The organism is Delftia lacustris (genome assembly GCF_040267515.1).
Lineage (GTDB): Bacteria > Pseudomonadota > Gammaproteobacteria > Burkholderiales > Burkholderiaceae_C > Comamonas > Comamonas tsuruhatensis.
Window position 1 is genome coordinate 4,755,397 of the sequence record NZ_CP141274.1, and the last position, 112,090, is coordinate 4,867,486.

Consider the following 112,090-nt stretch of genomic DNA (forward strand, 5'->3'; position numbering starts at 1 on the left):
ACCTGCTGCGCGTCGATATTCACCTCGACAAAGGTCAGCGGCACGCGCTGCAGGTAGTTGATGCAGCCCAGGCAGTTGGGGCCCTCCACCACCATGCCGGCCTCGGCGGCGATGCGTGCGATCTCGCGCTGCTCGGCCATGCCGCGCTCGCCTGCCTCGGCAAAGCCGGCCGAGAAGATCACCACCGCGCCCACGCGCCGCGCCGCCAGCGCGCGCACCGTGTCCAGCACAAAGGGCTGGGGGATGGCCAGCACGGCCACGTCAACGCCCTCGGGCAGCTGGTCCACCGAAGCCAGGCAGGCCCGGCCGGCGATCTCGCTGCGCTTGGGATTGATCAGGTGGATGTCGCCAGCGAAGCCGTTGCGCTCCAGATTGCCCAGCACCGATGCGCCCAGCGCACCCGGCGTGGCCGAGGCGCCGACGATGGCGATGGAACGCGGCCTCAGCAGCCTGCCGATGTCGGGCCGCACGGCGGCCGCCATCTCTGTCGTTGTCATTCTTGTCTCCAATGATTAAAGCTGGGAGGCCTACCGCGCGTGGTGGACGCTGCCCAAGCGAGGGACACCGAGGAAGGGCCTAAGCCGGCCGCGCCGCCCCGCACTGAGGGTGTCGTCCCCCTCCCTCGCGAAGCGAGTTAGAGAGGGGGAAGGCGCGAAGCGCCTCAGGGGGTGACTTGCTTGCTCAAGTCGTAGGTTCCGAGACCTGGCTTGTAGGTCTTGTCGTCCAGGAACTGGCGCATGCCTTCCTTGCGGCCTTCGTTGTCGAAGCTGTTGGCGGCTTCCTGGGCACGCACCAGATAGTCCTCGGCGTTGTCGTAGCTCATGTCGCGCACGCGGCGGATGGCGTCCTTGGTGGCCTTCAGGGCGATGGGGTTCTTCTGCAGCAGGGCCTCGGCCACTTCGGTGACGCGGGCCTGCAGGCGGTCGGCCGGCAGGGATTCGTTGACCAGGCCCCACTCGGCCGCCGTGCGGCCGTCGATGTTCTCGCCGAGCATGGCGTGGTACATGGCACGGCGAAAGGACAGCAGCTCCACCGCCACCTTGGAGGCGCCGCCGCCGGGCAGGATGCCCCAGTTGATTTCGGACAGGCCGAACTTGGCGTCATCCGAGGCAAAGGCCAGGTCGCAGGCGAACAGCGGGCCGTAGCCGCCGCCGAAGCACCAGCCGTTGACCATGGCGATGGTCGGCTTCTGGAACCAGCGCAGGCGGCGCCACCAGCCATAGCTCTCGCGCTGGGCCTTGCGGGTGCCGGCCAGGCCCGTGGCCTCGGTCTCGCGGAAGTATTCCTTCAGGTCCATGCCGGCAGTCCAGGCCGTGCCCTCACCGGCCAGAACGACCACGCCCACGTCGTCACGGAACTCCAGGTCGTCGAGCACGCGCATCATCTGGCGGTTGAGCTGGGGGCTCATGGCATTGCGCTTTTCGGGGCGGTTGAATTTCACCCAGGCCACGCGGCCTTCGACGGTGCAGGACACGGTCTGTTCTTCGGTACGTTCGGTGCTCATTGCGCTTCCTTGTGCAAAAGGGAAATGGGAGGTTGGACACCGATGCTTCGGATCCATAATCGTTATGATAAATAACTATTATTCGACATAGCAATACAGCGTTTACCCTAGGCCCCGTCACCACCCAGACCGGCGGCGATGCGAATGCTTCTGCGTCGCGCATGCATGCAATGCGCGGCCTGCGGGGAATTGCGGCAGGTGTTTTGGCCGATCCGGGGGTTCACGCGATACTTGCGGTGTTCAACACAGTCAGGAGAAGAAGAACATGCAAGGCCAGCCAGAAGTCATCGAATGCCTCATAGAGCTGCTGCGCGGCGAACTTTCCGCACGCGACCAGTACTTCATCCACTCGCGCCAGTACGAGGACCAGGGCCTGCTGCGCCTGTTCGAGCGCATCGGCCATGAGATGGAAGAGGAAACCCAGCACGCCGACGCCATCCTGCGCCGCATCCTGTTCCTGGGCGGCCGCCCCGACATGCGCCCGCACGAGTTCACGCCCGGCGAGACCGTCGAAGAGATGCTGCGCAAGGACCTGGCCACCGAATACCGTGTGCGTGACAGCCTGCGCTCGGCCATGGCCCTGTGCGAGCGCCACGGCGACTACAACAGTCGCGACCTGCTGCTGGCCCAGCTGCGCGATACCGAGGAAGACCACGCCTACTGGCTGGAGAAGCAACTGGGCCTGATCGAGAAGATCGGGCTGCCCAACTACCTGCAAAGCAAGATGGGCGAGCCGGCCTGAATGAAGCTCCCCCTGAGGCGCTTCGCGCCTTCCCCCTCTCTCGCTTCGCGGGAGGGGGACGACAGCCTCGCGGCGGGGCGGCCCTTGCTCGCTGTCCCTTGTTTTGGCCGCGCCAGTTTTTCAGGCACTTCCCATAAATGAGAGTGGGCTGTTTGCTCCACGATGAAAACCCGAACCGGCAGCCACGATGAAACGGCAAGCCGGTCGCTCCACGATGAAACAAGAGCCCTCAAGGGCCTGAGAGAAGAGAAAAGAAAAAGGGATGGAAAGCCGCAAGGCCTTCCATCCCTTTTCATTTCCATCGGGTGCGCACCGCCGGGCGGCGGTGCAGCCCGGTGTCAGTCGTCCAGCAGCGACAGGTCGCGCACGGCGCCCTTGTCGGCCGACATCACCAGCTTGGCATAGGCCTTGAGCGCGGCCGAGACCTTGCGCGGGCGCGGCTGGGCGGGCTTCCAGCCCTTGGCATCCTGCTCGGCGCGGCGGCGGGCCAGTTCCTCGTCGGAGACCAGCACGTTGATGCTGCGGTTGGGAATGTCGATGCGGATGCGGTCGCCGTTCTTCACCAGACCGATGGCGCCGCCAGCGGCAGCTTCAGGAGAGCAGTGGCCGATGGACAGGCCCGAGGTGCCGCCCGAGAAGCGCCCGTCCGTCAGCAGCGCGCAGGCCTTGCCCAGGCCCTTGGACTTGATGTAGCTGGTCGGGTACAGCATTTCCTGCATGCCGGGGCCGCCCTTGGGGCCTTCGTAGCGCACGATGACGATGTCACCGGCCTTGACCTTGTCGTCCAGGATGTTCTGCACAGCCTCGTCCTGCGACTCGGTCACGTGGGCCGTGCCCTCGAACACATGGATGCTTTCGTCCACGCCGGCCGACTTGACCACGCAGCCGTCCAGGGCGATGTTGCCCGTCAGCACGGCCAGGCCGCCCTCCTTGGAGAAGGCGTGCTCGTAGGACCGGATGCAGCCTTCTGCACGGTCCAGGTCCAGGCTGGGCCAGCGCGTGTTCTGGCTGAAGGCCACCTGGGTGGGGATGCCGGCCGGTCCTGCCAGGTAGAAGTGCCGCACGGCTTCGTCCTGGGTGGTGGTGATGTCCCACTGCGCCAGGCCTTCGCCCAGGGTCTTGGCGTGCACGGTGGGCACGTCGGTGTGCAGCTTTCCGGCGCGAGCCAGCTCGCCCAGGATGGCGAAGATGCCGCCGGCGCGGTGCACATCCTCGATGTGGTACTTCTGCGTGTTGGGCGCGACCTTGCACAGCTGGGGCACCTGGCGCGAGAGGCGGTCGATGTCGGCCATGGTGAAGTCGATCTCGGCTTCCCGGGCAATGGCCAGCAGGTGCAGGATGGTGTTGGTGGAGCCGCCCATGGCGATGTCCAGCGTCATCGCGTTCTCGAAGGCCTTGAAGCCCACCGAGCGCGGCAGCACGGATGCGTCTTCCTGCTCGTAGTACTCGCGGGCCAGCTCGACGATGCGGCGGCCGGCGCGCTTGAACAGTTCCTCGCGGTCGGCATGCGTGGCCAGCACCGTGCCGTTGCCGGGCAGGGACAGGCCCAGGGCCTCGGTCAGGCAGTTCATGGAGTTGGCGGTGAACATGCCCGAGCACGAACCGCAGGTGGGGCAGGCCGAGCGCTCGACCTGGGCGACCTGCTCGTCGGTGTAGTTGGAGTCGGCCGCGATCACCATGGCATCGACCAGGTCCAGCTTCTTGAACTCCAGCGTGTGCGTGGTGGGATTGGCCAGCTTGGTCTTGCCCGCTTCCATGGGGCCGCCCGAGACGAAGATCACGGGAATGTTCAGCCGCATGGCAGCCATCAGCATGCCGGGGGTGATCTTGTCGCAGTTGGAGATGCACACCAGCGCGTCGGCGCAGTGGGCGTTGACCATGTACTCCACCGAGTCCGCGATGATGTCGCGGCTGGGCAGCGAGTACAACATGCCGTCGTGGCCCATGGCGATGCCGTCGTCCACGGCGATGGTGTTGAATTCCTTGGCCACGCCGCCTGCGGCCTCAATCTCGCGCGCCACCAGCTGGCCCAGGTCCTTGAGGTGGACGTGGCCGGGCACGAACTGCGTGAAGGAATTGGCGATGGCGATGATGGGCTTGTCGAAGTCGCCATCCTTCATGCCGGTGGCACGCCACAGGGCGCGCGCACCAGCCATGTTGCGGCCGCCGGTGGAAGTCTTGGAACGGTATGCGGGCATGGGCAATCCAGTTGTCTGTCGTCTCGGTCCGTCCCTGGTCCTGTGGGGAAGGCCAGGGTCTGGGCGAAGATTATGGCGCAGCACCCGCCGCACCGCTGGGGCGCAGGAATGCCCCGGCCGGCGTGGACCGCCCCTTTGCAGACCCCAGGCATCGCCTGCGACGAAGCCTGCTGCGCAATTCAGATCCGATCAGCGGCGCGAACGCGTGCCCGTGCCCATGGCTTCCTTGTTCTTTTCGATGCGCTTCAGGCGCCGCTGCTCGATCTTGTCAGCCGCGCGCCGCTTGGTGTAGCCCGACATGTCCGCCCAGGCCCACCAGGCCGCCGTCAAGCCATAGGCGCCCAGGATGACGTACCACGACCAGGTGGCGACAGGTTCGATATCGGCCAGCTTGAGCAGGGTGAGCAGGACCGCAATTCCCAACAGATACATCACTTCTCCTTCGCCACAAAGCGCTTCACACGAGGTAACGCATCACGCATGCGCGCCCACTACAATGGTTCGCATAATTATTCCCGACAACACCCCAGGAACTCATGATGAAGCAGACATTGATTGCATTTGCCCTGACCGTCGCCGCCGTGGCCCCCGCCATGGCCGACCAGGCACTTGCCACCTCCAAGAACTGCATGGCATGCCACGCAGTGGACAAGAAGCTGGTGGGCCCCTCCTACAAGGATGTGGCCGCCAAGTACGCCGGCCAGAAGGACGCCGTGGACAAGCTGGCAGGCAAGATCATGAAGGGCGGCAGCGGCGTCTGGGGCCCGGTTCCCATGCCCGCCAACCCCCAGGTCAACGAAGCCGATGCCAAGAAGCTGGCCGCCTGGGTGATGTCGCTGAAGTAGGCTCCGCCTTTCTTTCGGGGCCCCCGCCTCAGGGCCCGCAAAAAAACCGCGCAACGCAAGTCGCGCGGTTTTTTCATGGTCCGCCGGTGAATCCGGGCCCGGCCCCCTTACCTGTAGTCCGCAGCGCCCGTGCCGGGCTGCTGGTGCAGGCGTACCTGCTGCTCCAGCTGCCCCACATAGGCGGCCGTGCTGTTGTCCGACTCCTGGGCGCGCTGCACCAGATGGGCCTCCAGCGCATCCAGCCGCGCCATCAGCACCTCCTTGTCACGCGCATGCAGGTCTTCCAGCACGGTGCGCAGCTCGGTGAAGCGCGAGGCCTCGGCCTTGTCGGCCAGGTCGCGCTGGGCCTGCATTTCCTTGGCGTGTCGGCGCGCCTCCATCAGCACCGAGCCCTGCAGCCACAGCACATAGGCGACGAAGAACACGCCCAGCAGGCAGGTCAGCGCCAGCATCAGCACGCCCAGCGGCGCCTGGACATCGGTGACGCCCAGCGACACGACGGATGGCGCGGCCAGCGTGTTCCAGTTGAATGCCGCCAGCAACGCGATCAGGGCCACGGTGATCAGCAGCGACAGGGTTCTCAGATTCATGGTGAAAGGCCTCCCTCGGCAGTGGTGAAAGCAACAGCTTCGGTTGTACCGCAACCATCATGCCTGAGCTGTCGGCCCACACAAAATAGGACTGCAAGACAGGGCGCCGCCCGCAGTCCGGCCAAGAAAAAACCGGAGCCAGGGCTCCGGTTCTTCACGGCGGTCGTGTCGGACCTCAGTTCGTCTCGGCCAGCTGGTCGAGGATGGCCGGGTTCTCCAGCGTGCTCGTGTCCTGGGTGATGGCCTCGCCCTTGGCAATCGAGCGCAGCAGGCGGCGCATGATCTTGCCGCTGCGCGTCTTGGGCAGGTTGTCGCCGAAGCGGATGTCCTTGGGCTTGGCGATGGGGCCGATTTCCTTGGCCACCCAGTCGCGCAGCTCCTTGGCGATCTGCTTGGCTTCCTCGCCCGTGGGGCGTGCCCGCTTCAGCACCACGAAGGCGCAGATGGCCTCGCCGGTCAGATCGTCGGGGCGGCCCACGACGGCGGCCTCGGCCACCAGATCCGTCTTGGCGACCAGGGCCGATTCGATCTCCATCGTGCCCATGCGGTGGCCCGAGACATTGAGCACGTCGTCGATGCGACCGGTGATGCGGAAGTAGCCCCGGTCCTCGCTGCGCACGGCGCCGTCGCCTGCCAGATAGGTCTGCCCGCCGAGTTCGGCCGGGAAATAGCTCTTCTTGAAGCGCTCGGGGTCGCCCCAGATGGTGCGGATCATGCTGGGCCAGGGCTTGGTGACCACCAGCAGGCCGCCTGCGCCGTTGGGCAGTTCGTGGCCGGTCTCGTCGACGATGGCGGCCATGATGCCCGGCAGCGGCAGCGTGCACGAACCCGGCACCAGCGGCGTGGCACCCGGCATGGGGGCGATCACGTGGCCGCCGTTCTCGGTCTGCCAGAAGGTGTCCACGATGGGGCAGCGCTCGCCGCCCACATGCTTGTGGTACCACATCCAGGCCTCGGGATTGATGGGCTCGCCCACGCTGCCCAGCAGGCGCAGGCTGGACAGGTTCCAGTTCTTCGGATGCACGGCGGCATCGCTGTCGGCGGCCTTGATCAGCGAGCGGATGGCCGTGGGCGCCGTGTAGAAGATGGTGCAGCCGTGGCGCTCGATCATCTGCCAGAAGCGGCCCGCATTGGGGAAGGTGGGCACGCCCTCGAACACGATCTGCGTGGCGCCAGCGGCCAGCGGGCCGTAGGCTACGTAGGTGTGGCCCGTGATCCAGCCGATGTCGGCCGTGCACCAGAACACGTCGCTGGGCTTGAGGTCGAAGGTCCACTCCATGGTCTGCTTGGCCCACAGCACGTAGCCGCCCGTGCAGTGCTGCACGCCCTTGGGCTTGCCGGTGGAGCCGCTGGTGTAGAGGATGAACAGCGGGTGCTCGGAATCCACGGCCACGGGCGCGCACTCCGTGCTCTGGCCGGCCAGGATCTCGCTGAAGGTCTTGTCGCGGCCCGCCGTCATGGCACAGGCCGTGGCCGTGCGCTCGTAGACGAAGACATGGCGCACGGCCTCGCAGCCGCCCAGCGCCAGCGCATCGTCCACGATGGCCTTGAGCGGCAGTTCCTTGCCGCCGCGCATCTGGTAGTTGGCGGTGATCACGGCCACGGCGCCCACGTCGACGATGCGTTCCTGCACCGCCTTGGCCGAGAAGCCGCCGAACACCACGCTGTGCGTGGCGCCGATGCGCGCGCAGGCCTGCATGGCCACCACGCCCTCGATGGTCATGGGCATGTAGATCAGGACACGGTCACCCTTTTGCACGCCCTGCGCCTTGAGCGCGTTGGCGAACTGCGAGACGCGCTCCAGCAGCTCGCGGTAGCTGACCTTGGTGACCTCGCCGCCATCGGCCTCGAAGATGATGGCCGTCTTGTGCTCGACGGCCGTGCCCATGTGCTTGTCCAGGCAGTTGGCGCTGGCATTGAGTTCGCCATCGGCGAACCAGCGGAAGAAGGGGGGATTGCTGTCGTCCAGCACCTGGGTGAAGGGCTTGGACCAGACCACGTTCTCGCGCGCCAGGCGGGCCCAGAAGCCCTGGTAGTCGTTCTCTGCCTCGGCGCACAGCGCCTTGTACTGCTCCATGCCGGAAATGCGGGCCTTGGCGGCAAAGTCTGCCGGCGGCGGGAAGACCCGGTTCTCCACCAGTACCGATTCAATGGGGGATGCTGTTGCGGTGCTCATGCTTGCTTGTCTCCTGGGCTGGCCAAATAAAAATTGTGGTGTGACTGTCGGGGGCCGGTCTTACATGCCACTGACTGAAACACCCTTGGGCGCGTCTACCTGGGGATTCCCCGCAGTTCCTGGCTGTCACCGGCAATGGACTGTTTCGCCGCTAAAATCGCGCGCCCGTTTTCCACGGCCATTGTCCCCTCCCATCCACGCCCCCACGCAAGACAAGCGCGACCGACCACCATGGCCCGCCAGCAAAACTCCAACCGAGCCCCCGGCTCCCCCCTGCGTCCCCTGCCCTCCCTGATCTTCGCCAGCCGCTGGCTGCAGCTGCCGCTGTACCTGGGCCTGATCGCCGCCCAGGGCGTCTATGTCTGGCACTTCCTGCTGGAGCTGTGGCACCTGATCGAGGCCGCCTTCGGCAACCAGGAAGCGCTGCAGGCGCTGATCACCAGCATCGGCTACAAGCACGATGCGCCCATCGGCGCGCTCAACGAAACCATCATCATGCTGGTGGTGCTGGCGCTGATCGACGTGGTGATGATCTCCAACCTGCTGATCATGGTCATCGTGGGCGGCTACGAAACCTTCGTCAGCCGTCTGGGCCTGGACAGCCACCCCGACCAGCCCGAGTGGCTGGGCCACGTGAACGCCTCCATCCTCAAGGTGAAGCTGGCCCTGTCCATCATCGGCATCAGCTCCATCCACCTGCTCAAGACCTTCATCAACGCAGGCAGCTACGACGTCAAGGTGCTGATGTGGCAGACCATCATCCACGTCACCTTCCTGGCCAGCGCCCTGGCCATCGCCTACACCGACAAGCTGATCAACAGCACGGCCGGCAACCACTGAGCCGGCGGCATCCCACACCGAAGCCCCGCAGCGCCAGCCGCTGCGGGGCTTTTTTCATGGGCGGGCGCCGGGCACGCTTTTTGCCGCAGATCGGGCCTGAAGCTTTCCTCAAGCTGACGCTTGACCGATTTTATTCATCGATGACAGCATACGCCTTGTGAATCATGGCCTCAATGCTCTCATTAATAGAGCAAATAATGGCCGGATTGCAACCCCCAAGGGCTTGAAACAGCCCAAAACAGGCCTTCTTCGGCTCATGCGTTTTGACGCAGTAAAACCTGTTTTATATAATTTCGGCTTCTTTACAACCTGCCAAGCAGGTCATCGGCACCGTCTTCACGGCCTGCCGATCCCTCCGGCGGATCGTTGTGCTCCCGGCACAGCCCCGTCAACCGGGCCGAAACTCGGTCCTGATGTTGTGGGGCATCGCGCTGGCTGATCTTCAGCCACGATGCCCGCCTGAGACACCGCGCGCGCTTGCCGCCGGCTGCTCTCGACCTCTGGCTCTTGCGCACCGCTTCGCGTGCCATCCGAGCCGTCTCGGGTGCTTTCGCACCTGTTTGAATTCCAGCAACGGGGGACGGCCGTCCCCTGCAGCGAACGGCATCAGGGCTTCATTTTTGGCTTGCGCGCCAGCGTCTTCGCCCGTCGAGGACGCTGGACTGTGTTCCATCTCACCCAAAAGGAGAACGCCACAGTGGCCAAGCAGATCATCATCGATCATGTGTTCAAGGTTTTCGGGGACGACCCCAGGACCGCACTCGAGCTCGTCCAACAAGGCCTGAGCAAACAGGAGATCCTGGAGCGCACGGGCCAGTCCATCGGCGTGTTCGACGCCGACTTCACCATCGAGGCCGGCGAGATCTTCGTCGTCATGGGCCTGTCGGGCTCGGGCAAGTCCACCCTGGTGCGCATGCTCAACCGCCTGATCGAGCCCACGGCCGGGCGCATCGTGGTCGATGGCCAGGACATCAATGCCCTGAGCGAGCGCGATCTGCGCGCGCTGCGCCGCAAGGACATCTCCATGGTGTTCCAGTCCTTTGCGCTGATGCCGCACATGACGGTGCTGGACAACACGGCCTTCGGCCTGGAGCTGGCCGGCGCCGACAAGGCCGAGCGCCAGAAGCAGGCCCAGGCCGCGCTGGAGCAGGTGGGCCTGGGCGCCTGGGGCGCCAGCTATCCCGACGAGCTGTCGGGCGGCATGCAGCAGCGCGTGGGCCTGGCCCGGGCGCTGGCGTCCGATCCGTCCATCCTGCTGATGGACGAGGCCTTCTCGGCCCTGGACCCCATCATCCGCACGGAGATGCAGTCCGAGCTGCTGCGCCTGCAGCAGATCCAGCGCCGCACCATCGTCTTCATCTCGCATGACCTGGACGAGGCCATGCGCATCGGCGACCGCATCGCCATCATGAAGGACGGCCAGGTGATCCAGGTCGGCACGCCCGACGAGATCCTGCGCAGCCCCGCCGACGACTATGTGCGCAGCTTCGTGCGTGGCGTGGACGCGGCCTCGGTCTTCAAGGCCGGGGACATTGCGCGCCAGGCCCTGACCGTTGTGTCGGAGCACAGCGACCGCGGCTGCCGCGCCGCCCAGCGCCTGCTGGAAGACTCCGACCGCGACTACGCCTATGTGGTCAACGCGCGCCGCCGCTTCCTGGGCGTGGTGTCCTCGCAATCGCTGCGCGACGCACTGCATGGCCGCCCGGGCATGCTGGGCCTGAGCCACGCCTTCCTGCCCAACGTCGAGCCGCTGTCCGCAGGCACGCCGGTGGCCGAGCTGTTCGGGCCCGTGGCCGCTGCGCCCTGCGCGCTGCCGGTGACCAGCGACGACGGCCAGTTCATGGGCGTGGTCAGCCGCACCACCATGCTGCGCTTCCTGGACCGCGACACGCCGCCCGTGCCGCCGCCCCAGGAGATCGTGCCGCCCGTCACGCTCAACCCGCATTTCCCGGCCTCCAACGCCCCCACCGTCGCCCCCACCGTCGCGCCGACCGTGGAGCCGATCGAACAACGACAAGGAGATGCCGCATGAGCGACGCCAACAACAGCCTGAACCCGAACACCGCCGCTGCCGCCACCGATCCCTGGGCCGCAGCAGGCGCCAATGCAAACGCAGCCCCTGCTGCCGCCGATGCCGCGGCCCCCGCAAGCGCCGATCCCTGGGCAGCCGCCTCCACGCAGGCGCCCGCCGATGCGTCGCCCGATCCCTGGGGCGCTGCCAGCAGCGGCGATGCACCGGGCGGCGACTGGCTGGGCGCGTCGGCCGGGGTTCCCGACGACGCACAGGCCAGCCTCTGGCACCAACTGACCACGGACGGCCTGCCCGTGCAGGGCTGGATCAACAGCGGCCTGGAATGGGTGGTCCACCATTTCCGCCCCTTCTTCCAGGCCGTGCGCACGCCCATCGACGGCACGCTGTCGGGCATCACCGATGCCATGCTGGCCCTGCCCTGGCCGCTGCTGATCCTGATCCTGACCCTGGTGGCCTGGCAGTTCGCGGGCCGCGCCATGGCCATTGGCGCCGCCGTTTCGCTGGTGGTCGTCGCCATGCTGGGCATCTGGCCCGAGGCCATGGTGACGCTGTCGCTGGTGCTGACCTCGCTGGTGTTCTGCATGGTCATCGGGCTGCCCGTGGGCATCCTGCTGGCCTCCAGCGATCGTGCCCAGCGCTGGACGCGGCCGCTGCTCGACGCCATGCAGACCACGCCGGCCTTCGTCTACCTGGTGCCCGTGGTGATGCTGTTCGGCATCGGCAACGTGCCCGGCGTGATCGTGACCATCATCTTCGCGCTGCCGCCGCTGATCCGCCTGACCAACCTGGGCATCCGCCAGGTGCGCCCCGACCTGATCGAGGCCAGCCGCGCGTACGGCGCCTCGCCCTGGCAGCTGCTGTGGAAGGTGCAGCTGCCGCTAGCCATGCCGTCCATCATGGCCGGCGTGAACCAGGCGCTGATGCTGTCGCTGTCGATGGTGGTGATCGCCTCCATGATCGCCGTGGGCGGCCTGGGCCAGATGGTGCTGCGCGGCATCGGCCGCCTGGACATGGGCCTGGCCACCGTGGGCGGCCTGGGCATCGTGCTGCTGGCCATCGTGCTGGACCGTATCACCCAGGCCATGGGACAGACCACCCGTGGCGGCGCGCGCTGGTGGCACAGCGGCCCCGCCGGCTGCATTGCCCGCCTGCTGGGCGCCGGCAGCAAGCCAGTTCATCGCGGCAGCACCAGCTGAACGCCTTGCCTGCGGCGCGGACGGGCCTTCTACCGCGCCGCCTTCCCGAAAAACGGCCAGCCCCGCTGGCCGCCCGCTCCCCTTTCATCACACAACGGAGGAACCCGAGGATGATCCAAGCCCTGAACCCCAACCGACTGCAGGCCAACGCACTGCGCCACTGGCTGCGCGCCGGCGCCATCGCCACAGGCATTGCGCTGGCCAGCGCCAGCGCATGGTCGGCCGACGAACAGCCCGGAAAGGGCGTGAAGGTGTTGCCACTGAAGAGCTCCATCGCCGAAGAGAGCTTCCAGACCCTCATCGTCATGAAGGCCCTGGAGAAGCTGGGCTACGACGTGCAGCCCTTCCAGGAGGTCGAGTACCCCACGGCCCACGTGGCGATTGCCAATGGCGATGCCACTTTCCTGGCCACGCACTGGAACCCGCTGCACGCCGACTACTACAAGAACGCGGGCGGCGACGCCAAGCTGTTCCGCAAGGGCGTGTACTCGGACAACGCCGCCCAGGGCTACCTGATGGACAAGAAGACGGCCGACGAATACAAGATCACCAACCTCGGCCAGCTCAAGGACCCCAAGATCGCCAAGCTGTTCGACTCGGACGGCGACGGCAAGGCCGACCTCACCGGCTGCACGCCGGGCTGGGGCTGCGAGGCCGTGATCGAGCATCACCTGACGGCCTACAAGCTGCGCGACACCGTGACCCACAAGCAGGGCACCTACTCGGCGCTGATCGCCGACACCATCTCGCGCTACAAGGCCGGCAAGCCCATCCTCTACTACACCTGGACGCCCTACTGGGTGAGCAACGTGCTCAAGCCCGGCAAGGACGTGGTATGGCTGGAGGTGCCGTTCTCCTCGCTGCCCGGCGAGCAGGCCAAGCTGGACACCAAGCTGCCCAACGGCAAGAACTACGGCTTCGTGGTGAACAAGCAGCAGATCATTGCCAACAAGGCCTTCACCGACAAGCATCCCGATGCCGGCAAGTTGTTCGAGCTGATGCAGGTCCCCGTGGGTGACATCAGCGCACAGAACCACATGATGAGCCAGGGCCAGAGCAAGCCTTCGGACATCAACCGCCATGTGGACGGCTGGATCAAGGCCCACCAGAAGACCTTCGACGGCTGGCTGGAACAGGCCCGCGCCGCAGCCCGCTGAACGCTGCGGGAGGGCGCTACAGGCGTTCCCCCGGCTTCCTGCTTCAAAAGGCCCGCTTCGGCGGGCCTTTTGAACATGCGCAGGGCGATGGCCGTGACCACCACGCCCGCCACCAGCGCCACCGCATACATGGCCACGTGGGTCACGGCATTGGGAATGGGCGCGACGAAGATGCCGCCATGCGGCACCTTCAGCTCCACCCCCGCCAGCATGGACACGGCACCGGCCACGGCCGAGCCCAGTACCAGGGCCGGAATCGTGCGCAGCGGATCGCGCGCCGCATAGGGAATGGCCCCCTCGGTGACAAAGGCCAGGCCCAGCACGCCGGCCGAGGCGGCGCTGCCGCGCTCCTCGCGCGTGAAGCGGTCGGCAAACAGGCGCGTGGCCAGGGCCAGCCCCAGCGGCGGCGTCATGCCGGCGATCATGGCTGCGGCCATGGGCGTGTAGACCTGGCTGGCGATCATTCCCGTGGAAAACGCATAGGCGGCCTTGTTCACCGGCCCGCCCATGTCAAAGGCCATCATCGCGCCCAGCAACAGGCCCAGCAGCAAGGCACTGGCGCCCTGCATGCCGCGCAGCCAGGCGCTCAGCCACTGCAGCAGCTCGGCCACGGGCGCACCGACCAGATAGAACATCAGCAGCCCCGTGAACAGGCTGCCCAGCACGGGCAGAATGAGCATGGGCAGCAGGCCCTTGAGCGCCTGCGGCAGCCGGATGTGCGCCGCCATGAAGGCCACGCCGTAGCCTGCAATGAAGCCGGCCGCAATGCCGCCGATGAATCCCGCCCCCATGCTGGACGCGATCATTCCGCCGATCATGCCCGGCGCAATGCCGGGCCGGTCGGCAATGGAATAGGCGATATAGCCGGCCAGTGCCGGCACCATCAGCGCGAAACCGCCCTTGGCCCCGATCTGGAACAGCGTCCAGCCCAGCGTGCCCTGGTGGGCATCGTCATGGACATAGATGCCGCCCAGCGCAAAGGCCATGGCGATCAGAATGCCGCCGGCCGTGACGAAGGGCAGCATGAAGGACACGCCGGTCATCAGGTGGCGATAGGCACCGCCCTGGGTCCGGGCCGGCGTGGGCGCGGCGCCGCCTGCAGCAGCGCCTACGGCGGCACCATGCACGGTGGCTTCGGCCAGCGCCTTGGTGATCAGCCCCGAGCCGTCGCGTATGGCCGGCTTGGTGCCGCTGCGCAGCAGCGGCTTGCCCGCGAAGCGCGATAGATCGACCTCGCGGTCGGCGGCAATGATGACCAGGTCGGCCTCGGCAATCTCCTGCGGCGTCAGCGCATCGAGCGCGCCCACCGAGCCTTGTGTCTCCACGCGCATGGCGTGGCCCAGCGCCGCCGCGCCGCGCTGCAGCCCCTCGGCCGCCATGAAGGTATGGGCGATGCCCGTGGGGCAGGAGGTGACGGCCACGATCCGCTTGCCCGTACGCTTGCCCAGGCTCACGCCCGTGCGCTGTGCTGCGGGACTGGCGGCAGCGCAGCGCGCAAGCACGCCGGCCGGATCATCAAGCGCCTCGCGCAGGCTGCAGCGCTCGACGGCGGCCTGCACGAAGCGGGAGGCATCGGCGTCGGTGTCAGCATCGTCATCGGTGCCGGCATCCCCCACGATCAGCAATTGCCCGGCCTGCGCGGCGGCATCGGCCACATGCAGCCCGATCACACCGCCGCTGGCGCGCACTTCCACGGCCAAGGGACGCTGTCCGGCCGCATGGCGCAGGGCTTCGGCGGCCAGCAGCGCTTCGGCGTCGTGCCCGGCGGCTGCGATCACCACAAAAAGAGGGTTCATGAGAGCTCCTGAAGAATGGGGGATCACGGCCACTGGCATGGCTCCAGCAGCACGCTGGCAGCCAATGCCTGGACGCGGTTGGCATCGACTTCGCGCGCGGGCGCGGCCTGCAGCCAGGCCAGCGCGCTGGCCGTGGACAGGCGTGCGGTGTCCGCCAGATCCAGTCCGCGCAGCCGCGCGGCCACCATGCCCGCGACCATGGCATCGCCCGCGCCCACGGAGCTGCCGCGCGCGCGCTGCGGCGGCCGCGCAATCACCGCGCCTTGCGCGCTGGCAAACAGCGCGCCCTCCTCGCCCATGGACACGACGGCCAGCCCCAGCCCCCTGTCCAGCAGGCGGCGCGCGGCGGTCAGCAGCGCGTCGCGGCCGTCCAGGCGCAGGCCGGTGGCGGCCTGCAACTCCTCCCGGTTGGGCTTGATGGCCCAGGGCATGGCCGCATGGGGTGCCGCCAGGGCAGCAGCCAGGGGGGCCTCGCTGGTGTCCAGCAGCACGTCGGCACCGGCGGCCACGGCCTGGGCCTGGAGCCGGGCCCAGCTGTCCGCAGGCAGGCCGGCAGGCAGGCTGCCCGACAGCACCACGGCCAGGCCGGGCCGCAGATACCGGGCCAGCGTGGACATGACGGCGTCCAGATGCGCTTCGGCCAAGGCCAGGCCCGGCAGGTTGATGTCCGTGGTCTGGCGTCCGCCGTCGGCCACCAGCTTGATGTTGGTGCGCGTCTGGCCCGGCACGCGCAGGCAGGCGTCGGCAATGCCGCGCTGGGCGAACAAGGCCTCGAACATGCCGGCGTTGTCACTGCCCAGCACGCCCAGCGCGGCCGTGGAAATGCCCAGGCCCGCCAAGGCGGCGGCAACATTGATGCCCTTGCCGCCCGGCGCCTGCACGCTGCCCAGCGCGCGCTGCACCTGGCCGGGCAGCAGCGCGTCCAGGGTCACAAGCTGGTCTATGGCCGGGTTCAGGGTCACGGTAATGGCTTGCGGGGCGTTCATGCCGTCACCTCCTTGGCCAGTGCCCGCACCTGCGCGGCATCCTCGCAGCCGAGCGCCCTGTCTGCGAGCGCCTGCAGCTTCCGCAGGCTGGCCGCGCGCAGGCCGGCCTTGACACCGGCGATGTCGTTGGGCGTCATCGACAGCTCGCCCACCCCCAGCCCGGCCAGCAGCAGCGCACCGAACGGGTCGCCGGCCAGTCCGCCGCAGACGCCCACGGGGCGCGCGCAGGTGGCAGCGCCCTGCACGGTGGCACGCACCATCCGCAGCACGGCCGGATGCAGGCTGTCGGCCTCGGCCGCCAGTTGCGGGTTCTGGCGGTCCATGGCCAGCACGTACTGGGTCAGGTCGTTGGTGCCTATGGAGAAGAAATCGGCATGGCGGGCCAGTGCGTCGGCTTGCACGGCGGCGGCGGGCACCTCGATCATGATGCCCAGCGGCAGGACCGGAGCGTCCAGTTCGGCGCGCAGCCGTTCGCAGGCCGCGCGCAGCGCCAGCAGTTCCTGCACGCTGGTGACCATGGGAAACATCACCGACAGCCTTGCGCCATCGCGGGCCGCCCGGTACAGGGCGCGCATCTGGGGCTCCAGCAGGTCGGGGCGGCGCAGCAGCAGCCGCGCGCCGCGCACTCCCAGGAAGGGGTTGTCCTCGCGCGGCAGCTCCAGGTGGGCGACCTGCTTGTCGCCGCCGATGTCCAGCGCGCGAACGATCAGCGGCCGGCCCTCCAGCGCCTGCGCCATGGCGCGGTAGGTTTCGTACTGCTCATCCTCGCCGGGCGTGCTGCCGCGCTCCAGGAACAGGAATTCCGTGCGCATCAGGCCCACGCCCTCGGCGCCCTGGGACAGGGCCAGCGGCACCTGCCCGGGCAGGTTGACGTTGGCGCAGACTTCGATGCGCACGCCATCGGTGGTGATGGCAGGCAGGCTGCGCTGCGCGGCCACGCGTTCCTGCAGTGCCTGCTGCTCGGCCATGTGGGCACGCGCCGAAGCCAGGTCCTGCTCCGAGGGATCAAGGTAGATGCGGCCGTTGGCGCCATCGACGATGGCCAGGGCCCCATCGGCCATGCCCAGCACGCCGCCGCCTGCCGCCACGGCGGCCGGCAGCCCCAGCGTGCGCGCGAGTATGGCCGTGTGCGAGGTGGGGCTGCCCTGCGCCGTGACCAGCGCGGCCACGCGCGCCGTGTCCAGCTGGGCGGTTTCCGAGGGCGAAAGATCGGCCGCGACCAGGATGCAGCCGCCTTCCGGCAGGCCATCCGGCCCCGCCGCTGCCAGCGAGGGCTGCAGTTGCACGAGCACGCGCCGGCCCACGTCGCGCAGGTCGGCGGCACGCGCGGCCAGCGCGGGGTTGTCCAGCGCCTGGAGACGGGCAGCGCCCTCCTCCACGGCCTGGTCCCAGGCCCAGGCCACGCCGTGGCCCTGGACCATGAACTGGCAGGCGCGCGTGAGGAGACCGGTGTCGCCCAGCCACTCGGCCTGCGCGCTGAAGATGGCCGCATCGCCTTCGCCCAGGCGGCGGCGGGTGTCGTCATGCAGGGCGCGCAGCTGGCCCTGCGTCTCGGCCAGCGCCGCATGCAGCCGCGCACCGCCCACGCTGAGCGGCTCGGGCAGGTCGGGGATCTCGGCGGCCTCCACACGCCACTGGTGGATGCGGGCCACGGCCAGCCCCGGGCTGGCGCCCAGGCCCACAAAGGCAGGCCGCGCCAGCGGCGGCAGCCAGCCCGTGGCGGGCGATTCGGCCGACTTGCGCGCAGCGGCGTCGGCATCGGCACGTTCCTGGGCCACCAGGGCCTGGGCCACGGCGCACAGGCGCTGGACCGCGGCCCTGGCGTCGGGGCCCTCTGCCGAGATGGTGACCTTGTCGCCTTCGCGCAGTCCCAGCTGCAGCAGGCTGGCCATCTGCCGCGCATCGGCCACCTCGCCGCCATGGCGCACCTGCATGCGCGAGGCAAAGCCGCGCGCCGCCTCCGCCCAGCGCGTGGCAGGCCGCGCATGCAGGCCGTTGGGATAGGCAATGGTCCATTCGCACGCCTCGGTCAGGTCCACTGCCGCCGGGCGGGCGGCAGGCGGTGCCGGGTCCGCCTGCCCCTGGAGTGCATCGATGACCTGCTGCGCATCGCCGGTGGTGAACAGCGCCTGCAGCCGGGGTGTCTGCAGCAGGCCGGCCAGGCGGCGCAGCAAGGTGATGTGGGCATCGGAGCGTGCCGCCACCGCCACGACCAGATGCACGTTCTGGCCGGCACTCCAATCCAGGCCCTCGCGCACCTGGAGCACGGCCACCGCGTCGCGCAGCACCAGGGCCCGGTCTTCGGCGCGGCCGTGGGGAATGGCCACGCCGTGGCCCAGAAAGGTTTCGGCCTGGGCCTCGCGCGCCTGCATGCCGGCGGCATAGCCAGGGGCCACGCAGCCGCTGTCCTGGAGCAGCCGGGCCGCCTGGGCGATGGCGTCGGCCTTGTCGCGCACCCGGGCGTCCAGGCGCACGGCGATCTGCAGGCCTGCAGGAGCGGTGGGTGCAACCGCCGGGAGGGATGAATGGGCATTGATCATGGCGCGGATTGTGGGAACGTTCCCAGCCATCGGTCAATCTGCACTGCAACATAACCTGGCCACCATCCGGCCATACCCCGGCATTTCTTTGGAGTTATCCTCTGAGGCACACCACAACCAACGGGAACGATTGCATTGAGCATCAGCATCAACGATGTGGCCCGTGCGGCCGGGGTTTCCAAATCGACGGTATCGCGCGCGCTGGCGGGCGGCTCGGTCAGCGAAGAAGTCCGGGCGCGGGTCGCGGCCGCCGTGCAGGCCACGGGCTACCGGCCCAATCTGATGGCGCGCCGGCTGCGCGCGCGCGACGCAGGGCCCATGGGCGTGCTGGTGGCCGACATACGCAACCCGTTTTTCACGACCCTGATCCGCGCGGTCGAGGCCGAGGCCTATCGCCAAGGCCGGCGCGTGCTGTTGTGCAATACCGACGAAGACCCGCAGCGCGAAGCCATGTACCTGCAGCTCATGCAGGAAGAGCGCATCGCGGGACTGATCTTTGCGCCCACCCAGGCCAGCCTGCACAAGCTCGAGCGCATGCAGCTGGAGTTTCCCGTCGTCCTGGTGGACCGGGCGGGCGCCCCGGCCTTCCATGACAGCGTGGTGCTGGACAACGCCCAGGCCTGCGCCACCCTGGTCAGGCATCTGGTGGAACAGGGCCGCCGCCGCATTGCAGGCGTCTTCGGCAGCACCAGCAGCACGGCGCGCGAGCGCTGCGACGGCTATCTGGCCGCCATGCGCGATGCAGGCCTGGAGCCCGACTTGCGCCAATTGCTCCCGACCAGCGATGCCGCCGAGGCCGAGGTCACGCAATGGCTGCGCCAGCCGCAGCGGCCCGACGCCTTCGTGGCCAGCAACGGCCTGCTGCTGGAAGGCTGCCTGCGCGCGATACGCGCAGCCGGCCTGCGCATACCTGCCGATGTGGCGCTCGCCGGTTTCGACAACGAGCGCTGGACAGAACTGGTGGCCCCCGCCATCACCGTCATCGAGCAGCCGATCGACGCCATGGGCCGAACGGCCTTCAGCCTGCTGATGGAGCGGCTGCATGCGCCCGAGCTACCCGTGCGCAAGGTGGTCATGCAGGGGCGCTGCATCGTGCGCGGGTCCACGCAGGCGATTCGCTGAGCGCGGCTTTCAGGGCCGCCTGCCAAGCCCCGCCCCAGGAGGGGGCACATGGACTTTCAATGTTACAAACAGTCGCAAACAACGGACTTGCACCCATAATCGCTCACAATTTTGTCCCGTTGACCTCATGAACCAGCCCCAACATCCCATCGTCCATGGCACGGAAGACGTGCTGATCAGCCTCTGCAACTCCGTCTCGCGCGTGCTCCAGGTGGCCACGCAGTGCCAGATCCAGTATTCGGGCATGGTGCAGCGCATCACCAAGACCAGCCTCAAGCCCGACATCGGCTGCTTTGTCCTGGTGGACGGCGGCTTTTCGGGCCTGGTGATCATCAACTTCTCGGCCGCCGCCGCCATGGAGCTGTACCGCAGCTACATGCTGAGCATGGGCATGGGTGAAGAGGACCTTGCCAGCTCCTACACCTCCGACGATGTCAGCAACGTCATGGGCGAGCTGATGAACCAGGTGGTGGGCGACTTCACCAGCAAGGTCCAGCGCGAGCTTCAGACCTACATCACGCAAAGCCAGCCCAAGATGATCCGCCTGAACAAGCAGGTCAACCTCAGCGTGGATGCCAACCTCGACTCTCCCGAGGCGCGCCGCGTGACCTTCTACACGGGCAACAACAACATCTTCTATCTCGAGCTGGCCATGGACCGCACGGAGTTCATCAAGGTGGTGGATTTCGAACCGCAGGAGCGCCCCGACCCGGACGCCCTCATGGCGCAGGCCAACGCCAGCGCCCCCGCCGCAGCGCCTGAACCGGCCGGCAGCACGGACACCGACGAACTGCTCAAGTCCCTGGGCATGTAGGCCCCGCCTCCCCTGCGGGGGCCAAAACCCTGACGCCTGCGGATGTATCAGGCGGCTCCGGGAAACGATATCGTTGACATGCAGATAATTGGAATGCCAACTATTTGAATGCCACGATGTCTTCCCTTCCCGACCAGTCCCCGCCCGCGCAAGCCGATGCCGCCAGCGTGCAGCGGCATTTCATGTTCACGCTGGGCCAAGTCAACAAGCAATGGCGCCGCACGCTGGACAGGCTGCTGGCGCCCATGGGCCTGACCCAGGCGCTGTGGATGCCGCTGATGCATCTGGCGCGTTCGCCTGAAGCCATGCGCCAGAAGGATCTGGCCCATTCCCTGGCGCTGGACAGCTCCTCGGTCGTGCGCCTGGTGGACGGCCTGGCCGCCCAGGGCTGGATAGAGCGCGTGGACGACAGCGACCGCCGCGTCAGGAAAATCCAGCTCACGCCAGCCGGCCATGCCCAGGTCGAAGCCGTGCAGGGCCTGCTGCAGCAGGCCCGCGCCCAGGTGCTGGGCGCCGTGCCGCCCGAGGAACTGGATGCGGCCTACGCCACGCTGCAGCGCCTGCTGGAGGCCATGGCCGCCGAGCCCGCCTGCGACACGGACCTGCCCGACGAGCAGGCTGCCTGAGATGGCGGCCGAGCACTCTTCGCTGCCACCCGCCCAGGACCATGCAGCGGCCAGCCGCAAGGCGCCGCTGTGGCTGCTGGTGGTCGTGACCATCGTCGGCACGCTGGCCATGCACATGTTCCTGCCCGCCCTGCCCGATGCGGCACGCCAGCTCCAGGCCGGCGCCAGCCAGATGCAGCTGACCATCACGGTCTACATCCTGGGCCTGGGCGTGGGCCAGCTGATCTATGGCCCGCTGTCGGACAGCCTGGGGCGCCGCCCCATGCTGCTGGCCGGACTCATCCTCTATGCGCTGGCCAGCCTGGCGGCCTTTCTCGCCCCGTCCGCCCCCTGGCTGATCGGCGCGCGGCTGCTCCAGGCGCTGGGCGGCTGCGCGGGCCTGGCCCTGGGCCGCGCCATTGCGCGCGATTCGAGCACGCCCGAGAACGCCGTGGGCAGCCTGGCGCTGCTCAACCTGATGATGATGATCGGCCCCGGCATCGCGCCGGCCATCGGCTCGGCCATCGACGACGCCCTGGGCTGGCGCGCCATCTTCGGCACGCTGGCCGTGGTCGGCGGCGTGACGGCCTTCGCCATCTGGAAGCTGCTGCCCGAAACCGGCCAGCCCACGGGCCGACTGCACCTGGGCACCATCCGCGACGACTACCGCAGCCTGCTGCGCTCGCCGGCCTTCGTGGGCTTTGCCGTGGGCGGCGGCTGCGCCACCACGTCCATCTATGCCTTCCTGGCGGCGGCGCCCTTCGTCTTCATCGAGCAGCTGCATTCCACCAAGCATGAGGTGGCCATCTACCTGGGCCTGCTCATGGGCGGCATGGCCGTGGGCAATGCGCTGGCCCGCCAGCTGATACGCCACTGGCCCCTGGAGCGGCTGATGCTCAACGGCAATCTGCTGAGCCTGGCCAGCGCGGCCATGCTGCTGTTGCTGGCCCTGTTCAACCAGCTCACGCCGGCCATCGTGGTGGGGCTGATGGTGCTGTTCGCGCTGGGTTCGGGCCTGACCAGCCCTGCGGCGCTGGCCAGCGCGCTGAGCGTGCATCCGCGCCTCACGGGCTCAGCCGCCGGTGTCTACGGCAGCACGCAAATGGCCGTGGGCGGCCTGTGCACCTTGGGCGCCAGCCTGGGCAGCAACCCCGCGCTGTCGGCCGCGCTGGCCCTGGTCGTGGCGTGCGTGGTGGGGCAGTTGGGCTTTCGCAGCGCGCTGCGCCACGCGCAGCGTGCGCCCGGCTGAGCACCATGGTCCCCGAGGCGACGGCCCGGCCGCGCGGAGCGCAGGCGGGGCCAGGGCCTCGATTACATTGGCGCAGCCGTGGGCCCTTGCCACGGACCACAGGAGACAAAAAACATGCGCCAACTTTCCTTTTCCATCGTCCTGCGCCAGGCCGCCTCCGGCACGCTGGCGGCCGCCGCGCTGCTGGCCGGCCCGGCCGCCCAGGCCGGCTCCATCGAGGCCGCCGAGTTCAAGAGCGCCACGCTGCAGCGCAGCTGGACCTACAACGTCTACCTGCCCACGGGCTACGACGCCCAGTCCAGGCTGCGCTATCCCGTCATGTACCTGCTGCACGGCAACGACGGCCAGCGCAACGACTGGCCCGTCAAGGGCAACCTGCTGCGCACGGTGGACCAGCTGATCCAGAACGGGGAGATCCCGCCCGCCATCATCGTCATGCCCGACGCGGGAACGACCTGGTACGTGGACCTCAAGGAGCCCATGGAGACGGCCTTCTTCCAGGACCTCGTCCCCCATGTCGAGAAGAAGTACCGCACCCTCACCAGCCGCGATGGCCGCGTCATCGGCGGCCTGTCCATGGGCGGCTACGGCGCGCTGCGCTACGTGCTCAAGTACCCCGAGAAATTCCAGGCCGCCGCCCTGCTGAGCCCCGCCATCTACAACCCCGAGCCGCCCGCCGATTCCTCGGCACGCTCGGTCAAGGTCTTTGCCGAACCCCACACGGGCGGCCAGTACAGCACCACGGTCTGGAAGAGCTACAACTACCCCGTGCTGTGGGACAGCTTTCTCGCCCGCAAGATCAGCGTGCCCATGTACATCAACTCGGGCGACGACGATGAATTCATGATCGAGTCCGACGCCGCCCAGCTCTACGCCCAGCTGCGCAGGAACAAGCAGCCTGCCGAGCTGCGCATCGTCAACGGCAAGCATGAATGGCCGGTCTGGGAAAGCACCATCGGCGACGCGCTCAAGTATGTGTTCCGCACCGTGCGCCGCCCGCAGGCGGACAACTGAGCCAGGCCATGAAGCAAAAAAAGGGGAGCCGGCCGGCTCCCCTTTTTGATTGCATCAGCAGGTCTTACAGATTGCCGACCATCTTGGCAGGGATCACCCAGGCGTCGAACTGTTCACCGGTCAGGTGGCCCGATGCCACGGCCGCTTCGCGCAGGCTGGAGCCTTCCTTGTGCGCCTTCTTGGCGATGTAGGCCGCCTTGTCGTAGCCGATGTGCGGGTTCAGCGCCGTCACCAGCATCAGCGAGCGCTGCACCAGCTCGGTGATGCGCTCGCGGTTGGGCTCGATGCCCACGGCGCAGTGGTCGTTGAAGCTCTTCATGCCATCGGCCAGCAGGCGCACGCTCTGCAGGAAGTTGTGCGAGACCATGGGGCGGAACACGTTCAGCTCGAAGTTGCCCGAGGCGCCGCCGAAGTTGATGGCCACGTCGTTGCCGAAGACCTGGGCCGCCAGCATGGTCACGGCTTCGCTCTGAGTGGGGTTGACCTTGCCGGGCATGATGGACGAGCCGGGCTCGTTCTCGGGGATGGAGATCTCGCCCAGGCCGCTGCGCGGGCCGGAGGCCAGCCAGCGCACGTCGTTGGCGATCTTCATCATGCTGGCGGCCAGCGTCTTGAGCGCGCCGTGGGCGTGGACCAGGCCGTCGCACGAGGCCAGGGCCTCGAACTTGCTGGGCGCCGTCACGAACGGGTAGCCGGTGAGCTGGGACAGCTCGGCCGCCACGCCCTCGGCATAGCCCTTGGGTGCATTCAGGCCCGTGCCCACGGCCGTGCCGCCCAGCGCCAGCTCGTACAGGTGCGGCAGCGCGGCGCGCACATGCTTTTCGCCATGGGCCAGCTGGGCCACCCAGCCCGAGATTTCCTGGCCCAGCGTCAGCGGCGTGGCGTCCTGCAGATGGGTGCGGCCGATCTTGACGATGTCGGCATAGGCCTCGCTCTTGGCCTGCAGCGTGTTGCGCAGCAGGGCAATGGCGGGCAGCAGCTTTTGCTCGATGGCCGTGACGGCAGCCACGTGCATGGCGGTCGGGAATACGTCGTTGCTCGACTGGCTCTTGTTCACGTCGTCATTGGGGTGGACCAGGCGCGATTCGCCCCGCTCGCCACCGAGGATTTCGCTGGCGCGGTTGGCCAGCACCTCGTTGACGTTCATGTTGGTCTGCGTGCCCGAGCCCGTCTGCCAGACCACCAGCGGGAACTCGTCCGGGTGCTTGCCGGCGATCACCTCGTCGGCGGCGGCCAGGATGGCCCGGGTCTTCTTCTCGTCGAGCAGGCCCAGCTTGTGGTTGACGGTGGCCGAGGCCTTCTTGACCTGGGCCAGCGCGTGGATGATCTCGCGCGGCTGCTGCTCGCCGCTGATGTCGAAGTTCTGCAGCGAACGCTGCGTCTGCGCGCCCCAAAGCTTGTCTGCGGGGACGGCTATGGGTCCGAAAGTGTCTTTTTCCTGGCGGGTCGCGGTCATTGGTGTGGACTCCTTGGTGAAAACAACGCGGCGCAGTTGGCTGGAGGCAGGTCGGCGGGCCGCGCGCTGCGTGGCTCGGGGATGTCTGGCTGGCGGGGCCGCAATGGCAAAAACCCGCCCATGGTAACTCCGCAAATGGGAACCTCTCGCATCCATCCCCCACTGAGGTGTCGCCGAGGCGGGCTTGTCCAGGCAAACCCCTCGACTCTTGTACAAGACTGCACCCCTTGCGTGCACTTTCCGCCGCGCAGCGCCGATAATCGCCCCCGGGATTCCCCTCCCCTGTTCCCCCGATCAAAAAGACACCCCACCGATGACCACCACGATCCGCCAGCAGGACCTGATCGATTCGATCGCAGGCGCCCTGCAGTACATCAGCTACTACCACCCCGCCGACTACATCGCCCACCTGGCCCGCGCCTACGAGCGCGAGCAGAGCCCGGCGGCCAAGGACGCGATGGCCCAGATCCTGACCAACTCCAAGATGTCGGCCACCGGCCACCGCCCGATCTGCCAGGACACCGGCATCGTCAACGTGTTCCTGAAGGTGGGCATGGACGTGCGCTGGGAAGGCTTCACGGGCGGCCTGGAAGACGCCATCAACGAAGGCGTGCGCCGCGGCTACAACCACCCCGACAACACGCTGCGTGCCTCGGTCGTGGCCGATCCGCTGTTCGCGCGCAAGAACACCAAGGACAACACGCCTGCCGTCATCAACGTGCAGATCGTGCCCGGCGACAAGCTGGACGTGACCGTGGCCGCCAAGGGCGGCGGCTCGGAGAACAAGTCCAAGATGATCATGATGAACCCCAGCGACAACCTGGTGGACTGGGTTCTCAAGACCGTTCCGACCATGGGCGCGGGCTGGTGCCCGCCGGGCATGCTGGGCATCGGCATCGGCGGCACCGCCGAGAAGGCCGTGCTGCTGGCCAAGGAAAGCCTGATGGAAGACCTGGACATGTACGAGCTGCAGGCCAAGGCCGCGCGCGGCGAGAAGCTCGACCAGGTCGAGGAACTGCGCCTGGAGCTGTACGAGAAGGTCAACGCCCTGGGCATCGGCGCACAGGGCCTGGGCGGCTTGGCCACCGTGCTGGACATCAAGATCAAGATGTACCCCACGCATGCGGCCTCCAAGCCCGTGGCCATGATCCCCAACTGCGCGGCCACGCGCCACGCGCACTTCGTGATGGACGGCTCCGGCGCGGTCTACATGGACGCCCCCTCGCTGGACCTGTGGCCCAAGATCGACTGGGAGCCCGACTACAACAAGTCGCGCCGCGTGGACCTCAACGCCCTGACCAAGGAAGAAGTGGCCAGCTGGAAGCCCGGCGACACACTGCTGCTCAACGGCAAGATGCTCACGGGCCGCGATGCCGCCCACAAGCGCATCCAGGACATGCTGGCCAAGGGCGAGAAGCTGCCCGTGGACTTCACCAACCGCGTGATCTACTACGTCGGCCCCGTGGACCCGGTCAAGGACGAAGCCGTGGGCCCCGCAGGCCCGACCACGGCCACCCGCATGGACAAGTTCACCGACATGATGCTGGAGCAGACTGGCCTGATCGCCATGATCGGCAAGGCCGAGCGCGGCCCGGTGGCCATCGAGTCCATCAAGAACCACAAGTCGGCCTACCTGATGGCCGTGGGCGGCGCCGCCTACCTGGTGTCCAAGGCCATCAAGAACGCCAAGGTCGTGGGCTTCGAGGACCTGGGCATGGAAGCCATCTACGAATTCGACGTGGTGGACATGCCCGTGACCGTGGCCGTGGATGCCGGCGGCACCAGCGCCCACATCACCGGCCCTGCCGAATGGCAAAAGCGCATCGCATCCGGCGAGTTCAAGACCATTGAGATTGCCTCGGCCTGACGCCGGCACCAAGCGCAAAGAGGCCGCCTTCGGGCGGTCTTTTCATTGGCGCGGGCATTTGTGACAGACTGCCCGCTGCCTGCAACACTGCCCATTCAACATGACCATCGCGCTCGTCCTCATCGCCCTGCTGGCCGTGACCAGCCTGGCCTGGCGCCTGTCCTCCCGCCGCCATGTCCTGCCCTGCCCGTCCTGGCTGCGCTGGATGGTCGAGCTTGACAACCCCTTCGCGGCCAGCAACAAGGCCGCCTTCATCGTCGGGCAACTGCAGATCCAGCCAGGCATGAAAGTGCTGGACGCGGGCTGCGGCCCAGGCCGCGTCACCCTGCCGTTGGCACGTGCCGTCGGTGCGCAGGGACAGGTGCTGGCCGTGGACCTGCAGCCGGCCATGCTCGAACAGGTGGCGGCCAAGGCGCGCGCGCAGAGGCTGGAGAATGTGCGCACCCAGGCGGCGGCGCTGGGCCAGGGGCAGCTGGCAGCCGAGCAGCACGACCGCGCCGTGATGGCCGCCGTGCTGGGAGAGATCCCGGACCGCCAGGCCGCGCTGGCCGACGTGTTCCAGAGCCTGCGCCCCGGCGGCCTGCTGGCCGTGGCCGAGCTGGTCTTCGACCCGCATTTCCAGCGCCGCACCAGCGTGGAAAAGCTGGCAGGCAAGGCAGGCTTCATCCCCCACTCCTTCCACGGCCATGCGGCCGCCTATCTGCTGGTGCTGCAGCGCCCTCTCCAACCATGACCACCACACATTCTCCTGTAGCGACCCTGCGGACACCGCGCCTGATACTGCGCCAGTGGCAGGCCGGCGACCGGCAGCCCTTTGCCGCGCTGAATGCCGACCCACAGGTCATGGAGCACTTTCCGGCACTGCTCAGCCGTGAACAAAGCGATGCCATGGCAGACAGGATCCAGGCACTGATCGAGGAACGCGGCTGGGGCTTCTGGGCGGCAGAGCACCTTGCCAGTGGCGAGTTCATGGGCTTCGTCGGGCTGCACACTCCCGCCGCGTCTTTGCCGTTCTCGCCCTGCGTGGAAATCGGCTGGCGGCTCGCCCGGCCTTTCTGGGGCCAGGGCCTGGCCAGCGAAGGCGCGCGGGCGGCGCTGGCGCACGGCTTCGGCGCGTTGCATCTGGAGTCCATCGTCTCGTTCACCGCGCTGTCCAACCTGCGTTCGCAGGCCGTGATGCAGCGCCTGGGCATGGAGCGCGACGCCCATGACTTCGACCATCCGGAGGTGCCGGTAGGCCATGCGCTGCGCAGGCATTGCCTGTACCGCCTGACACATGCCCAATGGCTGCAGCAGCAAGCCATGGCCCGAGCATGAACGCGCCCGAGCGGGCATACTGGGCGCCGCCTCCAAAAGCCTTTATCCGCATCTCCACATGACCTCCCCGGCCTCTCCCATCGGCGTCTTCGACAGCGGCATCGGCGGCCTCAGCGTGCTGCAGGCGCTGCGCCATGAGCTGCCGCATGAGCGCTTCATCTACCTGGCCGACAGCGGCTATGCTCCGTATGGCGATGCACGCGGCGACGCCTTCGTGCAGCAGCGCACGCGCACCATTGCGCGCCACCTGTGCGAGCAGCACCAGATCAAGGTACTGGTGATCGCCTGCAATACGGCCACGGCCGCTGCCGTGGACATGCTGCGCGCTGAAATGCCCGAACTGCCCCTGATCGGCGTGGAGCCCGCCATCAAGCCCGCTTCGCTGTCGAGCCAGACCGGCCATGTGGGCGTGATGGCCACTCGCGGCACGGTGAGCAGCGCACGCTTTGCGCGCCTGGTGGCCGACCATGGCCAGCGCGTGCAATTTCATGTCCAGCCCTGCGACGGACTGGCCAAGGCCATCGAGGAAAGCACGGAGCAACCCGTTCCCGCCGACCCCATGGCCACCGAGGTCGCGCAACTGTGCGCCAAGTACGTGAATGCCCTGGGCAGCTTCGGACAAAAGACGGGTGAGATGGATTCCCTGGTGCTGGGCTGCACCCACTACATATTCGCCCGCGAGCAGTTGCGCACGCTGCTGGGGCCGGACATCCAGTTCATCGACACCGGTGCCCCGGTGGCACGCCAGACGCGGCGCGTACTGGAACGACTGGGCACCCTGGCCAGCGAATCAGGCCCCTTGCCCGCGGCAGAGGGCCAGGTCCAGCTGATGACCACGGGATCGCTGCAGGCCCTGCAGGCTGCGGCATCGCGCTGGCTGGATCTGCCCGCGCAATGCTGCTCGTCCGTTCAGGTCGGCGAATCCAGCGCCATCCCCACGGCCGCTTGAATCACGGCTGCGCCTGCCACAGGCGCCGGCCCGAGTGGTCCATCCAGCTCAGGTACAGCCGCAGCTCGAACTCCAGCTGGTGGTAGTCGGGCTCCATGTGGGTGCACAGCTGGTAGAAGGCCTTGTCGTGGTCGGGCTCGCGCAGATGGGCCAGCTCGTGGACGACGATCATGCGCAAAAAAGCCTCGGGCGCTTGCTTGAACAGTGCGCCGATGCGGATCTCATGCCGGGCATTGAGGCGGCTTCCCTGCACCACGGTGCGGCGCGTGTGCAGCCCCAGGGCGTTGTGGACCACATGGATGCGGCCGTCGTAGGCCACCTTGTTCAGCGTGCCGGCGTTGCGCAGGTGCCGGCCCTTGAGGGCATCCACGTAGTCATAGAGGCTCTTGTCCGTGCGCACGGCATGGGCCTCGGGATGCTTGCGCAGCAGCCAGGCCTCGGCCTTGTCATCGGCCAGCCAGCCACGCACCTGTGACTGCAGCGCGGCCGGGTAGGCGGACAGGTAGGGAAGCGGCAGTGCACCGCCAGCCACCTCGCGCCGCTGCTCGCGCTGGCGGCGCACGGTCTCGGTGACTGCTCCGGAATACTTGGGCGTGCTGGCCTGTGCCGCCATGGCTGTACGCTGCGCGGGGCAGCGCCTTGCGCTCAATGCAGGTGGCGGGGCCGGCGGTTGCCGCCGTGGCCCGAACCCGATCCGCCCATGCCGCGCGGCGGCTTGCCGATCTCCAGCGAGCTGACCAGGGCGTCGAAGCGCTGGGAGAACAGCTTGTCGATCTCCTGCACCACGCCACCCAGCTCGGAGCCGTCGAAATGGCGCTCCATCAGGTTGACCACGTCCTGCACCAGCAGGTCGCGCTGCACTTGCATGATGGCCGCGGGCGTCGGGCCCACGAAGAGCATGACGAAGTCGTCGCGCGACTCGGCCTCTTCGGACTCCTCTTCCTCGTCGAACTCGGTGTCGTAGAAGGTCACCTCGATGGCAGCACCCTGCTCGGCCAGCTCGTTGATGCCCATGCACATGTCGTCCAGCGACTGGCGGAAGTCCTCATCGCCGCGCACCGTCCAGCACACCTGGAGCAGGCGCTCCTTGGTATCGAACTGGATGCCAGGCTCTTCTTCATAGACGCTGCCAGCGCCATCGGCCAGGGAGCGGGCACCCGCATACTTCCACAGCGGGCCCAGCGCTTCCTGCAACTGCTCGTAGGTCGTGTCGGGGCGCAGCAGCACCTGGCCGTGCACGTGGATTTCAAATGGAGCGTTGTAATTCGACATGTTCTCGTCTGGGATGAGTTTGGCCACACCTGTCACGCCGCACCATGTGCCACGATCAATGTCAACGGAACGCATGCAGGCATCGCCATCACTGTCTGCCCGAGCCGCGCCATCCAGGCAAGCAGCCCGGGGCCTGATGAAGGGATTCTCGCACGTAATGCAGCCGGCAAGGACTTGGCGGCGCATGGCCACAATGCGGTGCTGCAAGAGCACGAAGCCAGCAACATGCACTGCGCAGCGCCGCGAAACATTGCGCAACCGCAGCATTCGCCTTAACGCAAAATTGCTACAAAGATTGCAGCATCAGAACGTTGCTGCACATAGCTCATGGTGCCCCGAGCCGGGATCGAACCGGCACGCCCCTGTTCGGAAGCGGCGGATTTTAAGTCCGCAGTGTCTACCAATTTCACCATCGGGGCCCTGCGCCGCAACGTCACAGGCCAACGCAAGCTGATCCTGCCTGCGAACTGCAGCACCAACGAAAAAGGGAAGCGTTACCGCTTCCCTTTTTTCTGAATTGGAGCGGGAAACGAGTCATGCACTAGAGCGCTAAGTCTCTGTTTCCCAATCACTTTCTCCACTGTGGTGATCAGCGAAGAACTCAATTATAGCCTTGTTTTTCGCCCTCGGCAACAAAGTTCATCCAACCACTTCCACCAGCGTCCAAGGATGATCCATCCACCCGTCGTTACGCCTGATGCGTCCAGCTGCTGAGCGGGTTCGCTATCGAACTCCAACTTGCGACGATCATGACTTGCGCTCGCTCCGCAGGCAGCGCGGGGTGGTGTCGCGTGGACTACCTGGCACCTGGACGGCTGTAGGACACAACCGCCGGCATCGGAACACCGCAAGTACTCATCTTTACATCGCTGCGGCTAACTTCGCCGGAGCGCAACGCGGCGCCAGTGTAGTGGCAGCCAGCCTCAACGAAGGCGTGCAGCAATCCGGTTCATCTGCTCGATCTCCGCGCGCTGGCCATCGGAAATCGCTTGGCATAGGTTGACGAGTTCCGGATCTGAGAGCTGCGCCTCGCGGCACATGAGGATCGCTCCCGAATGGTGCGGGACCATAGACGCGATGAACTGTCGATCGCCGATTCCGGTTTGAGCACGGGTAGCGGCAAAAGAACCGAGTGTGAGAACGGCAAACAAGCCGTACAGCACGAGATTGAGCCGCCGGTTTGGAAACATGCCGGGCATTGTCGCTAGCATGAAGATGCCCATTGGCGCCCACATAGTGACCGCCATGTAGAGCATGTTGAGATTGTTTCTGAAGTCCCTGGCGCCGTCGATCATGCTGAACATTACGAAGTACATGACGACGAGGCCCAACACCATGTTCACCCAGAACTTGGCGTATGGTCGGCCGTGCTTACCCATCTGACCGGATGTGTGATGTTGATGTTCATGGGAATGTTCAGCCATCTCCGTCTCCTATGTGCTGGGGCAACCTGGCAGGGTCACTGGTACTGCGGCAGATACTTTGTCGATATATCAGCATGTGGAGCGATGCATCACTAACCGCTGATTTCCAGTCCCCAACTGGACGTAGGGGCGTCGAACGCTTCAACTCGCTGGTCTTGAACCGTCTGGATATCAGACCATACCAAATCGGTCTTGATGGGCTTTGCGCCACCTATGACGCTGGTACCGTGAGCGCCAATATCGAGCTTGCGTCCTCATCGCTCGATGGGCCGGCAACTGATCGATTCTTGCATATCAAGCAAGACAAGGCCACCTGCGGCGGACGCCAATGGCCTCCTCCGCCTTCGCTTAGGGCATCGCCTCAAGCGTCCGTCGCAGGCCATAACGACACAACAGCCCTTGGGCAAGAAAGGAGCCGGTGATGTAGCGCACCCGAAAGGAGACGAAGACATGCACAAGGACATTTCAACATCAAAGGTGTTCTATCGTCCCATCGAGGCGGCCATCCGATGGGCTGGGTTGCTGCGGTATCTCCCGATGATCCTGGCCACGATCGCGTCACCGCGTGTCCTGCCTCGGTCGCTGAACTGCCCTCGATGGAATGAGTGCCGGCTGCACTCGGAACGTATCTATGACGGCATCCTCAACGGAGAGCTGCCCTACGGCAAGAACGGGATCACGCTCAATGATCCGAACCTGCTCAATTCTCTGGATCTGACTGTTCGCCATGTCGATCTAAAACGCTGGATGCGCACCCACTATCCCGAGCACCGGCCAGGATTTCTGTTCAGCCGTGGCGAACGCATGGCGCATCCTTTCATCACCATGGAAACAGGACAGGCGATCTGTCATGGTCCAATGAAATAGGACACCTCGATAGGGGCCCATAGACCCCAGAGGAAATGACGAACATGAAAGACAAAAGAGCGCGCAGGGCGTTTGACGCAGCCTTCAAGCTACAAGTGGTCAAGATGGTCCGAGAACAGAATCTGAGCGTGGCTCAGGTCAGCAAGGATCTGGATCTGGTTGACAGCGCGGTGCGCCGCTGGCTGGCGCAGTACGACGAAGAGGCGGCCGGACGTCCGGGTATTGGCAAGCCGTTGACGGCCGAGCAGCAACGCATTCGGCAATTGGAGTCGCAGGTCAGGCAACTGCAATCGGACAATGAACTCCTAAAAAAAGCGTCGGCCTTCTTCGCCCGGGAAATGAAATGATTCAGGACCTGATGAGTGCGCAAGCACAGGCGCAGAAGGCCCCAGTAAGCCAGTGGTGCAGGGTGTTGGGCATGAGCCGCTCGGGCTGGTACGCGGCGCGCAAGCGCGCCACCACAAAGGCTGCAGTGAGCCCACTGAGCCTTCAGGCCAAAGCAGTCTTCCATGCCAGTGGGAGCAGCTACGGCAGTCGCCGCCTGAGTGCACAGCTGAAATTGCAAGGCTGGGCTGTTGGGCGCTACAAAGCACGCACTTTGATGGCCGCGCACGGACTGCGAGCACGCTGGCGGCGCAAGTTCACGCACACCACCGACAGCCGCCATGGCTTGCCTGTTGCAGACAATGTGCTGCAGCGCCAGTTCAAACCTGAAAAGCCCAACCAGACATGGGCCAGCGACATCACCTACGTTCGCACACGCAGTGGCTGGGCTGCTGCCGGTTTCGATGACACCTTGTTAAGGTGGCAGATGAAACCGGAGGTGGTTAATGGAGAGAAGAAGGACATTCAGTCGCGAGTTCAAACTCGAGGCGGTCAAACTGGTCGTTGAGCGTGGCGTGTCTGTGGCCCAGGCAGCCAAAGACTTGGACGTTCACGAGAACGTGCTGCGCAAGTGGGTGCGTGAGCTGAGGCAGGAGCCTCAGGAGGCGTTCCCTGGCAACGGCAAACAAAAGGCGCAGGATGCTGAGATAGCACGGCTGCACAAGGAAGTGGCCAAGCTCAAGATGGAGCGCGACATATTGAAAAAAGCCGCGGCCTACTTCGCGAAGGAGTCGATGTGAAGTTCGGCTTCGTGGCGAAACACCGAGGGGCCTGGCCGGTCAATCTGATGTGCGAGGCGCTCGGTGTCTCGCGAGGCGGCTTCTACGCCTGGCTCACACGACCCAGGAGCCGGCGTAGCCTCAGCGACGAGGTGCTGGGTGCGCAAGTGCATCAGAGCTTTGTACGCAGCGACCGCACCTACGGCGCACGCCGTGTGTGGCACGACGTGCTGGAGCAAGGCCAGACCTGTGGGCTGCATCGTATTGAGCGGCTCATGCGGGAGCAGGCGCTGCGTGCGAGACCGCGAAGGCGTGGACTACCCAAGGACCGTGGCGCGCGTGGTGCTGTGGCTGACAACGTGCTGGACCGTCAGTTCCAGGCAGATGGTCCGAACCAGAAATGGGTGGCCGACTTCACCTATATCTGGACGGCAGAAGGCTGGCTTTACGTAGCTGCGGTACTGGACCTGTACTCCCGTCGAATCGTGGGCTGGTCGATGCAGGAGAGCATGACCTCGCAGCTCGTGGTGGACGCGCTGATGATGGCTGTGTGGCGCCGGGGCAGGCCAGTGGCACTGCTGCACCACTCGGACCAGGGTAGCCAATACACAAGCGAGCACTTCCAGAGGCTGCTGGACGAACAGGGCATCACTTGCAGCATGAGTCGGGCTGGCGAGGTCTGGGACAACTCGGCCATGGAGAGCTTCTTCAGTTCTCTGAAGACCGAGCGCACGGCCCGTAAGGTGTACAGGACACGAGGCCAGGCCCGCTCAGATGTGTTCGATTACATCGAGTGCTTCTACAACCCGACGCGTCGGCATTCGACGCTCGGATATCTCAGTCCCGTACAGTTCGAGCAAGCTCAAGAAGCTTAGGTCGGTGTCAACGAGACCGGCAGCAGCCCAGTTGGCATCCAAGCAATGCGAGATCAGCGAACGGGCGGAAACGACCTATCTCAACATCATTGGAGGGATGTTGACGCTGATGCTGAGCCAGTCGCCTTCAGGCGTGCCCTATTCCAGCTTCAAAACGCAGGAGGCCCTTGTCTCTGCATTGGTCGCCCACTACGGCGGCACCATGGGCATCACTGAGCGCACCTTAAACGGAAAGTTCGCCAACGCTAAGAGGTACGTTCGTAGCGCAAGCGCATGAGGTTATCCAGCTTGTATGTGCAATCGCGGAGATTGCATTTGCAATGTCTTTCCGCAGCCAGGTCTATTGAATAGAGGTCACGCCAACAAACGCCGCCGAGCGTTCAGGAGTGACCGCCATGTCGCAGACCCCTGTACTCCCGCCGAACGAGCGCCGCATCCTGCGGCTCGATGAAGTCGAAGCGAAGTCCGGCTTCAAACGCGCCCACATCTACAACCTGATGAAGAAGCGCCAGTTCCCTCAGGCGCTGCGCCTGGGCGTGCGCGCTGTCGGCTGGGATTCGATCGAAATCGACCAGTGGATCGCCGAGCGCCTCAACCACCGGACCTGACCCGCTCTCCCGCGGACTTCCCATTCCCAGCCGGAGAGCGCCATGCAGGTCGTGTCCATCATTTCAACGAAGGGCGGCGTCGGCAAGACCACGACGGCCGCCAACCTGGGCGGGCTCGCCGCGGACGCGGGCCTGCGCGTGCTGCTGCTCGATCTCGACGTGCAGCCCACCTTGTCCTCCTACTACGAACTGACCCAGCGCGCGCCGGGCGGCATCTATGAGCTGTTGGCCTTCAACGAGCGCGACCTTGGCCAGCTCGTGTCCCGCACGATCATCGCGGGCCTGGACCTGGTGCTGTCCGACGACCACCGGGGCGAGCTGAACACGTTGTTGCTGCATGCGCCGGATGGCCGCCTGCGGTTGCGGCATCTGCTGCCAGCACTTGCTCCCCTCTACGACCTGGTGCTGATCGACACCCAGGGCGCGCGTTCCGTGCTGCTGGAGATGGCGGTGCTCGCCTCCGATCTCGCGCTGTCGCCCGTCACGCCGGAGATCCTCGCGGCACGCGAGCTGCGGCGCGGCACCATGCAGTTGCTCGAAGACATTGCGCCGTACCGGCACCTGGGCATCGAACCGCCGCCGCTGCACTTGCTCATCAACCGCGTCCACCCGGTGTCCGCCAACGCACGGCTGATCCAGCAGGCCTTGCGCGACCTGTTCCAGGACAGCGCCGGCATCCGCGTGCTCGCCACCGACGTGCCGGCCATAGAAGCGTATCCACGTGCCGCAACGCGCGGCCTGCCGGTGCATCGGGTCGAGCACCGCCAGCCGCCCGGCAGAGTCGCCCCTGCCGCGCTCGACACGATGCGCGCGCTCGCCAGCGAGTTGTTCCCGCAATGGCAGGACCGACTGGCTCAAGTATCCGGCCGCCCGCAGCGACCTCTTGATCCTGGGAGGCCCCATGGCGAACGCACATGAGCTGGCCCGCGGCCACAAGCGGCTGCGCGCCCTGATCGAGTTCGCGGTCGGTGAGGGCTGGCACGTCAAGCGCACGCCGGGCGGGCACCTCAAGTTCACCAAGGCCGGCTGCGCGGCGATCTACACGAGTTCGACAGCGAGTGACCACCGGGCCGAATTGAACGCCCGTGCGCAGATCCGCCGCGCCGAGCGAGAGGCCCGCATGGCGCCGGCCGGCGGTCGTGGGGACTGCGAGGGGTGCGGCCATGGCTGACATGACCTCGCAGGACATGGCAGGCAAGCTGCTCGCGGCCGGCTTCGAGCGCAGCGGCCCAGCGGCTACGGCCTTGAGCGACCCGATCGCGGACACGCCCATGGTCGTGACGCTGGACCAGTTGCGGCCCTACGACCATGACCCGCGCATGAAGCGCAACCCGGCTTACGAGGAAATCAAGGCATCCATCCGCGAGCGCGGCCTGGACGCGGCGCCGGCCATCACGCGCAGGCCCGGCGAGGACCACTACATCATCCGCAACGGCGGCAACACGCGACTGGCGATCCTGCGCGAACTCTGGTCGGAGACCAAGGAAGAACGCTTCTTCCGCATATCGTGCCTGTTCCGACCATGGCCGGAGCGCGGTGAAATCGTCGCGCTGACCGGGCATCTTGCCGAGAACGAACTGCGCGGCGGCCTCACGTTCATCGAGCGCGCGCTCGGCGTCGAGAAAGCACGGGAGTTCTACGAGCAGGAGAGCGGCGCCGCCCTGAGCCAGTCGGAACTGGCCCGCCGCCTGGCGGCCGATGGCTTCCCCGTCCAGCGGTCGCACATCACCCGCATGGCCGACGCGGTGCGCTACCTGCTGCCCGCCATTCCCACTGTGCTCTATGGCGGCCTGGGGCGCCACCAGGTCGAGCGGCTGTCGGTCATGCGCACGGCCTGCAAACGCACCTGGGAGCACTACGCCAAGGACCGTTCGCTGCCGCTGGACTTCGACAGTTTCTTTCAGGAGGTGCTGGCGCAGTTCGACACGCAGGGCGACGAGTTCGCGCCGCAGCGCGTGCAAGACGAGCTGATCGGCCAGATGTCCGAGCTGCTGGGCATCGGCTACGACGTGCTGGCGCTGGACCTGACCGAATCGGAAAGCCGCCACCGGGCGCTGGTCAGTGACCCGACGCCACCTGCGGCGCAGCCGGCGTTGCCTTCGCCCACCGCCGGCACGCCGACTCCGCCGGGCGCAGCATCGTCCATCGCCACGCCTGCAGCGGCGGCCGGTCCTCCACCCGCCAGCCCTCCGGCGTCCGAGCCCACCTTGCGCCACGACGACACGGCGGTTGGCGAAGCGGCCACGGGAAGCCAGCCGGCCGCACCGGGCGATCTGCTTCGCGAGCACATCGTCTCGCCAGCACCGACGACAGAACGGCTCCAATCGATCCAGCGCATGGTCGCCGACCAGTTGGGCGATGCGCTGCCGCCCGACTTCTCGGCGAGCGTGCTGCAGTCCATCCCGGTGCAAGCCGGCGGACTCTATCCGATCTCCGACGTCTGGTACATCGACGCCGGCCTGGACACGCCCGATCGGCTGCGCATCCACATCGCGCAGTTCGCGCGCGAGATCGCCGGGGAGGCAGACCTGGACGAGTGCATCGAGGATCGCGCCGATGGCATCGGGTTTGCGTGCCGCGCCCGCGGCCAAGCCCCGTCGCCGCTCGGCCGCGCGGTGCTGACGCTGCTCACTTCCCTGACGGGTCAGCCCGTCGCCGAAGCGGGCCTGGACGGCGCGCAGCTCGCCGCCGACCTGCCGACCCTGTTGCACGGCCAGAGCCAAGGCCATGGCAGCGGCGCAAGGCGCTTGAGCGACACGGCGTTGGTCAAGCTCTTTCGGCTGCTGCGCCTCGCCCGGCGTCTGCTGGACCTGGAAGCCGGCACCACGGCGCCCGGGACGTGAGCGAGGGAGGCCGCATGTCCACATCGCATCCGCTCAACCAGGCCGTGATTGCCCAGGCGCTGTATGACCTTCGCAACGGCCAACTGCGCCGCTGCAAGGCCATGGGCTTCGGCGAGGCCGAGCTGGATGCGCTCAAGCACCCCGCGCTGATCAGCGTGCTGGCCAACGCCAGCGTCTCGTGGTGCTCGGTCACGGTCAACCGCGAAGTGCTGCAGCGCCTGCTCAACCAGGCACAGGACGTGGAGAAGGAAATCGCCACGGTCGATCGCATGCTGCGGCTGGGGGCCAGCACGGAGATGGTCAGCCGCTTCTATGGCCTGACCCATCAGGAAGTCGCCCTGCGGCGGGAGATCCTCGGCCTGCCCAAGCGCAAGGGGCGCCACCCCGTCCTGGACGAGACCCAGGACACCGAACTGTGGCGGCAATGGAAAGCCGTGACCAGCAGCAGGAACGTCGATCTGGAGGACGAGACCTCGATTCTCGATGCGGCCATGGACCTGGCCGAGGGCATGTCGCTGCCGCTCTCGGTGGTCTGGGCCGCGATCAGGAACTGGGTCGATCAGGGATTGGGCTAGGCCATGGCCGTGGACGACACCGCCCCACGAGCCCAGCGCCCTGGCCCCATCGCACTCGCCGACCTGTTCGACGCTGCGCTGAAGGACCTCGCGCCCAAGTCCAGCTCTGGCGCTCCCGCGTCCCTGCCTGCTCCAACGCCCACGCCTCCTACGTCCGGCGACGCCTTCCTGTTCAGTGGCAATCGGCACGAGAGCGTGCCGCGGCGGCTGTTCCTCGACCGCCGCCTGACACCGCTGGAGCGCAACGCCTGGCAGGTGTTCCGATTGATGCTCAACGACGATGGCGTCACGGCATTTCCCACCTATGAGCAGTTGCGCCCCTGGCTGGCGTCGATGCCCTGCGCAGGCCAGGCCTCCCATGAGACCGTGGCGCGGGCGCTGACGCTGCTGCGCCTGACGCGCTGGCTGAGCCTCGTGCGACGACGGCGCGACCCCAAGACCGGTCGCATCCTCGGCAACCTCTACGTCCTGCACGACGAACCGCTGACGCCGTTCGAGGCGATGCAACTCGACGCCGACTACCTGGCCCTGGTCAGCCAGTCGCTGGGGCATTCGGCCAAGGCCGTCCAGGTGGTGGGACTCAACACCCTCCAGGAGATCGCGGACGACCCGATGCTGTCCGGACGCACCTTGCCGTCGCGGCTGCAAGTGCTCGCCGAGCGCCTGGCCGACCAGGGCATCACCGCCTCCGAAAGTTATCCACAGGAGGATGCGGTCCACGATTCCGAAGAAGGGCCCGCGAGCCTTCTTCGGAATGGCGATCGCCCATCTTCGGAATCCGAAGCAGGGCCGAAACCCGCGCCAGACGGCGCTCTTCGGAATCCGAAGCAGGACCGTACAGTACGTAGTAGTCGTATTGATGAAGTACGTACTACCGCGCAGGCGCGTGCGCTGGGCGACCTGCAATGGCCCAAGCGCTTCGCGGAACTGAAGGCGGAACAGCAGGCCGGAGCCAAGATGGCGTTGCAGCAGGTGGACGCTGCCCTGCGGCAGGCCGTGCTGGACGAATGGGCCGCACGGTGCGGCAAGCATGGCATCCGCAACCCCGCCGGTTATCTGTTCGGCATCATCCAGCGCGCCATGCGCGGCGAGTTCAATGCCTGGGCCAAGCAGACCGGCCCGGCACCGCCAACACCATCGGCGGCGCGAGCGCCACCAACCGAGCCGCCGCGCAACGTCGTGCCGCCCGAGGTGGCCCGGCAGCACATCGAGCGCCTGCGCGATCTGCTGCGCAAATCCTGAGCACAGGGCTTGTCAAAGCCGTGAAGTAGATCTCCATGGCGGTCGGCAGAAACGGTCCCCTGGGGACGGCTGTGCGGTGAAGCGCCGGGCGACGGCGCGACATGCTGCGCAAAACCTGAGTAGAGCGCATGCAAGACCATGAAGCAGACCTCCATGGCGCTCAACGGAACGGTCCCCTGGGGACGGCTGCGCGGCGAAGGATCGTGTCGAACGGCAGCGCGACGTGCGGTGCAGCACGCATACCGTCAACAACCGAGGACGGGAACGCCGATGTGAGTGCCCATCTGCGGAGCGGTCCCCAGGGGACCGTTGCGCGCTGCGCCGCCAGCGCGCACAGAACCGGGGGTCGGCTCATTTCGGTTTGTTGACTGACTGCCTTCCGCTGCATGCGGATGCTGGCGGCTCCCTGTCCACCAGCGAGCGATCACCATGGCAACCAGCAACGAACCATTGCAACTCAACCTCGGCTCCCTGCGCAGCGCGATGTCGCTGACGCTGCACACCCACCACGCCTCGCGCATCTGGCATGGCCGCGCCGCCGCCGAGGGGCGACCGGGCATCGTCGGCCTGAACGGCTACATCGCCGTCATGAACAAGATGAAGCGCGGCTCGGAGCAGGACGACCCATACAGCGACTGGTGGATGCTTCGCATCGAAGACAAGCTCGACCAGACCAGGACCACGCTGCAGACGCTGCGCGACCAGGTGGACCAGGCCCTGGCCGGCGTGCCCGCCGCGTTGACCCTGGGCGAGAACCTCAACGTGCAGCCCGTCAAGCTTCCGCTGTTCGTCAATGCGCAGTTGGGCTTTGCCGCCGTCTATCTCCTGGCCGACTACGACGACATCGCGCGCAAGCTGATCCTCGCCCACCACACCGCGCTGATCGATCGCTCGACGTTGGAGCGCTGGCTCAACGAAGGTGCCCACGCGCTGCGCAGCCTGTTCAGCCTGGCCCAGCAATACCGCTACTCGGGCTGCACCCGCGACGACTTCGCGGCCAAGAACGCCGCAGCTCGGGCAGCATTGGAGAAGTTCGGCGAACTGCCGCAGGACGTGCTCGAAGGCATGCGCCGCTCGAAGTTTGCGCCGCCCGTCGTGCGCCGTGGTCTGCAACAGCGTGGTGATAGCGCTGCCGCAGCCGCATCTCCCACCGACGAAGGCGCTGCCGCCGATTCGGCCGAGGCCAAGTCCACAGCCGCCGGCGAGGACGAACCGGCATGAGCGACCCGAACCGCGAACCGCGCTACTTCCGTCGTCTGGAACAGCCAGCCTTCATGCGGCTGGAACACGCGGCCTCTCTAAAAGGCCTTTTAAAGCCTTTTAAAGGTAAAGGGGACTTCGAGGCCTGGGCCAGCCAGTGCTTCGCCATGCGCGACGAGTTGATTGCCCTGGCGCAGCGACAGGTGCTGCCACAGGCGTGCGGGCATCCCTTCCACCTGCTTCCCGTCGAGCTGGCCCAGCAGACCACTGGCGCAGGCACGACCTTTCTTCGCTGGCGCAAGCACGATCGATCGGCCATGGGCGTGGCGTTGTGGCAGGAGCTGATGGCGAGCCCCAGCACGCCGGTCAACCTGCTGCACGACCTGCACGAGATCGAACTGCAGCGCGTCATGCTGAACATGCAGATCAGCCTGCTGCACACCCTGGGCAGGCAAGCACAGGAATGCGCCAGCAAGGCCGCGCAGGCGGACAACACCTACCTGCGCCGGCTCGCGTCCGTTCCTGCCGCAGTGCGCGATCGGTGATTGCGCCTGCCATCCGAGCACGCGCCCGAGCCCAACGAGGCACGGGTATTTCAACCACCACGGAGATTCCAACATGAGCACACAATTCATCGGCGAGGGCAACATCGGATCGCCTCCCGAGTACCGCGAATTCCCCAATGGCAACGACGATCCTCGCCGGTTGCTCCGGCTGAACGTGTACTTCGACAACCCCGTCCCCACCAAGGGCGGCGAGTTCGAGGACCGCGGCGGCTTCTGGGCGCCGGTGGAACTCTGGCACCACGACGCCGACCGCTGGCAGCAGCTCTACCAGAAGGGCATGCGGGTGCTGGTCGTCGGCCGCATGGAGCGCGACCCCTGGACGGACAACGAAGATCAGCCGCGTGAGACTTGGCAGGTCAACGCGCGCAGTGTCGGCATCCTGCCGTACCGCATCGAGTCTGTGGCCCTCAGCCCGAAGCCACAGGAGGCAGAGCCGAAGCCCCAGGCCACCCAGGAATCGACGGCGCCGAAAGAGACCAAGCGCAGGAAGTGATCGGGCATGGAGGGCGGCTGCCGCAGTGCTTCGCCGCCCTCCATGCGCTGCGAATTATCCCCAGGGGATAGCTCCACCAACGTCCACCGAGTTCCACGCGCGCTCCCGGAAATCGCGGCTCTCGGCCCGCACACTTCCGGCCACGCACCTTCCCCGCACTCGCCATTTCATCGGCGTGAAAGCGGTCGCTGCCGCATGCGGCTTGTTTGCTGCTGCCAGGGGCTGCGCTCGGCATCCTCGATCCCAGCAACTCCATGAACAACAGGAATCGGGATGGACGGATATGCGGCTGTTCTTGTGCGAGAAGCCCTCCCAGGGCAAAGACATTGGCCGGATTCTCGGCGCCACGCAGCGCGGTGAAGGCTGCCTCAACGGTTCCGGCGTCACGGTCACCTGGTGCATCGGCCATCTCGTGGAGGCGGCGCCGCCCGAGGCCTACGACGAGCAGCTCAAACGATGGTCCGTTGAGCAGTTGCCCATCATTCCCCAGCACTGGCGGGTCGAGGTCAAACCGAAGACCGCCACGCAATTCAAGGTCGTCAAGGCGCTCTTGGCGAAGGCGACTCACCTGGTTATCGCCACCGATGCCGACCGCGAGGGCGAATTGATCGCCCGCGAGATCGTGGAGCTTTGCGGCTACCGCGGCCCCATCGAACGCCTGTGGCTGTCGGCGCTCAACGATGCGTCCATTCGGGCGGCACTGGGCAAGCTGCGGCCTTCGGCCGAGACGCTTTCGATGTACCACTCGGCGCTGGCGCGCTCCCGTGCGGATTGGCTCGTGGGCATGAACCTGAGCCGGCTGTTCACGGTGCTGGGGCGACAGGCGGGTTACGACGGCGTGCTGTCGGTCGGCCGCGTACAGACCCCGACGCTCAAGCTCGTTGTGGACCGCGACCGCGAGATCGCGCGCTTCGTGTCCGTACCATACTGGGCCATCGCCGTGTCCCTGTTCGCAGGCGGTTCGACTTTCGCCGCGCAATGGGTTCCACCCGATGCGTGCACCGACGACGCAGGCCGCTGCCTGCGGCAGCCGGTCGCACAGCAGACCATGCAGCAGATCCGCGCTGCGGGCAGTGCCCACGTCGTGTCGGTGGAGACTGAGCGTGTCCGCGAAGGCCCGCCGCTGCCGTTCGACCTGGGCACCTTGCAGGAAGTGTGTTCCAAGCAGCTTGGGCTGGACGTGCAGGAAACCTTGGAGATTGCCCAAGCCCTGTACGAGACGCACAAGGCCACGACGTACCCCCGCTCGGACTCCGGCTACCTGCCCGAGAGCATGTTTGCCGAAGTGCCCACCGTTCTCGACAGCCTGCTCAAGACCGATCCCTCGCTGCGCTCGATCATGGGCCAGCTCGACCGCTCGCAGCGCTCGCGCGCCTGGAACGATGGCAAGGTCACGGCGCACCACGGCATCATCCCGACGCTCGAACCGGCGAAGCTCTCCGCCATGAGCGAGAAGGAACTGGCCGTGTACAGGCTCATCCGGTCGCATTACCTGGCGCAGTTCCTCCCTCACCACGAGTTCGACCGCACTGTGGCCAAGTTTTCGTGCGGGGGGCAGAACCTGGCGGCCACGGGCAAGCAGGTTGTCATCCCGGGTTGGCGCCAGGTGCTCGCCGAGCCGCAGGCCGAAGACGGTGATGGCGAGGGCGATACTGCGGTCCGCGCCCAGGTGCTGCCCGCGCTGCCGAAACTGTATGAGGGCCTGGCATGCCAGGTGGCCGACGTCGATCTCAAGGCACTCAAGACGCTGCCGCCCAAACCGTACACGCAAGGCGAGTTGGTCAAGTCCATGAAAGGCGTCGCCAAGCTGGTGTCCGATCCCCGCCTGAAGCAGAAGCTCAAGGATACGGTTGGCATCGGCACCGAAGCGACGCGGGCCAACATCATCGGCGGCCTGATCGCTCGCGGCTACCTCGTGAAGAAGGGGCGCGCCATCCGCGCCTCGGATGCGGCTTTCACTTTGATCGATGCCGTGCCTGCGGCGATTGCCGACCCTGGCACCACCGCCGTCTGGGAACAGGCGCTCGACATGATCGAGGCCGGACAGCTCACCCTGGACGTGTTCATCGGCAAGCAGGCCGCGTGGATTTCGCAGTTGATTGCGCAGTACGGCAGCGCCTCCCTGTCCATCAAGGTTCCCCAAGGGCCGGCATGCCCGCAGTGCGGCGCACCCACGCGCCAGCGCAGCGGCAAGAGCGGCCCGTTCTGGTCGTGCAGCCGCTACCCGGACTGCAAAGGCACGCTGCCAGTCGAATCCGGCAGCTCCAAGCGCGGCGCCTCGCGCCCGCGCCGTAGCGGCCGCAAAGGCTCCTGACCGCCCCCGTTCCCCGTGAGCCGTGCCCGCCTTCGGCGGCGTGGCCCCTGTCCCGCACTCCGCCGCATGCCCTGCGGGACGCCCAGCGCGCAACGCCTTCTTGATCCGTGTGCGCGTCCCGCCCAGCCGTCCCCGGCCGCGGGACCTGAAGGTAGCTTCTCTGCGAGCCGCACCACGCGCGTTCTGTTGATCTGCGTTTCTTCCGCCCTCTGCGAAGGGTCTCCCGGTGGCTTGCCAGGCTGCACGAGCCACCGGGAGACCCTTCGTGGTCAGCGGTAATCGGTGCCGGTGCCCGCCGGTGCAAAAACGGGCTCCCTTTGTGCGCGGATGTGCGCCAGACGATGCCGGCCCCAGCCACGACATGGGCCGGGTGTGATTGCTTGATGAGCAGACGGTTCTAGCGACGACCGGGCCTGCCAATCAGCCCACGGGTGGTTCCTCTTTTCTCCCGAGCCGAAGGCCGTTGGGCCTTCGGCGCCATTCTCCTGCCCATCAACGTCCCGGCCCGGCCATTGGCCTGGGCCACACGAACAGGAGAGACGACATGCACCCTCAACCTTGCGCACCGCTGCTGTACGGCAGACGGAGGTCGAGAACGGCATGCCCGCCTATCGCGCGGCCATCGCCAATGGTACGCTCGGCTGCAGCCGAGGCCGTAGCCCAAAGGCTGGACTACCTCTTTTGCAGAGGTAAACCTCGGGATGAACTGGGCGAAAACATGCCTTATGTGCCCGCCTTACGGCGAGCTGTTTCCGATGCTTCGCGCAGGATTTCCCGCCCCCCATTCGCTGCGATTGCGGCCACGATGACGCCCAGCACCAGATCCGGGATGTTCGACCCGAACCCCATCACCAGCACCCCGGACAGCACAATCGCACCATTGACGATGGAGTCGTTGCTGGTAAAGATCGCTGACGCCTTGAAGTTCACATCTTCCCCGCGATGGCGGCGCAGTAGTCTGAGGCACACTAGGTTCAAAGCCGCGTTCAGCGCGGCCATGGCCATCATGGCTGGGCCGACAGGCTCTTCCCCTCCAGCGAAGCGGCGTAGGACTTCCAACAGCAGCAGCGCGGCCAGGCCGATTAGCAAGAAACCCGACAAGCGGGCCGCGCCCACCTTGACCGTTGCCGCACGACCGACGGCATACAGGCTAACCGCATAGACCGACGCATCGGCGAGGTTGTCCAACCCGGCGCCCATCAGCGCCGTAGAGCCAGCCCAGATGCCAAGGGCAATGCCGGCGGCGGACTGCGTCAGGTTGATCAGCAACACAGTCAGAAGAATCTTTCGGTCCTTCGCATCGCTCGCATCTAGGCGGCCCAACTCGTCGTTTTCGTGATTTCTGTGGTTTTCAGCCATGCATTGTTCCTTCCAAATCGATGGATGCTGAAGCCTGTAGCGGCTGGAGAGTCAAGGCGCAGATGCAACGAACTTGCCACAGGGTCTTCCCGGACGCCCTTGACTCTACCGTAGCTAGAAGGTTTTCCAATCCAGTCAGAGCTTTAGGACAGAACAGATGAGCACCAATGCGCCCCCTTCATTGCGACTGTCATCCGGTATGGCTGCTATCCACTGATCCGTGGCGCCACTGCGGTTGTGCTCTTCGGCGAGCTCGCGACCGGCCGGCCGTCTTTTCCGACGGAGCTACTCACAGTGATCGTCGCGCTCGCTTGTGCCGCCTTGCTAGAGGGCGGGCGGCCTTTCCACTCCCCGTTGAGCCAGTAGCGGCGTTCCAAGCTGTGGTTGGCCGTCGGCGCATGGCTCGGCTTCTTGGTCGTGCATCTGGCCTTCCAGCACTCCAATCTGGGATACCGGGTCGGGCCGTTGGGATTGTTGATCGGGGTGGCTGAAGCCCATCGCTGGCATCACAAGCGTGAGCACGAAGACGCCCAAGTCAACTACGGCGATTTCTGGATGCCCGGGGGCCACTTGTTCAGCGCTTTCCGGTCGCAAAAGCACACGCTGGGCGCCAAAGAGTGACACTCAAGAAAGATGGACTTTCCAATGGACTACGGCCCGCAGCTTGTCTATCCCTTCCGGAGCCGGCCAGCAGCGGCAAACGCTTGCGCTGCTGGCTATACGATCTTGCCCACGTCGCATTCTTGCGCGAGTCGGGCCTTGCGGCTTCTTGCGAAGCGATCGCGAGTTGCGTGGCGTGCCCATGAGTCGGGCCGCGTCGTGGCGCACTGCTACCTTGGCCTGCACCTGCACCTGCGCAGCCACGCCGCGATGCTCGGTCTGGCCTGGAGAACCCGTAAGGTGGCGGAGATTGCGGCGCGCAGGTCGTCCGGCTCGCGCTGGCTCCTGTGGGCCACGCCCTCGGTCGCACGCCGTCTCAAAACGTCAGAACCGCGCGCTTTCGCATGATGGAGCGCGGCACGTGGCTCTCAGAACTGGACCCGATCACTTCCAGCACCGATGACACGCTCGAGCTTCAGGCGGGCTCGGCCAAGCTGTTGAGAATGCCGCACTCGCGCGAGGTTCGGGCGCTATCGCAGGAGCGTCGCAGATCCATTAACTCGCGCTCCAAGGCGCGCAATTCCTTCATCTTGGTCCGCACTTGCGCGATATGAGCGTCGACCAGCGCGTTCACCTCGCCGCAGCCCAACTCTGGCCGATCCCGTAAGTTCAGCAGTTGACGGATCTCATCCAGCGTCATGTCCTTCGCCCGGCAGCGGCGGATGAACAGCAAGCGCTGCAAATGGACTTCGTCATAGAGCCTGAAGTTGCCCTCGCTACGTGCAGGCTCGGGCAGCAAGCCTTCTGACTCGTAAAAGCGCACGGTCTGCACCAAGCAATCTGCCTTCTTGCCCAGTTCACCGATCCGCATCATGGTTGCTTCCTATAAAAAACTTGACTCTATATCTACTAGAGGTTTTCTAATGATGGCATCCGGGGAAAACCTTGTCAATGAAGAGCGATCTATGAACAAAGAACCTTCCAGCCCATGCGCCTGCTCCGGCGGCAATGGCCAACAGACGGCGTGCGCCAGTGAGCAGGCCAGCACTGAAACCACCGTTTTCCACGTGAGCAACATGGATTGCCGCAATGAGGAAGCACTGGTGCGGCGAACGCTGGAGGGCATGCCCGGTGTCGAGCGGCTCCTGTTCGATCTTCCGCAGCGTTTGTTGACCATTTCGCACCGCGAAGTCTCGGCCGATGCCTTGGAGCAAGCGCTGAATTCGGTGGGCATGAAGGCTCAGGCTGTCCGAGACGCCGCCGTGTCGACCACCTACCGCATCGAGAACATGGACTGCCCGAGCGAGGAGAAACTCATCCGCTCGCACCTCGGGGCAGTCGAGGGAATTCAGGACCTCGACTTCGACCTCGCTGAGCGCACCCTGTCGGTGAAACACCTCGCTCAGGCACGCGCGCAGATGGAGCAGGTCCTGGCCTCGATCGGCATGCGCGCCAAGGAGCAGACCTTCGGCCACACGGGGCCGATCGAAGCCGCGGCTGTGATCCCATCCTCGGCCCTGCAGCAGCAACCAACCGCTGCCGTTTCCGCGCCGCCGATCGGCGAGCGGGTGACGTACCGGATCGAGAACATGGATTGCCCGACGGAAGAAGCGCTGATCCGCGACCGGCTGGGCAAGCTGCCGGGTGTGACCGCGCTCGACTTCAATCTGATGCAGCGTGTGCTGGGAGTCCAGCACACGCTGGCGACCTCAGCGCCGATCGAGAAGGCGCTTGCTTCCATTGGAATGCAGGCTGCGCGGCAGGACATGCAGACAGCCACCACGGTACTTCGCATCGCGAAGATGGACTGTCCGACCGAGGAAAGTCTGATCCGCGGCAAGCTGCAAGGCATGCCGGGCGTGCAGGGAATGGATTTCAACCTGATGCAGCGCACGCTCACGGTTCGGCACACACCCGACGCGATCAAGCCGGCAGTCGAAGCCATCGAATCGCTGGGCATGGAAGCCGAGGTCCAGAGGACTGATGAGCCGCGCGATGCCCCGGTGGCCGCGCACAAGACCAATTGGTGGCCGATGGCGGTTTCGGGCGTTGCGGCGGTGGCCGCCGAAGGCGTGTACTGGGTCAACGACGGCAATCATTGGGCCGTGATCGTGCTGGCACTGGTTTCGATCTTCACCGGCGGCCTCAGCACCTACAAGAAGGGCTGGATCGCGCTGAAGAACCTCAACCTGAACATGAACGCCCTGATGGCCATCGCGGTCACCGGCGGCATGGCGATCGGCCACTGGCCGGAGGCCGCCATGGTCATGTTCCTGTTCGCGTTGGCGGAAGTGATCGAGGCGAAGTCGCTGGACCGCGCCCGCAACGCCATTCGGGGGCTGATGGACTTGGCGCCCGAGACCGCGACCGTGCGGCAGGCCGATGGCTCATGGACAGAGCTGCCGGCCAAGGAGGTCGCAAAGGGCGCGGTGGTCCGCGTGCGTCCTGGCGAGCGCATCGCACTGGACGGCCTGATCACCTCGGGTCGATCGGCCATCAACCAGGCGCCCATCACCGGCGAGAGCCTGCCCGTCGAGAAGGCCGAAGGTGACCAGGTCTTCGCCGGAACCATCAATGAGACCGGCTCTTTCGAATACAAGGTGACCGCAGGCGCCAGCGACTCGACGCTCGCGCGCATCATCCATGCCGTGGAGTCCGCGCAGGGCAGCCGTGCGCCCACGCAGCGCTTCGTCGACCAGTTCGCCCGCGTCTACACGCCGGCGGTGTTCGCGGTGTCCGTGCTGGTTGCCGTCGTGCCGCCGCTCGCCTTCGGCGGCGCATGGTTTGACTGGGTCTACAAGGCCCTGGTACTGCTGGTGATCGCCTGCCCCTGCGCTCTGGTCATCTCCACGCCGGTCACCATCGTCAGCGGCTTGGCCGCTGCCGCCCGACGCGGCATCCTGATCAAGGGTGGCGTCTACCTGGAGGGCGGGCGCAAGCTCAAGGCGTTGGCCCTGGACAAGACCGGCACACTCACACATGGCAAGCCCGAGCAGACCGACTTCGTGCCGCTGATCGGCGAGGCGCAGGAAGTTGCCGCCTGGGCCGCAAGCCTCGCGGCACGCTCGGACCATCCTGTGTCTCAGGCCATCGCCCGCAAGGCGAACCGTGACGGCATCGCGCTGCACGAGGTCGACGACTTCGCGGCGCTGCCTGGCCGCGGCGTGCGCGGCCGCGTCGCCGGGCGCATGTTGCACATGGGCAACCACAGGCTCGCCCAGGAGCTGGGCCTGAGCGAAGCGACGCTCCAGGCTCGGCTGGAGACCCTGGAGCGCCAAGGCAAGACAGCGATCCTGCTGATGGACGATGCGACCGTGCTCGGCATTTTTGCAGTGGCCGACACCGTGAAGGAAACCAGCCGTGAGGCGGTGGCCGACCTGCAGGCGCTGGGTGTGCGCACGCTGATGCTGACGGGGGACAACCAGCACACGGCCGCGGCCATCGCTGCCCAGGTCGGAATCTCTGAAGCCCGTGGTGACCAACTGCCCGAAGACAAGCTCAAGACCATCGAAAGCCTGGTCGGCGGCGAGGGCCAGGTGGGCATGGTGGGCGACGGCATCAACGATTCGCCCGCGCTCGCCCGTGCCGACATCGGCTTCGCCATGGGCGCGGCCGGCACCGACACCGCGATCGAAACAGCCGACGTCGCCCTGATGGACGACGACCTGCGCAAGATCCCCGCCTTCATCCGGCTGTCGCGTAGCACTGCGGCGATCCTCACGCAGAACATCGTTCTGGCCCTTGGCATCAAGGCGGTGTTCCTTGCGTTGACGTTCACAGGGCATGCCACCATGTGGATGGCTGTGTTCGCTGACATGGGGGCAAGTCTTTTGGTTGTCGTCAATGGGCTGCGCCTCCTGAAGTTCAAGGCGGCATGAACAATGGATGAACCATCTCTTCGCAAGACGCAGTGGTACTCACTCGCGATCGTTATATTCGCCGGCGATCAGGCAGCTAAGAGCTACATTGACGCGACAACTCCCTTGGGTTGGTCGCACGAGGTGGCGTCATTCTTCAACCTAGTTCACGCTCTCAATCCCGGCGCGGCGTTCAGCTTCCTTGCTGGCGCGGGCGGCTGGCAGCGGTGGTTTTTTCTGGCGATCGCGTTCGCAATATCGGCATGGCTCGCATGGCTGCTCTCCCGGCCGCTGCGCAAAACGGAAGGCCTTTCGTACAGCCTCATTCTGGGCGGCGCATTGGGCAACGCGTTCGACCGCGCCACGCGCGGGCACGTTATCGACTACATCGACTTTCACCTGCACGGCTGGCACTGGCCCGCCTTCAACATCGCTGACATGGCCATCGTGGGCGGGGCGATCGCGCTGGTGGCCCAGTCGTTCATGAGCGTGGAGAACCCGGCCGCCACAAAGGAGTCCCAGTGACATTGGGACGATCCGGAAATTCGCAATGCACACGGTGCAGGACACCAATCTGAAGAGAACGGCCCCCAGCATGAGCGGCCGCGGCTTGGCCCTCATGCTAGCGCCCACCGCCGCTTTTGCTGCAACGCCCTGTTGCGATGGCGGCGATTGCTGCAACGACGTCGCAATGCCTTGCTGTGAATAAACAGCACGCAAGCCAGTTGACCTGGCAATTATGAAAGTCCATCACGGCGATGCTGGCCTTTTTCGTTCCAATGAGCCGTCACGGAGAGGTGATGATGAAGCTATGCCGGGATCCTGCAAGCTTTAGGACGGTCTTCTTTACCGCATAGCGATATGCTGATGTCACCCGTTCGCCTCGCCTGGCAAGTACAAGTAGTTCGTCGCGGTTTTCTGGCCGTGTCCGCCCGCTTCGCTGGCCCTTTTGCCCCAAACAAGCGCAATCATGCCTGCGTTACCACCAAAGTTCGCCCCCGCCAGTTGCTGTTCCTAAAGGGCATCAAGCTCAACGCCATCGCCGACCGGCCAGCGTATTTCGCATCGCTGCGTGCCCGTCGGGGCCAGCCCATCGTCATCCTCGCAGAGCTGGGACCGGACGAGGCATTCGCCCTGTGGAAGCAGCATGTACTGGGCGACAGGCCTCGCTGACCCAGTTTCGCCTCATCCTCCTGACAGCCCCGCACTTATTGCGGGGCTTTCTTTTTTCCGCGTTCGCCAATCGGGGCTGTTGCAAATGCCGATTTCCGGCTGACGCGGCTCGCCTCGCGCATGAAGCTGCCCGCATGTGTCGCTGATTCGTCAGCACCATGCCAGCAGCCAGAGTTTCCAGGCTGCCGCGGATTCTTTCCGCGCTACCCGCCAGTCCGCCATCGCATCGAGTCTGCGGACGCGCGTCACCCGTGACGCCGATGCTTTTTTCTCAACCGCGTGCGGGAGCTGCCATCCCGTGAGGGACGAGGCCCCGCTTTTTCCAAGGAGCCCGTCCATGTCCCAGCAAGCCTCTTTCGGCCAGTTGGCCTTGATCCATTGCGGCAAGTTCCTGCCGCTCGAAATCCTGCATAGCGCCGCCGGCCACTACATCGGCACGCGCGATACAGAAGGTCCCGTTTCGCGGGAATCCTGCCAGTACTTCCGCAGCTATGCCGCGGCTCAACGTGCCCTCGAAAGAGGCGGCTGGTCCCAGCTCGCCACACCCTGATCCAACTGGAGGAACCACGTCATGAACCAGCTTTTGCCCCAGGAAGTCGTCGATCAGATCATGCGGGAAGAGCAGCATTTCGCCGCCGCGCCCCAAGCCTTCTTCGAGGTCTGGAAGCGCGGCGTCGAGATCGCAGGCCCGCAATGGTTTGGCGACGGCACGCGCGAAGGCCTGAACCAGGCAAAGAGCAAGTGGGATCTGCGTCCCGACATGCTGCGTGCCAACGACGCACTCGGCGTCCTGAGCAGCGGGGAACGCATGTTCCTGTCCGCCATGTTCAGCTTCTACAACGCGCGCGAGGGCGGTGCCATGCTCAAGCGCTGCCACTTCCAAGGACTGTCGGACTTCGATGGTCTCGATCTGCAACGCCGCAAGGTCATCGCCGATCTGTTGGTGAACTACAGCGGTTGGTGAGCCGGTCTGCGGCATACCACCGTCTTTTTGTTCACTGCCCATGAGGGACATGCGTCCACGCGGCCATGTCCCTCGATTTTTCTTCCGTCAGCCTGCGCCGATTGGCCCAAAGCCCTCGATCAGTGCCGCCTGACGCTTTTTCCACTTTCAACCCACCGGGGTTCAATTCCCGGTGGCGGGAATTGGCTCCATTATTCAATCTGGAGAAATTCCATGACCCAGAATCCCAATCCCTTTGTACGCGGCTACTGGAATCTGAGAGTCGTCCGAACGCTGTGCATCTGCTACGGGGACGGAAGCCCGCATGTCTGGCGATCCATCCACACGAGCCAAGCGCATCTTTCCGACAACGACCTGATCTCATCGCCTTGCATCGTCACCAGCGACTTCGCGTTGATCAAAAGCGGCACTGACGCCATCAGCGACGAGCTGATTGCTGAATGTGATGCTGTTGAAGGCATCAACGGCGAAGGCGTGGTGGGCGCCGTGGTCTATGCCATCCATGGCGACGACCTCGACGGCCGCCCGGTCCATGTCGGTGATACCTATTCGGCCGAAGCCGCGCGAGACGTGGTGCAGCGGTTGAGTTTCGAGACCGGCTATTACAGCCGGTGCTGGGAAGTCAGCAGCGCGCACATCTGCCAGGAAACCGGCCAGTACCTCGCCAACCTGGCAGACCTCGCCACGCCGGAGGCTTTTCTGTTCATCGCCTTTCGGGTTCCGTACAGCCCGGCGATTGGCGTCAAGCTGATCTCCACGCCCTGGACAGACAAGAACCTGGAATATGCCGAGGGCATCAGTGCTGAGCAGCTTCGACAGGAGCACCGCGACAAGGGCATGCCTGACGACCTGGCGAACATCCTTGAACTGGCCGGCCAGGCAGATGTGCGCATCCTCATCCTCGATGCCGACGCACCCGCGCTACTGGGCTTGCCACTGGCCGAGACCTAGCAGACACGCGACGCGCAAGCCTTCCCCTTTATCCCCCATATGCCAGCCCGCCTCCCACCAGGAGCCGGGCTGGTTCAATTCCATAGGAGCAATCTCATGTTCCCCGATCTCATCTTGCCCACGCCCGACTTCGAGAATCAGCTTGGAGCCTGCGTCAACGCCATGAGCCAGGACGACGCCATCGGCCAGATCCTGGTGTTCGAGCGCATGAGCGGTACGCTGCACATGCGCCATATCGACAGCGCCGATCTGGTGGACACCGACATTGACGACTACGAAATGGTCGTATTCGACGGTGGCAACACAAGCGGCGACACGTGGAAGCACGTGTTCTTCCCGCGTCAGCGAGAACACTACTTCGTGTACGAAGCCTGACCCCCAAGCCCCTTTCGAGGGGCTTTTTCTCGCCCGCAGCGCTGGAAAGCGGGTGCGATGGGGTGCCGTTTCCTGCAAGCGGGCCGCTTACTCCCGGGCCATTCTTGCCCCATGTTCGTCGGCGTTGCCGACACATGCCCAGGCAGCCAAGACCTTCAAGGCTGCAAGCACGGGAAGCCGTGCTGGTCGATGTTTTCCACGGACGTACCGCGTCCATCCACACCACCCACAAGGGACCTCTCCCTTGCGGGCGGGGGAATCCCTTGTTTCTTCCTCAAGGAGATTCCCATGGACCGTTCCCTCATCAAATCCATGATGCCTTCGCTAGTCGCAGGCCACGTGCCCCGCAACGTGCGGTCGTTCAAGTACCGCGTGTTCGACGATCAGCCGCAATCTTCGACATTGGGCTTCGCCGTCGACCCCCAGCCCTTCGACGGGAAGGTAGTCGCCATCACCGACGATGCCATCGTCGTCAAGCTCAAGCCGAGCGAGTTCGCTGTGCTCGATTCCAAGCTGGTGACCACCGTCCCCGACGAAGGCGCCAAGGTGCATGTCCAACCCTACGCACGGCGCCGTTTCGATGGGCTGCGGGCGGACACGCCGGAAGAGCGCACCGAGATGACGTCCGACGGCATTCCCTACACCGTCAAGACGCACATCCTCGGCTCCGCGCCGGCCAAGCTGCCCATTCCCGAGCCGCAGTGCATGGAGCTGGGTCAGCTCATCCAGCAGTTGGAGGAAATGCCGGCGCCCGATGGCTTCCGGCGCATCACCCACATGCTGGTCGATGCGGGTGCCCGGGATTTCACCTGGGTCGATCCGACGCCGTCCAAGATCATCGAGACGCCTCCGGCGATCAGCTTCACGGTCTCGACCGCGAAGTTCGAGGGCCGGGTGACGGTGCTGTACGACCGAGGCGGCGACACCTACGTGGTGGAGCTGCATCGCGACGGCGAATTGGTCGATCGGCATGACGAGGTGTATTTCGACATGCTCGGCGAAGTGCTGGAGCGACTCATCGACGACGGACGTTGGCGCCTGATCGATGTGAGCGTGATCGACGCCAAGGCTACCCGGCAGCGCCAGGCGGTGCCGGCATGACGCCGGAAACTGAATCCTGCCGGTTCTACGGCTGACCCGTGGGTCCCGCCACGAAGTTTCGCCCATGGGCCATGTGCCCACAGGCCCTCCATCCATGCGGATGGAGGGCCTTTTCTCTATTCCACATAGGAGATTTCAACCATGTCACTGCGATTCAAAGGCTCCGACCTGCGCCCCGTGCTGACCGAGGCCATCGCCAGCCAATGCCGCGTCATCCTGGTCAAGGACCAGGGCGTGTACTTCCTCGCCGAGCAGGGAGAGCGCCGCCCGGATGGGCGTGTGAAGCTGCTGGCCTATGCCGTCGGCTGCAACCCGGATACCGACCCGTTCGACGACTGGTGGGAACTGGCGCGCGCCGAACTGGGCGGCGACGACTTCGGGGAGTACTTCGACCCGAAGGACGGCGTATTCACGCGCATCCTGCACACCGAAGACGACCTGATGCTGTCGGCCACCGCCACACATCTGTCGCTGGAGGTGGTGCCTCCCGCATAGCGCGGCAACCGCCACTCGACTCTCGCAGCCCCCCACACCGGGGGCTTTCTTTTGCGCTGAGCCGGGCTGCGTGGACAAAGGGAAACGCGCGGATGCCAATTGATTGCTGTCGCGCGCGCGAGGCCCGGCCATGCTGACCCCATGCCTGCTGACGCTGTCAGCGACATGCCAGGCAACCATCGGTCTTCGAGGTTGCGGCGCAGTTTCCACTGCGTGACCGAGCCAGCTCGCACCGCATCCATCCGCGAGCGGCCACCAGTCCCTGGTGGCGGATGCTTTCGCCTTATCAACCCACCGCGGGGTTACGCACCTTTCCCCGCATGCGTGGGCTCGGTGTGTCTCCGCTTTTCCCTATGGAGATTCACCATGAACACCACTTCCAACGAGAAATCGTATTTCGACCTCCACACCTCGGGCATCGGCTACCTCCAGCGTGTCCGTGAGGTGCCCGTCAGGGGCGGCCGCCGTGCGCAGCCCTTCCTGGCCTGCACCATCGCCGCGCTGGTCGGCCCCGCCAGGGACCCGAGCTACCGCTACTTCGACGTCAAGGTCTCGGGTGCCGAGGCCAAGAAGCTCGTTCAGCGCTACATCGGCGTTGACGATTCCAAGCAGCGACCGCTGGTGCGCTTTCGCCTCGGCGACCTCTGGGGCGATGCCTACATCCGCGACAAGGGCGAACAGAAAGGCCAGGCCGCCGCATCCCTCAAGGCGCGACTGCTCAAGGCCGAGCTGATCGAGCGGGCCGAACTGGCTTCGATCGAGCAGCACGAGTTGATCACCCGTGGCATCGGCTACCTCAACCGTCCGAAGGACGTCACCCCCAAGGATGGTGACCCGTTCCTGTCGTGCTCCATCGCCGCGCTGGCCGGACCTGTCGATGAACCGGAATATCGGTACTTCGACACGATCGTCGCCACCCCTGAAGCCGAGCATCTGGTTCGCCGATGCGTGCAGGCCATCGAGGGGGATCGCAAGGTGCTGATCGCCTTTCGTCTGAACGACATGAAGATCGATCCGTACATCCGCACCAAGGGCGAGCACGCTGGGGAACCGGCCGCAAGCCTGGAATCGACGCTGGTCCACATCGGTCTGATCAAGATCGACGGCACCCAGGTCTATCCGACGAGCCAGGCGCATGCCGAGGCAGCGCCAGCGGAGGACGCACCCGCGTCCGAAGCCGCCAACGCCATCGACACTGCCGCCGACGCCGTTTCCTACCAATCTGCCGAGCCCGCCGAGCGCGAGCCCGAATGTGCAGTCGAGGAGCAGGAGCCGGCATTGGCTGCTTCGTTCTGATCCGGCACGGCCCCTCACGGGGCCTTGCCTTTTTCCTATTCGTCCAAGGAGAACCATCATGGCAGCCACATCGGCACCTACGAGATCAGCCCTACCCATCGTCGTCCCGGGCCAGCTCACGTTGCGGACCATCCGGGGCAAGAACGGCCCGTTCACGGTTGGGCGCCTTTCTACCCCCATCGGCGAGTTCGCGGTTAAAGACGCGGAGTTGGAGCAGTACCCCGAAGGAAAGTACGACGGGGATTTCGTCATTCGCTACATCTTCGCGAAGTCCTATCCGGTCGCGGGCGGCGCGCGGTTTGAAGTGCGCGCAAACCTCGACGGCATGACGCTCAACGGCATCGACAAACTGAGTCGTGATGAGGCCCGCAGCTTCGCCACCCAGGAAGTCGATCCACTCGATGAAGAGCTGGGGACGCAGCCTGCGGAAACGCCGGCCAAGCCCGCCAAGGCCTCCAGACCCGCCAAGCCCGCACCCGTGCAGGCCTCGGCGGACCCGCTGGTCGATACCACGCCCTTCGGTGTGGATGCACCGACGCCCGCTGCGGCGGCTGCCCCTGGCAGCACCGAAGAGGGCGACGTTGCTTTGTTCGGCTTGCTCTGGCCGCTGGGCGATTCCGTGAAATTGGATTCGACCATCGACCGCCGCGCCCTGCGCGCGCAGATCGCCCGCCTGGGCGATCTGGGCTACGCGCTGGACTTCAAAACGCAGGAGTGGAGCCGCCAGGCCGAACTGCAACCTGCGTGATCGCAGACACCGCATGCGCGGTGTTCTTCATCCACCCGCCGGGGCTCTTTCCCTATGCGGGGAGGCCCCCGGCTTTCTTCTGGAGGTCTCCATCATGTCCACCATCGATTGCGATACACCCCGTTCTTCGCTGGGTGAACCCGCGTGGCGAGCTGTTTGCAAGACAGCCGCCGAGCACGCCCAGCGTGGTTGTGGCCTGTCCTGGGACCACTGGGTCACGCTTTTCAGTTCGGAGATCGACGCGCAAGCCAGTCGATTGCCGGAAGAGCAACGCGCACAGGCGCTGCAGATCGCACAGGAATGGGGCTACGCCACACCGGCCGAAAGGCAGGAAACCCAGGACTGGAACGCCGAAAACGGCTACTGCTCGCACGGAATCGAACTGGGTTATTGCCCGTCCGGTTGCGATTCGGACTATTGAGGTCCGGCACACGTCATCGCCGCTTGCGCGGCTTTTCTCCACCCCTTGGGGCAGCACCTGCCTCAGGGGCGGTGCTGTTTCCGATTCACCGAGGACATCACCATGAGTCGGCACTACTTCGACACCGTTCACAAGGGCTTTCCCATCACCGTCGTACTGGGCTGGGACCGGCCGGCAAATTACTTCTTCCTATTCATCGAAAAGCCGGCCGAGCTGATCGACGATACCGCGAAGGTCGAGAGCGACGACTTCTTGTACAGCAACCTGCACGAGAGCGACCCGTTCAACCACTACCTGGACTACTACCGAGTGGTCCTGCGCCATTTCCACATCGACGTGCCCGAAAGCATGTTCACCGAAGTCCAACAGGACTGCGAGGGCAACATTGGCAACCGTGTAGTCAAGCATCAGGCCGACGGCTCGTTCACCGAACAGACGTTCTGAACGCCCAAGCGGATCGAACACCTTATCCGCATTCCTTCATCCCTAACGGGGCATTCGCTGCCCCTGCGGGCGGTGCTGCCCCTCATTTCATCGAGGACACCACCATGCACGCACACACTTCATCCACCACGCTGTTCCACATCGACGAATGCCCGGACGTTATGGCCGACGCTTGCGTCGGCGATGACCAGGGCAACCTGATCTTCCTGTCCATCTGGGCGCGCGACACCGCCGTCCAGCAGTTCCTTGCCCGCCTGACCCTCGGGCGCGACGAGCAGGGACTGGACCAGTTCCACATCATCACCGACGAGGGCGGCAGCGTCCCGGTGTTCATCGGCAACGTCGATCGTCTGGAGAAGCGCATCACGCGCGCTTACCGACGCACGCTGTTCGGTTCGCTGTCCAACGTGTGGCTGTTCGACCGGCGCTGCGTCAAGCCCGATAGGGCCAACGCCAGCGCATTGGCACTGCTGCCACGCGACAGCGCCCACCGGCTCGACCGCTTGTGGACGTTGGTGCGGGATACCTGCCCGTTACCGCTACTCGACCACTGGCGCGAGACCGTGCTGGAACTGCTGCAAAGCCGCGAGATGCTGGCCCGCCTTCCGTTCGCCCTCGGGCCGCTGGAAGGCCATCGGCTCGCCATCGACGTGCCGGCGCTGAGCTTGGCGCTGGGCTCCCTGATCCGCAGTGACGCGCTCACCGCCTATCCCTATCCGGCCAAGATTTGGACGCCGGAAGCGGTAGCGGCTTGACCCACCCTCGGAGGCACGCCTTGGCGTGCTTCCGTCATTCATCCCCGCCAACCAGGAGACTTCCATGGCTCTCATGTTCCCGCGGCTCGCCCGCAATTTCGCCAAAAATGGGTACTACCCGACCGACGAACCCACGCTCGAAAGAGCCCTCAACGCACTGATGCCCAGCGACGGGCCGATGTGCATCCTCGATCCCTGCGCCGGTGAAGGCGTGGCAATCGCCGAAGCCTCTCATGCCCTCGGGCGCGAACAGGCCAAGGCGTTCGCCGTCGAATTCGACGCCGAGCGGGCGCGCCATGCCCGCGGCCTGGTCGATCACTGCCTGCACGCGGACCTGATGGACACGATGATCTCCAAGCAGTCCTTCGGACTACTGTGGCTGAATCCACCGTATGGCGACCTGTCCAAGGACGTCAACGGCAACATCGGCTATCAGGGCCAGGGCCGTGCCCGCCTCGAAAAGCTGTTCTATCAGCGTTCGCTGTCGCTGTTGCAATACGGCGGCGTGCTGGTCTTCATCGTCCCCGGCTACGTGCTCGACGCGGAGCTGGTCGGCTGGTTGACGCGCCACTACACCGATCTGCGTATCTACCGAGCGGTGGAAACGCAGTTCAAGCAGGTGGTGATCTTCGGCCGCCGGGTCCGTCAGCGGGAGCTGGCACCCGATGGCGTCAAGGCCGTGCGCAATCTGCTGCTGCAGGTTGGGCTTGGCGAAGTCGAAGCCGAGGAACTGCCGAGCGAATGGCCGTTCCTGCCGTACATCGTCCCCGCCAGTCCGGCCGAGCCGGAGCATTTCTTCCGCGTGACGATGGAGCCCGAACAGTTCGCCGACGAGGTTGGCCGGCTGCAAGGCCTTTGGCCGTCGCTGGACACGCACTTGGGGACCGCGCAGCAGTCGCTGCGTCCACCGGCGCGGGCCTTGTCCCACTGGCATCTCGCCCTGGCTCTGGCCGCGGGCGCGATCTCCGGCGTCGTGCGCTCCCAGACGGGGCGCGTGCTCGTCGTCAAAGGTGACACCCACAAGGACAAGACGCTCCAGCGGGAATTCACCGAACGCGAAGACGGCTCCATCGCCGAGACACGCATCCTCACCGACAAGTTCGTGCCTGTCATCCGCGCGTGGGACATGACGCCTGGCTCCCCGACACGGGGCGAGGTGTTGACCATTCGCTGATCCACCGGACGCGCTGCCGTCCTGCTGTACCAACTCGAAGGAGAAACACCATGATCCCCAATCCGTTCAAGCGGCCTGCGCCGCACAAGCAACCGTTGTTCACACCGAGTACGTTGAAGTTGAGCGAGAAGGTGCATTGGCTGGCCCGGCGAGGCCTGATTGACCCCTTGGCCTATGTCCAGCGCCATGTGCGCGGGGACTGGGGCGAGATCGATGAGGCCACCCGCCAAGCGAACGACGTGGCGATCCAACAGGACAACCTGATGATTTCGCAGTTCAGGATCACGCCGGACCTGGCGCTGATCGTCAAGACCAGCGAAGACCACCAGACCACGGTGGTCCAGCTTCCCGAAGAGCGGGACCTGATCTGAGGCCCCACATCGTCATCTTCATCCACCTGACGGAGCCACTTCACTCCGGCAGGGGTGTCGTGGCCCAATGAACCATCAAGGAGGAGCCCATGGCATCGCATCGTATCGAAACCTACTGCCACAGGCTGACGTTCCCCATTGGGGCGCTCATCTTCAGCAGAGGTATCAACCGCCTGTTCAACGCGGGTCGCCTGGACCCGATTCCGTACTTCAGACGGCACGCCCGCGGCGACTGGGGCGACGTCACCGCCCAGCAATGGGGGAGGCCAACAGCTCTGCGCTTCAATCAGGCGCGCCGCTGGAATCGCACTACGTGATCCACCCGGGACTCGCCATTCGCATCATCACCGATACGGGGCGCAGCATCACCGCCATCGTGCTGCCGTCCGAGGACTGAGCACGGTTCACCCGCGGGCCACCCAGGCCAGCATCTTCAACCACCTTCGGCCACGCGCCGATTCTCCTCCCACCACGGGGCATGCCATTGCCCCGCTGGGGGTGGTGCATGCCCCATTTTTCTTTGGAGCATCACCATGTCCCTCGATCTCGAAACCACTGCCGCTGAAGCCACGCCCGTGCAGGGCGAACTGCTGGACGCGGAATCCAACCCTCTGACCCTGAGCCTTCAGGATTTCGTCGGCGAGTTCGGCGACGAACTGCTCGACGCCCTCAACAGCGCCAACCCGCCGGTCTATACCGGCCAACCGCAGGCGCACCGGCAACTCGTCGTCGCCAGCCTCAAGCGCAAGCTGTTCCCAGCACAGGCCGAAGTCGTCCACGCCGCCGCCGAGCTGCTGATCGACCGTGGCGAACGCGCCGCGATCGTCAATGGCGAGATGGGCTGCGGTAAGACGACCGTCGGCATCGCCGCGGCCGCCGTGCTCAACGCCGAAGGCTACCGCCGCACTCTGGTCCTGTCGCCACCGCACCTGGTTTACAAGTGGCGGCGGGAGATCCAGGAGACGGTGGCCGGCGCCAAGGTATGGGTGCTCAATGGGCCGGATACGCTCGTCAAACTCATCAAGCTGCGTGAGCAGTTGGGTGTGCAGCCCACGGGCCAGGAGTTCTTCGTCCTGGGGCGCGTCAGGATGCGGATGGGTTTCCACTGGAAGCCTGTCTTCACCACGCGACGCACCCGCCACGGCGACGTGGCGGCTTGCCCGGACTGCGGCACGGTTATCACCGACCTCGACGGCGAGCCGGTCAACCCGGTCGCTCTCCAAGCCGATGAGTACCGCAGGAAGTGCAGCCATTGCGCCGCGCCCCTGTGGACGCTGATCCGCCCGCGCAGCCTGTCCGGCAGCGATCAATCCTCGGCCGTGCTCAAAGCCTTGAAGCGCATTCCGACGATCGGGGAAGTCACCGCGCAGAAGCTGATGCAGAAGTTCGGGGACGGGTTCCTGGCATCGATGCTCGGCGACAACATCCACGAGTTCATCAACTTGATGGACGGCAACGGCGAGCTGGTGTTTTCTGACCGTCAGGCCACGCGCATGGAACGTGCGATGGCCAACATGGAGTTCGGCTTCGGCGAGGGCGGCTACCAACCGTCCGAGTTCATCAAGAGGTACCTGCCGCAAGGCACGTTCGACCTGCTGATCGCCGACGAGGCCCATGAGTACAAGAACGGCGGCAGTGCCCAAGGCCAGGCCATGGGCGTGCTGGCGGCGAAGGCTCGCAAGACCTTGCTGCTGACTGGCACGCTGATGGGCGGCTATGGGGACGACCTGTTCTATCTGCTGTTCCGAGCCCTGCCTGGGCGGATGATCGAAGACGGCTACCGCCCGACCACGAGCGGCAGCATGACCTCGGCTGCGATGGCGTTCATGCGCGATCACGGGGTCTTGAAAGACATCTACTCCGAGAGCACCGGCACGGCGCACAAGACGGCCAAGGGCACCAAGGTATCGGTGCGCACGGTCAAGGCCCCGGGCTTCGGCCCCAAGGGCGTCTTGCGCTGCATCCTGCCGTTCACGATCTTCCTCAAGCTCAAGGACATCGGCGGCAACGTCCTGCCGCCTTATGACGAGGAGTTCCGTGAAGTCGCGATGGACACGGCACAAGCCGCGGCCTACCGCGATCTGGCGGGTCGGCTGACCGCCGAGCTGAAACAGGCTCTGGCGCGACGCGATACGACCTTGCTGGGCGTGGTTCTCAACGTGCTGCTGGCCTGGCCGGATTGCTGCTTCCGGTCGGAGACCGTGGTGCATCCGCGCACGCGCAACACCTTGGCGTTCGTCCCGGCTCAGTTCAACGAGTTCGAGGTGACACCGAAAGAGCGCGAGCTGATCGACATCTGCAAAGAGGAGAAGGCACAGGGTCGCAAGGTCCTGGCCTACACGGTCTATACCGGCACGCGCGACACCACGTCGCGCCTGAAGGTGCTGCTGGAGCAGGAGGGCTTCAAAGTGGCGGTGCTGCGCGCGAGCGTGGACGCCAGCCGCCGCGAAGACTGGATCGCCGAGCAACTGGACCGTGGCATCGACGTGCTCATCACTAACCCCGAGCTGGTCAAGACGGGGCTGGACCTGTTGGAGTTCCCGACGATCGTGTTCATGCAGTCGGGCTACAACGTGTACTCGCTCCAGCAGGCGGCACGCCGCTCCTGGCGCATCGGGCAAAAGCAGCCCGTGCGCGTGATCTACCTTGGCTATGCCGGTTCTTCGCAGATGACCTGCCTGGAGCTGATGGCCAAGAAGATCATGGTCTCGCAGTCCACCTCGGGCGACGTGCCTGAATCCGGGCTCGATGTTCTGAACCAGGATGGTGATTCCGTCGAGGTCGCACTGGCCCGGCAATTGGTCGCCGCCTGAACTTCACACAATGCCGACGACCGAGAGGTCGTCGGCTTTTTTTCAGTGCCTTGCATCGTCAAATTGCACCTTGCCGTACACGCTTGGACAGTGATTCAGCGCCCTCTTTGCGCTCGCTGTACCGATCCACCAGATACGGGACCGCGTCGCGCGTGAGCAGCGTGAACTTCATCAGTTCTTCCATCACGTCCACGATGCGGTCGTAATAGGCCGAGGGCTTCATGCGCCCGACCTCGTCGAACTCCTGGTATGCCTTGGCGACCGAGGACTGGTTCGGGATGGTCAGCATCCGCATCCAGCGGCCGAGCACGCGCATCTGGTTGACCGCGTTGAAGGACTGCGAGCCGCCCGACACCTGCATCACCGCCAGCGTCTTGCCCTGGGTCGGGCGCACCGCGCCGACCGACAGCGGAATCCAGTCGATCTGCGTCTTCATCAGGCCGGTCATCGCGCCGTGGCGCTCCGGCGAACTCCACACCATGCCTTCGGCCCATTGCACCAGTTCGTGCAGTTCCTTGACCTTGGGGTGATCAGCGGGTGCATCGTCCACCAGCGGCAGGCCGGACGGATTGAACAATCGGGTTTCACCGCCCAGCGCCCGCAGGATGCGGGCGGCTTCTTCGGCTGCGAGGCGGCTGAACGAGCGTTCGCGCAGCGAGCCGTAGAGCAGCAGGAAGCGCGGCGCGTGGGTGGTCCGTGCCGGCGCGAACAGGTGTTCGGCGTCTGGTTGCTGGAACAGCGCCGCGTCGATGTTTGGCAGGTCGAGGCGGGCTTCAGACACGACGGCCTTTCTCATCAACCAGCGGCTCGCCGTCTTCCTTGTTGAACGCGCCGCGCTGCGGTTGCGGCAGAAGGTCGAGCACGGCTTCCGATGGCCGGCACAGGCGCACACCCAGCGGCGTGACCACGATCGGCCGGTTGATGAGAATGGGATGCTGGAGCATGAAACCGATCAGGTCGTCGTCGCTCCACTTCGGGTTGCCCAGGTCGAGTTCGGCATAGGGCGTACCTTTCTCGCGCAGTATGTCCCGCACCGGCACGCCCATCGCCGCGATCAGCGCCTGGAGCGTGTCGCGGCCGGGCGGCGTCTTCAGGTACTCGATGATGGTCGGTTCCTCGCCGCTGTTGCGGATCAGGCCCAGCACGTTGCGCGATGTGCCGCAGGCTGGGTTGTGGTAGATCGTGATGGTGCTCATGGATGCCTCTTGGAGATTACGAAGTGGTCGCGCGGCGTTCGTACCAGCCGCGTGAGCGGTTGACCACCCGCACCACCAGCAGCATGACCGGCACCTCGATGAGCACGCCGACCACTGTTGCGAGTGCCGCACCGGAATGGAAGCCGAATAGGCTGATGGCGGCGGCCACGGCCAGCTCGAAGAAGTTGCTGGCACCAATCAACGCGGATGGCCCAGCGACGCAGTGCTTTTCGCCCGCCTGGCGGTTGAGCCAGTACGCCAGCCCGGAATTGAAGAACACCTGGATCAGGATCGGCACCGCGAGCATGGCGATCACCAGCGGCTGCCGGATGATGGCCTCGCCTTGGAAGGCGAACAGCAGCACCAGCGTCAGCAACAGCGCGGCGATGGACAACGGGCCGATGCGTTCCAGTGCCCTGTCGAACGCGGCCTGTCCCTTGCGCAGCAGCGCCCGGCGCCAAAGCTGGGCCAGGATGACCGGAATGACGATGTACAAACCCACCGACACCAGCAAGGTGTCCCAAGGCACCGTGATCGAGGACAGGCCCAGCAGCAGGCCGACGATGGGTGCGAAGGCGAGCACCATGATGGTGTCGTTCAAGGCCACTTGCGACAGCGTAAATGCCGGATCGCCGCCAGTCAGTCGGCTCCAAACGAAAACCATTGCGGTGCACGGTGCGGCAGCCAGCAGGATCAGGCCGGCGATGTAGCTGTCGAGTTGGTCGGCGGGCAGCCAATCAGCAAAAGCGTGGCGGATGAAGATCCACGCCAGAAGTGCCATTGAGAACGGCTTGACGGCCCAATTGATGAACAGCGTGATCCCCATGCCTCGCCAATGCTGGCGCACCTGGCCGAGCGCGGCGAAGTCCACCTTCAGCAGCATAGGGATGATCATCACCCAGATCAGCAAGCCCACCGGCAGGTTGACTTGAGCGATCTCCATGCGGCCGATGGCCTGGAATGCGGCGGGCGCGAACTGGCCCAGAGCGATACCCGCGATGATGCACACCGCCACCCATAGCGTCAGGTAACGCTCAAAGCCGCTCATGGCGGAGTTTGCTGGCGCGGGGCCGGCGGTATCGGTTGCGCTCATCGGTTCAGGCCTCACTGGCGGCCGATGTCGCGCAGTTCGCGCTGCAACGACATGGCATCTAGACTCTTGATCGGCAGCGACAGGAACAACTCGATGCGTCGGCGCAGCGTCATGGCGGTATCGAAGAACGCCTTGCTTTGTCGTTCCAAGGAGCCTTCCACGGCAGCCGGGTCAGGCACGCCCCAATGCGCCGACACCGGCTTGCCCGGCCATAGAGGACAAGCCTCGCCGGCTGCGTTGTCGCAGACGGTGAAGATGAAATCGAACACCGGCGCATCGGGCTTCACGAACTCGTCCCAGCTCTTGCTGCGGTAGCCCGTTGTCGGAAGGTGCAGCCGCTCCAGCGTGGCGAGCGCCAGCGGGTGAACTTCGCCTTTCGGATGGCTACCTGCCGACCAGGCGTGAAACCGCCCCTGGCCCATGTCGTTGAGGATGCCTTCGGCGAGGATGGAGCGGGCCGAATTGCCCGTACAGATGAACAAGGCGTTGTAAGTGGTATCGGTCATGGTCAGCAGCAGGTCTTGGATGGAGAAACCTCGCATACGCCACCTTGGCAGCAATGCTCGGTCAGGTAGCCGATGAGGCCGTTCATGTGGCCGTACTCGGCCCGATAGATCAGGTTGCGACCCTGCTGCTCGATGGTGACGAGGCCGGCATGGGCCAGCTCCTTCAAGTGGAAGGACAAGGTGTTGCGGGCCACGTCGAGCTGGTCGGCTAGCGTGCTTGGCGTCAGTCCGCCCGGGCCAGCAACGACCAAGGCGCGGAACACGCGCAGGCGCTGGGTGTGAGCCAGGGCGTTTAAGGCGGAAATGGCTTGATCTTCTTGCATGGTTCGATAATACAACAATTATTGAATCAATGTGCAAACCACAGTTGGGTTTGCGGGTTGCGCTATGTGTTGGACTGCAAAAGCGGGTAGCTCCCAGTTCGCATTCCTGACTGACCGCGCCGCCGCGCGCGGCCAAGGTATCGGCATCGCAACAGAAGAGCCGATGCCATGCCCGCAATCCATGTATCCCGGCACTTGGTCGGCGCCGGCCTCCTGGCCGCAGCCCTGCCCAGTGGCTGCGCGACCACCACGGCGCCGCTCGCACCCGATGCCATCGAGGAAGTCTCGGCCGCGCCCGAACCCGAGGCGCCCGAGTACATCCCGGTCGTGCGCTACGGCCGCTACACGCTGGTCGAGTTGGCACCCACGGCAGCGCAGCGCGACCTGCTGTTGCAGACCATCGACGTGTCCATGCCCGAGGATGCCCGCGCCACGGTCGGCGACGGGATGCGGCATGTGCTCAAGCGCAGCGGCTACGGCCTTTGCGAGACCGCGCATGCCGTGATCGAACTGTACGCGCTGCCGCTGCCGGCGGCACATCTGCATCTCGGCCCCATGACCTTGCGCCATGCGCTGCTCACGCTGGCTGGGCCGTCCTGGGAACTGCACGCGGATGACCGCGCACGGCAAATCTGCTTCGATCGGCCCGGCGACCGTGCAGTCGCCGAGTCCCCATCCGGGCCACTCGCCACCGAGACGGTGCAGACGTTCCCGCTGGCGCCTGCGGTTTCGGGAGGCCAGCCATGAATGCCTCGCATCCCGCCCAACGCTCAACCGCGGCGGTTGTCATACAGAGCCTGTTCTGGCTTTGGCTGATCGGCCTCAGTGTCATCGTGGCGCTGGGCTACCTGGCGATGCGCGATCAAACCGACCAGGATCGGCTGGATTCCCGCCTGCAGCGCCTGGAAGCGCAGGCGACTGGCCTGGCCGAGACCATCGAGGCCATCCAGCAGCGCCCAGCCGTCGCAACGGCCGCTGACCTCAAGGACACCCGCCAAGTCCTGGAAGCACGCGCTGCCCAGGTCGAGAAGTCGCTGAGCGGCTATGCCGCCGCTGATGACCTTCAGGCGCTACGCGCCGAAATCGAGCAGATCAAGACGCGCCAGACCGCCGCGCGTGCCGCAGCCCCCGCCCAGCCGCGCGCATCACGCCCGGCCGCCGCCTCCAAGGCCGAACCGCCGCCGCTGCCGTTCCGCGTCGTCGGCGCCGAACTGCGCGCTGGCCAGCGCAGCGTGTCCGTCGCGCCGAGCACCGGGGACTTCATGCCCGCCCAACTTCAGGTGCTGCTGCCCGGGGATGCGGTCGGCCCGTGGCGCCTGCAGGCGATCGAGGGCAACACCGCAGTGTTCCAGGCCGGCAACCAGACCCGCCGTGTGGCGATTCCCTGACCGGAGCACCCCATGAAGCCGTCGATCCTCCTTTCCGCGCTCGTGTTGGCGTCGGTGCAGTGGCCCATCTGGGCGCAGCAGCCCGCAACGGCCCCGGCGCGCAATGCGCAAAGCCAGGAGCGCCCGCTGGCCGCCCGCGTGCTGGACGATCGGGCGGCCAGTGAATGGGGCCTGCAACCGCAGGAGTGGACTCGCTATCGCGAGCTGATGGACGGGCCGCTGGGCATCTACTCGCCCAACCTGGACCCGCTGTCCGCCCTGGGCATCGAGGCACGCACTGACGAAGAGCGGCGGCGCTACGCAGAGCTGCAGGTGCAGGTCGAAGCGCGCCGCGTCGAGAAGCTGCTCGCCTACCAGCGCGCCTACGACGAAGCCTGGCAGCGCCTGAACCCCGGCATGCAGCGCGTGAACCTGCCCGACGACAAGCCCGGCGCCGGTCCCGTGCGTGGTAGAGGCCGCACCGCGGTGTTCGTCAAGGATGGCTGCGCTGCCTGCGGGCAGCTCGTACAGCGTCTGCAATCCTCAGGCGCCGATTTCGACCTGTACATGGTCGGAAGCCGCCAGGACGACGCGCGCATCCGCGACTGGGCCAAGCGCGCGCAGATCGACCCGGCGCGCGTGCGCGCCGGCAGCATCACGCTCAACCACGATGGCGGCCGCTGGCTGTCGCTGGGCCTGCCCGGTGATTTGCCCGCAGCCGTGCGCGAGGTGAACGGCCAATGGCAGCGCCAGCCGTAGCTGCCCCCGTATCGCAGTTCTTGCGCGCACTGGTGCTCTCTGCAGGCGTGTATGCCAGCACCCCCCATGCCCAGGAGGTGCCGCCACCGGCCTACCAGCTTGCCGCCCAGCGCGCGGGCATCCCTTCGACGGTGCTCTACGCCGTGGCCTTGCAGGAGAGCGGCATCCGGCGCAACGGGCGCATCGTCCCATGGCCGTGGTCCCTCAACGTCGCCGGCCAATCGCGCCGCTTCGCCACGCGCGCCGACGCCTGCGCTGGCCTGCAGCAGGCGATGCGCGCCACGCCGCACACGCGCATCGACGCGGGCCTGGGCCAGATCAACCTTGGCTACCACAAGCACCGCTTCACCGGCGCGTGCGATCTGCTGGACCCGTACCGCAACCTCGCCGTTGCCGCCGAGATCCTGAAGGAGCAGCACACCCCCGGCGAGGACTGGCTGCTGGCGATCGGCCGCTACCACCGCCCCGCTGGCGGCGAGCCCGCCGTCCGCTATCGGCGCAGCGTGTCCCGCCACCTTGCCCGCGTGCAGGGCACGCGCCCAACCGCCGCGGTCTTCGCCGCGCGCCAGGAGACCTCCCCATGACGAAACCCCATCCGGTCCAACTCGCGCTCACGGGCCTGCTCATGCTGCTGTCAGGCCTGCCGCTGGCCTCGCGTGCTGGCGAGCCGCTGATCGTGGTCGAGGACCGTGGCGGCACGTCGGCATTGCCGTACTACGAAGCCCTGAACCTCCAGCCGCGCGCCAACGCGCCGGCCCGCCCCCCCATCCCGACGCCCCGGGTTCCCGCCACGCCAGCGGACGAAGCCGCGATGCTGCCGGTGCGCAGCAGCAAGCTCACGCCCGGTACCGTCGCGCGGCGCGTGATCGAAGCGCCCGGCCTGCGGCCGTTCGCGGTCATCGGCGACGACGAGGCTTCCCGGGTCTGGTTGCAGCGCCGCGCCGCCGCTTTGCGTGAACGCGGCGCGGTCGGCCTGGTGGTCAACGTCGAGACCGCGCAGAGCCTGGCACGGCTGCGCGCTCTGGTGCCTGGCGTACCGCTCGCGCCCGTGGCCGGCGACGACCTGGCCGATCGCCTGGGCCTGCGGCACTACCCGGCGCTGATCACGGCCACCGGCATCGAGCAATGAAGCCATGTCAGGCAAACAGCCGGTCGAGGTTCTGCTACGCCCAGCGGTGGAGCTATACACCGTCGCGGCGTGTGCAGGCGCCGCGTTTCTGTGCCTGGTGGCCCCATGGTCGCTCGCGCTGAGCCCGGCCATGGGCATCGGCAGCGCCTTGGCGTTCGGCGCCTACGGCGCGATCCGCTACCGCGATGCCCGCATCATCCTGCGCTACCGGCGCAACATCCGCCGTCTGCCGCGTTACGTGATGACCAGCAAGGACGTGCCGGTCAGCCAGCAGCGCCTATTCGTGGGGCGCGGCTTTCTCTGGGAGCAGAAGCACACGCATCGGCTGATGCAGACGTACCGGCCCGAGTTCCGCCGCTACGTCGAGCCGACGCCGGCCTACCGGCTGGCCAGGCGCCTGGAGGAACGGCTGGAGTTCGCGCCATTGCCGCTCTCTCGCCTGCCGAAGCTCACCGGCTGGGACGTGCCTTTCAACCCCGTGCGCCCGTTGCCGCCTGTCGGCGGCCTGCCAAGGCTGCACGGCATCGAGCCCGACGAAGTGGACGTCAGCCTGCCGCTGGGCGAGCGCGTCGGGCACTCGCTGGTGCTGGGCACCACGCGGGTGGGCAAGACGCGCCTGGCCGAATTGTTCGTCACGCAGGACATCCGCCGCAGGAATGCTGCCGGCGAGCATGAGGTCGTCATCGTCATCGACCCCAAGGGGGATGCCGATCTCTTGAAACGGATGTACGTCGAAGCCCAGCGCGCTGGCCGCGAAGGCGAGTTCTACATCTTCCACTTGGGCTGGCCGGAAATCAGCGCCCGCTACAACGCCGTGGGCCGCTTCGGTCGGATCTCGGAAGTGGCGACACGCATCGCGGGGCAGCTCTCCGGCGAAGGCAACAGCGCGGCGTTCCGCGAGTTCGCATGGCGCTTCGTGAACATCATCGCCCGCGCCCTGGTGGAACTGGGGCAGCGCCCGGACTACATGCTGATCCAGCGCCACGTCATCAACATCGACGCGCTGTTCATTGAGTACGCCCAGCACTACTTTGCCAAGACGGAGCCCAAGGCCTGGGAGGTGATCGTCCAGATCGAGGCCAAGCTCAACGAGAAGAACATCCCAAGGAACATGATCGGGCGCGAGAAGCGTGTGGTGGCGCTGGAGCAATACCTCTCCCAGGCGCGCAACTACGACCCTGTGCTCGATGGCCTGCGCTCGGCGGTGCGCTACGACAAGACCTACTTCGACAAGATCGTTGCATCGCTGCTGCCGCTGCTGGAAAAGCTCACGAGCGGCAAGATCGCCCATCTCCTGGCGCCGAACTACTCCGACCTGGCCGACCCGCGCCCGATCTTCGACTGGATGCAGGTCATCCGAAAGCGGGCCATCGTCTATGTGGGTCTGGATGCGTTGTCTGACGCCGAGGTCGCCGCAGCGGTCGGCAATTCGATGTTCTCTGACCTGGTTTCGGTGGCCGGACACATCTACAAGCACGGAATCGACGATGGCCTGCCGGGCGCATCGGCTGGTGCGCGCGTGCCGATCAACGTGCATGCGGACGAGTTCAATGAATTGATGGGTGACGAGTTCATTCCGCTCATCAACAAGGGCGGTGGCGCGGGCCTACAAGTCACCGCCTACACGCAAACGCTTTCGGACATCGAGGCCCGCATCGGAAATCGCGCGAAGGCCGGCCAAGTGATCGGGAATTTCAACAATTTATTCATGTTGCGCGTGCGCGAGACGGCCACCGCGGAACTGCTGACGAGGCAGTTGCCGAAGGTCGAGGTCTATACGACCACCATCGTCTCGGGCGCGACGGACAGCTCAGACATCCGCGGCGCGACGGACTTCACGTCGAACACCCAGGACCGCATCAGCATGTCCAGCGTGCCGATGATCGAGCCGTCACACGTCGTCGGTCTGCCCAAGGGCCAGTGCTTCGCGCTGCTGCAGGGCGGCCAGCTTTGGAAGGTACGCATGCCGCTGCCGGCGCCGGACCCGGATGAAGTGATGCCGGCGGACCTGCAGCAACTGGCCGGGTACATGCGCCAGAGCTACAGCGAGGCCACGCAGTGGTGGGAGTTCACCAGCTCGCCGGCCTTGCAGGATGCGGCCTTGCCCGACGACCTGCTGGACGATGCCGCTGCGGCCGAGCCCGGCGCGGTGGCCACTGGCGCCGACGATGGCTCGGGCAACGAGGCCGTGCCATGAAGGATGCCACCTCGACCGCGCAGCGGGAGCAGAACCAACGCCAAGGCTTGATCGTCGGCACCATCACCTTACCGTTCCGGCTGCTCGGGGTGCTCATTGGCTCGCTGCTGTTCTCGATCGTGGTGGAGTGCGTCGGCATGCACCTGTTCTGGAAGGACCAGGGCTGGCGCCACTCCCAGCAGATGCTGCAGTACGAACTCGGGCACCTGTCCAACCACTTCACGCGCAGCGTGGTGGTGCAGGAGCCCGGGCGCACGGCGCACGAGCTGGTGGATACCGGGTACGAGTGGGTGTTCGTGCGCTCGGGGTTGCTGGAGCGCATGAGCCAGACCGCCGAGCGCGTCCGCGCGCCCAGCCACGGGCAGAGCCGCAACTTCCGCTACTACATCAGCCAGGTCTATGTCTGGGCCGAAAGCTACCTGATCGCTGCGGCCTTCACGACGCTCACCTTCCTGGTGCGCCTGCTGGTCCTGGTGCTCACGCTGCCGCTGATCCTCACGGCGGCATTCGTCGGCCTGATTGACGGCCTGGTGCGACGGGATGTGCGCCGGTTCGGCGCGGGCCGCGAATCCGGCTTCATCTACCACCGCGCGAAGGCCAGCCTGATGCCGTTGGCCGTGCTGCCTTGGGTCACCTATCTCGCTCTGCCCATATCGGTGCATCCTCTGGTCATCCTGCTGCCCAGCGCGGCGATGCTGGGGATGGCAGTCAGCCTGACCGCAGGCAGCTTCAAGAAGTACTTATGAGGTGACACGGGCGGCACTGCTCTGCAAAGCCGTGTGCCGTTCATCGGTTCTGCAGGGTATCAAGAGCAGCATCCAACGCCGTAACCGCCTCGACGACCGTTCTTACCGTCGCCCGATCGAACTCATGATCGCGCTGAGCGTCGTGCACACCGCTATTGAGGTAACCCCATTCAATACTCGTACCGCTGACATTGAGCAGCCTGACCAACGCCCCTACGGCATCCGGCGCACCCGCATGTTGCGCCGCGATACGCTCGACGGCCGACCGCAACTTGGTGCATTTATTGTTCAGCTCCCAAGGCGCGCGGGGCCCGCTCAGCTTGATGTCGATCCGGCCGTCCGCCCGCCGACCCAGCCACGTCCACAGGCGGTCCGTCAGACTCTCCAGCGCCGGCCGGGCCTGGCGCAGTGCCTCGCGTTTCTCGTCAGCCGCCAACGCCTGCTGGGCCAGAAGAACATAGTTCTTCGCTGGCGGGTCGCTGTCGACCCGCAGTTCGTGCTCTCCCTGATGCGGGAGAAACTTGTAGCGCTTGATGGCCGCGGCGCGGCGCACGCCCAACTCCTGCTGGATGCGGTGCAGGAACTCCTCTGCGTGCGAGGTGAGGATAACCTGCTTGCCGTGGAGCAAACCGTCCTCGAAGAAGGTACGCCAGATGCCATCGCGATGGTCGTCGTCTATCGCATTGACGACGTCATCGAAGATGACCACGGGGCAGCCCTGCGCGAGGTTCTTGGCAAGCAGAATCGCCAGACCCAAGCATTTGATGTGCCCTTCGCTGAAGACGATCAACGCGTCGTAGCGCACGCCCGGCTCGCCGGCGAACTCCACCTCGATCTTGCCGTTCTCGGCCACGGGCAACCACAGCGCGTGCAGCAGATCGCCGGGCGGATCGGCCCGGTTGAATGCGTTGTAGAGATGGCGGGCTTGGTCTCCCAGCCCCTGTAGCAGAACCCCCGGCAGAGCGGTCAGGTATGCCTGAATCTCGGGTAGGAAGCCGTCGTAGGCGGCCTTGACCCGCTGATGGTGCACCACCACCGGCATTTCGTCCGTGGCCGCCTGGATCAGGCCGCGGTTCGCGTCGTCGAATTGGGCCACGGTTTGGCGGGCGGCCGCCAGCTCCTGATCCGCAGTCGTGCGCATGGTCCGCAGCCGTTCGATCTCCAGCTGATGCTGTTGCAGGCGGTCGCGCTCCTGGGCCATCGCGCCGCGCTGGGCATGCACGTCGCGCGCCTGCGCGTCGAAGCCTTCGATGATCTGTGCGATCCGTAAGAGGGCTTGCCAGGCGCGCTGGTCCCCATTCACCCAGCCGCCGAGCCAATTGCCCGCCGACGTGGGAGGCAGCAGTGGCAGGCCCGCGGCCTGCGATTCGGCAGGACAAGCGACCCCAGCCGCCGCCACCACGCGGCGCATTTCGTCCCACAGCGCTCGGACCGCCTCGCTCAACTGCGTCCGATGCCCGGCCTCTTGCTGCTGCAGGACGGCCAGTTGCGCGAGCTGCTCCAGGCCCATTCGCGCCCTGGCGAACGGGTCCTGTGCCACAGCGGCCAGTCCGGTTCCACATGCCGGACACGCGGTCGCCCCGTCCGCCAACGCTTGCACGGCCTCGTAGAGCTTCGCGTACGACACCTCGCCCGCGCGGGCCGCGAGTTGCGCGGAAGACGCTTGCCACAGTCCCTGGACGCGGTAGGCCTCTGCCAGCAACGCTTGCAGGCGGGCCTGGGTCACCTCGTGAATGGCAGGCGGGTTGGCGTCCAGCTGAGCCTGGACATACGGTAGCCGTCCTTGCTGCTGCGGCGTACCCAGCAGCCAGTCCACGCAGGCTTGATAGGTCGCGCCAGGTGACATGCGCTGCGCCAAAGCTTGTTCCAGGCCCTCGACCGCTGCGATCTTCTGCGGGTAGGCGGCGATGGTCTGTTCGGAGCTCGCCAACCGCAGGCGACGCTGCGCCAGCTGCGCCGCCTGCACGCCGGCAAGCATCAGGTCCTGATCGAGCGAGGGGTTGAAGCCGCGCACGAACTCGCTGAACTGGTCCACGCCGAACAGGGTGGCGATGAGCTGGCGCTGATCGCTCGGGGTCCGCGCGGCGATTCGGGCGAAATCGTCGAGGCGGTTCTTCTCGATGAAGCAGAAGCGATACTCAGCTTCGTCGGGCTGGACGGCCTGCGCTTCGCCCGCCGCCGTAGACGACAGGACTGGCGCGACGTGGCGGCGCAGGCGAGCGTTGTTGCAGTACGTCCGCTGGTCGACCCGCTTGGCCTGCGCTTCGCTGATCGAACCGAGCATCGCCACTTCCAAGGCTTCGCAGAAGCTGCTCTTGCCGGTGCCGTTGGCACCGTAGACCAAGGTGATGTCATGGCTGAGGTCGAACGTCTCCTGCCGCATGAATCCTCGAAACGGCCCGACTTCGAGCTGGTGCAGTCGCCCGAACGCCGGCCCGTTTTCGGGGCCGCGCGCGTCCCCGTCGTAGGCGACAGGCATTTGCGCCAGATGCGCGATGGCCAGCGGCGCCAAGCGCGTGGAGCGCCCCCGGCGTGCAGCACCGACCTCGGCCAGTGGCTGCAGGTGATCGAGCACCAGGTGCGCCAGCCGGCGCACGTCGTCGTGCACGTGCCGCTGCGCCAAGTGCGCCAGGAACCGGTGGTACTCCGAACGTATGCTTGCCACAGCGCCCCCTCACTTGGTCAACCACTGACCGTAAGCCTCCACATCGATCATGGGGACCGTTCCACTGAACTGAAGCTGCGCGATCAGCTTGAAAAGAAACGCGGTCGCCGGCTTGTTTTCGTTGGTGTAGCTGTACGCGCCGCTGGCTTGGTCATAGAAAAAGTGCCCGTGGGCGGCAACGCATCCGATGTCCAGACGCCCCTCGGTGAGGTTTGCGTTCAGCGCCTTGTCCATGGATGGACCCAATGCAGGACTCCATTCGCTCTCGAAGGTGAGCAAGCCACCCAGAATCGGAATCAACGGCTTCGCTGGGTAGGTCCCGCCAGCGTGCGGGATCGGCAGGCTCGTGCGGTGCAGCCTGCGCACACTGGCGACCTTCTCCTGGGCATAGGCCACAAGCCCCGCGTCAGCCGTCTGCTTGGCCTCGAAAACGGCGTACACGCTTTCGGCTGGAATGATCGTCTCGTTCTCGTAGGTGAAGATAAAAGGCGAATATTGCCGATCAAACACCACCACATCGATCTGCTGGCTGAAGTTCCCCAGGCTGTCCACCACATGCGCCTTGGCCGCCTGGTACCGTTTGGGCAGATAGGTATCCAGCATGTCGATCCAGACGTTCTCGCTCGCATCCCCCTTCGTACCCGGGTGACCGAAGGTCTTGCGTACTACGGACAAGCGCTGCTGGATGTCCTCATGCAGGGACGACAGGAGCTGGGAAAGCGACCACTGGGACATGCTGTACCTCGATGGGACGTGTATGGAAGCCGATGGAATCAGGACAGTGGGAACTTGGGGCCAAACAGTGCGCGCCAGGCGCGAAGCGCTTCGATATTGCGACCACGACGCGCGTGGTCGATGGCGATGCTTGCGTCCTGGCTCGCCTGGAACAGCAGCTGCTGCGCGCGCTGCTTGCGCGCGGCATCCATATCGTTGCTGATCGCCGGGCCAAGTCCGGCGGGATCCGGCCACTCGTCATGAACTCGATCGGCAAGCGTGGCAAAGAACGACTGGATCTCGCGATCGAACGATCAGCCGCCGTAAAGACACTCAAGGGCCATTACCTCGATCAGGAACGAGGGCTTCACCGGCTTCAGATCGCCGTGCTTGGGATTGTTGTTCCAGTACTTCACCATGCGCACGAGACCTTTCCACTCATTGGCATAGGCTTGGTGCGCTGCGGTCGCCTTGTCCTTATGGATCTCCGGGTCCGTCTTGATCCACTTTCCGGACGCCGTATCGGGGATCTCATACTGGTCGCCGGTGTCGAATGCGGGCACCGCATCCACGCTGACCACCCGGTAGTCCGTGTTGTCCTCCGCGTCGATGTGAACACCGAAATCCACGTTGATCGAGCGCGCCTGTTTGCGCACGGCCGCCGAACCGTATTTCTCCACCAATGCAGAGTGGAAATCATCCAGCACTACCGATGCGGCCTTGCCGTGGTAATGCTTCTCCGAGTCCTTCAGCACGAAGAAGATGTCGATATCCTTGAGCGGCTTCGTCTTCGTGTATCGAGCATAGGAACCGGTCAGGAAGCTGCGCGCAATGCCGAACTTGGTCTGCAGGTAGTCCCGCACTTCGTTCTGGCGTTGCGAGGCATTCTTCTGTTCGCGTTCGTTGAGTTCCAGACGCGACTTGAACTTGCGAAAAGCTTCATCGATCGACAGCATCAGCGTTGCCTCCAATATCCGGCCTGACCCGCCAGGCCGCTGTGTTCGACAGTCGAGCCTAGGCTCTGCTTGACCATTCCATCCGTCGAGCGATAACTTCCTTTGCTCCATCCCTCCACATCAGGTCGCCCTGGCTTTGTATCGAGCATTAACTTGTACTTGGCCTGCGATGGCAGCAGCCCAGCTTTCTTGATCGCGTACTTCAACTGCTCGGTATCTGTCCAGAAGCTGCCGTCGCCATCGGACCACCCATACACGATGTCGATATCCCATCGGGTCACGAGCTTGTCGGTTGCCGGGTTGTAGATCTCCAGAATCACCTTGCGCAGATCACCGGTCCCGAGCCACGTCTTGATGGCTCGGGTATTGCTCTCCCAGCGATCCGCAAAGTGCTCAGGGTCCAGCCCACTGAGCAGGATGATGTCTTTCAAGCTCTTGAGGATGTTGTCGGTCACATAGGTAACCGAGTGCGTGTACGAGTAGGTGGCGACGGTGCTCATGACTTGAGGAAACCTCCGAGGTCGAGCGACAGCGCTTGCCCAGCATCGGCCTGCGCCTGCGTGGCAATTCCTTGGCTCAAGTCCCGTGCAATGATGCGAGAACTGTGCTTTTTGAGCGCGCTTTGCACCCAGCCGAGCTGCTCCTTCGGACACGGCAGCGAGACTCCCCAGTCTCCCTTCAACGGCTCGAACCCCAAGACTTCTTCGTTGGCATCATCACCATCGATCGCGTCTTCGTCGAAGAGGCAGTAGATCCTGGTCCGTGGTCCATCGCATGTCGCAACGATGGGCGCGCTCTTGGGTGCCTGGTCGGCGATCAAGCTGGCGGCCACGCCCGTCACGGCCCTGAGTTCAGAGCGAGCCGTGCCGTCCTTGCCCTGAGTGAGCAGTTCGACAATGGCATCCCATGTCTGCAACGCATCGCGGTGCGGCGAGCTGCGAAACGTCCGGCTGACAACGGTGGTCATTTTTGCTTCCCTCCTTGAAGGCGCATTTGCTTTGCCTGTCGTATCGCACTGCGCAGGTGCTCTACGGAAAGCTTGTTCGGATCGATAGCCACTTGCGGGTCGGCCGCGAGGGCGTTGGCTACGACCTTGCGAATGGCCCGACCATCCAATCCGACGCACTCGCCAGCGCACACGTCGAACTGGTGAGCCGAGGAAAGCTTGCCAATCCCCGGAAATGTCTTTGCCAGGCCATTCAGGCAGTCCACTAGGATCTGCTTGCAGGCATCCTTGCCGGGCAGTGGCACCTCCATCACCATGTCGCAACGAGATAGGAAGGCACTGTCGACGGCCTGTGGGAAGTTGCTGGTGGCCACGAACAGCAGATGCGGGTTGCGTTCGGCCAACATGTCCAACTGCACCAACACCGCGTCGGTGGCCCGGTGCACATCAACCGGGTTGGCTTCCAGGCTGAGCTTCGCTCGATCAGCCGCAAGCGTTTCGACCTCGTCCAGAAGGACGATCGTCGGGCCCGCCGCTGCGGATTCTGCGATCGATTGCGAGAACAGGTCTGCCACGGCGCGTTGAGTCTTTCCCATTGCAGAGCTCGTCAGCGTGTGAGGCTCCACTTCCAGCAATCGAAACTTCGCAGAAGAAAAAGATTCGGCCACACGATGCGCCAAGCCCCGTGCCAAGGAGGTCTTCCCAGTCCCCGGCGGGCCGACCAACAAGATCACGCCGTGCAGGGGGAGTACCGTGCGCTCCACCTTGGGGCGCACCGTGAAGTTGACGATCGCTTGTGACAGCAACTGTTTTTTGATGGCTTCGTCCATCACGATCGAATCCCACAAGTCACCCAGCGACTTATCCGGCAGCTTCCAGCTTCGATGGATGCCTTTCGGCAAAGTGGCGTCTGATGAAGGATTCTTGGTCATCCGTGGCTCTCGGCGGGTCAGAGAATGGTGCGATAGGTCGCCAGCACCTTGGTCGTTTGCACAAGGCCTTGGCGCAGCAGGATTTCGAGATAGCGGTCCACATCGATCGGCGGATGCTTGAGTTGGGCACGCTGGCGCTGCGCAGCCGACACTACGGCGGCCGCATCCAGATCCAGCAGGTTGTCCACAAACTCATCGGGGTGCTGCGATTCGATGCCGTACGGAGCCAGCAGATCGTTCGGGAAATCACGTTCGTTGAACGTCACAATCACGCTCGCACCGCAGCGAATCGCCGCAGCCAGGACGTGCCGATCATTCGGATCGGGTAATGTCAGGCCTGCCACGAGCGCTTCGTAGCCCTCCACCAAGCCGTCCGGAATGGCCCTGTCCATGAGATCCGACGTCCTGTCGACCTGAACCCGGGTGAGATCGGGGCGGTTGATCAACAGGTTGCGTTTCCACTCCTCATGAATGGCTTGGCTCCACCGCGCCCGGAAGCGGCCAGACAGGCCGAGCCACATCAGGAAATCCCGCAGTGGCGCGGGATATAGAACGCACGCGTCGTAGACGGCGGTGAATGGGGAATGCCTCATTCGTATCCCATTCCCAACTCTTGCGACTGCTGAGCGAGTTCGGCCATCGCCTGCTCACTGGCGCGCTCGCGCGCTTCCTTGTACTGCATCAGATCGGCGAACCTCACCCTGCGGTGCTTGCCGGTGCGATGAAATGCCAACACCCCATCTTCTAGCAGCTTGACGAAATGGGGACGGGACACGTTGAGCAAGTCCGCCGCCTCTTGGGTCGTCAGCTCTGCATGGACGGGCACCACCTTTACTGCATTGCCATCGGCCAACTCGGCCAGGATGTCGACCAGCAGGCGTAAAGCCGAGGTAGGCAGTTCCACCTGATGAGCCTGTTTGTGGTCATCAAAGATCTGGATGTGCTGCGTCTCGAACTGGGTTGCGAGGTAAGCCGCCAAGGCACGTTGACCCTGGACGGCTGCCTTAACCTCTCCCGCGGCGGGAAGGGTCATCTTGGATTGGGCAGTGGCGGTGGTCATGGGTAGCTCCTAAGCGAAAACGGTTGCAGAGCCGATCATATTCGAAACACTCGAAAAACGCAATAATCGAAACTCAACCCGGGCTTTTGTAGGTTCGCTCGCGGTATGCCCAATCCGGTCGTCCGCCAGTTCCTATTGTTTGCGGCCTAAAACAGCCCTGATCTCCACGATCACCCCATTGCTGATCACACAGGAATGGCGCGATGGTGGCTTCGATCTGGCTGCGCGCCGCGCATCGCGGCGTGCCCACTTTTCTCGTGACGGCCCTCCTGCTGGGTCAGTCCCAGATGGCCTTGGCCGAGTCCCCGGCACAGCGCCAGGAGCTGGTCGCCGCACTGCGCCAGCTCGACGCGCTGGAGCGCACCGTCGCGGACAGCGCCGCGCATGCCCCCATCCAGCCGGGCGAGCGCTACCACTTCGACTACCCGCGGCTGCTGGCTGACCTGGCGCGCGTTCGCGCCGGCATCCAGTTTCACCTGACGCCATCGCGCGCTCAGCCGCGCGACCCCTCCGAACTGGCCGGCGACTACCGCACCGAGCGGGCGGCCGAGCCGCTGCCGGCGACGACTGCGGGGGGCAAGCAATGAACGGCGCCCAGGTCTCGGCATTTCAAGCCAACAGCGGTATCGCGCCTTCCGCGATGGCGACCGTCCTGGTCGGCGTCGTGCTCGCGGTCCTGCTCGTGTGGGGCGTCTGGGCCATCCGAACGGCCTACGTGGGGTGGTCCGAGAGCCGCCTCAACCAGCGCCAGTTCCTCGGCGTCTGCATTCGCTTCGTCGCGATGTACCTCGTTCTGAGTTTCTTCCTTCTGTCCTGACCTGAAAGGCCCGACCATGCACAACCGCAACCTCACTTCCCGTTTTGCCCAGCGCGCCGCCGTGGCCCTGGGCGCCGCCGCGCTGCCCGCGCTGTCGTTCGCGCAAGGTCTGCCGCAATTGGAGAACCCCACGCGCGGCACCGGCAACGGCATCATGGAGACCATCCGCAACTACGGCTACGACATCATCATGCTCGTGGCCCTGCTGGTGGTGGCGTCGATGTTCATCGGCGTCTGCTACCACGCCTACGGGACCTACGCGGAGATCCACACCGGCCGCAAGACGTGGGGCCAGTTCGGCCTCACGGTCGCCATCGGCGCCGTGCTGCTCGTGATCGGCATCTGGCTGCTCACCGAAGCCACCGGCATCCTGTAAGCGAGGCCGGTATGTCCGAGCAGCAGCACGTCCGTGCGGACGGGACGGTCACGTTCCTTCCGCACCGGCTCAACCGCCATCCCGTTGTCGTGCGCGGCCTCACCGCCGACGAGCTGTGGATCTGCTGCGGCCTGTCCGGCGCCGCCGGCCTGCTGGTCGGCGCGCCGCTTTCGTGGGTGTTCCGCACGATCGCCATCGCACCGACGTTCGTTGTCCTGGGCGTGGCCTTGGGCGTGTTCATCGGCGGCGGCATCCTGCGCCGCCTCAAGCGTGGGCGCCCCGACACCTGGCTTTATCGGCAGTTGCAGTGGCGCATCGCAACGCGCCATCCGCTGATGGCCGGCTGGGTGGGCGGCCACGTGCTGATCTCGCGCTCGGGCTTCTGGTCCACCCGCAGGAGCATGCGATGAGTCGCTTCAAGAACGAGATCGCCCACCTGCAGGCTCACATCAAGACCTTGCGCCTGGGCGCGGGCGCGCTGGTCATTGTCGCCCTGGTCATGGGCGGCGGCTGGTGGAGCGCGCCGCGCGACCTGACCATCCACGTCCCGCCCGACCTGCGCTCTGGCAGTACCCGCAAGTGGTGGGAAGTGCCGCCCGAATCGGTCTATGCGTTCACGTTCTACGTGTTCCAGACGCTGAACCGCTGGCCGACCAATGGCGAAGAAGACTACTCGCGCAACCTCCACACGCTCTCGCCGTACCTCACCCCGTCCTGCCAGGCCTTCCTTCGCGCGGACTACGACTACCGCCGCTCCACCGGCGAGCTACGCCAGCGCGTGCGCGGCATCTACGAGATTCCCGGCCGCGGCTATGGCGACGACCCCACGGCGCGCGTGCGCACCGTGTCCGATCGCGACTGGGTGGTGACGCTGGACATCACGGCGGACGAGTACTACGGCGCCGAGCAGGTCAAGCGCGCCCTGGTGCGTTATCCGATCAAGGTCACGCGGGTGGACGTCGATCCCGCCCGCAACCCGTTCGGCCTGGCGCTGGACTGCTACGAAGGCGCGCCCCAGCGCATCAGTGCACCGGAGCCGGCGCGCCCGGCGCCGAGTGGCCTGTCTCCGCAAGCGCCTCAAGGAGGAAACACCCCATGAAGCATCCTGTACTCGCGCTGCTGGGGCTACTGGCCGTGGCCGCGGCACCCGTCGCCCAGGCGGTGGAGATCCTGCGTTGGGAACGCACGCCACTGGCAGTGCCGCTGAAGGTCGGTCAGGAACGCATCGTGTTCATCGACCGGAACGTGCGCGTGGGCGTGCCCGCGGGCGTGGGCGAACGCCTGCGCGTGCAGAGTGCGGGTGGCGCGGTGTACCTGCGCGCCAGCGAGCCGATCGAGCCCACGCGGTTGCAACTGCAGGACGCCGACACGGGCGCGCTGATCCTGCTGGACATCGCAGCCGAACCGCCCAAGGACGGGGAAGCCGAGCTGGAGCCGGTGCGCATCGTCGAGGGTGACAGCGCACCGGGACGCTATGGCGAGCAGGCCGACAGTGCCGAGGCCCCGGCACGCGCCCAGGGCCAGGCAGGTGCGCGGACCGCGCGGCGCGAAACTCCGGTCCCTGTCGTGCTGACGCGCTTCGCCGCGCAGAACCTCTACGCACCGCTGCGCACCGTCGAGCCGCTTCCGGGCGTCATGCGGGTCAACCTGCGCCGCGACCTCGACCTGGACACACTGATGCCAACGCTGCCCGTGCGCGCGGTCGCGCTCGCGTCGTGGCGGCTGGAGGACCAGTGGGTCACTGCCGTGCGCCTGACCAACGGCAGCGGCGGCTGGATCACGCTCGACCCGCGCATGCTGCAAGGCGATTTCCTCACCGCCACCTTCCAGCACGAGGCGCTGGGCCCGCGCGGCACGCCCGAGGACACGACCGTCCTCTACCTGGTCACGGGCGGCCGCGGCCTCGCGCAGTCGCTGCTGCCGGCGATTCACCGCTTCGACCCTGCCGTGCATCTGCCGCAGCCGGACGGCGACGAGAACGCCAAGGAGGCCCGCCATGCGCAGTAACGGCCTGCTCAAGTGGCTGATGATCCCTGTCGCCATCCTGGTGCTGTTCGTCGGTATCCGGCTGTTCTCGGGTGGAGGCAGCACGGCGCCACCCGCGGCGGACAACGGCGCCCAGCTCACGCCCGAGGAAATGAAGGCGCTGGGCATCGAAGGCGACACCCCGCGCGACACCGTGGCGACGCTGGTTGCGCAGGTCAAGCAGTTGCGCACCGAACTTCAGACCGCGCTCTCGGACAACAAGTCCCAGCGCGAAGAGAACCAGCGGCTGCGCCAGCGCGAGAATTCCATCGACCAGCGCATCAACTCGGCGCTCGAATCCGAGCGGTCCAACCTGCGCCGCGACCAGGAGCAGGCGGCCAGCGCGCGCCAGCAGACCGAAGGGCTGCTCGCCGACCTGCAGCGGCGCCTGGACAGCATCGGCGGGCGCGGCGGCGGCCATGCGGACCTGCCCGTGGGCTTGGGGCTGCAGGGCGGCGACGAGGCCGGCATGGAGGGCGGCGTGCGGTGGGTCGAGCCGGACGACGCAAAGCCCGCCGAGGGGCGCAACGGGGGGCGTGGCGCGAGCGGCGGCATGAGCTTCCCCACGAGCTTCGGCCCGGCGCAGAGCACGCTCGAAACCACCGCGGAAACCGTGGCCAACGCGGGCGCCCGCGCCGCCGGGGTCAAGAGTGCCAAGCCGGTCTATACCGTGCCGACCAACTCCACGCTCATGGGTTCGGTCGCCATGACCGCGCTGATCGGCCGCGTGCCGATCGACGGCACGGTCAATGATCCCTATCCGTTCAAAGTCCTGGTCGGGCCGGACAACCTGACCGCCAATGGCATCGACATTCCCGACGTGGCCGGCGCCGTGTTCAGCGGCACCGCCTCGGGCGACTGGACGCTGTCGTGCGTGCGCGGTCAGGTGCGCAGCATCACGTTCGTCTTCCACGACGGGACGATTCGCACGATCCCCGAAGACCGCGAGGGCAACCAGCAGAACAACCAACAGCGCGACGGCTTGGGCTGGATCAGCGATCCCCACGGCATTCCTTGCGTCAGCGGCGAGCGGCGCAGCAATGCCCAGCAGTACCTCGGCTCGCAGGCCCTGATCACCGCGGCCGGTGCCGGCGTGGCCTCGCTCATCGAGAGCGACAGCGGCCGCATGTCCTATGTCGGCTCGGACGGCTCCATCGGCACCGTGGGCATCACCGGCCAGGAAGCGGTCGGCCAGATTCTGGCGGGCGGCGTGCGGGACATGTCGGCCTGGGTCAACAAGTTGTACGGCCAGGCGTTCGCCGCCGTCTATGTCCAGCCCGGCGCCAAGGTTGCCGTCCACCTCGAAAAGCCGCTCGCCATCGACTTCGATCCCGAAGGCCGCAAGGTCGATCACCGCGCAGGAGAAAGCCATGCCCTTGAACTTGACTAACCTGGCCCGTGGCCTGGCGCTGGCCCTCGCCGTCGCGGTGCTTGGCGGCTGCGCCACCAGCAAGGAAAAGCTGCTGACCCACGGTGACCGCACGATGATGGATATCTGGCAGCAGGAGGCCGGCGACGGCGGTGGCGCAGCCGGACGGAACGCCGGCCGCCAGCTGCTCGATGCGCGCCAGAGCCTGCGTCGGCCCCTGACCGACGCCGACGTGCAGGCCGCACCTGTCGAGCAGATGCGCTACACGCGCACCGCGCGCAATGAGGTCCACCGCCAGTTCCAGCGCCTGCCCAATCCCGATCTCGTGATGTACGTGTACCCGCACCTGGCCGGCACCGATCCTGTGCCGGTGCCCGGCTACACGACCGTCTTCCCGCTCTACCAGCGCATCCAGTACGCGATGCCGGGCGAGCGCGTGGAGGACTACTGATGCGGTGGAAACTCCCATGGCCGAAGCTGGCCGGCGCCGGCTCCAGTAGCCCGGCCAGCGATGAGCAGCCGGACAGCTGGCAGCGCCACGTCGAGGCCTTGCGCCAGGCCGGCATCCCCGAACCCGGTTCGGCAGTCCACGGCCGCAAGCCAGCGACCGTGGCCGACGAGCAGGCGCTGTACGACGTTGCGCCGTCCTTCGTGGAACTGCTGCCCTGGGTGGAGTTCATGCCCGAGTCGAAATCGATGCTCCTGGAGGACGGCCAATCGGTGGCGGCGTTCTACGAGCTGGTGCCGCTGGGCACCGAAGGCCGGGAACCCGGCTGGCTCGCGCATGCCCGCGACGCCCTGGAAAACGCGCTTCAGGACAGTTTCGATGAACTGGACGAGAACCCGTGGGTGCTCCAGCTCTATGCCCAGGACGAACCGAGCTTCGACCAGTACATGCAGACCTTGCGCGATTACGTGCAGCCACGTGCGCGCGGCTCGGCGTTCACCGAGTTCTACCTGCGCTTCTTCGGCCACCACCTGCGCGCTGTGGCCAAGCCCGGCGGCCTGTTCGAGGACACGGTGGTCACGCGGCTGCGCTGGCGCGGCCAGACGCGGCGCGTGCGCATGGTGGTGTACCGCCGCGCGAGCGGACAGGGACAGGCAAACCGCCGCGGCCAGACACCCGAGCAGATGCTGGGCATCGTCTGCGACCGCCTGTGCGGCGGCCTGGCGAACGCCGGCATCCAGGCCCGGCGCATGGTCGCGGCCGACGTCCACGACTGGCTGCTGCGGTGGTTCAACCCGCGCCCCACGCTGCTCGGGCCTGGGGTGGAGGACCGGGAGCGCTTCTACGCGTTGGCGCGCTATCCGGACAGTACCGAGGAAAGCGAGGCCGGCGAGATCGAGCTGGCGAGCGGGCGGGATTTCAGCCAGCGGCTGTTCTTTGGGCAGCCGCGCTCGGACGTGGCGCAAGGGGCCTGGTACTTCGACGGCATGCCGCACCGCGTGCTGATCACCGACCGGCTGCGCATGCCGCCCGGCACCGGGCACCTGACCGGCGAGACCCGCAAGGGGGACGCGATCAACACGCTGTTCGACCAGATGCCCGAGGACACCTTGATGTGTCTCACCATGGTGGCCACGCCGCAGGACGTCCTCGAATCGGACCTCAACCATCTGGCGAAGAAAGCTGTGGGCGAGACGCTGGCGTCGGAGCAGACGCTCAAGGACGTGCATGAAGCCCGCTCCCTGATCGGCAGCGCGCACAAGCTCTACCGGGGCACTCTGGCGTTCTACCTACGCGGGCGCGACGAGGCGGAACTGGATCGGCGCGGCCTGGACCTCGCGAACGTGATGCTCAACGCCGGCCTGCAGCCGGTGCGCGAGGACGACGAGGTGGCGCCGCTCAACAGCTACCTGCGCTGGCTGCCGTGCTGCTACAACCCCGGCAAGGACCGGCGCCGGTGGTACACGCAACTGATGTTCGCCCAGCACGCGGCGAACCTGTCGCCAGTATGGGGCCGCGCCCAGGGCACGGGGCATCCCGGCATCACGATGTTCAATCGCGGCGGCGGCCCGATTACGTTCGACCCCTTGAACAGGTTGGATCGGCAGATGAATGCCCATCTGTTTCTATTTGGCCCCACCGGCTCGGGGAAGTCCGCCACACTCAACAACCTGCTGAACCAGGTGACGGCCATCTACCGGCCGCGGCTTTTCATCGTGGAAGCCGGCAACAGCTTCGGCCTGTTCAGCGACTTCGCGCGGCGCCTGGGCCTGACCGTGAACCGGGTCAAGCTGGCCCCCGGATCGGGCATCAGCCTGGCGCCGTTCGCCGACGCACGCCGGCTGATCGAAACGCCCAGCGACGTGCAGACGCTCGATGCCGATGCCCTGGACGAAGACCTGCCACCGGATGCCTCGGCCATGGAGGCGGATGAGCAGCGCGACGTGCTCGGCGAACTGGAGATCACGGCACGGCTGATGATCACGGGCGGCGAAGACAAGGAAGAAGCGCGGATGACGCGGGCCGACCGCTCGCTGATCCGCCAGTGCATCCTCGACGCCGCCGAACATTGCGTGGCGGAGAAGCGCACCGTGCTCACGCGCGATGTGCGCAATGCACTGCGCACCCGTGGCCAGGACCCGACGTTGCCCGAGATGCGCCGTGCGCGGCTGCTGGAGATGGCGGACGCGATGGACATGTTCTGCCAAGGCACGGACGGCGAGATGTTCGACCGCGACGGCACGCCGTGGCCCGAGGCCGACATCACGCTGGTCGATCTGGCGACCTATGCCCGCGAGGGCTACAACGCGCAGCTCTCCATCGCCTACATCAGCCTGATCAGCACGGTGAACAACATCGCCGAGCGCGACCAGTACCTGGGACGGCCGATCGTCAACGTGACCGACGAAGGTCACATCATCACCAAGAACCCGCTGCTCGCGCCCTATGTCGTGAAAATTACAAAAATGTGGCGCAAGTTGGGCGCCTGGTTCTGGCTGGCGACGCAGAACATCGACGACCTGCCACGTGCAGCGGAGCCGATGCTCAACATGATCGAGTGGTGGGTGTGCCTGTCGATGCCGCCGGACGAGGTGGAGAAGATCGCGCGCTTCCGCGAACTCTCGCCGGCGCAGAAGGCGCTGATGCTCTCCGCACGCAAGGAAGCGGGCAAGTTCACCGAGGGCGTCATCCTCTCCAAGAGCATGGAAGTGCTGTTCCGCGCCGTGCCGCCAAGTCTCTACCTCGCGCTCGCGCAAACCGAGCCCGAGGAGAAGGCAGAACGCTACCAACTCATGCGGCAGCACGGCGTCAGCGAGCTGGATGCCGCCTTCAAGGTGGCTGAGAAGATCGACCGGGCACGTGGCATCGAGTCGCCGACCCTGGACCTGCCCTGAATCTGCCGTACACCGGAGAACGCCATGGAACAGAAACGTCCTTCCATTCCGATGCAGGTGCAGGCGTTCCGCCGTCGGCACTGGCGGCCCAGCTGGCCTTGGACAGTGGCCGCAGCGCTGGTTGCACTGCTGCTGATCTGGCTCGTGTCCCGTTGGCCCGGGCAGTCCACGCCTCAGACTTCAGCGCCAGTCAGCGAGACGCAGGTGGCTGGGCCTCCGTGGCAGATGGGCAATCCGGAAGGACGCTTCACGCTGACGCTCTACGCGGACCTCGAATGCCCGTTCTGCCGGTCCTATTTCCCAGTGCTCAAGCGTTGGGTGGCCGGCAATGCGGACGTGGCCTTGCAATGGCATCACCTCCCGTTGGCAGCGCATGAGCCGGCCGCGTCCGCGGAAGCGCGCTTGGCGGAATGCGCGGGCCAAGCCAGCGGTCATGCCGCCTTCTGGCAGGCCGTCGAGTGGGTATATGCCCACACGCGCAGCGACGGTCAGGGCTTGCCCGAGGACCTGCGCTACCCCGACCTTACGCCACCCATCGAGCAGTGCATCGCGAGCGAGCGGCCCGACGCGGCGATTCGCGCCCAAACTGCGGAAGCCACGAACAGCGGCGTGACCGCCACGCCGTCGCTGCGGCTACACGATCGCGAAACCGGCAAGGCTATCCTGCTGCAGGGTCCGATCGAGGGCGATGCCTTGCTGTCGGCCATGGACATGCTCGCGGCCCGCGATCCCGCCGCCACACCTACATCGGAAATGCCTGCCGACGTCGTCGGCGACATGCCCAGGTAGCCCCGGTCTTCAAGGCTACGGCGCAGTCCGCTGCGCTGACCGCAACCCGTTCGCCTCGCATCCTGGCCGCGAACGATCACCGCTCCCGCGGTGATGGATGCACCTTGTTCGTTCCCCAGGAGGGCTTGCCCTCCCCGGGCGCGCGCCCTCCGATCTCACCATTTGGAGGTTCGCCATGTCTTTCGTCGTCAATGACTCCTGCCTGGAGTCGCTTTCCGCCATCGCTGCCCAGCACGAGGACTGGATCATCCAGCAAGCCATTGCACTGCTGGAGAAGCGGGTTTTCAAAGCGGGTCCGAAACTCCTCGACCCCACGGCCGTGCGCGACTACCTGCACGTGAAGCTGGTGGCCGAGCCCAACGAAATATTCGTCGCTGTATTCCTTGACAGCATGCATCAGGTGCTGGCCTACGAGCCGTTGTTCAGGGGCACGATCAACTCGACTTCGGTCTATCCGCGTGTCGTCGTACAGCGTGTGCTGGAATTGAATGCCGCTGCGGTGGTCTTCGCACATCAGCACCCCTCGGGCATGTCCGAGCCGTCGATCGCGGATCGCGTGCTGACCCAGCAACTGCAGGCCGCGCTGGCGCTCATCGATGTGCGGGTACTGGACCACATCATCGTCGGCCAGGGTGCCCCGTTCTCCTTTGCGGAGTCCGGCCTGCTGTAAGTGTTGCACTGCTTCGTTGATCAGCGCGGAGGCTTCGGCCTCCGCTTTTTCTTCGCGGCGACACAAGCAGGTATGCGGGGTGGCCGCGATGCGCATTGTTTGTTGGGACCGCATGGGGTTCGGCGTTTGACTATGGCCCTGATCAACTTCCGGGGCGCATGACATGCCAGCAGCTTTTACCCGGTTCGCACCAGGCTGGCGAACCCTTGGCCTGGCCGTGGCGCTGCCGGCGTCCCTGGCGGTGTTCAGCCCGGTCACCTTCGCCGCCGACGTGGTGGTCGTCACCGACGGCCACCACCCGGTCAAGACCATGGGCGGCGAACGGCTGATCGAGCTGGATGAAGCGCCGCGCATCGAGGCCGAGCTTTCGGCGAATCTGCCCACCGACCCCGACCAGGCGACAGCCCTGGTCAAGCGTCGGCTGACCCAGGGAGGCACTGACCTTCAGCGGCGCATCGCGACGGCCTACCAGGGCGTGACGGACGCATGGAGCCTGGGCATCACCGCCGTCCCGGCCGTCGTGGTGGACCAGCGCTATGTGGTCTATGGCGAGCCGGACGTGGCCCGCGCCATCGCGCGGATCGAACAGCACCGGAGGACCGAACCGTGATCCACCCATTCGACCTTCTGCGCCGCATGCGAGCTGCTGTCGCGTCCGTGCTGCTGCTTAGCGCCACGGGCAGCTACGCCCTGAACACGGCAACCATCGTGGGTTCAGTGGCTTCGCCCGATTGCCTGGAATACCGGGTGGTGGGTATCTGCTACTGGCTCTATTGCACCTGGACCGGCTGCACGGTGCGTACCTCCGTCAAGGTCAGGCACTACATCCCCGATGCAGTGGTGTCGTCGTACTCGAACACCGGCGAGAACCCCTGGGTTGAAGTGCGCGCCATGAGCACGCCCAATCCTTCGGCCCAGGCCGGCGGGGACGGCACCACGAACGAGGATCATGAAAACAACCTCGCCAAATTCAAGAACAGCGATGTTATCGGCCATCCCGGCGGCGAGGTGTTCAACCAGTTCGCCTCGTCCTCCGGCTACTTCTGCCAAGGCGCGGGCACGGCCTTCATGCCGTATCTGCTCAGCACCCTGGACACGCTGGCCTGGCGCTACAACGTGCCCGAGATGGCCTACCCGGAGGCGTTGATTCCGGGCATGCGTGAGGTCGGTGCGCGCACCACGATGAACCTCTGGGGCAATGTCTATCCACGCGGTGGCTTCCTGCACCAGACCGACGACCACAAATCCGGGGCGGTGGTGGCCCAGCGCGCGGGCGATGTCGTCACGCGCCGCGGGCAGTTGCACGTGTACCAGCCACTGCTCGCCAACGCCCGTGACGGCTACTGGCCGGCCGGGGCGCTGGTCGAAGGCGATACCTCCACCGGGAAGTGGCAGGAGCTGACCCCTCGTCTGTCGAACACCTGCGTGGTCTTCCCCCACAGCGGCACGCTGACCCAGGCCCAGCAAGGCGACTACGCCTGGGCGCTGTGGCGGCCGTATGCCTGCTGCGAACGCCGCGGGCAGGTGTTCCTGGGCAGCGTCGATTTCCTCTGAGGTGCCACGATGAAGCGTCCTGAACCGATGAACCTTTCCGCCAAGGCGTGCTACTTGCTGCGCCCGACGGCGCTGGCCGGCACGCTCGCTCTGGTCTGCGGCCTGGCGTGGGCGCAGGTCGGATACCAGAACAGCGGCCCCGTCATTGGCGATGACGTCATGTACTCGATCGGAGGCGGCAGCGCGGTGTCCATGGGCCGCGCGGCTGGCATGCGCTCCATCGGGGTCGGCTTGGGGTGGAACAGCAACCTGATCTGCGGCGACATGAGCATCCAGACCACGCTGCGCAACCAGCTCAACGGCATCACGAACGGCTTCCAGCAGATCATGAGCAACGTGATCCAGAGCGCCACCAGCGCGGTGGCGTCCCTGCCGGCGCTGATCATTCAGCGCGCCGATCCCGGCCTGTACAACCTGCTGACCAACGGCGTGCTGCAGGCGCGGCTGGACTTCGACCGCTCCAAGCTGACGTGCCGCGCGATGGCCGAGAAGATGGCCGAGACGGCGGGCGGCCAGCTTGGCTGGAGCCAGATGGCCGAAGGCATGGCCCTGCGTGACGCGGTTGGCAGCAACGATGCCGTTTCGGCCGTCGAGCAGGCTGAGACGCGCCGCGGCAACGACGGCGTTCCCTGGGTGGGCGGCAGCAATGCCGGTGGCGCAGGCCAGTCCGCCATTCGGGTGGTCGGCGACGTCACCCGCGCGGGCTACAACCTGGTCAACGGGCGCGGCGTGACGGACACATCCTCCATCGCGCCCGCCAGTTGCGCGAGCCTGTCCTGCCAGACCTGGACGTCGCCGCAGCAGGCGACCGAATGGGCCACCCGGGTCCTCGGGGAACAGGTGCAGCGCACGTGCGATTCCTGCACCAAGACCGAGACGGTGCCCGGCGTCGGGCTGACGCCGCTGATCCAGGAGGAGTACGAAGCCAAACTGGAAGTCTTGCAGGAACTGGTTTCCGGCGTGCGCAACACCACCTTCGAGAACTTGCGCGAGGCCGGCAGCACGTCGCTGCCGATCACGCGCGGCGTCATCGAGGCGCTGCGCGACGAGCCGGACCAGGACCTGCTGGCGCGGCGCCTTGCGTCCGAGGTGGCGCTGTCGTCGGTGCTGGAGAAGGCCTTGTTGCTCCAGCGCACGCTGCTCACGGGAAAGAAGGAGCCCAACGTGGCGGCCAACGAGTTGGCGGTCGAGGCTGTGAACCACGAGAGCGACACGCTCGACCGGGAGATCCGCAACCTGAAAACGGAGCTGGAGCTGCGCCGCGAGCTGGCGAACAACTCGCCGATGGCGATCATCCAGCGCCATGGTACGCGCGCGGCCGGCTCGCGCGGCATCTACGAGGGCGATCCGGTGCCCGACCGCCTCGACCAGTTGCAGAAGGGCAATCCGGGAGTCCGGCCATGAGCGCAATGCGCATGACCTGGCGCCCCTTGCGCTGGCTGTTCAGCCGGCGCGCGGCGAAAGCACTGCTGTGGGCGGTGGTGATCGTCGCCGCTGCGGTGGGGGCCAACGTCGCCGGCATCTACCTGGTCGGGAGCGTGGCCGGCTGGGAGCGGTGGCTCGCGGCCGCATCGGGCTACTTCTTCGTGTGGCGGTTGTGCCTGTACGGGGCGACGGCCTATGGCTGGGTCTGGATGCGGCGCCGGCTGCTGGTACGTGAGGACGACGCCCAGGCGCGGCGCCGCCTGGTGCGCACCGAGGTCGCGGGCGTCGTCGCCATCGTGGCGCTGGAAGCCAGCCTGCTGATGCAGGCCGGTTGAGGGGAGATGGCGCGATGACGCTTTTCACGACCGACTACCTGGAGTACTACCTGACGCTGGTGTCCTGGATCGTCAACAACGGCATCTGGGCGGTGCTGGTATCCAGCGGGGTATTCGCGCTGCCTTTCGTCGCCATCATCGTGCAGGAGTGGTTGAAGGCCCGTGCGGAAGGTGCCGACGAGGGCAATAAAGGCGTGCTGAGCGCCGCCCGCATCGAGAACCGGGTCTTCGTCGCCATCGTGGTGGTGATGTTCGCCGGCATTCCGTTCATCGACGTGGACCTGAACACCATCCAGTACGACAGCTCGCGCTCGGCCCAGTGCCAGGTCAGCGTGCCGCAGCCCACGGATACCGGCTGGTCGCAGTCCTTCAGCACCATCAACAACCAGTCGGCGAAGGTGCCCGTCTGGTGGGCGTTCATGCATGCACTCTCGCGCGCCGTCACGAGCGCCTCGGTGGCGGCGATCCCGTGTGGCACGGACCTGCGGCAGATGCGCATGGAGATCGACGCCACGCGCATCGATGACCCGGTGCTGGCTCAGGAAGTAGCGGATTTCTCGCGGGATTGCTATGGGCCTGCACGGGCCAAATTGTTCATGCAGCGCCCTCAGCTCGATGAGCAGCAGATGCACGACGTGACCTGGATCGGATCGCGGTTCTTCACCGACACGAACGGCTACTACGACACGTACCGTTCCAGCACGCCGCGCGATGACTGGCCCTATGACAGCAACCGCGACGCCGGGCTGGCTCAGGTATCCAGTGGCGGTGGCTACCCGACCTGCAGGCAATGGTGGGCCGATGGCGGTAATGGCCTGCGGGCACGCTTGCTGGGACAGGTGGACCCGAGCCTGCTCAATCGCCTGGCGGGCTGGGCCGGGTTCCTGAGCCGAGCCGAGGTGGACGACTCGGTAATCCGCACGATCGCGTCACCGCGGCAGCAGAAATTGAACCAGGGCAGCGTCTATACCGACTACGGCGGCCAGATCGACAAGACCCTGCCGAACATTGTGACGCGGGCCACGGGCGATGTTGGGATGGCAGTCGGCGCGATTGCCGCGTTTCCAGCCATGGACGTCGCGAGGCAGGCCCTGCCCATGGTGCTTGCATTGCTCAAGATGGCACTGGTTATCTGCATCCCGCTCGTGCTGGTCGTGGGCACCTATGACCTGAAGACGGTGGTCACGGTCAGCGTCGTGCAGTTCGCGCTGTTCTTCACGGACTTCTGGTTTCAGCTTGCACGCTGGATTGACAGCACCATCCTCGACGCGCTCTATGGCTGGGGGTTCGGCTGGAACCGGCCGCACACCAATTTCGACCCGTTGGTAGGACTGAACAACGCCTTCGGTGACATGCTCCTAATGTTCGTCACGGGCACGATGTTTCTGGTCCTGCCGACGTTTTGGGTCGCTGCCTTGGGGTGGGTCGGAGTTAAGGCTGGGGTGATTGCTCAGAACCTTGCTGTCGGCTCCAAGGAAGCGCGTGATAGCGCCGGGTCAGGTGTAAACAAGGTAGCCGGCAAGGTTCTGTGACGGACAGTCCAAACCTCAGTCATCGAACGGATCGTTCGGGTCGTGAGGGTCGAGCCGCTGGCCATTGGAAGAATACAGGCCAAAGCCCGCCTCGCCATTGCGCAGTTCATCCTGTTGCGCCCAGCGGTCATCATCCCTAGCCGAATTGCCAGCCAACCATGCCGCCGCAACGCCCAGCAGTAGCAACACCGCCAGCCAGAAGGTGGTGTACAGCAGCACCCCGAGCGCAACCAGCTTGACCACCCACACGAACGCGGTGGCACCGGCCGCCGGCATCCCCTTGGACACCAACCAACTCGATGCCCGGCGTTCGCCGCGCACGTAGGCACGCCATCCGCGACCCAAGGTGCGGCCGAGGCGTTCTGCGGTGCTGATGCGTGTCGTGGTGTTCATGGTCGTCTCCTGCTACTGAGGGATGCCTATTCCAGTTTGCTCCAATCCTGCTTGCTTGCCTGTATCAGCGCGTGCCAGTCGTCTGGTGGGTTCCCGCGTCCGAGCATCTTCTCGAACACGACATACGGGTCCGATTTGCTACCCGAAGACCGCAGGGTCTGTTCATCGTTGACCCAGGCGTACACAATGACCTTCGCCTTCGAGTCGTACCGGAAGAACAGCCGGAACCGCCGTCCGATCTTGGCCCTTCGCCAGTGGCGGTGGGCAGGTCCCAAGGTGTTGCCCTGGCGGTACTCGTCGCGTGCCGGATCGCCTGGCACCACATCCAACATCAACTGGCTCAGGGCCCGGAAGAGCTTGACGTTGGCATTGGACTCGAAGCCCGCCGGGTCATTCTCCTGCGCGCGCCTCGCGGCCGCATGCAGTTTCTGCAACTGCTCGATCACGCAGTCGTGGAAGAGCAGCGTCCAGCCATGCCGTTGCATCAGAGTTCCACTTTCCCGTCGATCTCCTCGTCCAGGTTCACACCGTGGCCAGCATGCTCCAGCATGGCGCGCGCCAGATCCTCGGGCAGGCCCCGGACGTTCCGGCCAGCTTCGATGTCGCGGGCCAGCAGGCTCAGAAACGCGCCAATGGCGGGGTCCTCGTGCTCGGCATCAACACGGGTGACGACGACTTCGCTGCCCCGCAGATCGAACGCGAGCTTGCCGCCGGCATCGACGCCGAGCGCCTGCCGGATGGGCTTGGGCAGCGTGATCTGGCCTTTAGAGGTCAGCGTGGCGACTTCGTGGATGGCAGGCATGGCGACTCTCCTGATTGCGATACCTGCATGGTAAGGAAATTTCCTTACTTTGTCAATCTGAGGCCTCACAGCGTTCTCCCGAGTCCAAGAATCGGCCCATCGTAGGGCGTGAACAGCCAGCCTTCCTGTATCAATACGGCCCTTCCGCAACCCGCATTGGCGGTGGACGGTCAGCACCCGTCGCCCTATACCCAAAGGCTGTAAAGGGTCGAAATGGCGAGGGAATGGGTTGCAAGGGGAATGGCCCTACCTCGAAAAGGCAAAAAGGCACCCCGCTCGGCCCGCGACAGGACATCCGCATGCTCTCTCTGTTCCAGCGAAAACGGCCCGCGGTCGCTACCGCTCCGACGCCACCTCCCGCATCCGACCTCCCGAAAGGGTTGATGCGGCCCGAGTCGGCCGCATCGCTGCTGGCCACCCCGCGCCGGCAGAAACTGCTGGAGCACATCTGGCAGCGCACGTCGCTCTCACGTAAGCAGTTCGCCACCTTGTACCGGGCGCCACTGGAACGCTACGCCGAGCTGGTCCAGGCTTTCCCGGCTTCCGAGGCGCATCATCACGCTTACCCCGGCGGCATGCTCGACCACGGCCTGGAAATCGTCGCCTACAGCCTGAAGCTGCGGCAGTCGCATCTGCTGCCCATCGGGGCCAGCCCCGAAGACCAGGCGGCGCAGTCTGAAGCCTGGACTGCCGCAGTCGCCTATGCCGCGCTGCTGCATGACATCGGCAAGATCGCCGTCGATCTGCACGTCGAACTGGCCGACGGCTCGCTGTGGCACCCCTGGCATGGCCCGCTGCACCAGCCATACCGCTTCCGCTACCGCGACGATCGAGAATATCGGCTCCACAGCGCTGCGACAGGTTTGCTCTACCGCCAACTCCTCGACAGTGATGCCCTGGACTGGCTCAGTGGCTATCCCGACCTGTGGGGACCGCTGCTCTACGTCCTGGCCGGCCAGTACGAGCACGCCGGCGTGCTGGGCGAACTTGTCGTACAGGCCGACCGCGCTTCCGTGGCCCAAGAGTTGGGAGGCGATCCCGCGCGCGCTATGGCCGCCCCCAAGCACGCGCTGCAACGCAAGCTGCTGGACGGGTTGCGCTACCTGCTCAAGGAAGAGTTGAAGCTGAACCAGCCCGAAGCCTCCGATGGCTGGCTCACCGAGGACGCCTTGTGGCTGGTGAGCAAGACGGTTTCGGACAAGCTACGTGCGCACCTGCTGTCAGAGGGCATCGATGGCATCCCTACGAACAACACTGCGGTGTTCAACGTGCTTCAGGACCACGGCATATTGCAGCCGACGTCGGACGGGAAGGCGGTCTGGCGCGCGACCGTGACCAGTGCGACCGGCTGGTCCCACTCATTTACCCTGCTGCGTCTAGCTCCCGCGCTGATCTGGGAAGCTGGCGAACGGCCAGCATCGTTTACCGGCACGGTGGCAGTCGACGCTGCGGCAATCGAGAAGGATGCTGGCTTGGAGGCTGCCCCGCCTATGACTGCCGCGAAGCCTGTCTTCGAAGAACAGACGACGCCACCTTGGGAAGGCAGCAGCCCCGCTGACTTGGCTTCACCGCCCGCAGTTCAGCCCCTGCCTGACGTCATGGAAGACATGCTGGCGATGGTGGGCTCCGGACACCTCCTTGCGACGCGACAGGATGCAGAGCCCGTCCCGGCCTTCGCAACGAGTTCGCTGGTACTGCCTGTGCCAGCGTCTAAATCTTCGGCATCGACACAGCAGCCTTCGGGCGAGCACTTCATGGGCTGGCTTAGGCATGGCTTGCAGAGCCGAAAGCTGATTCTCAACGATGCCAAGGCACTGGTGCATACCGTGGACGACACGGTGTTCCTGGTAAGCCCTGGGGTGTTTCAGCGCTATGTCCAGGAGCATCCTCAAGTTCCAGCACTCGCCAAGCAGGATGCCGTTGTCGACTGGCAATGGGTCCAGAAGCGCTTCGAGAAGCTGCAGGTCCATCGCAAGCAGCCCAGCAGCTTGAACATCTGGACCTGCGAGGTCACCGGCCCGCGCAAGTCGCGCAAGCTGCATGGCTACTTACTCGATGACCCTGGCCAACTGTTCGATGAGCGGCCACCGAACAATCCCTACTTGAAACTGGCATAGGTGCTAGATACGGGCCCATAGAGGCACTGGTTGCCTGCCGTGCGCGTAGCATGGATCAACCTCTCTGCTTCATAGAAACGAACGTTGGACACGGTTACGCCGCCGAGGCTGGCGACGTCGCCAACCATTGGCACACGTTCCGTGGCAAAAGGCTTGGCGACCACCGTCGTCGGGGTGGCTGTTCGTACAGATCGTTGTTTCATCATCGTCTCGGCGTGGATCATGTACTGCAGCAAGCACGCCTGCAGCCTCTAGGGCTACGCTGATTAAGGTCAGCCTTGCGGGTTGATCGGGTGGCAAGGCAAGCGGTGCTTCGCGATGATGCCTGCATGAAGCAAGCAACACTCGCAGCAGCAGCCGATCAGGGCGCGGAGTTCGAGCGATTTCGCAGGCCAACGCGGCGCGATGTGTTCCTGCAGACGATGGACACCATCGTGCCGTGGGCTGAGCTGTGCGAAGTCATCGAGCCCCACTACCCGAAGGCCGGCAGGGGCCGTCCGCCCATTGGCCTGGAGCGCATGCTGCGCATGTACTTCGTGCAGCACTGGTTCAACCTCGCCGACGAGGCCTGCGAGGAGGCGCTGCTGGACAGCACGGCGCTGCGCCGCTTCGTGGGCATTGACCTGGGCCGCGAGCGCGTTCCCGACGGCACCACCTTGCTGAAGTTCCGCCGGCTGCTGGAGGACGACAAGCACAAGCTGGGCGCCGCACTGTTCACCAAGGTCGGTGAAGTGCTGCAGAGCAAGGGCATGAAGGTTGGCACCGGCACCATCGTGGATGCCACCATCATCTCGGCGCCGAGCTCGACCAAGAATGACAAGGGCGAGCGCGATCCCGAGATGCACCAGACCAAGAAGGGGCAGCAGTACTTCTTCGGCATGAAGCTGCACATCGGCGTGGACAGCGAGACGGGCCTTGCGCATAGCGCGGTGGTGACGGCGGCTAACGTTCACGACAAGCACCCGCTGCCCGAACTGCTGCACGGCCAGGAGCTGGAAGTCTTCGGCGACAGTGCCTACGCCTCCCAGCAGGCGTTGATCGCGGCCAAGGCACCGAAGGCCAAGGACCAGACGAATCAGAGGGTCCGAGGCACAGGGTATCTGGCCGACTTGGAGCGCATCGTCAACCGCATCAAGTCCAAGACGCGCTCTCGGGTGGAACACGTGTTTGCCGTGGTGAAGCGCCAGTTCGGCTTCAGCAAGGTCCGCTACAAGGGCCTGGCGAAAAACGCGACGCGAGCGTTCGTGGCGCTGGGTTTGGCGAACATCTACCTGGCGCGCAAGCGTCTGGTGGCATGAGTGCGTCCACAGTGGGCGTGCGACGCGCCTGCCACCTTGAAAAGGCTGAAGAATGCGGCGTTGACTTGGAGCAACCGGATCACGTCAGCCAAGTCGGGCGTCAGCACGACGCAGTGTCGAAATCTCAGGCTTGTTCAGCGTAGCCCTAGAGTCGAAGAAGTCGACTCGTCTCAAAGCCGGGGGGTGCTGGTGGACAACAGCAAATCGAGGCGGTGTTCGACCAGCACCGCCTCGATGCTGCGCGGCGGCTGACCGGTCATCTGCTCGATGACACCGTCGGAGAACGGCGCCAGCCCGCGTTTGGACACCTCTTCGATGATCAGCGCCTCTCGCAGCGTGGATTTCGGAAAGCCCGAGACCTGCAGATGCAGCGCCAGGGCTTCCTCACTGACGGGCACCAGGTCGATGCTGGCTCCGAAGATGATATTGATGCTGTTCACCAGCGCCTCGGCAGTGAGAGCCTGCGGGCCGGTGATCGCCAGCTCTCCGGGCGGAACAGGGTCCGCCCGCAGTACCGCCGCAGCGGTGCGCGCCACGTCCTCGCCCGCCACGTAAGGCAGTCTGCCTTGCGGCGCTGAGCTAAACCACTTCCCGCACCGAAGCGCCAGGATGATCCGCGGAAACAATCGCTCCATAGGCCAACTCACCCGCAAGACTGACAAGGCTAGGTTGCGAGCCTCGCATGCCTGTGCCACCGTCTCGCATTCCCGCGCTACAGTCATCAGCGAGGGGTCGAACACTTCGATCTGGGCCGCGTACACCACGGTGCGGACGCCGACGCGCGCTGCGGCATCGATCATGGCCTGCAGTTGGCGACGCCGCGACCACGAGCCGTCGGCAGCGCCCGGCAGGAGCAGCAGGCGGTGTGCACCGGTGAAGGCGGCATCCAGGGACGCTGCATCGTCGGGATCCGCGCCGCGAATACGCGCCCCACGGGCAGCCAGATCCACAAGGTGCACTGGTTGGCGGCTGGTGGCGATGACCTCCGCTTCATCGCGGCGCAGCAGCAGTTCGACGACGCGCCGGCCGAGCGGATCATGGGCACTGGCAACCAGCAGGCACGGAGAAAGCAACCGGGTCACCGGATGGCTCCCCCTGGCGGAGTGTGCCGGCTGCGCAGAAATGCGATTGCCGCGATGCGCGGCCTGCGCTCGTTCATGGTCGAGCTTCCTCCTGAACGGATCCAACGGTCCGGGCGCCATCGTGCAGCAGGCCGGCGACACCCTGGCGCGCATTCCCGGCGTCGGTGAGGTCAATGTTTTCGGCGGCGGCGACTACGCCATGCGGGCGTGGCTCAACCCCGAGGCCATCGCCTCGCGAGGCCTGACGGCCGGGGACGTGATCGCAGCGATGCGCGAGCAGAACGTACAGGTCTCGGCGGGCCAGGTCGGCGCCGAACCCATGCCGAACAGCGACTTCCTGAGCCTGATCAATGCGCAGGGCAGGCTGACCACGGTCGAGGAGTTCGGCAACATCGTGCTCAAGACCGGCGACAACGGCCAGATCGTGAAGCTGTCCGATGTCGCCCGCCTCGAACTCGGCGCGGGCGACTACACGCTGCGCGCCAAGCTGGACCAGAACAGCGCCGTCGTGGGCATGGGCGTCTTCCAGGCACCGGGGGCCAACGCGCTGGACATCCGTGACCAGGTGATCGCCACCATGGACGCGATGCAGAAGACCTTCCCGCCGGGAATCAAGTACGAAGCGGTGTATGACACCACGGTGTTCGTGCGCGAATCCATCAACTCTGTGGTCGCCACGCTGCTGGAGGCCGTGGCCCTGGTGGTGCTGGTGGTGATCCTGTTCCTGCAGACCTGGCGCGCCTCCATCATCCCGCTGATCGCAGTGCCGGTGTCCATCGTGGGTACGTTCGCGGTCCTGCACCTGCTCGGGTTCTCGATCAACACGCTCACCTTGTTCGGACTGGTGCTGGCTATCGGCATCGTGGTCGACGACGCCATCGTGGTGGTGGAGAACGTGGAGCGCCACATCGAGGCCGGCGCGCAGCCATTGGAAGCGGCGCACCTGGCCATGCGGGAGGTGTCGGGCCCGATCATCGCCATCACCTTGGTGCTGTGCGCGGTGTTCGTGCCCATGGCATTCCTCGACGGCGTCACCGGCGAGTTCTACAAGCAGTTCGCGGTCACCATCGCCATCTCGGTGGCGATCTCTGGCCTGAACTCCCTGACGCTGTCCCCGGCGCTGGCCGGCCGGCTGCTGCAGGCCCATGGCGCCCCCAAGGATGCACTGTCTCGCGGCATTGACCGGGCATTTGGATGGCTGTTCCGCCCGTTCAACCGCTTCTTCAACCGCAGCTCCAACAAGTACGAGCGCGGGGTCTCGCGCGTGCTCGGTCGGCGCGGGGCGGTGTTCGTGGTCTATGCGCTACTGCTGCTGGGCACGGGTCTGATGTTCAAGGCCGTGCCCGGCGGCTTCATTCCGACCCAGGACAAGATGTACCTGATCGCGGGCGTGAAGCTGCCCGAAGGCTCCTCCATCGGGCGCACCGATGCGCTGCTGAGCAAGGTCATCGACGTCGCACTGGAAACCGACGGCGTTGCCAGCGCGGTGGCATTCCCCGGCCTGAATGCCCTGCAGATGACCAATAGGGGTCGTCTCAGAAAACGGAAAATAAAGCACGCTAAGGCATAGCCGAACCTGCCAAGCTTGCTCCACCCTGTAGTGACGCGATCAGCGGGCAGGAAACGTTCCCCCTTCGCGCATGGCAGGCGCACACCAACTCAGACAGCACGGCCTCCATGCGCGCCAGGTCAGCCATTTTCTCGCGCACGTCCTTGAGCTTGTGCTCGGCCAGACTGCTGGCTTCCTCGCAATGGGTGCCATCCTCCAGCCGCAGCAGCTCGGCGATCTCATCCAGGCTGAAGCCCAGCCGCTGGGCTGATTTCACGAAGCGCACCCGCGTTACATCCGCCTCGCCATAGCGGCGGATGCTGCCATAGGGCTTGTCAGGCTCCAGCAACAAGCCCTTGCGCTGATAGAAACGGATGGTCTCCACATTGACCCCGGCCGCCTTGGCGAAAACGCCAATGGTCAGGTTCTCCAAATTGTTTTCCATATCGCTTGACTCCGTACATGAGTACGGAAGTAAGGTTACGCTATCCAATTTCAATTCGAAAGGACAAGCGCATGTCTGAACCAAAAACCGGGCGCGGCGCGCTCTTCACTGGAGGGCTTGCCGCCATCCTCGCCTCGGCTTGCTGCCTCGGGCCGTTGGTTCTGATCGCCTTGGGGTTCAGCGGCGCTTGGATCGGCAACTTGGCGGTGTTGGAACCCTATCGCCCCATCTTTATCGGCGTGGCGCTGGTGGCGTTGTTCTTCGCCTGGCGGCGCATCTACCGGCAGGCAGCGGCCTGCAAACCGGGTGAGGTCTGCGCGATTCCCCAAGTGCGAGCTACTTACAAGCTCATTTTCTGGATCGTGGCCGCGCTGGTTCTGGTCGCGCTCGGATTTCCCTACGTCATGCCATTTTTCTACTGATCGGAGTTCACCATGAAGAAACTGTTTGCCTCCCTCGCCCTCGCCGCCGTTGTTGCCCCCGTCTGGGCCGCCACCCAGACCGTCACGCTGTCCGTACCGGGCATGACCTGCTCCGCCTGCCCGATCACTGTCAAGAAGGCGATTTCCAAGGTCGAAGGCGTCAGCAAAGTTGACGTGACTTTCGAGACACGCCAAGCGGTCGTCACCTTCGACGATGCCAAGACCAGCGTGCAGAAGCTGACCAAGGCAACCGCAGACGCGGGCTATCCGTCCAGCGTCAAGCAGTGAGTCACTGAAAACGGCACCGCAGCACAACGGACGTCATTGTCTGGCGCCACAAACGATAAAGGATCTGTTGCATGACCCATCTAAAAATCACCGGCATGACTTGCGACTCGTGCGCGGCGCACGTCAAGGAAGCGCTGGAAAAAGTGCCAGGCGTGCAGTCGGCGATGGTGTCCTATCCGAAGGGCACAGCGCAACTCGCCATCGTGCCGGGCACATCGCCGGACGCGCTGACTGCCGCCGTGGCCGGACTGGGCTACAAGGCAACGCTAGCCGATGCGCCACTGGCGGACAACCGCGTCGGACTGCTCGACAAGGTGCGGGGATGGATGGCCGCCGCCGAAAAGCACAGTGGCAACGAGCCCCCGGTGCAGGTAGCGGTCATTGGCAGCGGTGGAGCCGCGATGGCGGCGGCGCTGAAGGCCGTCGAGCAAGGCGCGCAGGTCACGCTGATCGAGCGCGGCACCATCGGCGGCACCTGCGTCAATGTCGGCTGTGTGCCGTCCAAGATCATGATCCGCGCCGCCCACATCGCCCATCTGCGCCGGGAAAGCCCGTTCGATGGCGGTATTGCGGCAACTGTGCCTACGATTGACCGCAGTAAGCTGCTGGCCCAGCAGCAGGCCCGCGTCGACGAACTGCGGCACGCCAAGTACGAAGGCATCCTGGGCGGTAATCCGGCCATCACCGTTGTGCACGGTGAGGCGCGCTTCAAGGACGACCAGAGCCTTACCGTCCGTTTGAACGAGGGTGGCGAGCGCGTCGTGATGTTCGACCGCTGCCTGGTCGCCACGGGTGCCAGCCCGGCGGTCCCGCCGATTCCGGGCTTGAAAGAGTCACCCTACTGGACTTCCACCGAGGCCCTGGCGAGCGACACCATTCCCGAACGCCTTGCCGTAATCGGCTCGTCGGTGGTGGCGCTGGAGCTGGCGCAAGCCTTTGCCCGGCTGGGCAGCAAGGTCACGGTCCTGGCGCGCAATACCTTGTTCTTCCGTGAAGACCCGGCCATCGGCGAGGCGGTGACAGCCGCTTTCCGTGCCGAGGGCATCGAGGTGCTGGAGCACACGCAAGCCAGCCAGGTCGCCCATATGGACGGTGAATTCGTGCTGACCACCACGCACGGTGAATTGCGCGCCGACAAACTGCTGGTTGCCACCGGTCGGACACCGAACACGCGCAGCCTCGCGCTGGACGCAGCGGGGGTCACTGTCAATGCGCAAGGTGCCATCGTCATCGACCAAGGCATGCGCACGAGCAACCCGAACATCTACGCGGCCGGCGACTGCACCGACCAGCCGCAGTTCGTCTATGTGGCGGCAGCGGCCGGCACCCGTGCCGCGATCAACATGACCGGCGGCGATGCGGCGCTCGACCTGACCGCAATGCCGGCCGTGGTGTTCACCGATCCGCAAGTGGCGACCGTGGGCTACAGCGAGGCGGAAGCCCACCACGACGGGATCGAGACCGACAGCCGCACCTTGACCTTGGACAACGTGCCGCGTGCGCTCGCCAACTTCGACACACGCGGCTTCATCAAGTTGGTTATCGAGGAAGGCAGCCATCGGCTGATCGGCGTACAGGCGGTCGCGCCGGAAGCGGGTGAACTGATCCAGACGGCGGCTCTGGCCATTCGCAACCGCATGACGGTGCAGGAACTGGCCGAACAGTTGTTCCCCTACCTGACGATGGTCGAGGGGTTGAAGCTCGCGGCGCAGACCTTCAACAAGGATGTGAAGCAGCTTTCCTGCTGCGCCGGGTGAGAAAAAGGAGGTGTTCAATGAACGCCTACACGGTGTCCCGGCTGGCTCTTGATGCCGGGGTGAGCGTGCATATCGTGCGCGACTACCTGCTGCGCGGATTGCTGCGCCCGGTGGCGTGCACACCAGGCGGCTACGGCTTGTTCGATGACGCCGCCTTGCAACGGCTGTGCTTCGTGCGGGCGGCCTTCGAGGCGGGCATCGGCCTCGACGCGCTGGCGCGGCTGTGCCGGGCGCTGGATGCGGCGGACGGCGACGAAGCGGCCGCGCAGCTTGCCCTGCTGCGTCAGTTCGTCGAGCGTCGGCGCGAAGCGTTGGCCGATCTGGAAGTGCAGTTGGCCACCCTGCCGACCGAGCCGGCACAGCACGCGGAGAGTCTGCCATGAACAACCCCGAGCGCTTGCCGTCCGAGACGCACAAACCGATCACCGGCTACCTGTGGGGCGGACTGGCTGTGCTGACTTGCCCCTGCCACCTGCCCATCCTCGCTGTCGTGCTGGCCGGCACAACCGCCGGTGCTTTCCTCGGCGAGCATTGGGTCATCGCGGCGCTCGGTTTGACCGGCCTGTTCCTTCTGTCCCTGTCGCGGGCGTTGCGGGCATTCAGGGAAAGAGAATGAGCGCTTTCCGGCCGGATGGATGGACGACGCCGGAACTGGCCCAAGCGGTCGAGCGCGGGCAGCTTGAACTGCACTACCAGCCCGTCGTCGATCTGCGCAGTGGTGGGATTGTCGGCGCGGAAGCCCTGTTGCGCTGGCGTCATCCGACGCTTGGACTATTGCCACCGGGCCAGTTCCTGCCCGTGGTCGAATCGTCCGGCCTGATGCCTGAAATCGGCGCTTGGGTGCTGGGCGAAGCCTGCCGCCAGATGCGTGACTGGCGAATGCTGGCATGGCGACCGTTCCGGCTGGCCGTCAATGTTTCGGCGAGCCAAGTGGGACCGGACTTCGACGGGTGGGTAAAGGGCGTGCTGGCTGATGCCGAGTTGCCCGCCGAGTATCTCGAAATCGAGCTGACCGAATCGGTCGCGTTTGGTGATCCGGCGATCTTCCCCGCCCTGGACGCCTTGCGGCAGATCGGTGTGCGCTTCGCCGCCGATGACTTCGGGACGGGGTATTCCTGTCTGCAACATCTGAAGTGCTGCCCAATCAGCACGCTCAAGATCGACCAATCGTTTGTCGCCGGGCTCGCCAACGACCGCCGCGACCAAACCATCGTGCACACCGTGATTCAGCTTGCGCACGGGCTGGGCATGGATGTGGTGGCTGAAGGCGTGGAAACATCGGCGAGTCTTGATCTATTGCGACAAGCGGACTGCGACACAGGACAAGGCTTCCTGTTCGCGAAGCCAATGCCGGCGGCGGCATTCGCCGTCTTCGTCAGTCAATGGAGGGGTGCCACCATGAATGCAAGTGACTCGACCACCACCAGTTGCTGCGTGTGCTGCAAGGAAATCCCGCTCGATGCCGCCTTCACCCCGGAAGGCGCGGAATACGTCGAGCACTTCTGCGGGTTGGAGTGTTATCAACGCTTCGAAGCGCGTGCCAAGACAGGGAACGAAACCGATGCCGATCCGAACGCCTGCGACTCGCTACCGTCAGATTGAGGCATACCCTAACTTGGCGTCAGACCATCCGGCGCTAAATCGTCAGAATAGAGTTGCCTTCCGAATTGATTGACATACGCCGTCAAGGGTCATAGATTTCTTCCTGACACATTTCCCTCAGGAGGATACCTTGCACGGTCAGCGCATCGGTTACGTCCGCGTCAGCAGCTTCGACCAGAACCCAGAACGGCAGCTCGAACAGATCCAGGTGGATAAAGTGTTCACCGACAAGGCGTCGGGCAAGGACACACGGCGGCCCGAACTGGAACGGCTGCTCGCCTTCGTGCGCGAAGGCGACACGGTCGTGGTGCACAGCATGGATCGTCTGGCGCGCAACCTCGACGACCTGCGCCGCCTGGTGCAGGGCCTCACCCAGCGCGGCGTACGCATCGAGTTCCTTAAGGAGCATTTGACCTTCACCGGCGAGGACTCGCCGATGGCGAACCTGATGCTGTCGGTAATGGGCGCGTTCGCCGAGTTCGAACGCGCCTTGATCCGCGAGCGGCAGCGCGAGGGCATCGCGCTCGCCAAGCAGCGCGGGGCCTACCGTGGCAGGAAGAAATCCCTGTCGTCTGAGCGTATTGCCGAACTGCGCCAACGTGTCGAGGCTGGCGAGCAAAAGACCAAGCTGGCTCGTGAATTCGGAATCAGTCGCGAAACCCTGTATCAATACTTGAGAACGGATCAGTAAATATGCCACGTCGTTCAATCCTGTCCGCCGCCGAGCGCGAAAGCCTGCTGGCGTTGCCGGACACCAAGGATGAGTTGATCCGTCACTACACGTTCAGCGAAACCGACCTCTCCATCGTCCGGCAGCGGCGCGGCCCGGCCAACCGGCTGGGCTTCGCCGTGCAGCTCTGTTACCTGCGCTTTCCTGGTGTCATCCTGGGCGTCGATGAGCCGCCGTTTCCGCCCTTGTTGAAACTGGTCGCCGACCAGCTCAAGGTCAGCGTCGAAAGCTGGGACGAATACGGGCAGCGGGAGCAGACCCGGCGCGAGCACCTGGTCGAACTGCAAACGGTGTTCGGCTTCCAGCCCTTTACCATGGGCCACTACCGGCAGGCCGTCCAGTTGCTGACCGAGATGGCCTTGCAGACCGACAAGGGCATCGTGCTGGCCAGCACCTTGATCGAGCACCTGCGGCAGCAGTCGGTCATTCTGCCTGCCCTCAACGCCGTCGAGCGGGCGAGCGCCGAAGCAATCACCCGCGCCAACCGGCGCATCTACGATGCCTTGGCCGAACCGCTGTCGGACGCGCATCGCCGCCGCCTCGACGATCTGCTCAAGCGTCGGGACAACGGCAAAACGACCTGGCTGGCCTGGCTGCGCCAATCGCCCGTCAAACCGAATTCGCGGCACATGCTGGAACACATCGAACGCCTCAAAGCGTGGCAGGCGCTCGACCTGCCTTCTGGCATCGAGCGGTCGGTGCACCAGAACCGCCTGCTCAAGATCGCCCGTGAGGGTGGCCAGATGACGCCCGCCGACCTGGCCAAGTTCGAGGCGCAGCGACGCTATGCCACCCTGGTGGCGCTTGCCATCGAGGGCATGGCCACCGTCACCGACGAAATCATCGACCTGCACGACCGCATCCTGGGCAAGCTGTTCAACGCCGCCAAGAACAAGCATCAGCAGCAATTCCAGGCGTCCGGCAAGGCGATCAACGCCAAGGTGCGGCTGTTCGGCCGCATCGGCCAGGCGCTGATCGAGGCCAAGCAGGCGGGCCGCGATCCGTTCGCCGCCATCGAGGCCGTCATGTCCTGGGATGCCTTCGCCGAGAGCGTCACCGAAGCGCAGAAGCTTGCGCAGCCCGAGGACTTCGATTTCCTGCACCGCATCGGCGAAAGCTACGCCACGCTGCGCCGCTACGCGCCGGAATTCCTTGCCGTGCTCAAGCTGCGGGCCGCTCCCGCCGCGAAGGACGTGCTCGACGCCATCGAGGTGCTGCGCGGCATGAACAGCGACAACGCCCGCAAGGTGCCCGCCGACGCGCCGACCGAGTTCATCAAGCCGCGCTGGCAGAAGCTGGTCATGACCGACACCGGCATCGACCGGCGCTACTACGAACTGTGCGCGCTGTCGGAGATGAAGAACGCGTTGCGTTCCGGCGACATCTGGGTGCAGGGGTCGCGCCAGTTCAAGGACTTCGAGGACTACCTGGTGCCGCCCGCGAAATTCGCCAGCCTCAAGCAGGCCAGCGAATTGCCGCTGGCCGTGGCCACCGACTGCAACCGGTACCTGAACGACCGGCTGACGCTGCTGGAAACACAGCTTGCCACCGTCAACCGTATGGCGACGGCCAACGAGCTGCCGGACGCCATCATCACAGAGTCAGGCTTGAAGATCACGCCGCTCGACGCGGCGGTACCCGACACCGCCCAAGCGCTGATCGACCAGACGGCAATGATCCTGCCGCACGTCAAGATCACCGAACTGCTGCTGGAGGTGGACGAATGGACGGGCTTCACTCGGCATTTCGCGCATCTGAAATCGGGCGACCCGGCCAAAGACAAGAACCTGTTGCTGACCACGATCCTCGCCGACGCGATCAACCTGGGCCTGACCAAGATGGCGGAGTCTTGCCCCGGCACGACCTACGCCAAGCTGGCTTGGCTGCAAGCCTGGCACATCCGCGACGAAACCTACGGGGCGGCGCTGGCCGATCTGGTCAACGCACAGTTCCGCCATCCCTTCGCCGAGCACTGGGGCGACGGCACCACCTCATCGTCGGACGGCCAGAACTTCCGCACCGGCAGCAAGGCCGAGAGCACCGGCCACATCAACCCGAAATACGGGAGCAGCGCAGGGCGGACGTTCTACACCCACATTTCTGACCAGTACGCGCCATTTCACACCAAGGTCGTGAACGTCGGCGTGCGCGATTCGACCTACGTGCTCGACGGCCTGCTGTACCACGAGTCCGACTTGCGGATCGAGGAGCATTACACCGACACGGCGGGCTTCACCGATCACGTCTTCGCCCTGATGCACCTCCTGGGCTTCCGCTTCGCGCCGCGCATCCGCGACCTGGGCGACACCAAGCTCTACATCCCGAAGGGCGACGCCGCCTATGACGCGCTGAAACCCATGATCGGCGGCACGCTCAACATCAAGCACGTCCGCGCCCATTGGGACGAAATCCTGCGGCTGGCCACCTCGATCAAGCAGGGCACGGTGACGGCCTCCCTGATGCTCCGAAAGCTCGGCAGCTACCCACGCCAGAACGGCCTGGCCGTGGCGCTCCGCGAGCTGGGCCGCATCGAGCGCACGCTGTTCATCCTGGACTGGCTGCAAAGCGTGGAACTGCGCCGCCGCGTGCATGCCGGCCTGAACAAGGGCGAGGCGCGCAATGCGCTGGCCAGGGCAGTGTTTTTCAACCGCCTGGGTGAAATCCGCGACCGCAGTTTCGAGCAGCAGCGCTACCGGGCTAGCGGCCTCAATCTGGTAACGGCTGCCGTCGTGTTGTGGAACACGGTCTATCTGGAACGGGCTGCGCACGCGCTGCGTGGCAACGGCCATGCCGTTGATGACGCGCTGTTGCAGTACCTGTCGCCGCTCGGTTGGGAGCACATCAACCTCACCGGCGATTACCTCTGGCGCAGCAGCGCCAAGATCGGCGCGGGCAAGTTCAGGCCGCTACGACCGCTGCAACCGGCTTAGCGTGCTTTATTTTCCGTTTTCTGAGGCGACCCCCAATACACCGAACACCGGCATGGCGTTCCTCACCCTGAAGCCGTTCAACGAACGCACGGGGCGCACGGCCGCGCAGATCAACGCCGAGATCAACCAGAAGATCGCCGCACTGCAGGAAGGGATCACCTTCGCCATCATGCCGCCGCCGATCCTGGGGCTCGGCAACGGCGCTGGCTATTCGCTGTTCATCGAAGACCGAGCCGGCCTGGGCTACGGCGCGCTGCAGGGCGCGGTGGGCGCCTTCCAGGGGGCGTCTTCGCAGGTGCCGGGCATGCACTTCCCGATCACCACCTACCAGGCCAACGTGCCTCAGTTCGACGCGCAGGTGGACCGCATCAAGGCCAAGGCGCAGGGCATCCCGCTCACCAACGTCTTCGACACGCTGCAGACCTACCTGGGCTCGGCCTACGTCAACGACTTCAACCAGTTCGGCCGCACCTGGCAGGTGATCGCCCAGGCCGACGCGCCGTTCCGCGACAGCATCGAGGACATCGCCCGCCTGCGCACGCGCAACGACCGTGGCGAGATGGTGCCGATCGGCTCGGTGGTGACGGTCAACCGCACCTACGGCCCCGACCCGGTGCTGCGCTTCAACGGCTTCCCCGCAGCCGACCTCAGCGGCGAGGCCGATCCGCGCGTGCTGTCCTCCAGCGAGGCGATGGCCAAGGTCACCGAGCTGGCGAGGCAGGTGCTGCCACCCGGCATGGAGATCGAGTGGACGGACCTGAGCTACCAGCAGGCCACACAGGGCAACGCCGCCATGATCGTGTTCCCGCTCGCCGTGCTGCTGGCTTTCCTTGTGCTGGCCGCGCTGTACGAGAGCTGGACGTTGCCGCTGGCCGTGATCCTGATCGTGCCGATGTGCCTGCTGTCGGCGCTGTTCGGCGTGTGGTTGACCGGCGGCGACAATAACGTGTTCGTGCAGGTGGGCCTGGTGGTGCTGATGGGCCTGGCCTGCAAGAACGCGATCCTGATCATCGAGTTCGCCCGCGAGCTGGAAATGCAGGGCAAGGACATCCTGGAGGCCGCGCTGGAAGCGTGCCGCCTGCGCCTGCGCCCGATCATCATGACCTCGATCGCGTTCATCGCCGGTGTGCTGCCCCTGGTGCTCTCCGCGGGCGCCGGGGCGGAGGTGCGCGCCGCCACGGGCATCACGGTGTTCGCCGGCATGCTCGGCGTGACCCTGTTCGGCCTGTTCCTGACGCCGGTGTTCTACGTGGCACTGCGCAAGCTCTCCGGCCGCAAGCTGGTCCAGCACGGCGAATCGAACGTGACCACGCATACGCAGCCCGCCCATGCATGAAGCCGTCGTCCTATTCGATCGGAGACCGATCCATGAACCAACATTCCGAAGCAGCCCCGGCGTGCACTGCCGCGGCAAAGTGGCTCACCAGCAATTCCGATACGCGCGAGCGCTCAAAACAGGTGGCACCATGAAGAGCCCGAGCGTCCTGAAGATCCTCGCAGCGAGCACCGCCGCCGCGCTGCTGTCGGCGTGCGCCGTGGGCCCCGACTACGTGCGGCCGCAGCCCCCGCAGGTGGACGCCTTCGTCCGCCAGGATGCCGCGGTCACCGTCAACGCAACGGCACAGACCGACCCCGAGTTCTGGCGCGCCTTTGGTGACCCGTTGCTCGAACGCCTGGTTGACACCGCGCTGGCGAACAACCAGGACCTTCGCGTTGCGCTGGCCAACTACGAGCAAGCCAACGCACTGCTGCGCGGCTCCCGGTATGACCGGCTGCCGACCATCACTGCCGACGCCGAGGCAAGCGATGTGCGCGACACCGCCAATCAGTTCCCTTTGGCCGATCGCGATGCCCGTGACCACAATCAATACCAGGCCACCATCGGCTTCACCTGGGAGCTGGACCTGTTTGGCCGGGTACGCCGCAGCGTGGAGGCGCAGCGCGCCGAGACCGCGGCGAGCGCCGAGGACCTGGCCGCCATGCAGGTCGTGGTAGTCAGCCAGTTGTCCCGCACCTACTTCCAGCTCCGCGGCTGGCAGGAGCAACTGCGCATCACCCAAGAGAACGCCGACAACCAGGCCCGCACTCTGCAATTGCTCGAAGTGCGTCTCAAGGCAGGCATGGCGACACCGTTCGACGTGGATCGCGGTCGCACGCAACTCGAAAGCACCCGTGCGCGCATCCCTTCCTTGGAGGCCGACATCGCCGTCGCCACCCACCGAATCGCGGTGCTGACCGGCAGACCGCCGCAATCACTGGTCACTGTGCTGGAGGCCCCCGGCGAACTGCCGGCATTGCCGCAGAACATCGCCGTTGACGCCCCGAGTGATCTGCTGCGACGTCGTCCCGATGTGGCAGCGGCCGAACGTCGGCTCGCCGCCGCTACCGCACGCATCGGCGTGGCGACCGCCGATCTTTTTCCTCGCTTTACGCTCGGCGGGTTGATCGGAACCCAGGCCTTCGACGCGGGTGCCCTATTCGAGCGCGACAGCGAGATGCGGCTGCTCACGCTGGGCGTGGATGGATCGTTTCTCAATGTCGGCCGCGTGCGCGCGCGCATCGCTGCGTCCAACGCGGC

General features: G+C 65.5%; 111 protein-coding genes, 1 tRNA gene and 8 pseudogenes (2 of these 120 running past the window's edge). 85 read left to right on the forward strand and 35 right to left on the reverse strand.

Annotation, left to right across the window (positions count from 1 at the left end; translation table 11 throughout):
- Both U6958_RS23140 and U6958_RS23145 read right to left on the reverse strand, forming a co-directional pair.
- Window positions 1–497 carry the 5' portion of an acetate--CoA ligase family protein gene (locus U6958_RS23140; protein WP_074922969.1) on the reverse strand. The gene continues 1,675 nt to the left of window position 1, outside the view, so the window shows 497 of its 2,172 coding nt (coding positions 1–497); the start codon lies at window positions 495–497; its stop codon lies off the left edge, out of view.
- Between the two features lie 164 nt (window positions 498–661).
- Window positions 662–1,504 (reverse strand): p-hydroxycinnamoyl CoA hydratase/lyase, encoded by an 843-nt coding sequence (locus U6958_RS23145; protein ID WP_016445183.1) that lies wholly within the window; start codon window positions 1,502–1,504, stop codon window positions 662–664.
- Window positions 1,505–1,769: 265 nt separating this feature from the next.
- On the opposite strand from U6958_RS23145, the gene bfr reads away from it, so the two are divergent.
- Window positions 1,770–2,246 carry a bacterioferritin gene (bfr, locus tag U6958_RS23150; protein ID WP_016445182.1) on the forward strand — a complete coding sequence of 159 codons (477 nt, stop codon included), beginning with the start codon at window positions 1,770–1,772 and terminating at the stop codon, window positions 2,244–2,246.
- Between the two features lie 338 nt (window positions 2,247–2,584).
- Here the strand turns inward: bfr and ilvD are convergent, their stop codons facing one another.
- Together ilvD and U6958_RS23160 are read right to left on the reverse strand one after the other, a co-directional pair.
- Window positions 2,585–4,444, reverse strand: a complete 1,860-nt coding sequence (ilvD, locus tag U6958_RS23155; RefSeq protein WP_016445181.1) for a dihydroxy-acid dehydratase — start codon at window positions 4,442–4,444, stop codon at window positions 2,585–2,587.
- A 189-nt stretch (window positions 4,445–4,633) separates the two neighbouring features.
- Entirely contained in the window at window positions 4,634–4,876 is a 243-nt protein-coding gene (locus tag U6958_RS23160) for a TIGR04438 family Trp-rich protein (RefSeq protein WP_016445180.1), read from the reverse strand.
- A gap of 107 nt (window positions 4,877–4,983) precedes the next feature.
- On the opposite strand from U6958_RS23160, the gene U6958_RS23165 reads away from it, so the two are divergent.
- On the forward strand, window positions 4,984–5,289 hold the full coding sequence (locus tag U6958_RS23165) for a c-type cytochrome (RefSeq protein WP_016445179.1): 306 nt from the start codon (window positions 4,984–4,986) through the stop codon (window positions 5,287–5,289).
- Between the two features lie 107 nt (window positions 5,290–5,396).
- Here the strand turns inward: U6958_RS23165 and U6958_RS23170 are convergent, their stop codons facing one another.
- Window positions 5,397–5,879 (reverse strand): hypothetical protein, encoded by a 483-nt coding sequence (locus U6958_RS23170; RefSeq protein ID WP_016445178.1) that lies wholly within the window; start codon window positions 5,877–5,879, stop codon window positions 5,397–5,399.
- A gap of 175 nt (window positions 5,880–6,054) precedes the next feature.
- The gene (gene acs / locus U6958_RS23175) at window positions 6,055–8,055 is read right to left on the reverse strand and encodes an acetate--CoA ligase (protein WP_074922968.1); all 2,001 of its coding nucleotides are present in this window, start codon (window positions 8,053–8,055) and stop codon (window positions 6,055–6,057) included.
- Window positions 8,056–8,286: 231 nt separating this feature from the next.
- On the opposite strand from acs, the gene U6958_RS23180 reads away from it, so the two are divergent.
- From U6958_RS23180 to proX, 4 genes are all read left to right on the forward strand, one after another.
- The gene (locus tag U6958_RS23180) at window positions 8,287–8,895 is read left to right on the forward strand and encodes a TIGR00645 family protein (RefSeq protein ID WP_016445176.1); all 609 of its coding nucleotides are present in this window, start codon (window positions 8,287–8,289) and stop codon (window positions 8,893–8,895) included.
- Between the two features lie 697 nt (window positions 8,896–9,592).
- Entirely contained in the window at window positions 9,593–10,927 is a 1,335-nt protein-coding gene (gene proV / locus U6958_RS23185) for a glycine betaine/L-proline ABC transporter ATP-binding protein ProV (RefSeq protein WP_016453088.1), read from the forward strand.
- Window positions 10,924–12,123, forward strand: coding sequence for a glycine betaine/L-proline ABC transporter permease ProW (gene proW / locus U6958_RS23190; protein WP_017407265.1), 1,200 nt, complete (start codon window positions 10,924–10,926; stop codon window positions 12,121–12,123). The genes proV and proW overlap by 4 nt, the downstream gene beginning before the upstream one ends.
- Before the next feature lie 110 nt (window positions 12,124–12,233).
- Complete coding sequence (gene proX / locus U6958_RS23195; protein WP_017407264.1) at window positions 12,234–13,280, forward strand: glycine betaine/L-proline ABC transporter substrate-binding protein ProX; 1,047 nt, start codon at window positions 12,234–12,236, stop codon at window positions 13,278–13,280.
- Between the two features lie 47 nt (window positions 13,281–13,327).
- Here the strand turns inward: proX and U6958_RS23200 are convergent.
- The 3 genes and pseudogenes from U6958_RS23200 to ptsP form a co-directional block, all read right to left on the reverse strand.
- Window positions 13,328–15,076, reverse strand: a pseudogene (locus tag U6958_RS23200) (PTS fructose transporter subunit IIC); the annotation flags it as partial.
- A 23-nt stretch (window positions 15,077–15,099) separates the two neighbouring features.
- Window positions 15,100–16,062 (reverse strand): 1-phosphofructokinase family hexose kinase, encoded by a 963-nt coding sequence (locus U6958_RS23205; RefSeq protein WP_017407262.1) that lies wholly within the window; start codon window positions 16,060–16,062, stop codon window positions 15,100–15,102.
- The gene (gene ptsP, locus U6958_RS23210; RefSeq protein WP_074922967.1) at window positions 16,059–18,602 is read right to left on the reverse strand and encodes a phosphoenolpyruvate--protein phosphotransferase; all 2,544 of its coding nucleotides are present in this window, start codon (window positions 18,600–18,602) and stop codon (window positions 16,059–16,061) included. The genes U6958_RS23205 and ptsP overlap by 4 nt, the downstream gene beginning before the upstream one ends.
- A 135-nt stretch (window positions 18,603–18,737) precedes the next feature.
- On the opposite strand from ptsP, the gene U6958_RS23215 reads away from it, so the two are divergent.
- The 5 genes from U6958_RS23215 (at window position 18,738) to U6958_RS23235 (ending at window position 23,406) form a co-directional block, all read left to right on the forward strand.
- Window positions 18,738–19,724, forward strand: coding sequence for a LacI family DNA-binding transcriptional regulator (locus tag U6958_RS23215; RefSeq protein WP_074922966.1), 987 nt, complete (start codon window positions 18,738–18,740; stop codon window positions 19,722–19,724).
- 127 nt (window positions 19,725–19,851) lie between these two features.
- Complete coding sequence (locus U6958_RS23220; protein WP_016445168.1) at window positions 19,852–20,538, forward strand: DUF3334 family protein; 687 nt, start codon at window positions 19,852–19,854, stop codon at window positions 20,536–20,538.
- A 116-nt stretch (window positions 20,539–20,654) separates the two neighbouring features.
- Window positions 20,655–21,164 (forward strand): MarR family winged helix-turn-helix transcriptional regulator, encoded by a 510-nt coding sequence (locus U6958_RS23225; protein ID WP_047217614.1) that lies wholly within the window; start codon window positions 20,655–20,657, stop codon window positions 21,162–21,164.
- 1 nt (window position 21,165) lies between these two features.
- Window positions 21,166–22,392: a multidrug effflux MFS transporter gene (locus U6958_RS23230; protein ID WP_047217613.1), complete on the forward strand. Its 1,227-nt coding sequence runs from the start codon at window positions 21,166–21,168 to the stop codon at window positions 22,390–22,392.
- A gap of 114 nt (window positions 22,393–22,506) precedes the next feature.
- A complete protein-coding gene (locus U6958_RS23235) occupies window positions 22,507–23,406 on the forward strand; it encodes an alpha/beta hydrolase family protein (RefSeq protein WP_016445165.1) in 900 nt (299 codons plus the stop codon).
- Window positions 23,407–23,470: 64 nt separating this feature from the next.
- Here U6958_RS23235 and fumC read toward each other — a convergent pair whose 3' ends face one another.
- Window positions 23,471–24,862, reverse strand: coding sequence for a class II fumarate hydratase (fumC, locus tag U6958_RS23240; RefSeq protein WP_016445164.1), 1,392 nt, complete (start codon window positions 24,860–24,862; stop codon window positions 23,471–23,473).
- A 313-nt stretch (window positions 24,863–25,175) separates the two neighbouring features.
- Between fumC and U6958_RS23245 the strand changes: the two genes are divergently transcribed.
- The 4 genes from U6958_RS23245 (at window position 25,176) to murI (ending at window position 28,995) form a co-directional block, all read left to right on the forward strand.
- The gene (locus U6958_RS23245) at window positions 25,176–26,729 is read left to right on the forward strand and encodes a fumarate hydratase (RefSeq protein ID WP_013803260.1); all 1,554 of its coding nucleotides are present in this window, start codon (window positions 25,176–25,178) and stop codon (window positions 26,727–26,729) included.
- 100 nt (window positions 26,730–26,829) lie between these two features.
- On the forward strand, window positions 26,830–27,462 hold the full coding sequence (locus U6958_RS23250) for a class I SAM-dependent methyltransferase (protein ID WP_074922965.1): 633 nt from the start codon (window positions 26,830–26,832) through the stop codon (window positions 27,460–27,462).
- Complete coding sequence (locus tag U6958_RS23255) at window positions 27,459–28,046, forward strand: GNAT family N-acetyltransferase (protein ID WP_074922964.1); 588 nt, start codon at window positions 27,459–27,461, stop codon at window positions 28,044–28,046. The genes U6958_RS23250 and U6958_RS23255 overlap by 4 nt, the downstream gene beginning before the upstream one ends.
- Window positions 28,047–28,104: 58 nt before the next feature.
- On the forward strand, window positions 28,105–28,995 hold the full coding sequence (murI, locus tag U6958_RS23260; RefSeq protein WP_074923027.1) for a glutamate racemase: 891 nt from the start codon (window positions 28,105–28,107) through the stop codon (window positions 28,993–28,995).
- A gap of 1 nt (window position 28,996) precedes the next feature.
- Here murI and U6958_RS23265 read toward each other — a convergent pair whose 3' ends face one another.
- The 4 genes from U6958_RS23265 to U6958_RS23280 form a co-directional block, all read right to left on the reverse strand.
- A complete protein-coding gene (locus U6958_RS23265; protein ID WP_017407253.1) occupies window positions 28,997–29,608 on the reverse strand; it encodes a M48 family metallopeptidase in 612 nt (203 codons plus the stop codon).
- A 32-nt stretch (window positions 29,609–29,640) separates the two neighbouring features.
- Complete coding sequence (locus U6958_RS23270) at window positions 29,641–30,267, reverse strand: DUF6806 family protein (RefSeq protein WP_013803265.1); 627 nt, start codon at window positions 30,265–30,267, stop codon at window positions 29,641–29,643.
- Between the two features lie 328 nt (window positions 30,268–30,595).
- Window positions 30,596–30,686, reverse strand: a tRNA-Leu gene (locus U6958_RS23275).
- 504 nt (window positions 30,687–31,190) lie between these two features.
- Window positions 31,191–31,691 (reverse strand): DUF305 domain-containing protein, encoded by a 501-nt coding sequence (locus U6958_RS23280; RefSeq protein ID WP_003098996.1) that lies wholly within the window; start codon window positions 31,689–31,691, stop codon window positions 31,191–31,193.
- Between the two features lie 450 nt (window positions 31,692–32,141).
- On the opposite strand from U6958_RS23280, the pseudogene U6958_RS23285 reads away from it, so the two are divergent.
- From U6958_RS23285 to U6958_RS23350, 14 genes and pseudogenes are all read left to right on the forward strand, one after another.
- Window positions 32,142–32,537 (forward strand): annotated as a pseudogene (locus U6958_RS23285) (hypothetical protein); the annotation flags it as partial.
- A 65-nt stretch (window positions 32,538–32,602) separates the two neighbouring features.
- A pseudogene (locus U6958_RS23290) lies at window positions 32,603–33,378 on the forward strand (IS3 family transposase); the annotation flags it as partial.
- Window positions 33,379–33,388: 10 nt separating this feature from the next.
- Window positions 33,389–34,536, forward strand: a protein-coding gene (locus U6958_RS23295; RefSeq protein WP_089577556.1) for an IS3 family transposase whose coding sequence is annotated in 2 segments (ribosomal slippage) — window positions 33,389–33,650 and window positions 33,650–34,536 — 1,149 coding nt in all. Because the reading frame shifts where the segments join, the coding sequence is not laid out codon by codon here.
- 28 nt (window positions 34,537–34,564) lie between these two features.
- Window positions 34,565–34,813 (forward strand): annotated as a pseudogene (locus U6958_RS23300) (hypothetical protein); the annotation flags it as partial.
- Between the two features lie 118 nt (window positions 34,814–34,931).
- Window positions 34,932–35,144 carry an AlpA family transcriptional regulator gene (locus U6958_RS23305; protein ID WP_003090093.1) on the forward strand — a complete coding sequence of 71 codons (213 nt, stop codon included), beginning with the start codon at window positions 34,932–34,934 and terminating at the stop codon, window positions 35,142–35,144.
- A 42-nt stretch (window positions 35,145–35,186) separates the two neighbouring features.
- Entirely contained in the window at window positions 35,187–36,062 is an 876-nt protein-coding gene (locus U6958_RS23310) for a ParA family protein (RefSeq protein WP_003098988.1), read from the forward strand.
- On the forward strand, window positions 36,046–36,315 hold the full coding sequence (locus U6958_RS23315; RefSeq protein ID WP_003050422.1) for a hypothetical protein: 270 nt from the start codon (window positions 36,046–36,048) through the stop codon (window positions 36,313–36,315). The genes U6958_RS23310 and U6958_RS23315 overlap by 17 nt, the downstream gene beginning before the upstream one ends.
- On the forward strand, window positions 36,308–37,987 hold the full coding sequence (locus U6958_RS23320) for a ParB family protein (protein WP_006226007.1): 1,680 nt from the start codon (window positions 36,308–36,310) through the stop codon (window positions 37,985–37,987). Before U6958_RS23315 ends, U6958_RS23320 begins: the two co-directional genes overlap by 8 nt.
- Before the next feature lie 14 nt (window positions 37,988–38,001).
- Complete coding sequence (locus tag U6958_RS23325) at window positions 38,002–38,562, forward strand: DUF2857 domain-containing protein (protein WP_003090097.1); 561 nt, start codon at window positions 38,002–38,004, stop codon at window positions 38,560–38,562.
- A gap of 3 nt (window positions 38,563–38,565) precedes the next feature.
- Window positions 38,566–39,804: an STY4528 family pathogenicity island replication protein gene (locus U6958_RS23330; RefSeq protein WP_006226008.1), complete on the forward strand. Its 1,239-nt coding sequence runs from the start codon at window positions 38,566–38,568 to the stop codon at window positions 39,802–39,804.
- Window positions 39,805–40,233: 429 nt separating this feature from the next.
- Window positions 40,234–41,025: a PFL_4669 family integrating conjugative element protein gene (locus tag U6958_RS23335; protein WP_003098981.1), complete on the forward strand. Its 792-nt coding sequence runs from the start codon at window positions 40,234–40,236 to the stop codon at window positions 41,023–41,025.
- Window positions 41,022–41,549 (forward strand): DUF3158 family protein, encoded by a 528-nt coding sequence (locus U6958_RS23340; RefSeq protein WP_003098978.1) that lies wholly within the window; start codon window positions 41,022–41,024, stop codon window positions 41,547–41,549. Before U6958_RS23335 ends, U6958_RS23340 begins: the two co-directional genes overlap by 4 nt.
- 73 nt (window positions 41,550–41,622) lie before the next feature.
- Entirely contained in the window at window positions 41,623–42,063 is a 441-nt protein-coding gene (locus U6958_RS23345) for a single-stranded DNA-binding protein (protein WP_003098976.1), read from the forward strand.
- Between the two features lie 283 nt (window positions 42,064–42,346).
- On the forward strand, window positions 42,347–44,377 hold the full coding sequence (locus U6958_RS23350) for a DNA topoisomerase III (RefSeq protein WP_003116834.1): 2,031 nt from the start codon (window positions 42,347–42,349) through the stop codon (window positions 44,375–44,377).
- Between the two features lie 723 nt (window positions 44,378–45,100).
- Here the strand turns inward: U6958_RS23350 and U6958_RS23355 are convergent.
- Window positions 45,101–45,736 carry a cation transporter gene (locus U6958_RS23355; RefSeq protein WP_003098972.1) on the reverse strand — a complete coding sequence of 212 codons (636 nt, stop codon included), beginning with the start codon at window positions 45,734–45,736 and terminating at the stop codon, window positions 45,101–45,103.
- Between the two features lie 417 nt (window positions 45,737–46,153).
- Here U6958_RS23355 and U6958_RS23360 point away from each other — a divergent pair, with 417 nt between their 5' ends.
- Together U6958_RS23360 and U6958_RS23365 are read left to right on the forward strand one after the other, a co-directional pair.
- Complete coding sequence (locus tag U6958_RS23360) at window positions 46,154–46,357, forward strand: hypothetical protein (protein WP_023657334.1); 204 nt, start codon at window positions 46,154–46,156, stop codon at window positions 46,355–46,357.
- Between the two features lie 24 nt (window positions 46,358–46,381).
- Complete coding sequence (locus U6958_RS23365) at window positions 46,382–46,744, forward strand: DUF3703 domain-containing protein (protein WP_196588568.1); 363 nt, start codon at window positions 46,382–46,384, stop codon at window positions 46,742–46,744.
- A gap of 67 nt (window positions 46,745–46,811) precedes the next feature.
- Here U6958_RS23365 and cadR read toward each other — a convergent pair whose 3' ends face one another.
- Window positions 46,812–47,210: a Cd(II)/Pb(II)-responsive transcriptional regulator gene (gene cadR / locus U6958_RS23370; RefSeq protein ID WP_003098965.1), complete on the reverse strand. Its 399-nt coding sequence runs from the start codon at window positions 47,208–47,210 to the stop codon at window positions 46,812–46,814.
- Between the two features lie 91 nt (window positions 47,211–47,301).
- On the opposite strand from cadR, the gene U6958_RS23375 reads away from it, so the two are divergent.
- The 18 genes and pseudogenes from U6958_RS23375 to U6958_RS23460 all read left to right on the forward strand — a co-directional run bounded on the left by U6958_RS23375 (window position 47,302) and on the right by U6958_RS23460 (window position 63,274).
- Window positions 47,302–50,214, forward strand: coding sequence for a heavy metal translocating P-type ATPase (locus tag U6958_RS23375; RefSeq protein ID WP_003098961.1), 2,913 nt, complete (start codon window positions 47,302–47,304; stop codon window positions 50,212–50,214).
- Window positions 50,215–50,217: 3 nt separating this feature from the next.
- On the forward strand, window positions 50,218–50,718 hold the full coding sequence (gene lspA / locus U6958_RS23380; protein WP_003098955.1) for a signal peptidase II: 501 nt from the start codon (window positions 50,218–50,220) through the stop codon (window positions 50,716–50,718).
- A 336-nt stretch (window positions 50,719–51,054) separates the two neighbouring features.
- A complete protein-coding gene (locus tag U6958_RS33350) occupies window positions 51,055–51,366 on the forward strand; it encodes a hypothetical protein (RefSeq protein WP_003108988.1) in 312 nt (103 codons plus the stop codon).
- Window positions 51,367–51,703: 337 nt separating this feature from the next.
- The gene (locus U6958_RS23390) at window positions 51,704–51,916 is read left to right on the forward strand and encodes a hypothetical protein (RefSeq protein WP_003116833.1); all 213 of its coding nucleotides are present in this window, start codon (window positions 51,704–51,706) and stop codon (window positions 51,914–51,916) included.
- A 21-nt stretch (window positions 51,917–51,937) separates the two neighbouring features.
- Window positions 51,938–52,330 carry a hypothetical protein gene (locus U6958_RS23395; RefSeq protein WP_003098949.1) on the forward strand — a complete coding sequence of 131 codons (393 nt, stop codon included), beginning with the start codon at window positions 51,938–51,940 and terminating at the stop codon, window positions 52,328–52,330.
- Between the two features lie 213 nt (window positions 52,331–52,543).
- Entirely contained in the window at window positions 52,544–53,281 is a 738-nt protein-coding gene (locus U6958_RS23400; protein WP_003098947.1) for a hypothetical protein, read from the forward strand.
- 96 nt (window positions 53,282–53,377) lie between these two features.
- Complete coding sequence (locus tag U6958_RS23405) at window positions 53,378–53,656, forward strand: hypothetical protein (RefSeq protein WP_003108989.1); 279 nt, start codon at window positions 53,378–53,380, stop codon at window positions 53,654–53,656.
- Between the two features lie 288 nt (window positions 53,657–53,944).
- The gene (locus tag U6958_RS23410; RefSeq protein WP_006226009.1) at window positions 53,945–54,757 is read left to right on the forward strand and encodes a hypothetical protein; all 813 of its coding nucleotides are present in this window, start codon (window positions 53,945–53,947) and stop codon (window positions 54,755–54,757) included.
- A 141-nt stretch (window positions 54,758–54,898) separates the two neighbouring features.
- A complete protein-coding gene (locus tag U6958_RS23415) occupies window positions 54,899–55,252 on the forward strand; it encodes a DUF3085 domain-containing protein (protein WP_006226010.1) in 354 nt (117 codons plus the stop codon).
- A gap of 366 nt (window positions 55,253–55,618) precedes the next feature.
- Window positions 55,619–56,548, forward strand: coding sequence for a DUF3577 domain-containing protein (locus tag U6958_RS23420; protein WP_006226011.1), 930 nt, complete (start codon window positions 55,619–55,621; stop codon window positions 56,546–56,548).
- A gap of 58 nt (window positions 56,549–56,606) precedes the next feature.
- Window positions 56,607–57,296 (forward strand): DUF3275 family protein, encoded by a 690-nt coding sequence (locus U6958_RS23425; RefSeq protein WP_006226012.1) that lies wholly within the window; start codon window positions 56,607–56,609, stop codon window positions 57,294–57,296.
- A gap of 94 nt (window positions 57,297–57,390) precedes the next feature.
- The gene (locus U6958_RS23430) at window positions 57,391–57,717 is read left to right on the forward strand and encodes a hypothetical protein (RefSeq protein WP_006226013.1); all 327 of its coding nucleotides are present in this window, start codon (window positions 57,391–57,393) and stop codon (window positions 57,715–57,717) included.
- Window positions 57,718–57,819: 102 nt separating this feature from the next.
- Window positions 57,820–58,161: a hypothetical protein gene (locus U6958_RS23435; RefSeq protein WP_016852814.1), complete on the forward strand. Its 342-nt coding sequence runs from the start codon at window positions 57,820–57,822 to the stop codon at window positions 58,159–58,161.
- Between the two features lie 104 nt (window positions 58,162–58,265).
- The gene (locus U6958_RS23440) at window positions 58,266–58,916 is read left to right on the forward strand and encodes a hypothetical protein (protein ID WP_006226015.1); all 651 of its coding nucleotides are present in this window, start codon (window positions 58,266–58,268) and stop codon (window positions 58,914–58,916) included.
- Between the two features lie 40 nt (window positions 58,917–58,956).
- A complete protein-coding gene (locus U6958_RS23445; RefSeq protein ID WP_254919932.1) occupies window positions 58,957–60,090 on the forward strand; it encodes a DUF6094 domain-containing protein in 1,134 nt (377 codons plus the stop codon).
- Window positions 60,091–60,140: 50 nt separating this feature from the next.
- Window positions 60,141–60,461 (forward strand): hypothetical protein, encoded by a 321-nt coding sequence (locus U6958_RS23450; protein WP_003120017.1) that lies wholly within the window; start codon window positions 60,141–60,143, stop codon window positions 60,459–60,461.
- A gap of 89 nt (window positions 60,462–60,550) precedes the next feature.
- A pseudogene (locus U6958_RS23455) lies at window positions 60,551–60,858 on the forward strand (hypothetical protein).
- A 136-nt stretch (window positions 60,859–60,994) separates the two neighbouring features.
- Window positions 60,995–63,274: a helicase-related protein gene (locus U6958_RS23460; protein ID WP_006226018.1), complete on the forward strand. Its 2,280-nt coding sequence runs from the start codon at window positions 60,995–60,997 to the stop codon at window positions 63,272–63,274.
- 58 nt (window positions 63,275–63,332) lie between these two features.
- Here the strand turns inward: U6958_RS23460 and arsH are convergent, their stop codons facing one another.
- Genes arsH through U6958_RS23485 form a run of 5 tightly spaced genes read right to left on the reverse strand, consistent with a single transcriptional unit; the run spans window position 63,333 to window position 66,410 of the window.
- Window positions 63,333–64,055: an arsenical resistance protein ArsH gene (arsH, locus tag U6958_RS23465; RefSeq protein ID WP_003120015.1), complete on the reverse strand. Its 723-nt coding sequence runs from the start codon at window positions 64,053–64,055 to the stop codon at window positions 63,333–63,335.
- Window positions 64,048–64,470 carry an arsenate reductase (glutaredoxin) gene (arsC, locus tag U6958_RS23470; RefSeq protein WP_006217715.1) on the reverse strand — a complete coding sequence of 141 codons (423 nt, stop codon included), beginning with the start codon at window positions 64,468–64,470 and terminating at the stop codon, window positions 64,048–64,050. Before arsC ends, arsH begins: the two co-directional genes overlap by 8 nt.
- Window positions 64,471–64,486: 16 nt before the next feature.
- The gene (arsB, locus tag U6958_RS23475) at window positions 64,487–65,563 is read right to left on the reverse strand and encodes an ACR3 family arsenite efflux transporter (RefSeq protein WP_006226019.1); all 1,077 of its coding nucleotides are present in this window, start codon (window positions 65,561–65,563) and stop codon (window positions 64,487–64,489) included.
- A gap of 11 nt (window positions 65,564–65,574) precedes the next feature.
- Window positions 65,575–66,069: an arsenate reductase ArsC gene (locus U6958_RS23480; RefSeq protein WP_006226020.1), complete on the reverse strand. Its 495-nt coding sequence runs from the start codon at window positions 66,067–66,069 to the stop codon at window positions 65,575–65,577.
- Window positions 66,070–66,071: 2 nt separating this feature from the next.
- Window positions 66,072–66,410 (reverse strand): helix-turn-helix transcriptional regulator, encoded by a 339-nt coding sequence (locus U6958_RS23485; RefSeq protein WP_071534486.1) that lies wholly within the window; start codon window positions 66,408–66,410, stop codon window positions 66,072–66,074.
- Window positions 66,411–66,560: 150 nt separating this feature from the next.
- Between U6958_RS23485 and U6958_RS23490 the strand changes: the two genes are divergently transcribed.
- The 7 genes from U6958_RS23490 to U6958_RS23520 are packed head-to-tail and all read left to right on the forward strand — an operon-like array spanning window position 66,561 to window position 72,590.
- The gene (locus U6958_RS23490; protein WP_016852812.1) at window positions 66,561–67,139 is read left to right on the forward strand and encodes a PilL N-terminal domain-containing protein; all 579 of its coding nucleotides are present in this window, start codon (window positions 66,561–66,563) and stop codon (window positions 67,137–67,139) included.
- A complete protein-coding gene (locus U6958_RS23495) occupies window positions 67,136–67,780 on the forward strand; it encodes a hypothetical protein (protein ID WP_003120009.1) in 645 nt (214 codons plus the stop codon). The genes U6958_RS23490 and U6958_RS23495 overlap by 4 nt, the downstream gene beginning before the upstream one ends.
- Window positions 67,781–67,792: 12 nt before the next feature.
- Entirely contained in the window at window positions 67,793–68,518 is a 726-nt protein-coding gene (locus U6958_RS23500; RefSeq protein WP_003120008.1) for a TIGR03759 family integrating conjugative element protein, read from the forward strand.
- Window positions 68,500–69,102, forward strand: coding sequence for a transglycosylase SLT domain-containing protein (locus U6958_RS23505; protein WP_006226021.1), 603 nt, complete (start codon window positions 68,500–68,502; stop codon window positions 69,100–69,102). The genes U6958_RS23500 and U6958_RS23505 overlap by 19 nt, the downstream gene beginning before the upstream one ends.
- A complete protein-coding gene (locus U6958_RS23510) occupies window positions 69,099–69,647 on the forward strand; it encodes an integrating conjugative element protein (RefSeq protein WP_006226022.1) in 549 nt (182 codons plus the stop codon). Before U6958_RS23505 ends, U6958_RS23510 begins: the two co-directional genes overlap by 4 nt.
- Before the next feature lie 4 nt (window positions 69,648–69,651).
- On the forward strand, window positions 69,652–71,844 hold the full coding sequence (gene traD / locus U6958_RS23515; RefSeq protein WP_006226023.1) for a type IV conjugative transfer system coupling protein TraD: 2,193 nt from the start codon (window positions 69,652–69,654) through the stop codon (window positions 71,842–71,844).
- On the forward strand, window positions 71,841–72,590 hold the full coding sequence (locus U6958_RS23520) for a TIGR03747 family integrating conjugative element membrane protein (protein ID WP_006226024.1): 750 nt from the start codon (window positions 71,841–71,843) through the stop codon (window positions 72,588–72,590). Before traD ends, U6958_RS23520 begins: the two co-directional genes overlap by 4 nt.
- A gap of 40 nt (window positions 72,591–72,630) precedes the next feature.
- Here U6958_RS23520 and U6958_RS23525 read toward each other — a convergent pair whose 3' ends face one another.
- The 8 genes and pseudogenes from U6958_RS23525 to U6958_RS23560 form a co-directional block, all read right to left on the reverse strand.
- A complete protein-coding gene (locus tag U6958_RS23525; protein WP_023085359.1) occupies window positions 72,631–75,255 on the reverse strand; it encodes an AAA family ATPase in 2,625 nt (874 codons plus the stop codon).
- Window positions 75,256–75,264: 9 nt separating this feature from the next.
- Window positions 75,265–75,990, reverse strand: a complete 726-nt coding sequence (nucC, locus tag U6958_RS23530; protein WP_003050273.1) for a CBASS effector endonuclease NucC — start codon at window positions 75,988–75,990, stop codon at window positions 75,265–75,267.
- 38 nt (window positions 75,991–76,028) lie between these two features.
- Window positions 76,029–76,925 (reverse strand): annotated as a pseudogene (locus U6958_RS23535) (CBASS oligonucleotide cyclase).
- The gene (gene cap7, locus U6958_RS23540) at window positions 76,925–77,425 is read right to left on the reverse strand and encodes a type III CBASS phage resistance system CD-NTase-associated protein Cap7 (RefSeq protein ID WP_003090159.1); all 501 of its coding nucleotides are present in this window, start codon (window positions 77,423–77,425) and stop codon (window positions 76,925–76,927) included. The pseudogene U6958_RS23535 and the gene cap7 overlap by 1 nt, the downstream one beginning before the upstream one ends.
- A complete protein-coding gene (gene cap8, locus U6958_RS23545) occupies window positions 77,422–77,892 on the reverse strand; it encodes a type III CBASS phage resistance system CD-NTase-associated protein Cap8 (protein ID WP_003090160.1) in 471 nt (156 codons plus the stop codon). Before cap8 ends, cap7 begins: the two co-directional genes overlap by 4 nt.
- Window positions 77,889–78,803, reverse strand: coding sequence for an AAA family ATPase (locus tag U6958_RS23550; protein WP_016852809.1), 915 nt, complete (start codon window positions 78,801–78,803; stop codon window positions 77,889–77,891). Before U6958_RS23550 ends, cap8 begins: the two co-directional genes overlap by 4 nt.
- A 17-nt stretch (window positions 78,804–78,820) precedes the next feature.
- Window positions 78,821–79,396: a PIN domain-containing protein gene (locus U6958_RS23555; RefSeq protein WP_003153636.1), complete on the reverse strand. Its 576-nt coding sequence runs from the start codon at window positions 79,394–79,396 to the stop codon at window positions 78,821–78,823.
- Window positions 79,393–79,863: a helix-turn-helix domain-containing protein gene (locus U6958_RS23560; protein ID WP_003050245.1), complete on the reverse strand. Its 471-nt coding sequence runs from the start codon at window positions 79,861–79,863 to the stop codon at window positions 79,393–79,395. Before U6958_RS23560 ends, U6958_RS23555 begins: the two co-directional genes overlap by 4 nt.
- 203 nt (window positions 79,864–80,066) lie before the next feature.
- On the opposite strand from U6958_RS23560, the gene U6958_RS23565 reads away from it, so the two are divergent.
- The 16 genes from U6958_RS23565 (at window position 80,067) to U6958_RS23640 (ending at window position 94,097) form a co-directional block, all read left to right on the forward strand.
- Complete coding sequence (locus U6958_RS23565; protein ID WP_003090167.1) at window positions 80,067–80,450, forward strand: RAQPRD family integrative conjugative element protein; 384 nt, start codon at window positions 80,067–80,069, stop codon at window positions 80,448–80,450.
- On the forward strand, window positions 80,447–80,680 hold the full coding sequence (locus U6958_RS23570) for a TIGR03758 family integrating conjugative element protein (RefSeq protein WP_003090170.1): 234 nt from the start codon (window positions 80,447–80,449) through the stop codon (window positions 80,678–80,680). Before U6958_RS23565 ends, U6958_RS23570 begins: the two co-directional genes overlap by 4 nt.
- A gap of 16 nt (window positions 80,681–80,696) precedes the next feature.
- Window positions 80,697–81,056 carry a TIGR03745 family integrating conjugative element membrane protein gene (locus U6958_RS23575; protein WP_003090173.1) on the forward strand — a complete coding sequence of 120 codons (360 nt, stop codon included), beginning with the start codon at window positions 80,697–80,699 and terminating at the stop codon, window positions 81,054–81,056.
- Between the two features lie 11 nt (window positions 81,057–81,067).
- Window positions 81,068–81,466 carry a TIGR03750 family conjugal transfer protein gene (locus U6958_RS23580; RefSeq protein ID WP_003105639.1) on the forward strand — a complete coding sequence of 133 codons (399 nt, stop codon included), beginning with the start codon at window positions 81,068–81,070 and terminating at the stop codon, window positions 81,464–81,466.
- A complete protein-coding gene (locus U6958_RS23585) occupies window positions 81,463–82,155 on the forward strand; it encodes a PFL_4703 family integrating conjugative element protein (protein WP_023100424.1) in 693 nt (230 codons plus the stop codon). Before U6958_RS23580 ends, U6958_RS23585 begins: the two co-directional genes overlap by 4 nt.
- The gene (locus U6958_RS23590; protein WP_023100423.1) at window positions 82,152–83,063 is read left to right on the forward strand and encodes a TIGR03749 family integrating conjugative element protein; all 912 of its coding nucleotides are present in this window, start codon (window positions 82,152–82,154) and stop codon (window positions 83,061–83,063) included. Before U6958_RS23585 ends, U6958_RS23590 begins: the two co-directional genes overlap by 4 nt.
- A complete protein-coding gene (locus U6958_RS23595) occupies window positions 83,053–84,471 on the forward strand; it encodes a TIGR03752 family integrating conjugative element protein (protein ID WP_023100422.1) in 1,419 nt (472 codons plus the stop codon). The genes U6958_RS23590 and U6958_RS23595 overlap by 11 nt, the downstream gene beginning before the upstream one ends.
- Window positions 84,452–84,901, forward strand: coding sequence for a TIGR03751 family conjugal transfer lipoprotein (locus tag U6958_RS23600; protein WP_023098546.1), 450 nt, complete (start codon window positions 84,452–84,454; stop codon window positions 84,899–84,901). Before U6958_RS23595 ends, U6958_RS23600 begins: the two co-directional genes overlap by 20 nt.
- On the forward strand, window positions 84,901–87,792 hold the full coding sequence (locus U6958_RS23605) for a conjugative transfer ATPase (protein ID WP_023098545.1): 2,892 nt from the start codon (window positions 84,901–84,903) through the stop codon (window positions 87,790–87,792). Before U6958_RS23600 ends, U6958_RS23605 begins: the two co-directional genes overlap by 1 nt.
- Window positions 87,793–87,816: 24 nt before the next feature.
- The gene (locus tag U6958_RS23610; RefSeq protein WP_023098544.1) at window positions 87,817–88,581 is read left to right on the forward strand and encodes a thioredoxin domain-containing protein; all 765 of its coding nucleotides are present in this window, start codon (window positions 87,817–87,819) and stop codon (window positions 88,579–88,581) included.
- 175 nt (window positions 88,582–88,756) lie between these two features.
- A complete protein-coding gene (gene radC / locus U6958_RS23615) occupies window positions 88,757–89,251 on the forward strand; it encodes a DNA repair protein RadC (protein ID WP_009518518.1) in 495 nt (164 codons plus the stop codon).
- 163 nt (window positions 89,252–89,414) lie between these two features.
- The gene (locus U6958_RS23620; protein WP_009518519.1) at window positions 89,415–89,861 is read left to right on the forward strand and encodes a TIGR03757 family integrating conjugative element protein; all 447 of its coding nucleotides are present in this window, start codon (window positions 89,415–89,417) and stop codon (window positions 89,859–89,861) included.
- A complete protein-coding gene (locus tag U6958_RS23625) occupies window positions 89,858–90,805 on the forward strand; it encodes a TIGR03756 family integrating conjugative element protein (protein ID WP_009518520.1) in 948 nt (315 codons plus the stop codon). The genes U6958_RS23620 and U6958_RS23625 overlap by 4 nt, the downstream gene beginning before the upstream one ends.
- A 9-nt stretch (window positions 90,806–90,814) precedes the next feature.
- Window positions 90,815–92,209, forward strand: coding sequence for an integrating conjugative element protein (locus U6958_RS23630; RefSeq protein WP_009518521.1), 1,395 nt, complete (start codon window positions 90,815–90,817; stop codon window positions 92,207–92,209).
- Entirely contained in the window at window positions 92,206–92,565 is a 360-nt protein-coding gene (locus U6958_RS23635; RefSeq protein ID WP_009518522.1) for a hypothetical protein, read from the forward strand. The genes U6958_RS23630 and U6958_RS23635 overlap by 4 nt, the downstream gene beginning before the upstream one ends.
- Window positions 92,566–92,579: 14 nt before the next feature.
- Window positions 92,580–94,097, forward strand: a complete 1,518-nt coding sequence (locus tag U6958_RS23640) for a conjugal transfer protein TraG N-terminal domain-containing protein (RefSeq protein ID WP_009518523.1) — start codon at window positions 92,580–92,582, stop codon at window positions 94,095–94,097.
- A gap of 15 nt (window positions 94,098–94,112) precedes the next feature.
- Here U6958_RS23640 and U6958_RS23645 read toward each other — a convergent pair whose 3' ends face one another.
- The 3 genes from U6958_RS23645 to U6958_RS23655 are packed head-to-tail and all read right to left on the reverse strand — an operon-like array spanning window position 94,113 to window position 95,292.
- Window positions 94,113–94,490 (reverse strand): DUF3742 family protein, encoded by a 378-nt coding sequence (locus U6958_RS23645; RefSeq protein WP_009518524.1) that lies wholly within the window; start codon window positions 94,488–94,490, stop codon window positions 94,113–94,115.
- A 26-nt stretch (window positions 94,491–94,516) separates the two neighbouring features.
- Window positions 94,517–94,975 (reverse strand): type II toxin-antitoxin system YhaV family toxin, encoded by a 459-nt coding sequence (locus U6958_RS23650; protein ID WP_009518525.1) that lies wholly within the window; start codon window positions 94,973–94,975, stop codon window positions 94,517–94,519.
- Complete coding sequence (locus U6958_RS23655; protein ID WP_023098543.1) at window positions 94,975–95,292, reverse strand: type II toxin-antitoxin system PrlF family antitoxin; 318 nt, start codon at window positions 95,290–95,292, stop codon at window positions 94,975–94,977. The genes U6958_RS23650 and U6958_RS23655 overlap by 1 nt, the downstream gene beginning before the upstream one ends.
- Window positions 95,293–95,591: 299 nt before the next feature.
- On the opposite strand from U6958_RS23655, the gene mobH reads away from it, so the two are divergent.
- The gene (mobH, locus tag U6958_RS23660; RefSeq protein ID WP_023098542.1) at window positions 95,592–97,409 is read left to right on the forward strand and encodes a MobH family relaxase; all 1,818 of its coding nucleotides are present in this window, start codon (window positions 95,592–95,594) and stop codon (window positions 97,407–97,409) included.
- Here mobH and U6958_RS33355 read toward each other — a convergent pair.
- Window positions 97,391–97,633 (reverse strand): MerR family DNA-binding transcriptional regulator, encoded by a 243-nt coding sequence (locus U6958_RS33355; protein ID WP_306424785.1) that lies wholly within the window; start codon window positions 97,631–97,633, stop codon window positions 97,391–97,393. The genes mobH and U6958_RS33355 overlap by 19 nt on opposite strands.
- A gap of 105 nt (window positions 97,634–97,738) precedes the next feature.
- On the opposite strand from U6958_RS33355, the gene U6958_RS23670 reads away from it, so the two are divergent.
- On the forward strand, window positions 97,739–98,707 hold the full coding sequence (locus U6958_RS23670; RefSeq protein ID WP_016445619.1) for an IS5 family transposase: 969 nt from the start codon (window positions 97,739–97,741) through the stop codon (window positions 98,705–98,707).
- Window positions 98,708–98,877: 170 nt separating this feature from the next.
- On the opposite strand, the gene U6958_RS23675 is transcribed toward U6958_RS23670, so the two are convergent.
- A complete protein-coding gene (locus U6958_RS23675; protein ID WP_023098540.1) occupies window positions 98,878–99,789 on the reverse strand; it encodes an NAD(P)H-binding protein in 912 nt (303 codons plus the stop codon).
- Window positions 99,790–99,925: 136 nt separating this feature from the next.
- Here U6958_RS23675 and U6958_RS23680 point away from each other — a divergent pair.
- A pseudogene (locus tag U6958_RS23680) lies at window positions 99,926–101,314 on the forward strand (efflux RND transporter permease subunit); the annotation flags it as partial.
- A gap of 34 nt (window positions 101,315–101,348) precedes the next feature.
- Here U6958_RS23680 and U6958_RS23685 read toward each other — a convergent pair.
- Complete coding sequence (locus U6958_RS23685) at window positions 101,349–101,783, reverse strand: mercury resistance transcriptional regulator MerR (protein WP_003131969.1); 435 nt, start codon at window positions 101,781–101,783, stop codon at window positions 101,349–101,351.
- Between the two features lie 71 nt (window positions 101,784–101,854).
- On the opposite strand from U6958_RS23685, the gene merT reads away from it, so the two are divergent.
- The 10 genes and pseudogenes from merT to U6958_RS23735 all read left to right on the forward strand — a co-directional run.
- Entirely contained in the window at window positions 101,855–102,205 is a 351-nt protein-coding gene (gene merT / locus U6958_RS23690; RefSeq protein WP_003131974.1) for a mercuric ion transporter MerT, read from the forward strand.
- Between the two features lie 12 nt (window positions 102,206–102,217).
- Entirely contained in the window at window positions 102,218–102,493 is a 276-nt protein-coding gene (gene merP, locus U6958_RS23695) for a mercury resistance system periplasmic binding protein MerP (protein WP_003131987.1), read from the forward strand.
- A gap of 71 nt (window positions 102,494–102,564) precedes the next feature.
- Window positions 102,565–104,250 (forward strand): mercury(II) reductase, encoded by a 1,686-nt coding sequence (gene merA, locus U6958_RS23700; protein WP_074923284.1) that lies wholly within the window; start codon window positions 102,565–102,567, stop codon window positions 104,248–104,250.
- Between the two features lie 17 nt (window positions 104,251–104,267).
- Complete coding sequence (merD, locus tag U6958_RS23705) at window positions 104,268–104,633, forward strand: mercury resistance co-regulator MerD (protein ID WP_000995360.1); 366 nt, start codon at window positions 104,268–104,270, stop codon at window positions 104,631–104,633.
- Window positions 104,630–104,866 (forward strand): broad-spectrum mercury transporter MerE, encoded by a 237-nt coding sequence (gene merE / locus U6958_RS23710; RefSeq protein WP_003132004.1) that lies wholly within the window; start codon window positions 104,630–104,632, stop codon window positions 104,864–104,866. The genes merD and merE overlap by 4 nt, the downstream gene beginning before the upstream one ends.
- On the forward strand, window positions 104,863–105,852 hold the full coding sequence (locus U6958_RS23715; protein WP_003132006.1) for a DUF3330 domain-containing protein: 990 nt from the start codon (window positions 104,863–104,865) through the stop codon (window positions 105,850–105,852). Before merE ends, U6958_RS23715 begins: the two co-directional genes overlap by 4 nt.
- A gap of 130 nt (window positions 105,853–105,982) precedes the next feature.
- Window positions 105,983–106,543, forward strand: a complete 561-nt coding sequence (locus U6958_RS23720; protein ID WP_003124096.1) for a recombinase family protein — start codon at window positions 105,983–105,985, stop codon at window positions 106,541–106,543.
- Between the two features lie 2 nt (window positions 106,544–106,545).
- The gene (locus U6958_RS23725; RefSeq protein WP_023098537.1) at window positions 106,546–109,512 is read left to right on the forward strand and encodes a Tn3 family transposase; all 2,967 of its coding nucleotides are present in this window, start codon (window positions 106,546–106,548) and stop codon (window positions 109,510–109,512) included.
- Window positions 109,513–109,546: 34 nt separating this feature from the next.
- Window positions 109,547–110,848: pseudogene (locus U6958_RS23730) on the forward strand (efflux RND transporter permease subunit); the annotation flags it as partial.
- A 130-nt stretch (window positions 110,849–110,978) separates the two neighbouring features.
- Window positions 110,979–112,090, forward strand: the 5' portion of a protein-coding gene (locus U6958_RS23735) for an efflux transporter outer membrane subunit (protein ID WP_023098535.1). The gene runs 343 nt beyond the window's last position; 1,112 of the gene's 1,455 nt are visible here — the first part of the coding sequence; its start codon is at window positions 110,979–110,981; its stop codon lies off the right edge, out of view.

Coding starts and splice junctions, on each gene's coding strand:
- U6958_RS23145 (WP_016445183.1), bottom strand. CDS start 1,504: ATGAGCACCGAACGTACCGAAGAACAGACCGTGTCCTGCACCGTCGAA.
- bfr (WP_016445182.1), top strand. CDS start 1,770: ATGCAAGGCCAGCCAGAAGTCATCGAATGCCTCATAGAGCTGCTGCGC.
- ilvD (WP_016445181.1), bottom strand. CDS start 4,444: ATGCCCGCATACCGTTCCAAGACTTCCACCGGCGGCCGCAACATGGCT.
- U6958_RS23160 (WP_016445180.1), bottom strand. CDS start 4,876: ATGTATCTGTTGGGAATTGCGGTCCTGCTCACCCTGCTCAAGCTGGCC.
- U6958_RS23165 (WP_016445179.1), top strand. CDS start 4,984: ATGAAGCAGACATTGATTGCATTTGCCCTGACCGTCGCCGCCGTGGCC.
- U6958_RS23170 (WP_016445178.1), bottom strand. CDS start 5,879: ATGAATCTGAGAACCCTGTCGCTGCTGATCACCGTGGCCCTGATCGCG.
- acs (WP_074922968.1), bottom strand. CDS start 8,055: ATGAGCACCGCAACAGCATCCCCCATTGAATCGGTACTGGTGGAGAAC.
- U6958_RS23180 (WP_016445176.1), top strand. CDS start 8,287: ATGGCCCGCCAGCAAAACTCCAACCGAGCCCCCGGCTCCCCCCTGCGT.
- proW (WP_017407265.1), top strand. CDS start 10,924: ATGAGCGACGCCAACAACAGCCTGAACCCGAACACCGCCGCTGCCGCC.
- proX (WP_017407264.1), top strand. CDS start 12,234: ATGATCCAAGCCCTGAACCCCAACCGACTGCAGGCCAACGCACTGCGC.
- U6958_RS23205 (WP_017407262.1), bottom strand. CDS start 16,062: ATGAACGCCCCGCAAGCCATTACCGTGACCCTGAACCCGGCCATAGAC.
- ptsP (WP_074922967.1), bottom strand. CDS start 18,602: ATGATCAATGCCCATTCATCCCTCCCGGCGGTTGCACCCACCGCTCCT.
- U6958_RS23220 (WP_016445168.1), top strand. CDS start 19,852: ATGAACCAGCCCCAACATCCCATCGTCCATGGCACGGAAGACGTGCTG.
- U6958_RS23225 (WP_047217614.1), top strand. CDS start 20,655: ATGTCTTCCCTTCCCGACCAGTCCCCGCCCGCGCAAGCCGATGCCGCC.
- U6958_RS23230 (WP_047217613.1), top strand. CDS start 21,166: ATGGCGGCCGAGCACTCTTCGCTGCCACCCGCCCAGGACCATGCAGCG.
- U6958_RS23235 (WP_016445165.1), top strand. CDS start 22,507: ATGCGCCAACTTTCCTTTTCCATCGTCCTGCGCCAGGCCGCCTCCGGC.
- fumC (WP_016445164.1), bottom strand. CDS start 24,862: ATGACCGCGACCCGCCAGGAAAAAGACACTTTCGGACCCATAGCCGTC.
- U6958_RS23245 (WP_013803260.1), top strand. CDS start 25,176: ATGACCACCACGATCCGCCAGCAGGACCTGATCGATTCGATCGCAGGC.
- U6958_RS23250 (WP_074922965.1), top strand. CDS start 26,830: ATGACCATCGCGCTCGTCCTCATCGCCCTGCTGGCCGTGACCAGCCTG.
- U6958_RS23255 (WP_074922964.1), top strand. CDS start 27,459: ATGACCACCACACATTCTCCTGTAGCGACCCTGCGGACACCGCGCCTG.
- murI (WP_074923027.1), top strand. CDS start 28,105: ATGACCTCCCCGGCCTCTCCCATCGGCGTCTTCGACAGCGGCATCGGC.
- U6958_RS23265 (WP_017407253.1), bottom strand. CDS start 29,608: ATGGCGGCACAGGCCAGCACGCCCAAGTATTCCGGAGCAGTCACCGAG.
- U6958_RS23270 (WP_013803265.1), bottom strand. CDS start 30,267: ATGTCGAATTACAACGCTCCATTTGAAATCCACGTGCACGGCCAGGTG.
- U6958_RS23280 (WP_003098996.1), bottom strand. CDS start 31,691: ATGGCTGAACATTCCCATGAACATCAACATCACACATCCGGTCAGATG.
- U6958_RS23305 (WP_003090093.1), top strand. CDS start 34,932: ATGTCGCAGACCCCTGTACTCCCGCCGAACGAGCGCCGCATCCTGCGG.
- U6958_RS23310 (WP_003098988.1), top strand. CDS start 35,187: ATGCAGGTCGTGTCCATCATTTCAACGAAGGGCGGCGTCGGCAAGACC.
- U6958_RS23315 (WP_003050422.1), top strand. CDS start 36,046: ATGGCGAACGCACATGAGCTGGCCCGCGGCCACAAGCGGCTGCGCGCC.
- U6958_RS23320 (WP_006226007.1), top strand. CDS start 36,308: ATGGCTGACATGACCTCGCAGGACATGGCAGGCAAGCTGCTCGCGGCC.
- U6958_RS23325 (WP_003090097.1), top strand. CDS start 38,002: ATGTCCACATCGCATCCGCTCAACCAGGCCGTGATTGCCCAGGCGCTG.
- U6958_RS23330 (WP_006226008.1), top strand. CDS start 38,566: ATGGCCGTGGACGACACCGCCCCACGAGCCCAGCGCCCTGGCCCCATC.
- U6958_RS23335 (WP_003098981.1), top strand. CDS start 40,234: ATGGCAACCAGCAACGAACCATTGCAACTCAACCTCGGCTCCCTGCGC.
- U6958_RS23340 (WP_003098978.1), top strand. CDS start 41,022: ATGAGCGACCCGAACCGCGAACCGCGCTACTTCCGTCGTCTGGAACAG.
- U6958_RS23345 (WP_003098976.1), top strand. CDS start 41,623: ATGAGCACACAATTCATCGGCGAGGGCAACATCGGATCGCCTCCCGAG.
- U6958_RS23350 (WP_003116834.1), top strand. CDS start 42,347: ATGCGGCTGTTCTTGTGCGAGAAGCCCTCCCAGGGCAAAGACATTGGC.
- U6958_RS23355 (WP_003098972.1), bottom strand. CDS start 45,736: ATGGCTGAAAACCACAGAAATCACGAAAACGACGAGTTGGGCCGCCTA.
- U6958_RS23365 (WP_196588568.1), top strand. CDS start 46,382: ATGGACTACGGCCCGCAGCTTGTCTATCCCTTCCGGAGCCGGCCAGCA.
- cadR (WP_003098965.1), bottom strand. CDS start 47,210: ATGATGCGGATCGGTGAACTGGGCAAGAAGGCAGATTGCTTGGTGCAG.
- U6958_RS23375 (WP_003098961.1), top strand. CDS start 47,302: ATGAACAAAGAACCTTCCAGCCCATGCGCCTGCTCCGGCGGCAATGGC.
- lspA (WP_003098955.1), top strand. CDS start 50,218: ATGGATGAACCATCTCTTCGCAAGACGCAGTGGTACTCACTCGCGATC.
- U6958_RS33350 (WP_003108988.1), top strand. CDS start 51,055: ATGCTGATGTCACCCGTTCGCCTCGCCTGGCAAGTACAAGTAGTTCGT.
- U6958_RS23390 (WP_003116833.1), top strand. CDS start 51,704: ATGTCCCAGCAAGCCTCTTTCGGCCAGTTGGCCTTGATCCATTGCGGC.
- U6958_RS23395 (WP_003098949.1), top strand. CDS start 51,938: ATGAACCAGCTTTTGCCCCAGGAAGTCGTCGATCAGATCATGCGGGAA.
- U6958_RS23400 (WP_003098947.1), top strand. CDS start 52,544: ATGACCCAGAATCCCAATCCCTTTGTACGCGGCTACTGGAATCTGAGA.
- U6958_RS23405 (WP_003108989.1), top strand. CDS start 53,378: ATGTTCCCCGATCTCATCTTGCCCACGCCCGACTTCGAGAATCAGCTT.
- U6958_RS23410 (WP_006226009.1), top strand. CDS start 53,945: ATGGACCGTTCCCTCATCAAATCCATGATGCCTTCGCTAGTCGCAGGC.
- U6958_RS23415 (WP_006226010.1), top strand. CDS start 54,899: ATGTCACTGCGATTCAAAGGCTCCGACCTGCGCCCCGTGCTGACCGAG.
- U6958_RS23420 (WP_006226011.1), top strand. CDS start 55,619: ATGAACACCACTTCCAACGAGAAATCGTATTTCGACCTCCACACCTCG.
- U6958_RS23425 (WP_006226012.1), top strand. CDS start 56,607: ATGGCAGCCACATCGGCACCTACGAGATCAGCCCTACCCATCGTCGTC.
- U6958_RS23430 (WP_006226013.1), top strand. CDS start 57,391: ATGTCCACCATCGATTGCGATACACCCCGTTCTTCGCTGGGTGAACCC.
- U6958_RS23435 (WP_016852814.1), top strand. CDS start 57,820: ATGAGTCGGCACTACTTCGACACCGTTCACAAGGGCTTTCCCATCACC.
- U6958_RS23440 (WP_006226015.1), top strand. CDS start 58,266: ATGCACGCACACACTTCATCCACCACGCTGTTCCACATCGACGAATGC.
- U6958_RS23450 (WP_003120017.1), top strand. CDS start 60,141: ATGATCCCCAATCCGTTCAAGCGGCCTGCGCCGCACAAGCAACCGTTG.
- U6958_RS23460 (WP_006226018.1), top strand. CDS start 60,995: ATGTCCCTCGATCTCGAAACCACTGCCGCTGAAGCCACGCCCGTGCAG.
- arsC (WP_006217715.1), bottom strand. CDS start 64,470: ATGAGCACCATCACGATCTACCACAACCCAGCCTGCGGCACATCGCGC.
- arsB (WP_006226019.1), bottom strand. CDS start 65,563: ATGAGCGCAACCGATACCGCCGGCCCCGCGCCAGCAAACTCCGCCATG.
- U6958_RS23480 (WP_006226020.1), bottom strand. CDS start 66,069: ATGACCGATACCACTTACAACGCCTTGTTCATCTGTACGGGCAATTCG.
- U6958_RS23490 (WP_016852812.1), top strand. CDS start 66,561: ATGCCCGCAATCCATGTATCCCGGCACTTGGTCGGCGCCGGCCTCCTG.
- U6958_RS23495 (WP_003120009.1), top strand. CDS start 67,136: ATGAATGCCTCGCATCCCGCCCAACGCTCAACCGCGGCGGTTGTCATA.
- U6958_RS23500 (WP_003120008.1), top strand. CDS start 67,793: ATGAAGCCGTCGATCCTCCTTTCCGCGCTCGTGTTGGCGTCGGTGCAG.
- U6958_RS23505 (WP_006226021.1), top strand. CDS start 68,500: ATGGCAGCGCCAGCCGTAGCTGCCCCCGTATCGCAGTTCTTGCGCGCA.
- U6958_RS23510 (WP_006226022.1), top strand. CDS start 69,099: ATGACGAAACCCCATCCGGTCCAACTCGCGCTCACGGGCCTGCTCATG.
- traD (WP_006226023.1), top strand. CDS start 69,652: ATGTCAGGCAAACAGCCGGTCGAGGTTCTGCTACGCCCAGCGGTGGAG.
- U6958_RS23520 (WP_006226024.1), top strand. CDS start 71,841: ATGAAGGATGCCACCTCGACCGCGCAGCGGGAGCAGAACCAACGCCAA.
- nucC (WP_003050273.1), bottom strand. CDS start 75,990: ATGTCCCAGTGGTCGCTTTCCCAGCTCCTGTCGTCCCTGCATGAGGAC.
- cap7 (WP_003090159.1), bottom strand. CDS start 77,425: ATGAGCACCGTCGCCACCTACTCGTACACGCACTCGGTTACCTATGTG.
- cap8 (WP_003090160.1), bottom strand. CDS start 77,892: ATGACCACCGTTGTCAGCCGGACGTTTCGCAGCTCGCCGCACCGCGAT.
- U6958_RS23550 (WP_016852809.1), bottom strand. CDS start 78,803: ATGACCAAGAATCCTTCATCAGACGCCACTTTGCCGAAAGGCATCCAT.
- U6958_RS23555 (WP_003153636.1), bottom strand. CDS start 79,396: ATGAGGCATTCCCCATTCACCGCCGTCTACGACGCGTGCGTTCTATAT.
- U6958_RS23560 (WP_003050245.1), bottom strand. CDS start 79,863: ATGACCACCGCCACTGCCCAATCCAAGATGACCCTTCCCGCCGCGGGA.
- U6958_RS23565 (WP_003090167.1), top strand. CDS start 80,067: ATGGTGGCTTCGATCTGGCTGCGCGCCGCGCATCGCGGCGTGCCCACT.
- U6958_RS23570 (WP_003090170.1), top strand. CDS start 80,447: ATGAACGGCGCCCAGGTCTCGGCATTTCAAGCCAACAGCGGTATCGCG.
- U6958_RS23575 (WP_003090173.1), top strand. CDS start 80,697: ATGCACAACCGCAACCTCACTTCCCGTTTTGCCCAGCGCGCCGCCGTG.
- U6958_RS23580 (WP_003105639.1), top strand. CDS start 81,068: ATGTCCGAGCAGCAGCACGTCCGTGCGGACGGGACGGTCACGTTCCTT.
- U6958_RS23585 (WP_023100424.1), top strand. CDS start 81,463: ATGAGTCGCTTCAAGAACGAGATCGCCCACCTGCAGGCTCACATCAAG.
- U6958_RS23590 (WP_023100423.1), top strand. CDS start 82,152: ATGAAGCATCCTGTACTCGCGCTGCTGGGGCTACTGGCCGTGGCCGCG.
- U6958_RS23595 (WP_023100422.1), top strand. CDS start 83,053: ATGCGCAGTAACGGCCTGCTCAAGTGGCTGATGATCCCTGTCGCCATC.
- U6958_RS23600 (WP_023098546.1), top strand. CDS start 84,452: ATGCCCTTGAACTTGACTAACCTGGCCCGTGGCCTGGCGCTGGCCCTC.
- U6958_RS23605 (WP_023098545.1), top strand. CDS start 84,901: ATGCGGTGGAAACTCCCATGGCCGAAGCTGGCCGGCGCCGGCTCCAGT.
- U6958_RS23610 (WP_023098544.1), top strand. CDS start 87,817: ATGGAACAGAAACGTCCTTCCATTCCGATGCAGGTGCAGGCGTTCCGC.
- radC (WP_009518518.1), top strand. CDS start 88,757: ATGTCTTTCGTCGTCAATGACTCCTGCCTGGAGTCGCTTTCCGCCATC.
- U6958_RS23620 (WP_009518519.1), top strand. CDS start 89,415: ATGCCAGCAGCTTTTACCCGGTTCGCACCAGGCTGGCGAACCCTTGGC.
- U6958_RS23630 (WP_009518521.1), top strand. CDS start 90,815: ATGAAGCGTCCTGAACCGATGAACCTTTCCGCCAAGGCGTGCTACTTG.
- U6958_RS23635 (WP_009518522.1), top strand. CDS start 92,206: ATGAGCGCAATGCGCATGACCTGGCGCCCCTTGCGCTGGCTGTTCAGC.
- U6958_RS23640 (WP_009518523.1), top strand. CDS start 92,580: ATGACGCTTTTCACGACCGACTACCTGGAGTACTACCTGACGCTGGTG.
- U6958_RS23645 (WP_009518524.1), bottom strand. CDS start 94,490: ATGAACACCACGACACGCATCAGCACCGCAGAACGCCTCGGCCGCACC.
- U6958_RS23650 (WP_009518525.1), bottom strand. CDS start 94,975: ATGCAACGGCATGGCTGGACGCTGCTCTTCCACGACTGCGTGATCGAG.
- U6958_RS23655 (WP_023098543.1), bottom strand. CDS start 95,292: ATGCCTGCCATCCACGAAGTCGCCACGCTGACCTCTAAAGGCCAGATC.
- mobH (WP_023098542.1), top strand. CDS start 95,592: ATGCTCTCTCTGTTCCAGCGAAAACGGCCCGCGGTCGCTACCGCTCCG.
- U6958_RS33355 (WP_306424785.1), bottom strand. CDS start 97,633: ATGATCCACGCCGAGACGATGATGAAACAACGATCTGTACGAACAGCC.
- U6958_RS23670 (WP_016445619.1), top strand. CDS start 97,739: ATGAAGCAAGCAACACTCGCAGCAGCAGCCGATCAGGGCGCGGAGTTC.
- U6958_RS23685 (WP_003131969.1), bottom strand. CDS start 101,783: ATGGAAAACAATTTGGAGAACCTGACCATTGGCGTTTTCGCCAAGGCG.
- merT (WP_003131974.1), top strand. CDS start 101,855: ATGTCTGAACCAAAAACCGGGCGCGGCGCGCTCTTCACTGGAGGGCTT.
- merP (WP_003131987.1), top strand. CDS start 102,218: ATGAAGAAACTGTTTGCCTCCCTCGCCCTCGCCGCCGTTGTTGCCCCC.
- merA (WP_074923284.1), top strand. CDS start 102,565: ATGACCCATCTAAAAATCACCGGCATGACTTGCGACTCGTGCGCGGCG.
- merD (WP_000995360.1), top strand. CDS start 104,268: ATGAACGCCTACACGGTGTCCCGGCTGGCTCTTGATGCCGGGGTGAGC.
- merE (WP_003132004.1), top strand. CDS start 104,630: ATGAACAACCCCGAGCGCTTGCCGTCCGAGACGCACAAACCGATCACC.
- U6958_RS23715 (WP_003132006.1), top strand. CDS start 104,863: ATGAGCGCTTTCCGGCCGGATGGATGGACGACGCCGGAACTGGCCCAA.
- U6958_RS23725 (WP_023098537.1), top strand. CDS start 106,546: ATGCCACGTCGTTCAATCCTGTCCGCCGCCGAGCGCGAAAGCCTGCTG.